This is a genomic window from Streptomyces sp. NRRL B-3229 (assembly GCF_000719505.1).
Lineage (GTDB): Bacteria > Actinomycetota > Actinomycetes > Streptomycetales > Streptomycetaceae > Streptomyces > Streptomyces griseorubiginosus.
In genome coordinates this window covers 55,898-170,536 of record NZ_JOGP01000010.1, presented here as the reverse complement: position 1 = coordinate 170,536, position 114,639 = coordinate 55,898, and the positions used below count along the sequence as shown (strand labels likewise).

Annotated in this window: 101 protein-coding genes and 1 tRNA gene (2 of these 102 only partly in view); 49 read left to right on the top strand and 53 right to left on the bottom strand. The window is 71.3% G+C overall.

The annotated features are described in order from the left end of the window. A protein-coding gene (locus IF54_RS0118510) for a hypothetical protein (RefSeq protein ID WP_030319963.1) crosses the window boundary here: on the bottom strand, positions 1–243 show its 5' portion. 117 nt of this gene lie to the left of the window's left edge; the window shows 243 of its 360 coding nt (coding positions 1–243); its start codon is at positions 241–243; its stop codon lies off the left edge, out of view. An 85-nt stretch (positions 244–328) separates the two neighbouring features. Between IF54_RS0118510 and IF54_RS0118505 the strand changes: the two genes are divergently transcribed. Genes IF54_RS0118505 through IF54_RS0118495 form a run of 3 tightly spaced genes read left to right on the top strand, consistent with a single transcriptional unit; the run spans position 329 to position 2,301 of the window. Beyond that, the gene (locus IF54_RS0118505; protein ID WP_030319961.1) at positions 329–958 is read left to right on the top strand and encodes an RNA polymerase sigma factor; all 630 of its coding nucleotides are present in this window, start codon (positions 329–331) and stop codon (positions 956–958) included. Then, on the top strand, positions 955–1,941 hold the full coding sequence (locus tag IF54_RS0118500) for a CU044_5270 family protein (RefSeq protein WP_030319959.1): 987 nt from the start codon (positions 955–957) through the stop codon (positions 1,939–1,941). Before IF54_RS0118505 ends, IF54_RS0118500 begins: the two co-directional genes overlap by 4 nt. A 36-nt stretch (positions 1,942–1,977) precedes the next feature. Further along, on the top strand, positions 1,978–2,301 hold the full coding sequence (locus tag IF54_RS0118495) for an antibiotic biosynthesis monooxygenase family protein (RefSeq protein ID WP_030319958.1): 324 nt from the start codon (positions 1,978–1,980) through the stop codon (positions 2,299–2,301). Positions 2,302–2,555: 254 nt separating this feature from the next. On the opposite strand, the gene IF54_RS0118490 is transcribed toward IF54_RS0118495, so the two are convergent. Further along, on the bottom strand, positions 2,556–3,158 hold the full coding sequence (locus tag IF54_RS0118490; protein WP_159002150.1) for a hypothetical protein: 603 nt from the start codon (positions 3,156–3,158) through the stop codon (positions 2,556–2,558). 155 nt (positions 3,159–3,313) lie between these two features. Beyond that, positions 3,314–4,885: a carbohydrate-binding protein gene (locus tag IF54_RS0118485; protein WP_030319956.1), complete on the bottom strand. Its 1,572-nt coding sequence runs from the start codon at positions 4,883–4,885 to the stop codon at positions 3,314–3,316. Between the two features lie 149 nt (positions 4,886–5,034). Here IF54_RS0118485 and IF54_RS0118480 point away from each other — a divergent pair, with 149 nt between their 5' ends. Then, on the top strand, positions 5,035–5,661 hold the full coding sequence (locus IF54_RS0118480; protein WP_030319954.1) for a phosphoribosylanthranilate isomerase: 627 nt from the start codon (positions 5,035–5,037) through the stop codon (positions 5,659–5,661). 95 nt (positions 5,662–5,756) lie between these two features. Here IF54_RS0118480 and IF54_RS0118475 read toward each other — a convergent pair whose 3' ends face one another. Together IF54_RS0118475 and IF54_RS0118470 are read right to left on the bottom strand one after the other, a co-directional pair. Continuing rightward, the gene (locus tag IF54_RS0118475) at positions 5,757–8,585 is read right to left on the bottom strand and encodes a transglycosylase SLT domain-containing protein (protein WP_037820182.1); all 2,829 of its coding nucleotides are present in this window, start codon (positions 8,583–8,585) and stop codon (positions 5,757–5,759) included. A gap of 326 nt (positions 8,586–8,911) precedes the next feature. Continuing rightward, positions 8,912–10,531, bottom strand: a complete 1,620-nt coding sequence (locus IF54_RS0118470; protein ID WP_030319949.1) for an alpha/beta hydrolase — start codon at positions 10,529–10,531, stop codon at positions 8,912–8,914. 270 nt (positions 10,532–10,801) lie between these two features. On the opposite strand from IF54_RS0118470, the gene IF54_RS0118465 reads away from it, so the two are divergent. The 4 genes from IF54_RS0118465 (at position 10,802) to IF54_RS0118450 (ending at position 15,936) form a co-directional block, all read left to right on the top strand. After that, positions 10,802–13,039, top strand: a complete 2,238-nt coding sequence (locus IF54_RS0118465; RefSeq protein WP_037820226.1) for an MMPL family transporter — start codon at positions 10,802–10,804, stop codon at positions 13,037–13,039. 90 nt (positions 13,040–13,129) lie between these two features. Next, entirely contained in the window at positions 13,130–14,359 is a 1,230-nt protein-coding gene (locus tag IF54_RS0118460) for a sensor histidine kinase (protein ID WP_030319943.1), read from the top strand. Positions 14,360–14,429: 70 nt separating this feature from the next. Further along, positions 14,430–15,245 (top strand): inositol monophosphatase family protein, encoded by an 816-nt coding sequence (locus tag IF54_RS0118455; RefSeq protein ID WP_234439007.1) that lies wholly within the window; start codon positions 14,430–14,432, stop codon positions 15,243–15,245. Positions 15,246–15,405: 160 nt separating this feature from the next. After that, positions 15,406–15,936 carry a TerD family protein gene (locus IF54_RS0118450; protein WP_030319936.1) on the top strand — a complete coding sequence of 177 codons (531 nt, stop codon included), beginning with the start codon at positions 15,406–15,408 and terminating at the stop codon, positions 15,934–15,936. Positions 15,937–15,972: 36 nt separating this feature from the next. On the opposite strand, the gene IF54_RS0118445 is transcribed toward IF54_RS0118450, so the two are convergent. The 3 genes from IF54_RS0118445 to IF54_RS0118435 all read right to left on the bottom strand — a co-directional run bounded on the left by IF54_RS0118445 (position 15,973) and on the right by IF54_RS0118435 (position 20,749). Then, positions 15,973–17,319, bottom strand: a complete 1,347-nt coding sequence (locus IF54_RS0118445) for a hypothetical protein (protein WP_030319934.1) — start codon at positions 17,317–17,319, stop codon at positions 15,973–15,975. A gap of 158 nt (positions 17,320–17,477) precedes the next feature. Then, positions 17,478–18,905, bottom strand: coding sequence for an MFS transporter (locus tag IF54_RS0118440; RefSeq protein WP_234439006.1), 1,428 nt, complete (start codon positions 18,903–18,905; stop codon positions 17,478–17,480). Next, positions 18,902–20,749 (bottom strand): glycoside hydrolase family 15 protein, encoded by a 1,848-nt coding sequence (locus IF54_RS0118435; RefSeq protein WP_030319932.1) that lies wholly within the window; start codon positions 20,747–20,749, stop codon positions 18,902–18,904. The genes IF54_RS0118440 and IF54_RS0118435 overlap by 4 nt, the downstream gene beginning before the upstream one ends. Before the next feature lie 196 nt (positions 20,750–20,945). Between IF54_RS0118435 and IF54_RS0118430 the strand changes: the two genes are divergently transcribed. Next, positions 20,946–21,818 carry a DUF2182 domain-containing protein gene (locus IF54_RS0118430; RefSeq protein ID WP_030319931.1) on the top strand — a complete coding sequence of 291 codons (873 nt, stop codon included), beginning with the start codon at positions 20,946–20,948 and terminating at the stop codon, positions 21,816–21,818. A 138-nt stretch (positions 21,819–21,956) separates the two neighbouring features. Continuing rightward, positions 21,957–22,613, top strand: a complete 657-nt coding sequence (locus IF54_RS0118425; RefSeq protein ID WP_030319929.1) for a DUF1326 domain-containing protein — start codon at positions 21,957–21,959, stop codon at positions 22,611–22,613. A 27-nt stretch (positions 22,614–22,640) separates the two neighbouring features. Here the strand turns inward: IF54_RS0118425 and IF54_RS0118420 are convergent, their stop codons facing one another. The 7 genes from IF54_RS0118420 to IF54_RS0118390 all read right to left on the bottom strand — a co-directional run bounded on the left by IF54_RS0118420 (position 22,641) and on the right by IF54_RS0118390 (position 31,567). Continuing rightward, on the bottom strand, positions 22,641–22,862 hold the full coding sequence (locus tag IF54_RS0118420) for a hypothetical protein (RefSeq protein WP_030319926.1): 222 nt from the start codon (positions 22,860–22,862) through the stop codon (positions 22,641–22,643). A gap of 48 nt (positions 22,863–22,910) precedes the next feature. Further along, positions 22,911–24,152 (bottom strand): acyltransferase family protein, encoded by a 1,242-nt coding sequence (locus IF54_RS0118415; RefSeq protein ID WP_030319924.1) that lies wholly within the window; start codon positions 24,150–24,152, stop codon positions 22,911–22,913. Positions 24,153–24,608: 456 nt separating this feature from the next. After that, the gene (locus tag IF54_RS0118410; protein ID WP_028809078.1) at positions 24,609–24,830 is read right to left on the bottom strand and encodes a hypothetical protein; all 222 of its coding nucleotides are present in this window, start codon (positions 24,828–24,830) and stop codon (positions 24,609–24,611) included. Positions 24,831–25,208: 378 nt separating this feature from the next. Then, positions 25,209–25,976: a polysaccharide deacetylase family protein gene (locus tag IF54_RS0118405; protein ID WP_030319921.1), complete on the bottom strand. Its 768-nt coding sequence runs from the start codon at positions 25,974–25,976 to the stop codon at positions 25,209–25,211. A gap of 199 nt (positions 25,977–26,175) precedes the next feature. After that, entirely contained in the window at positions 26,176–27,285 is a 1,110-nt protein-coding gene (locus IF54_RS0118400; RefSeq protein WP_037820224.1) for an ABC transporter permease, read from the bottom strand. A gap of 121 nt (positions 27,286–27,406) precedes the next feature. Beyond that, the gene (locus IF54_RS0118395; protein ID WP_030319916.1) at positions 27,407–29,866 is read right to left on the bottom strand and encodes a SpoIIE family protein phosphatase; all 2,460 of its coding nucleotides are present in this window, start codon (positions 29,864–29,866) and stop codon (positions 27,407–27,409) included. Positions 29,867–29,998: 132 nt separating this feature from the next. After that, positions 29,999–31,567: a helix-turn-helix domain-containing protein gene (locus IF54_RS0118390; protein ID WP_030319914.1), complete on the bottom strand. Its 1,569-nt coding sequence runs from the start codon at positions 31,565–31,567 to the stop codon at positions 29,999–30,001. A 204-nt stretch (positions 31,568–31,771) separates the two neighbouring features. Here IF54_RS0118390 and IF54_RS0118385 point away from each other — a divergent pair, with 204 nt between their 5' ends. From IF54_RS0118385 to IF54_RS0118375, 3 genes are read left to right on the top strand one after another with little or no spacing between them, the layout of a single operon-like run. Beyond that, a complete protein-coding gene (locus tag IF54_RS0118385; RefSeq protein ID WP_030319911.1) occupies positions 31,772–32,077 on the top strand; it encodes a hypothetical protein in 306 nt (101 codons plus the stop codon). A gap of 13 nt (positions 32,078–32,090) precedes the next feature. Further along, positions 32,091–32,273, top strand: a complete 183-nt coding sequence (locus tag IF54_RS0118380; protein WP_030319908.1) for a hypothetical protein — start codon at positions 32,091–32,093, stop codon at positions 32,271–32,273. 15 nt (positions 32,274–32,288) lie between these two features. After that, entirely contained in the window at positions 32,289–33,056 is a 768-nt protein-coding gene (locus IF54_RS0118375) for a hypothetical protein (protein WP_030319907.1), read from the top strand. 95 nt (positions 33,057–33,151) lie between these two features. Here the strand turns inward: IF54_RS0118375 and IF54_RS0118370 are convergent, their stop codons facing one another. The 5 genes from IF54_RS0118370 to IF54_RS0118350 form a co-directional block, all read right to left on the bottom strand. After that, on the bottom strand, positions 33,152–33,454 hold the full coding sequence (locus IF54_RS0118370; protein WP_030319905.1) for an SCO5918 family protein: 303 nt from the start codon (positions 33,452–33,454) through the stop codon (positions 33,152–33,154). A 90-nt stretch (positions 33,455–33,544) separates the two neighbouring features. Further along, positions 33,545–35,002, bottom strand: coding sequence for a DEAD/DEAH box helicase (locus IF54_RS0118365; protein ID WP_030319902.1), 1,458 nt, complete (start codon positions 35,000–35,002; stop codon positions 33,545–33,547). Positions 35,003–35,180: 178 nt separating this feature from the next. After that, the gene (locus IF54_RS0118360) at positions 35,181–35,384 is read right to left on the bottom strand and encodes a cold-shock protein (RefSeq protein WP_007383480.1); all 204 of its coding nucleotides are present in this window, start codon (positions 35,382–35,384) and stop codon (positions 35,181–35,183) included. 250 nt (positions 35,385–35,634) lie between these two features. Beyond that, a complete protein-coding gene (locus IF54_RS0118355) occupies positions 35,635–35,940 on the bottom strand; it encodes a MerR family transcriptional regulator (RefSeq protein WP_030319900.1) in 306 nt (101 codons plus the stop codon). Between the two features lie 234 nt (positions 35,941–36,174). Further along, positions 36,175–36,804, bottom strand: coding sequence for an NADPH-dependent FMN reductase (locus tag IF54_RS0118350; RefSeq protein ID WP_051735473.1), 630 nt, complete (start codon positions 36,802–36,804; stop codon positions 36,175–36,177). A gap of 112 nt (positions 36,805–36,916) precedes the next feature. Here IF54_RS0118350 and IF54_RS0118345 point away from each other — a divergent pair, with 112 nt between their 5' ends. After that, complete coding sequence (locus IF54_RS0118345) at positions 36,917–37,753, top strand: helix-turn-helix domain-containing protein (RefSeq protein WP_030319896.1); 837 nt, start codon at positions 36,917–36,919, stop codon at positions 37,751–37,753. A gap of 283 nt (positions 37,754–38,036) precedes the next feature. Continuing rightward, entirely contained in the window at positions 38,037–39,404 is a 1,368-nt protein-coding gene (locus tag IF54_RS0118340; protein ID WP_078852026.1) for a phosphatase PAP2 family protein, read from the top strand. A gap of 43 nt (positions 39,405–39,447) precedes the next feature. On the opposite strand, the gene IF54_RS0118335 is transcribed toward IF54_RS0118340, so the two are convergent. Continuing rightward, a complete protein-coding gene (locus IF54_RS0118335; protein ID WP_030319891.1) occupies positions 39,448–40,761 on the bottom strand; it encodes a transcriptional regulator in 1,314 nt (437 codons plus the stop codon). A gap of 188 nt (positions 40,762–40,949) precedes the next feature. On the opposite strand from IF54_RS0118335, the gene IF54_RS0118330 reads away from it, so the two are divergent. Next, on the top strand, positions 40,950–41,681 hold the full coding sequence (locus IF54_RS0118330; protein WP_030319888.1) for a DUF4232 domain-containing protein: 732 nt from the start codon (positions 40,950–40,952) through the stop codon (positions 41,679–41,681). Between the two features lie 10 nt (positions 41,682–41,691). Here the strand turns inward: IF54_RS0118330 and IF54_RS0118325 are convergent, their stop codons facing one another. Beyond that, positions 41,692–42,345, bottom strand: a complete 654-nt coding sequence (locus IF54_RS0118325; protein ID WP_030319886.1) for a TetR/AcrR family transcriptional regulator — start codon at positions 42,343–42,345, stop codon at positions 41,692–41,694. 110 nt (positions 42,346–42,455) lie between these two features. Here IF54_RS0118325 and IF54_RS0118320 point away from each other — a divergent pair, with 110 nt between their 5' ends. Genes IF54_RS0118320 through IF54_RS0118310 form a run of 3 tightly spaced genes read left to right on the top strand, consistent with a single transcriptional unit; the run spans position 42,456 to position 45,691 of the window. Continuing rightward, the gene (locus tag IF54_RS0118320; RefSeq protein WP_030319884.1) at positions 42,456–43,490 is read left to right on the top strand and encodes a medium chain dehydrogenase/reductase family protein; all 1,035 of its coding nucleotides are present in this window, start codon (positions 42,456–42,458) and stop codon (positions 43,488–43,490) included. 59 nt (positions 43,491–43,549) lie between these two features. Continuing rightward, entirely contained in the window at positions 43,550–44,611 is a 1,062-nt protein-coding gene (locus IF54_RS0118315; RefSeq protein WP_030319881.1) for a right-handed parallel beta-helix repeat-containing protein, read from the top strand. A gap of 51 nt (positions 44,612–44,662) precedes the next feature. Next, positions 44,663–45,691, top strand: a complete 1,029-nt coding sequence (locus IF54_RS0118310) for a methyltransferase (RefSeq protein ID WP_030319879.1) — start codon at positions 44,663–44,665, stop codon at positions 45,689–45,691. Between the two features lie 70 nt (positions 45,692–45,761). On the opposite strand, the gene IF54_RS0118305 is transcribed toward IF54_RS0118310, so the two are convergent. The 10 genes from IF54_RS0118305 to IF54_RS0118260 form a co-directional block, all read right to left on the bottom strand. Further along, positions 45,762–46,094: a TcmI family type II polyketide cyclase gene (locus IF54_RS0118305; protein WP_030319878.1), complete on the bottom strand. Its 333-nt coding sequence runs from the start codon at positions 46,092–46,094 to the stop codon at positions 45,762–45,764. Positions 46,095–46,113: 19 nt separating this feature from the next. Continuing rightward, positions 46,114–46,593, bottom strand: coding sequence for an SRPBCC family protein (locus tag IF54_RS0118300; protein ID WP_020134377.1), 480 nt, complete (start codon positions 46,591–46,593; stop codon positions 46,114–46,116). Position 46,594: 1 nt separating this feature from the next. Then, the gene (locus IF54_RS0118295; protein ID WP_020134378.1) at positions 46,595–46,852 is read right to left on the bottom strand and encodes an acyl carrier protein; all 258 of its coding nucleotides are present in this window, start codon (positions 46,850–46,852) and stop codon (positions 46,595–46,597) included. A 43-nt stretch (positions 46,853–46,895) separates the two neighbouring features. After that, a complete protein-coding gene (locus tag IF54_RS0118290) occupies positions 46,896–48,146 on the bottom strand; it encodes a beta-ketoacyl synthase N-terminal-like domain-containing protein (RefSeq protein ID WP_030319877.1) in 1,251 nt (416 codons plus the stop codon). Next, positions 48,143–49,411, bottom strand: a complete 1,269-nt coding sequence (locus tag IF54_RS0118285; protein ID WP_030319876.1) for a beta-ketoacyl-[acyl-carrier-protein] synthase family protein — start codon at positions 49,409–49,411, stop codon at positions 48,143–48,145. The genes IF54_RS0118290 and IF54_RS0118285 overlap by 4 nt, the downstream gene beginning before the upstream one ends. Then, a complete protein-coding gene (locus IF54_RS0118280; protein ID WP_028809083.1) occupies positions 49,408–49,863 on the bottom strand; it encodes a cupin domain-containing protein in 456 nt (151 codons plus the stop codon). Before IF54_RS0118280 ends, IF54_RS0118285 begins: the two co-directional genes overlap by 4 nt. Before the next feature lie 94 nt (positions 49,864–49,957). Further along, complete coding sequence (locus IF54_RS0118275; RefSeq protein ID WP_030319874.1) at positions 49,958–51,034, bottom strand: SchA/CurD-like domain-containing protein; 1,077 nt, start codon at positions 51,032–51,034, stop codon at positions 49,958–49,960. Positions 51,035–51,183: 149 nt separating this feature from the next. Beyond that, positions 51,184–51,801, bottom strand: a complete 618-nt coding sequence (locus tag IF54_RS0118270; RefSeq protein WP_030319872.1) for a class F sortase — start codon at positions 51,799–51,801, stop codon at positions 51,184–51,186. Positions 51,802–52,073: 272 nt separating this feature from the next. Further along, positions 52,074–52,580 carry a hypothetical protein gene (locus tag IF54_RS0118265; protein ID WP_030319870.1) on the bottom strand — a complete coding sequence of 169 codons (507 nt, stop codon included), beginning with the start codon at positions 52,578–52,580 and terminating at the stop codon, positions 52,074–52,076. A 236-nt stretch (positions 52,581–52,816) separates the two neighbouring features. After that, complete coding sequence (locus IF54_RS0118260; RefSeq protein ID WP_030319867.1) at positions 52,817–54,511, bottom strand: FAD-dependent oxidoreductase; 1,695 nt, start codon at positions 54,509–54,511, stop codon at positions 52,817–52,819. Positions 54,512–54,756: 245 nt separating this feature from the next. Here IF54_RS0118260 and IF54_RS0118255 point away from each other — a divergent pair, with 245 nt between their 5' ends. From IF54_RS0118255 to IF54_RS0118235, 5 genes are all read left to right on the top strand, one after another. Beyond that, positions 54,757–55,668: a LysR family transcriptional regulator gene (locus IF54_RS0118255; protein WP_030319864.1), complete on the top strand. Its 912-nt coding sequence runs from the start codon at positions 54,757–54,759 to the stop codon at positions 55,666–55,668. A gap of 117 nt (positions 55,669–55,785) precedes the next feature. Next, a complete protein-coding gene (locus tag IF54_RS0118250) occupies positions 55,786–56,109 on the top strand; it encodes a hypothetical protein (RefSeq protein WP_030319862.1) in 324 nt (107 codons plus the stop codon). Between the two features lie 3 nt (positions 56,110–56,112). Further along, positions 56,113–57,399 (top strand): WXG100 family type VII secretion target, encoded by a 1,287-nt coding sequence (locus tag IF54_RS0118245; protein ID WP_030319859.1) that lies wholly within the window; start codon positions 56,113–56,115, stop codon positions 57,397–57,399. Next, positions 57,396–58,091, top strand: a complete 696-nt coding sequence (locus IF54_RS0118240) for a hypothetical protein (RefSeq protein WP_030319858.1) — start codon at positions 57,396–57,398, stop codon at positions 58,089–58,091. The genes IF54_RS0118245 and IF54_RS0118240 overlap by 4 nt, the downstream gene beginning before the upstream one ends. Then, positions 58,088–58,714 (top strand): hypothetical protein, encoded by a 627-nt coding sequence (locus tag IF54_RS0118235; protein WP_030319857.1) that lies wholly within the window; start codon positions 58,088–58,090, stop codon positions 58,712–58,714. Before IF54_RS0118240 ends, IF54_RS0118235 begins: the two co-directional genes overlap by 4 nt. Positions 58,715–59,240: 526 nt before the next feature. On the opposite strand, the gene IF54_RS0118230 is transcribed toward IF54_RS0118235, so the two are convergent. Beyond that, the gene (locus tag IF54_RS0118230) at positions 59,241–59,594 is read right to left on the bottom strand and encodes a MerR family transcriptional regulator (RefSeq protein WP_030319855.1); all 354 of its coding nucleotides are present in this window, start codon (positions 59,592–59,594) and stop codon (positions 59,241–59,243) included. A 949-nt stretch (positions 59,595–60,543) separates the two neighbouring features. On the opposite strand from IF54_RS0118230, the gene IF54_RS0118225 reads away from it, so the two are divergent. Together IF54_RS0118225 and IF54_RS0118220 are read left to right on the top strand one after the other, a co-directional pair. Continuing rightward, positions 60,544–61,074 carry a SigE family RNA polymerase sigma factor gene (locus IF54_RS0118225; RefSeq protein ID WP_030319852.1) on the top strand — a complete coding sequence of 177 codons (531 nt, stop codon included), beginning with the start codon at positions 60,544–60,546 and terminating at the stop codon, positions 61,072–61,074. Continuing rightward, entirely contained in the window at positions 61,071–61,859 is a 789-nt protein-coding gene (locus IF54_RS0118220) for a hypothetical protein (RefSeq protein ID WP_030319849.1), read from the top strand. Before IF54_RS0118225 ends, IF54_RS0118220 begins: the two co-directional genes overlap by 4 nt. A gap of 103 nt (positions 61,860–61,962) precedes the next feature. Here IF54_RS0118220 and IF54_RS0118215 read toward each other — a convergent pair whose 3' ends face one another. Then, positions 61,963–63,663, bottom strand: a complete 1,701-nt coding sequence (locus IF54_RS0118215) for an RICIN domain-containing protein (RefSeq protein WP_030319847.1) — start codon at positions 63,661–63,663, stop codon at positions 61,963–61,965. Positions 63,664–64,135: 472 nt separating this feature from the next. Here IF54_RS0118215 and IF54_RS0118210 point away from each other — a divergent pair, with 472 nt between their 5' ends. Then, positions 64,136–65,464 (top strand): hypothetical protein, encoded by a 1,329-nt coding sequence (locus tag IF54_RS0118210; protein ID WP_234439004.1) that lies wholly within the window; start codon positions 64,136–64,138, stop codon positions 65,462–65,464. Positions 65,465–65,630: 166 nt separating this feature from the next. Here the strand turns inward: IF54_RS0118210 and IF54_RS0118205 are convergent, their stop codons facing one another. Then, positions 65,631–68,738: an FG-GAP-like repeat-containing protein gene (locus IF54_RS0118205; RefSeq protein ID WP_234439003.1), complete on the bottom strand. Its 3,108-nt coding sequence runs from the start codon at positions 68,736–68,738 to the stop codon at positions 65,631–65,633. Positions 68,739–69,151: 413 nt separating this feature from the next. Then, a tRNA-Gly gene (locus IF54_RS0118200) sits at positions 69,152–69,225 on the bottom strand. Between the two features lie 517 nt (positions 69,226–69,742). On the opposite strand from IF54_RS0118200, the gene dcd reads away from it, so the two are divergent. Both dcd and IF54_RS0118190 read left to right on the top strand, forming a co-directional pair. Further along, positions 69,743–70,318, top strand: coding sequence for a dCTP deaminase (gene dcd, locus IF54_RS0118195; protein WP_020134399.1), 576 nt, complete (start codon positions 69,743–69,745; stop codon positions 70,316–70,318). Then, positions 70,315–70,830: a phosphoribosyltransferase gene (locus tag IF54_RS0118190; RefSeq protein WP_030319840.1), complete on the top strand. Its 516-nt coding sequence runs from the start codon at positions 70,315–70,317 to the stop codon at positions 70,828–70,830. The genes dcd and IF54_RS0118190 overlap by 4 nt, the downstream gene beginning before the upstream one ends. A 177-nt stretch (positions 70,831–71,007) precedes the next feature. On the opposite strand, the gene IF54_RS0118185 is transcribed toward IF54_RS0118190, so the two are convergent. From IF54_RS0118185 to IF54_RS0118160, 6 genes are all read right to left on the bottom strand, one after another. Then, positions 71,008–71,787 (bottom strand): hypothetical protein, encoded by a 780-nt coding sequence (locus tag IF54_RS0118185; protein ID WP_030319837.1) that lies wholly within the window; start codon positions 71,785–71,787, stop codon positions 71,008–71,010. 220 nt (positions 71,788–72,007) lie between these two features. Further along, complete coding sequence (locus IF54_RS0118180) at positions 72,008–72,970, bottom strand: Yip1 family protein (protein WP_078852024.1); 963 nt, start codon at positions 72,968–72,970, stop codon at positions 72,008–72,010. 82 nt (positions 72,971–73,052) lie between these two features. Beyond that, entirely contained in the window at positions 73,053–74,414 is a 1,362-nt protein-coding gene (locus IF54_RS0118175; RefSeq protein ID WP_030319833.1) for an FG-GAP-like repeat-containing protein, read from the bottom strand. 3 nt (positions 74,415–74,417) lie between these two features. Beyond that, complete coding sequence (locus tag IF54_RS0118170; RefSeq protein WP_030319831.1) at positions 74,418–75,869, bottom strand: FG-GAP-like repeat-containing protein; 1,452 nt, start codon at positions 75,867–75,869, stop codon at positions 74,418–74,420. A gap of 31 nt (positions 75,870–75,900) precedes the next feature. After that, entirely contained in the window at positions 75,901–77,265 is a 1,365-nt protein-coding gene (locus IF54_RS0118165) for an FG-GAP and VCBS repeat-containing protein (protein WP_030319828.1), read from the bottom strand. A gap of 243 nt (positions 77,266–77,508) precedes the next feature. Continuing rightward, positions 77,509–79,791, bottom strand: a complete 2,283-nt coding sequence (locus tag IF54_RS0118160; protein ID WP_030319825.1) for a (Fe-S)-binding protein — start codon at positions 79,789–79,791, stop codon at positions 77,509–77,511. Positions 79,792–80,045: 254 nt separating this feature from the next. Here IF54_RS0118160 and IF54_RS0118155 point away from each other — a divergent pair, with 254 nt between their 5' ends. The 5 genes from IF54_RS0118155 to IF54_RS0118135 all read left to right on the top strand — a co-directional run bounded on the left by IF54_RS0118155 (position 80,046) and on the right by IF54_RS0118135 (position 85,358). Continuing rightward, a complete protein-coding gene (locus IF54_RS0118155) occupies positions 80,046–81,089 on the top strand; it encodes an MraY family glycosyltransferase (RefSeq protein WP_030319824.1) in 1,044 nt (347 codons plus the stop codon). A gap of 94 nt (positions 81,090–81,183) precedes the next feature. Beyond that, a complete protein-coding gene (gene dnaK, locus IF54_RS0118150) occupies positions 81,184–83,043 on the top strand; it encodes a molecular chaperone DnaK (protein ID WP_030319822.1) in 1,860 nt (619 codons plus the stop codon). After that, the gene (gene grpE / locus IF54_RS0118145) at positions 83,040–83,687 is read left to right on the top strand and encodes a nucleotide exchange factor GrpE (RefSeq protein WP_030319820.1); all 648 of its coding nucleotides are present in this window, start codon (positions 83,040–83,042) and stop codon (positions 83,685–83,687) included. The genes dnaK and grpE overlap by 4 nt, the downstream gene beginning before the upstream one ends. Before the next feature lie 36 nt (positions 83,688–83,723). After that, complete coding sequence (gene dnaJ / locus IF54_RS0118140) at positions 83,724–84,905, top strand: molecular chaperone DnaJ (RefSeq protein ID WP_030319817.1); 1,182 nt, start codon at positions 83,724–83,726, stop codon at positions 84,903–84,905. 6 nt (positions 84,906–84,911) lie between these two features. Then, a complete protein-coding gene (locus IF54_RS0118135; protein WP_020134409.1) occupies positions 84,912–85,358 on the top strand; it encodes a heat shock protein transcriptional repressor HspR in 447 nt (148 codons plus the stop codon). Between the two features lie 96 nt (positions 85,359–85,454). On the opposite strand, the gene IF54_RS0118130 is transcribed toward IF54_RS0118135, so the two are convergent. Next, positions 85,455–87,836 carry a PA14 domain-containing protein gene (locus tag IF54_RS0118130; RefSeq protein WP_030319815.1) on the bottom strand — a complete coding sequence of 794 codons (2,382 nt, stop codon included), beginning with the start codon at positions 87,834–87,836 and terminating at the stop codon, positions 85,455–85,457. 240 nt (positions 87,837–88,076) lie between these two features. Here IF54_RS0118130 and IF54_RS0118125 point away from each other — a divergent pair, with 240 nt between their 5' ends. Next, the gene (locus tag IF54_RS0118125) at positions 88,077–89,183 is read left to right on the top strand and encodes a sugar ABC transporter substrate-binding protein (RefSeq protein WP_030319812.1); all 1,107 of its coding nucleotides are present in this window, start codon (positions 88,077–88,079) and stop codon (positions 89,181–89,183) included. A 53-nt stretch (positions 89,184–89,236) separates the two neighbouring features. On the opposite strand, the gene IF54_RS0118120 is transcribed toward IF54_RS0118125, so the two are convergent. From IF54_RS0118120 to IF54_RS0118110, 3 genes are read right to left on the bottom strand one after another with little or no spacing between them, the layout of a single operon-like run. Then, positions 89,237–90,076, bottom strand: a complete 840-nt coding sequence (locus tag IF54_RS0118120) for a transglutaminase family protein (RefSeq protein WP_030319811.1) — start codon at positions 90,074–90,076, stop codon at positions 89,237–89,239. After that, positions 90,073–91,011 carry an alpha-E domain-containing protein gene (locus IF54_RS0118115; protein WP_030319810.1) on the bottom strand — a complete coding sequence of 313 codons (939 nt, stop codon included), beginning with the start codon at positions 91,009–91,011 and terminating at the stop codon, positions 90,073–90,075. The genes IF54_RS0118120 and IF54_RS0118115 overlap by 4 nt, the downstream gene beginning before the upstream one ends. After that, a complete protein-coding gene (locus IF54_RS0118110) occupies positions 91,008–92,549 on the bottom strand; it encodes a circularly permuted type 2 ATP-grasp protein (protein ID WP_030319809.1) in 1,542 nt (513 codons plus the stop codon). The genes IF54_RS0118115 and IF54_RS0118110 overlap by 4 nt, the downstream gene beginning before the upstream one ends. Positions 92,550–92,857: 308 nt before the next feature. Here IF54_RS0118110 and IF54_RS0118105 point away from each other — a divergent pair, with 308 nt between their 5' ends. Beyond that, positions 92,858–93,889 (top strand): helix-turn-helix transcriptional regulator, encoded by a 1,032-nt coding sequence (locus IF54_RS0118105; protein ID WP_030319805.1) that lies wholly within the window; start codon positions 92,858–92,860, stop codon positions 93,887–93,889. Here IF54_RS0118105 and IF54_RS0118100 read toward each other — a convergent pair. From IF54_RS0118100 to IF54_RS0118090, 3 genes are all read right to left on the bottom strand, one after another. Then, positions 93,852–94,883, bottom strand: a complete 1,032-nt coding sequence (locus IF54_RS0118100) for a response regulator transcription factor (RefSeq protein WP_030319803.1) — start codon at positions 94,881–94,883, stop codon at positions 93,852–93,854. The genes IF54_RS0118105 and IF54_RS0118100 overlap by 38 nt on opposite strands. Beyond that, positions 94,880–95,872 (bottom strand): helix-turn-helix transcriptional regulator, encoded by a 993-nt coding sequence (locus tag IF54_RS0118095; RefSeq protein WP_030319801.1) that lies wholly within the window; start codon positions 95,870–95,872, stop codon positions 94,880–94,882. Before IF54_RS0118095 ends, IF54_RS0118100 begins: the two co-directional genes overlap by 4 nt. 463 nt (positions 95,873–96,335) lie before the next feature. Beyond that, entirely contained in the window at positions 96,336–97,376 is a 1,041-nt protein-coding gene (locus IF54_RS0118090) for a helix-turn-helix transcriptional regulator (RefSeq protein ID WP_234439002.1), read from the bottom strand. A gap of 128 nt (positions 97,377–97,504) precedes the next feature. Here IF54_RS0118090 and IF54_RS43020 point away from each other — a divergent pair, with 128 nt between their 5' ends. Beyond that, positions 97,505–97,666 carry a hypothetical protein gene (locus IF54_RS43020; protein ID WP_181412588.1) on the top strand — a complete coding sequence of 54 codons (162 nt, stop codon included), beginning with the start codon at positions 97,505–97,507 and terminating at the stop codon, positions 97,664–97,666. Position 97,667: 1 nt separating this feature from the next. Continuing rightward, positions 97,668–98,003: a hypothetical protein gene (locus tag IF54_RS0118080; protein ID WP_028809089.1), complete on the top strand. Its 336-nt coding sequence runs from the start codon at positions 97,668–97,670 to the stop codon at positions 98,001–98,003. Between the two features lie 147 nt (positions 98,004–98,150). Here IF54_RS0118080 and IF54_RS0118075 read toward each other — a convergent pair whose 3' ends face one another. Continuing rightward, positions 98,151–98,564: a pyridoxamine 5'-phosphate oxidase family protein gene (locus IF54_RS0118075; protein ID WP_030319798.1), complete on the bottom strand. Its 414-nt coding sequence runs from the start codon at positions 98,562–98,564 to the stop codon at positions 98,151–98,153. A gap of 145 nt (positions 98,565–98,709) precedes the next feature. Between IF54_RS0118075 and clpB the strand changes: the two genes are divergently transcribed. Further along, the gene (clpB, locus tag IF54_RS0118070) at positions 98,710–101,307 is read left to right on the top strand and encodes an ATP-dependent chaperone ClpB (protein WP_030319796.1); all 2,598 of its coding nucleotides are present in this window, start codon (positions 98,710–98,712) and stop codon (positions 101,305–101,307) included. A gap of 46 nt (positions 101,308–101,353) precedes the next feature. Here clpB and IF54_RS0118065 read toward each other — a convergent pair whose 3' ends face one another. Continuing rightward, positions 101,354–101,842, bottom strand: coding sequence for a hypothetical protein (locus tag IF54_RS0118065; RefSeq protein ID WP_030319793.1), 489 nt, complete (start codon positions 101,840–101,842; stop codon positions 101,354–101,356). Positions 101,843–101,983: 141 nt separating this feature from the next. On the opposite strand from IF54_RS0118065, the gene IF54_RS0118060 reads away from it, so the two are divergent. Beyond that, positions 101,984–102,511, top strand: coding sequence for a YbjN domain-containing protein (locus tag IF54_RS0118060; protein ID WP_020134426.1), 528 nt, complete (start codon positions 101,984–101,986; stop codon positions 102,509–102,511). 47 nt (positions 102,512–102,558) lie between these two features. Here IF54_RS0118060 and IF54_RS0118055 read toward each other — a convergent pair whose 3' ends face one another. Continuing rightward, complete coding sequence (locus IF54_RS0118055; RefSeq protein ID WP_234439001.1) at positions 102,559–103,743, bottom strand: mannosyltransferase family protein; 1,185 nt, start codon at positions 103,741–103,743, stop codon at positions 102,559–102,561. A 522-nt stretch (positions 103,744–104,265) separates the two neighbouring features. Between IF54_RS0118055 and IF54_RS0118045 the strand changes: the two genes are divergently transcribed. Together IF54_RS0118045 and IF54_RS0118040 are read left to right on the top strand one after the other, a co-directional pair. Then, positions 104,266–104,751: a hypothetical protein gene (locus IF54_RS0118045; protein WP_030319784.1), complete on the top strand. Its 486-nt coding sequence runs from the start codon at positions 104,266–104,268 to the stop codon at positions 104,749–104,751. After that, positions 104,748–105,098 (top strand): hypothetical protein, encoded by a 351-nt coding sequence (locus IF54_RS0118040; RefSeq protein ID WP_030319782.1) that lies wholly within the window; start codon positions 104,748–104,750, stop codon positions 105,096–105,098. Before IF54_RS0118045 ends, IF54_RS0118040 begins: the two co-directional genes overlap by 4 nt. Positions 105,099–105,113: 15 nt before the next feature. Here the strand turns inward: IF54_RS0118040 and IF54_RS0118035 are convergent, their stop codons facing one another. Next, positions 105,114–106,313 carry a pyridoxal phosphate-dependent aminotransferase gene (locus tag IF54_RS0118035; RefSeq protein WP_030319779.1) on the bottom strand — a complete coding sequence of 400 codons (1,200 nt, stop codon included), beginning with the start codon at positions 106,311–106,313 and terminating at the stop codon, positions 105,114–105,116. Between the two features lie 903 nt (positions 106,314–107,216). Between IF54_RS0118035 and IF54_RS0118030 the strand changes: the two genes are divergently transcribed. The 7 genes from IF54_RS0118030 to IF54_RS0118000 form a co-directional block, all read left to right on the top strand. Beyond that, positions 107,217–107,741 carry a DUF2617 family protein gene (locus tag IF54_RS0118030; protein ID WP_030319777.1) on the top strand — a complete coding sequence of 175 codons (525 nt, stop codon included), beginning with the start codon at positions 107,217–107,219 and terminating at the stop codon, positions 107,739–107,741. 214 nt (positions 107,742–107,955) lie between these two features. Beyond that, the gene (locus IF54_RS0118025; RefSeq protein WP_030319775.1) at positions 107,956–109,593 is read left to right on the top strand and encodes a polyamine aminopropyltransferase; all 1,638 of its coding nucleotides are present in this window, start codon (positions 107,956–107,958) and stop codon (positions 109,591–109,593) included. A gap of 91 nt (positions 109,594–109,684) precedes the next feature. Continuing rightward, entirely contained in the window at positions 109,685–110,677 is a 993-nt protein-coding gene (locus IF54_RS0118020) for an SRPBCC domain-containing protein (protein WP_030319773.1), read from the top strand. 13 nt (positions 110,678–110,690) lie between these two features. Next, positions 110,691–111,482, top strand: coding sequence for an aldose epimerase (locus IF54_RS0118015; RefSeq protein WP_030319771.1), 792 nt, complete (start codon positions 110,691–110,693; stop codon positions 111,480–111,482). Between the two features lie 10 nt (positions 111,483–111,492). Beyond that, complete coding sequence (gene pyrE, locus IF54_RS0118010; protein ID WP_030319769.1) at positions 111,493–112,041, top strand: orotate phosphoribosyltransferase; 549 nt, start codon at positions 111,493–111,495, stop codon at positions 112,039–112,041. 147 nt (positions 112,042–112,188) lie between these two features. Then, positions 112,189–113,220, top strand: coding sequence for a class II fructose-bisphosphate aldolase (gene fbaA / locus IF54_RS0118005; RefSeq protein WP_030319767.1), 1,032 nt, complete (start codon positions 112,189–112,191; stop codon positions 113,218–113,220). Between the two features lie 65 nt (positions 113,221–113,285). Next, positions 113,286–114,639, top strand: the 5' portion of a protein-coding gene (locus tag IF54_RS0118000) for an MFS transporter (protein WP_030319765.1). It continues 116 nt past the right edge of the window; only the first 1,354 of its 1,470 coding nucleotides appear in the window; the start codon lies at positions 113,286–113,288; its stop codon lies off the right edge, out of view.

Here is a 114,639-nt window from a genome sequence, read left to right as displayed (position 1 = left end):
GAAGGCGAAGCAGTTGGCGATGCTCGCGATGGCGGGACCGAGCTCCTCCACGACGGCGTCCGCGGCCGCGTGACCGCTGGCGTCGGCGGGCAGGTGGATGCGGGGCAGGGTCTCCACGAGGAGCGCGGAGACCGCACCGGTCAACGAGGCCTGCCGATCCGGGTGTTCCCGCACCTGCCGGCGCATCTCCAGTGCCTCGGTGAGGATCCCGACGACGTTCTGCATGACCTCGCGCTGTTCCATGGGACCGCAGCGTATGCGCTCGACGGCACACGCCATGTGACTCAGGGCACAGGAACTCGGCACGGCGGAGCGGAGCGTTACGGGTGTGAGGGAAACAGAGACGGCGGAACCCGAGCGGGCACGGATACGGGCCGGGGACCGGGCGGCCTTCGGGGAGTTGTACGACCGCTACGCGCGGGCCGTGTACAACCACGCCCTGCGGCTGACCGGGAACTGGGCGGAGGCCGAGGAGGCGATGTCCGAGACCTTCCTGGCCGCCTGGCGGACCCGGGAGACGGTCGAGCCGGAGGGCGGCTCGCTGAAGCCCTGGCTGCTCGGGATCGCCACGCACAAGGCGTACAACGTCAACCGGGGTCTGCGGCGCAGGCTCGCCTTCCTGGCCCGCAGTCCGCAGCCGCGCCCGGTGGAGGACTTCGCCGAGGAGAGCGCCGGCCGGATCGACGACGCACGGCGGCTCGCGGCGGTGCACCGCGCCCTGGGCCGGCTCAGCCGTCAGGACCGTGAGGTGTTCGCCCTGTGCGTGTCGGCCGGCCTCGACTACCGGCAGGCCGCCGAGGCCCTGGGCGTCCCGGTCGGCACCGTGCGGTCGAGGCTGTCACGGGCCCGCGCCCGCCTCGCCCGGCTCAGCGCGGAGACGGAACCGCCCCCGGCCCACGGAGGGATGGACAGTGAGGCCGCACTCGCGGCCCTGTTCCTGAAGGAGGAGACCCGATGAACGAGGCCGAGGAACTGGCGGCCACGGCGGAGTGGGACCTCCCGCCGGAGCGTCACCGTCACTTCAAGGACGTACTGATGCAGCGCATCGACGACGACAAGCAGCGTGCCCAAAAGCCTTCCGTACGGCGCCGGTTCGCCCGGCCGGCCGTGCTGCTCCCGCTGGTCTCCGCGGCCCTGGCGGGGGCCCTGATCACCACGCTCACGACCGGCGGACACACCCCCGCCCCCGAGGCCCCCAGCGCCTCCGTCACCCTCCGCCGCATCGCGACGGCCGCCATGGCGAGCGACACGATCCGGGTGCGGGACGACCAGTTCGTGTACGTCAGGACACTGGACCGCTCGAACAAGGGGAGCTTCACCGGGCCGGTCGAGCTCGGTGCGCTGCACACGGAGGAGCACTGGACCGCCCAGGACCCCGGCCCGCTCCGGATCACCGGATGGCTCCGGGCGAGCGGAAAGGACGCGATCATGCCCGGCCAACTCATCCCGGTCGAGTCCTCCGACCCTGTCCCGGTCGGGGTCGCCCACCCCACCTACCGGTGGCTGGCCTCGCTGCCCACCGATCCCGACGCCCTGCTCGCCCGGCTGTACAAGGAGGCCAGGCCGGTCGAGGGCGAGTCGCGGGACCAGGCGGTCTTCTCCCTGATCGGCGATCTGATCGGCGGCACGGTGATGCCGCCCGCCACCATGGCCGCCTTCTACCGGGCGGCGGCCCGGCTGCCCGGCGTACGGGAGATCCCCGACGCCGTCGACGCCACCGGCCGGCACGGCATCGCGATCACCCTCGACGACACCGGCTTCGCGACCCGCTACGAGTGGATCTTCGACAAGGAGACCCTGGCCCTGCTCGGCTCCCGCTTCTACATCACCGACCCGGACCGGGGGATCACGACCGAAACCCTGGCCGGCACCAGCGCCGTCATCGAGAGGGCGGTCGTCGACAGGAAGGGCGAGGTGCCCGCCCGGACCGCCTCCCGCTGACGTCCCGCTGACGCCCCCTGGAGCACAATCACGGACATGAGCATCGTCAAGATCAACGTACTCACGGTCCCCGAGGAGCAGCGCGAGACGCTGGAGAAGCGGTTCGCCGCCCGGGCGGGCAGCGTGGAGAACTCGGACGGGTTCGAGTGGTTCGAGCTGCTGCGGCCGGTCGAGGGCACCGACACCTACCTCGTCTACACGCGCTGGAGGGACGAGGAGTCGTTCCAGAAGTGGATGTCCGGCATGGCGCAGGCCGCGCACGGGAGCGGCGGTGAGGGCGAGCGCCCCAGGCCGGCCGCGTCCGGCGCCACCCTGTGGAGCTTCGAGGTCGTCCAGCAGGCCGCGCCCAAGCTCGGCTAGACCAGCAAGCTGACGTCCCTCATGCTCCTGGCTTCGGTCAGCGGCGGTGATCCTGCACGTGGCTCGGGAGAACCGGGCGTGCTTGTCGCTCGCGGAGTGGGATCCGCGAGCGACTGGCCCGCGCCGCTGGCGGGCCGCAGGCCGGGGTGGGGAGCGCGACCGGTGCGCGCTGGACGATCCCGGGGGCGGACGCCTTGCCGCCGGTGTCGCAGCTGGCCACCCTGCCTATGCCCTCCGCAGTCCTGGCCTGAAGCTCAGGCCGGCTTGCCTTCTGTCCCATGCCACGGCCAGTAGGAGAAGCCGTTGCCGGTGTACCAGTCCAGGCGGGTCTTGCCGCATCCACCGCTGTGCACGTCCAGGAAGTCGTAGTTGACGGCCTTGATGGACCTCTTGGGGAAAGTCACGGAGATTTCCGTGGTGACAGTGCCGCGTGAGGGGATCGTGCCCACGGCCAGGGGCTGTGAGTTCCACAGGGGCAGCGAGCCGTTGGTCCTGCTGTTCCAGTGCAGCGCCATTGAGTGCCAGGAGCCCTTGCCGACGCGCCAGCGAACGTGGGGCGCGGGGCCCCGGTTCTTCATGAGGTTGCCGATGGCGAAGACGTACGAGGCCTTGGTCAGTGTTGTGTTCTCGGTGTTGTGGAGCCGGAGTTTGGCGTGGAGCGCAACGTCGGGCTTCTGTGCGGTGGGTACGACCGATCCGGCAGCGTCCGAGACCGACACAGCTCCGTACCGGCAGGTGTACCCGAGGGCGGCGTTCTTCGGCGTGGCGGCAGCCGCGGCACCTTGGGCGGCGAGCACGCCGAGGACGCCGGCTGTGGCGGCTAGAACGGCGCCCTGGCGAATAGTGGTGTTCAACATCTCCTCCTCATCGCCTTGATGGCACAACGACCTCGGCCTGCCGTCAATGATCTTTGCGGGATCATTGCGTACTGGAGAGGCACACCAACCAGGCCGCACCCACTAGGGGCGACGAAAGGGACTCCGGCCTTTGCGCCGGGGTCCCTTTCCGTGCGCTACAGCGTGACCTGCTTGCCCCCGAAGGTCACCACCAGGCTGCCGTCCGAGGCGAACGACCAGCCCAGGGCACCGGAGTACGCGGCGCAGCGGGACCCGTTCGTGCCGGACCAGAACTGGTTGGAGCTGTCGGCGTCACCGGCGTACCGGTCGTTGCCCCCGCTGGTGCACGAGGTGTTGGAGCGGAAGACCGAGGTGCCCTTCTCGAAGTTGAAGTTGCGCTCGGTGTTGGAGACGGAGACGTTGCTCGTGATCGTCATCGAGCCGGGGTTGCTGTTGTAGGTGAACCCGTGGTGGCCGTTGCCGTAGGCGAGCGAGTGCTGGACGACGTGGTTCACCGCGATGTCGTCGCCGCCGAGCTTGTACCCGTTGCGGTCGCCGTTTCCGGCCTGGGAGCCGTCGCTGAGGGTGCCGTTGCCGTAGGACAGGGAGTACTCGATGGTCACCGGGCCGATCGGGCCGGTGTCGGTCTTGGTGTAGAGGTCCCAGCCGTCGTCGATGTTGTGGTGCGAGACGGCGTACCGGAAGACGTTGCCGGTGCCCGTGGTCAGCTTCGCGGCGAAGCCGTCCGCGTCCTCGCCGTCGGAGTCGGCGTTGTCGTGCGACTCGGCGCTCAGGATCAGGTTGTTCGAGGGCCACTGGCTCGCCGGGGTGGTGGAGGCGATCCGGCCGAGCTGGAGCCCGGTGTCCCGGTTGAAGCGGGTCACGGTGCGCTCGACGACGTTGTTGCTGCCGCCGACGTAGATGCCGTTGTCCCCGGCCCGCTCGACGACCAGTCCGTAGAGCTTCCAGTAGTCGGCGTTGAGCTGGATGCCCCGGTTGGCGGGACTCTCGCTCTGCGCAGCGAAGTTGAGCACCGGCGTCTCACCCGGGTAGGCGGAGAGCGTGGTGCGGGCTGCCGCGGTGCCGTTCCTGCCGGCCGGGACGGTCACCGTCGAGGAGTAGGCGTACGTCCCTCCCCGCAGGTAGATGGTCCCGCCGGCGGAGACGCGGCTGATGGCCGAGGTGAGCGTGGTGGGCGCGGTCACGGTGCCGGCCGCGCCGTCGGTGCCGGTCGGTGACACGTACAGGGCGCTGCTCGACGGCGGGGTCGTGGTGCCGGAGGTCTCGGCGTCCAGGTGGTCGACGTTGGGCAGGCCGTTCGCGGTCGTCGGGTTGAGCCGGACCGTGTTGCCGCCCGCGGTCACCGGGACGGTGAGCGTCTTGGTGGTCCAGCCGGTCCAGGTGCCGGTGGACTGGAAGGAGGCCGAGGAGACCGTCGAGCCGTTCACGATGATGTCCGCTGTTCGGGCGGTGGTGGTGCCGTTGGCGAAGCGGACGCTCAGGGTCGCCGTGCCCGTTGCGGGTGCGGACACGGTGAACTGGGCGTAGGCGCCGATGGCGTTGGTGCCGTTGCAGAATCCGCTGCCGGAGTAGCCGGCGTACTCGGTCTCGACAGCTCCGGTGCAGATGGCGGGGGCGGATTCGGCCTCGTACCGGGTGGTGGCGGCTTGCGCGGTGGTGGTGCCGGACAGTGCGACGAGCGTGCCGGCGAGGAGGCCGACGGAGGGGATGAGGGGTCTCAGGCGCATCGTTCGTCTCCATGGTGTGTGGTGACGGGGGCACGAGTTCCGCGGACGTTCTGCGGATGTTCCTGGGACGGTAAGCGCTTGCCATGGTCGCGTCAACGGCTGTGTATGTGATCGTTGTTCACACATAGGAATTGGATACGGTGGGCGGCATGACGCTCTTCGTGAAGATCTGCGGCCTGAGCACCGAGCAGGACGTCGACACGGCCGTCGAGGCCGGCGCCGACGCCATCGGGTTCGTGTTCTCCGACAGCCCGCGCCGCATCGACCCCGCGACGGCCGCCCGGCTTTCCACCAGGGTCCCGGAGAACGTCCTGACGGTGGGAGTGTTCCGCCGTGAGCCCCTGGAGTACGTACGCTCCGTCGCCACCGAGTCCGGCATCGGGGCCGTCCAGCTGCACGGCCCCGAGGACCGTGACTACTACGCCTCCCTGGCCACCGGCGGCTGGACCCTGATCCGCGCCGCCGCCTTCGGCGACTCCGTCCCGCGCTGCGGGGAGTTCGGCGAGGACATGCTGCTCCTGGACGCCCCGGTGCCGGGCTCGGGCATCGCCTGGGACTGGTCGCGCAAGCAGATCGCGGCCGCGGGCGAGAAGTGGCTGCTGGCCGGCGGCCTGACCCCGGAGAACGTCCGCGAGGCCGTGGACGTCACCCGCCCCTGGGGCGTCGACGTCTCCAGCGGAGTGGAGGCGAGCCGGGGCGTCAAGGACCCGGCCCTGATCACGGCGTTCGTGGAGGCGGCACGCGCGGGAGCGCCCGCCGTCGGCCGGGCGGACTGACGACGGGCGCTGCAAGCGCCTTCAGGGGCGCGGGGAACTGCGCGACAAGCCACGACGGCGCTGTGGCCGGGATACAGACCTGTCGCGGCACCCCCCTACCGCTTCACCGGTACGAAAGCCAACGCATCCCAGGCGATCGACGCATCCCCCGTCCCGTCAGCCGTGGCCGAGCTCAGCGACACACTCGGCGTCCCCTTGAACTCGTACGACCCCAGCGGCACCCACGCGTTCTTCCCACCCGTGTCCTGCGAGATCGTCTTCTCGACGACCATCCCGTCCCCGAGATCGATCCGGTACGTCGCCGACGGCGTGTTCGCCTCGTGGTCCGGCAGATGCACCATGACCTCCGCCGCCCCGACCACCTTCCGGTCCGGCGTCCAGGTACCCGTGACCACCGAGTCGGTGTACGACGGCACCCGCGTGTGGGTCAGCCAGAAGTGCCCACCGAACCCGGCCCCCAGCTGATGGAAGTCGATCTTCGAGGGATGGACGGTCGCCCCGTTCTGCTGCGCCGACCCGAAGGTGAACGTCAGCGTGCCCCTGCTGGTCCAGTTCCGCTTGCCCGCACAGGGGTTGGCGGAGCCGACCCGGAACTTCACCGTGTTCGGCACGTCGTCCACGATGAGGGCGTCCGCCGGGAGCGTGGACGTGCAGGCCGCCGGGTGCGGGGCGGCGACCTTCGGCTCGGGGTCGCCCACCGCGTACTTCAGCACCTCGGTGCCGCAGGTCGCCGTGCAGTCGGTCCAGCTCACCGGCTGGTGCCACCAGCACTTGAAGTCGTCCCGCTGGCAAGGCCCTTCGGGCTGGCTGGAGCCCGCGACCTTGCGGGGCTTGGTGATGTCGCAGTCGTTGACCGTGGGCTTGCAGAACGTGTCGTGCGCGGGCTCGGCGGCCGGCGCGCCGGAGGCGGGCCAGTCGCCGACGGTGAAGGCCCTGACGGTCGCCCCGGTCGCCGGGTCCGTCTTCTGCTGGGAGTAGGCGGCCCAGCCGAGCACCCGCTCCGGGTACGTCCACAGGTTGGGGGTGCGGGCGTCGTCGTAGCCGGAGGACAGGAACATCGTGCGGTCGGCCGGGTAGAGGCCGTTGGCCGGGTTGTTGAACCAGCCGAGGCCCCACGGGGCGCTCGCGTCCGTCGAACTGGGCAGGTTGAGGCCGCTGTTGTAGGCCCACAGCGCGAGCCACCAGTTCTCCAGGTACTTCGGGTCGCCGCCGTTGACGAGCAGGCCCCTGTCGTAGAGCTGGTTCCACTTGTCCTGGAGGATCTGGAGCCCCGCGGCGATGTTGGCCGCGTAGTCCACGGTGAGCGCCTGCTGCTGCTCGGCGGTGAAGGTGGTGTCCGACTTGGCCATGCCACTGGTCACCTGGGCGATGCCGTAACCGCAGTCGGCGGCCGCCCAGTTGACGGTGTGGACGCTGCCGGCGTTGCCGTAGTAGCCGCCCTGGATGAAGTTGCTGCTCTCGCCGGCGGCCGCCCGGGAGCTCGCCTGGAGCAGGTTGGACTCCTGGGACAGCACCCCGAGCATGACCTGCGCGGGGACCCGGCCGCCGCCCTTGAGCGGGGTCGAGGGGAACAGGCCCTGCGGGGTGTACGACGGGAGCTCGCTGCCGTTCCAGCCGCTGCGCCGGCGCACGTCGAGCTTGCCCTGCACGGCGAGGTCCGTCGCCCACTCGGCCTGCGCGGTCGAGGGCTGGAGCGACTGGAGCTTCGGGTCGTTGCGGGTGACGGCGCAGGCGCGGTCGGGGTCGGTGGTGGAGGTCGCCGGGTCGGTGTCGGCGGTGCTCTTCGTGTGGACGCTGTCGGTGTGCACCCCGTCGGACAGGGCCGGGGACTGCTCCGCGCCCTGGGCCGCCGCCCTGGGCACGACCTTGAACCCGACGCTGCTGTCGCTGCCGGGCAGCACCGCGTCGATGCCGACCGGCCGCGCGACGTCCACGGCCGTCTTCCGGCCGCCCGCCGCCTCGGTGCCGTTGCCGACGGAGGTCAGCGCGAGCGAGCCGGTGGTGGAGACCTCGGCGGAGGCCGGCACGTCCAGCGTCCGCCAACTCTTCGGCAGCGCCGAGTGCTTGACGGCTTCCTCGGCGTCCCGGCCGGTCACGAAGACGCGGCCGCCGTTGCCGTGCACCGCGAGGGAGCCCAGCGCGCCGGAGCCGAGGAGCTGGTCGGAGCCCGCGGAGGTGACCCGGCGCACCTGCACCTGCTTGCCGTCGGGCACCTGGTAGGCGAGTCCGTGGTGCGCGTCCGGCACCAGCCGGAACGGCGTACCACCCGTCTTGGCGAGGGTGCTGGTGTCGCCCTTGGCGTCCACCGAGACCACGGCGTCGCCCTGGGCGGCCGCGATCTCGTTCCCGAAGGGCACGGCGGAGGTGAGCTGACCGGCGACGGTCTGCTGCCGCACCAGTTTCGCCCGGGCGGTGTCGACGGTGAGCAGCTCGGTGTCGTCGCCCTGCGGCCGGGTCAGGACGGCCTGTTCGCCGTCGCCGCAGCCGGGGTTGAAGTAGGCGAGGGAGACCAGCTCGGGCAGCTTGGTCACACGGCCGTCCGCGAGGTCGACCACGGCGGCGAACGCGCCCTGCTGGAAGCCCTGTTGGTCGTTGACGGCCTGCCGGGGCGCGTAGACCACGACGGCACGGTCCCCGGAGCCGGTCACACAGGTCTGGCCGATCCACCGGTCGGTCTCGACGCCCGGCTCGGACAGGGTGGCCGCGGTGTGCCACCGGTAGGCGTCCGCCGCGTCGGCGACCAGGACGTGCAGTCCGGTGGCGTCACCGTCGTAGGTGACGATCCGGTCGCCGGACTTCTGCCAGCCGGAGGGGAGTTGCGAGGTGTCGGTGACGCGGTCCGTCGGGGCCGGCGCCGGGTCGGAGGGGTTGGTCAGGGCCGCGGACGCGAGAGGGGCGACGAGGGCCAGTGCCGCCACGGACATACCGGAAGCCGCGAGTATTCGCCCGCGCCGGTTCTTCGGCACCCAGCGGTGCCTGCCTCCTGGATATTCACGAATGGTGCGCAAGGAATTCCGCCTGGATTCATTTGTGAAGGTCGATACCGGCCGTGCGTTCCCCCAGGCCGGTGACGCGGAAGGTACCAGTCCGGTATGGCCGCAATGGGTGGCGTGGGCGGTCTACCGGCTGGTATCCACGAAACGTCCACGGAATTCAGACAGCGATTTCCTCTTCCTTGCCGTCCCTTTGGAGACGGTCGTGACGACGTACGAGGGCCCGGGTCCCCGCCGGGACCCGGGCCCTCGTCTCGTCAGCGCAGCGAACCGATCCGGTCCACCCGCTCGTTCACTCCCTCGCGGAGTTCCTTCAGCGTCGTGCCCGGCGGGGCCACCGTGGGCTCCGAGGACGGCGGCTGGGTTTCGTCCGTGCACCTCGTGCCGCGGGACGGGACCTTCAGGTTCACGAGGTAGTCCGTGATCCGGTCCGTCGCGCAGACGCTGCGGTTGAACGCCGTGTGGCCCTCCGCCTCGAAGGTGAGGAGGCGGCCGTTGTCGAGCTCACGGGAGAGGGCCACCGCGTCCTGGTACGGGGTGTCCGGGTCACCGGTGTTGCCGATGACCAGGATCGGCGCGGAGCCCTTGGCGTGGAAGGTGCCGGCGTAGCGGCTGGTGTGCTCGCCCTTCCACTGGACGCAGGCCGTGGCGTGCTGGTGGTCGTAGGTCGGCGGGCCGTAGGCCATGGCCGGGCCCAGCAGCGGGGCCAGCCGGGCGTTGGTGGTGACCTCGCGCTTCAGCAGGGCCGGGTCGCTCGGGTACTTCTTGTCGACGCACTCGACCACGACGTTCGGGTTGAGGAAGTCGAAGCTCGCCGGGGACGGCGGCCGCAGCAGGAACGACGTGTTGTCGCGCAGCTGCGCCTTGCGCAGGGCCTCCCCGAAGGACGGCCAGATGACCTTGCCCTCGTTGATGTTGAACATCAGCCGGTAGACGAGGGTGTAGCCGTTGGCCTGGCCGCCGTTGGCGGTGGGCACCGGGTTGGCGTCCAGGTCGGCCTTCAGCTTCTCGAACGCCCCGCGCGGGTCGCCGTCACCGAAACCGCAGGTCGTCTGGTTCGCCTTGCACCAGTCCAGGAAGCGGCCCATCGCCCCGTCCAGGGCCAGGTACTGCGGACGGTCGTAGGCGTAGGGGCGGTTCGTGTAGTGCTCGGGGTCGTACGCTCCGTCGAGCGCGAGCGCCCGCACCCGCTTCGGGAACATCGCCGCGTAGACCGTACCGATGTAGGAGCCGAACGACCGGCCGTAGTACGTCAGTTGCTTCTCGCCGAGGGCCTGGCGCAGCAGGTCGATGTCCCGGGCGACGTACTGGGTGCCGACGTACGGCAGCAGGTCGCCCGCGTTGTCCTGGCAGGCCTGGTCGAAGTCGGCGGCCTGTCGCACCGCCGGTTCGTAGGCGTCGGGGCCCGGGACGCCCTTGGCGGCGGTCACGGCCCGGGTGTAGGTCGGGTCGTCCCAGCACACCACCTGGGAGCTGCGGCCCACGCCACGGACGTCGTAGCCGAAGACGTCGAAGTCCTCGCGCAGGGCGGTCGGCAGGTCGTCGTAGTTGTTGCGCACGAAGTCCACGCCGGAGTTGCCCGGGCCGCCCGGCTGGAGGAACAGCGTGCCCTTGCGCTTGGACGGGCCGGTCGCCTTCTTGCGGATCACGGCGAGGGTGAGGGTCCTGCCCTGCGGCTCCCGGTAGTCCAGGGGCACTTGGGCGTTCGCGCACTCGAACCCGCCCTGGCAGTCGGACCAGGCGAGGGTCGGCACGGTCGGTGCGGACGGGGTGGGCGGGCTGGACGGGGTGGCGAACGCCGAGGTCGCGGCCCCGGTCCAGGCCACGGCGAGCGCGCTGACCGCCGCTCCGGTGAGTCTGAGTCGTCTGAACTTCACTGTCTTTGTTCCCCCTTGGGCTGGTCAGGCCTCATTGAACCGGTGGGGACCATCGGCGGATCGGTGGCCCCACAGAGGACACACAGCAAATCCCGCCGCATGGTTCCCGGACGGTTCCCGCCGTCCGCCGGTCGTCCTGCGGGCCTACTCCGCGGCCGCCGCCTACTGCGTACCGAGTAGCAGGGATGTCGGCAGGCGCACGACGACACGGCGGGTCTCGTCCGGCGAGTCTGGACGGACTGTCCGGCATCAGATGTGGAGACCCTCGCCGTGGCTGAATTTCTTTACCGCGTGGGCCGCCTGGCCTTCCGGCGACGCTGGTACGTCGCCCTGGTCTGGGCGGCCGTCCTGGCCGCCGTCGGGCTGGGCGCCCTGAAGGCGCCGGGCGCGGCCGACGAGGGCTTCTCGATGCCGGGCATCGAGTCCCAGAAGGCGTTCGACCTCATGGAGGAGCGCTTCCCGGGCGCCACCGCGGACGGCGCGACCGCCCGGGTCGTCTTCGTCGCGCCGAAGGGCGAGAAGGTCACCGCGGCCGACCACCGGAAGGCCGTCGAGAGCGCCGTCGCCGACCTGGCCGACGGCTCGCAGGTCGCGTCCGCCGTCGACCCCTTCCAGGCGAAGGCGGTGAGCAAGGACGGCACGACGGCGTACGCCACCGTCACGTACAAGGTCGCCTCCAACGACCTCACCGACGCGAGCAAGTCCCAGCTGCTCAAGGCCCTCGACACCGCTCGGGACACCGGGCTGACCGTCGAGGCGGGCGGCACCGCCATGGGCGACGGCGCCGGCGCGGGCGGCTCGGCCGAGGTGATCGGCATCGCGATCGCCGCCGTGGTCCTGCTCGTCACCTTCGGCTCCCTCGCCGCCGCCGGTTTGCCCCTGCTGACCGCGATCGCCGGCGTCGGCGTCAGCATGGCCACGATCCTCGCCCTCTCCCACCCCCTCGGCCTGTCCACCACCACCGGCACCCTGGCGATGATGCTGGGCCTGGCCGTCGGCATCGACTACGCCCTGTTCGTCGTCTCCCGCTACCGAGAGGAACGCGCCAAGGGCAGGGAACCCGGGGAGGCGACGGCCCTCGCGGTCGGTACGGCGGGCTCCGCGGTCGTCTTCGCCGGGCTCACCGTCGTCATCGCCCTCGCCGGGCTCACCGTCGTCGGCATCCCGATGCTCACCAAGATGGGCCTGGCCGCGGCGGGCGCCGTCGTCGTGGGCGTCCTCATCGCGCTGACCCTGGTTCCGGCGTTCCTCGGCTTCTGGCCGAACGCGGTACTGCGCCGCAAGGACCGCAAGAGGGGCCGTATCGAGGAGGAGCCCAAGGACAACGGCGGCACCCGGTGGGCCAGGTTCGTGCTGCGCCGCCCGCTGCCGGTGCTGATCCTCGGCGTGGTCGGCCTCGGTGCCCTCGCCGTGCCGATGACCTCCCTCCAGCTGGGCATGCCCGGCGACGAGGCCAAGTCCACCTCCACCACCCAGCGCCGTGCCTACGACGCGCTCGCCGAGGGCTTCGGCCCCGGCTTCAACGGCCCGCTGACCGTCGTCGTGGACGCGAAGGGCGACGCCACAGCGAAGGGCGACGCCGACGCCAAGGCCGCGGTCTCGACGATCTCCCGGAAGATCGGCGCGACCGAGGGCGTCGTGTCGGTGTCCCCGGCCCGCTTCAACGAAACCGGTGACACCGCCGTCTTCTCGGTGGTGCCGTCCACCGCGCCCACCAGCGAGAGGACCAAGGACCTCGTCACCACCATCCGCGACGCGCGCCCGGCCCTGGAGTCAGGGACCGGCGCGACCTTCGAGGTCACCGGCAGCACCGCGATGAACATCGACATCGCCGACAAGGTGCAGTCCGCTCTCGTGCCGTACCTGATCGTGGTGGTGGGCCTCGCGATCGTGCTGCTGCTCGTCGTCTTCCGTTCGCTGCTGGTCCCGCTGAAGGCGGCCCTCGGCTTCCTGCTCTCCGTCCTGGCCTCCCTCGGCGCGGTCGTCGTGGTCTTCCAGGAGGGACACGGCGCCTCCTTGCTGGGCGTGGAGACCACCGGCCCGATCATGAGCCTCATGCCGATCTTCCTGGTGGGCATCGTCTTCGGCCTCGCCATGGACTACGAGGTCTTCCTCGTCTCCCGGATGCGTGAGGCGTACGTCCACGGCGAGACGCCCGCCCAGGCGGTGACCTCCGGATTCCGGCACAGCGCCCGGGTGGTCACGGCCGCCGCGCTGATCATGATCGCGGTGTTCGCCGGGTTCATGGGCGAGAGCGACTCCATGATCAAGATGATCGGGTTCGGGCTCGCCTCCGCCGTCCTGCTCGACGCGTTCGTGGTCCGGATGGCCATCGTCCCGGCCGTGCTCGCCCTGCTCGGCGACAAGGCCTGGTGGCTGCCGTCCTGGCTGGACCGGATCCTGCCCCGGTTGGACGTCGAGGGCGAGGCCCTCACCAGGGCCGCCGACACCCCCGCCCCTGCCCCCGCCGCCTCCCCCTCCGCCGACCAGGATGCGGTCCGCGTCTGACCCCACCCCCACCAGGGCCGCCCGTGTCGTACGGCACGGGCGGCCCGCTTCGCTCACCATGGGACCCGAGCCCACGCACCGGAGAACACGATGATCACGAGCATGGAGCGGCGCTACGCGGACCGCCTGGAGGGACTGTCGGACCGCCACCCCTTCCTCGTCGACCTGGCGCTCGTCCTCACGCTGCTGGGGTGCGCGACCCTCGGCGCCTCGCTGACCCTGCCCGGTGCCACCCCACCCGACGACGACGGTCTGGCCGTGGTCGTCATGGGCGTGTCCTGTCTGGCCCTGCTCAGGCACCGCACCCACCCGCGCACCGTCGTCGTCGTCAACGCCGTCTGCGCCGCGGTCGTGATCACGCAGGGGTACCTTCTGACCCCCCTGCTGCTGAGTCCCGTCATGGCGTCGCTGTACTGGCTGGCCACCCTCACCGAGGGCGCCACGGTCCGCGCCTACGGCTTCGCGACCACGGGAGTGCTCACGGTCGCCGCGGCGCTCTCCGACTCCATGGACCATGTGTCGCTGCTCCTGCGGACCATCGGCCCGGTCTTCTGGCTGATGCTGCCGCTCGCCGCCGGCACCATGACCCGGCTGCGGCGCGCCTACCTCGCGGCCACCCAGGCGCGCGCCGAGCACGCCGAGCGCACCCGGGAGGAGGAGGCGCGGCTGCGGGTCACCGAGGAACGCATGCGGATCGCCCGGGAGTTGCACGACGTGGTGGCCCACCACCTGGCCCTGGCCAACGCCCAGGCCGGCACCGCCGAGCACCTCGCGCTGGCCAACCCCCCGCAGACCAAGCGGATCCTGCACGACCTCACCGGCACGACCTCCTCCGCACTGCGCGAACTCAAGGCCACGCTGGGCCTGTTGCGGCAGAACGGCGACGACGGCTCGGCCCCGCTGGAGCCGGCCCCCGGCCTCGCCCGGCTGCCCGAACTGGTCTCCTCGTGCGCCTCCGCGGGGATCACGGTGACCGTCACCACGGAGGGGGAGCCGCAGCCGCTCTCCCCGGGCGTGGACCTGACCGCGTTCCGGATCGTGCAGGAGGCGCTCACCAACGTCACCAAGCACGCGGCGACGCAGCGCGCGCACGTCCGGTTCGCCTACGCGGGCAGCCGCCTCCTCATCACGGTCACGGACGAGGGAGCGCGCATCGCGTCCGGCCCCGAGCCCTCGAAGGGGTTCGGCGTCATCGGGATGCGCGAACGCGCCCAGTCCGTCGGGGGCGAACTGCGGGCGGGACCGCGGCCGGAGGGGGGCTTCGAGGTGAGTACGGCACTGCCGTTGCAGCCGGCGGTGCGCGGGGAGGGCGACGGGTGACGGGCAGGGGTCATCGGGGATTCACCCGGAGGTCGCCGGTCCCCCGCGCGGTGCCCGTACTGTGACCGGCATGGCTGACACTGTGGCCGGCATGGCTGACGTGGATCTCGACCGGGCACTGGAGGTCGCGACCGGGCTCGCGGCCTGGGCGTCGGAGGCGATCAGGCGGCCCCGCGACCCGGGCGCCGAGGTGCGGGAGAAGGACGGCCCCGCGGACATCGTGACCGCGACCGACGAGGCGGTGGAGACCCGGGTCCGCGAGGTGCTCGGGCGGGCCTTCCCGGATCACGGGATCGTCGGCGAGGAGTACGGCCCGAAGGAGGGCTCGGCCGGTGCTCCCCACTGGGTGGTCGACCCGGTCGACGGCACCACCAACTACGCCCACGGCCTGGGCTGGTGCTCCTTCTCGCTGGGCCTGGCCGCCGCCGACGGCAGCCCGCTGCTCGGGGTGGTCGCGGACCCCTGGCGGGGCGAGACGTTCACCGCGGTCCGGGGGCGCGGGGCGTACCTGAACGGCACCCGTACGTACGCGGCCGCCCACACCACCCTCACCGGCCACGTCTTCCTCACCGAATGGGCGGCGCACGCCCACTGGCCCGGGCTGGACACCCTCCTGACCCGACTCGCCGAACGGCACTGCACGGCACGGGTGATGGGCTCCACGGCACTCTCCCTGGCCCAGGTCGCGGCGGGCCGGGCGACGGCGGCGGCGATCGGCGCCTTCCACGCGATCGACGGCCTCCCGGCCCTGCTGGTCGCCCGCGAGGCGGGAGCGGTGGCGGTCCCCGAACTCCCCTCCCACAACCAGCCCTTGCTCCTCGTGGTCCCGGGCGCGGCCGAGGAGACGACGGAGCTGTGGCATGCGACGGGGGCGGCTGACGGATGACGGTGACCTGGTCGAGATGTCGGTGACCTGGTCAAGATGACGGTGACCTGGTCGAGATCTGACCAGGAGATGGTCGCCAGGGAGGTATCAACCGGCCGACCGGAGCACATACTTCAGCAAGCGGGAGGGTCCCGGGGGGAGTCTGACGGGGAGCGGCTTGATGCATGCCGGCGGTGCGGGTCTTGGCAGGGTCCAGGTGCGGCTCAAGTGGGATCCGAGCCCCTTCGGGGAACCGGCCCGGCACCTCGACATCGTCGCCGCGACCTACGCGGCGAGCGACCTCCATGGGCGCCCGGAGTACGTCGTGCACACGGAGAGCCGTTCGCCCGACGGCACCATCACCATGACCCGGCACAGCGAGACCGGCCTCGGCCTCGGATACGTCGAAGAGATGGAACTGGAGTTCGAGCGGTTGTCGTCCGCCTACGGGCGGGTCGTCGTCGGGGTCGCCATCCACCAGGACGGCGGCCCCCGGACCTTCGGCGACCTCACCCACTGCGGGGTGCTCGTCGTCGAGGGCTATCGCAAGCTGCTGACCGACGACTTCGCCGGCGTCGCCGACGCCACCGCCGCCACGATCGCGGAGTTCACCCGGGACGCGGCGGGCTGCTGGCACTTCGGAGAACTGATCCGGGGCTTCGACAACAACCCGACGGGATTCATGGCGGAGATGGGCAGCGTACGGCGGTGAGGGGACCGGGTCCGCTCCCTCACCGCCGTTCCGCGCTCAGGCGGACGGGTTGACGACGACCTTCGCGGAGTTGTTCCTCACCTTCGGGTCGAAGGCGAAGGCCGGACTGCCGTCGTAGGGACGGACGGTGACCCGGCCGGTCGCGTCGGGGACGACCCGGTCGACGCGCAGCCGGAACGGGAAGTCGACCTTCAGGTCGGGGCTGGTCCAGGTCGGCAGGGTGCAGACGTAGTGGGGGACCGAGGGGTCGCCGGCGGCCGGCGCGGCCGTACGGCAGGTGCGGGGCACCGAGGTCGCGGTGGTGCCCGGCGGGAGGTAGTAGTCGATCGCCGGGACCGGGTCCCCGGAGGCCACGTCCGCGACCCAGGCCGGACCGCGGTTGACGAAACGGAACCCGGCGGCGACGGTGTCCCCGGCCGCGCCGCTCACCTCGGTGCCGTGCACGGCGAAGTCCGCGGTGTTGTCGGCGGTGATGTGCCAGGAGCGGCCGTTGTCGGAGGTGTCGAGGTCGGTGACGTCCCCGGCGGGCTCGACCTCGTAGTCGAACCGCTCGTCCAGTGCGTGGCGGGTGACGGCGAGCCGCAGCGGCGCGGGCAGCCCCACGGTGGCGCCGGGCGCGACCTCGGTGTCGAAGGAGCAGGTCACGTACGTCATGGACGGGTACTGGCTGCCGGTGTCGTCGGGCTCGCTGTAGGTGCACTCGGGGTAGCGGGTGGCGACGTCGAGGCCGTACGTCGCCCACAGCTTCACGCTGAAGCCGTGGGCGGTCTCGTTGCCGGTGTTGGTGATGTCGAACGGCACGGTGAGGTCGGTGCCGGGCGCGATGCCGGAGACGTCCTGCGGGGCGCTCACGCCGAGGTCGGGACCGGAGCCGACGGTCACGAAGGTCTCCGTGGAGTACTCCGGGACGGAGAGCGTGCCGTCGGGGCCGCCGGTCGCGGTCGCCGAGTACTCGATCGCACCCTGCGCGCCCACGGCGGCACCGGGCGCGGCCCGCAGTTTCAGCTGCACCTGCGGGGTGTAGCGGACCGGCACGTCACCGGTGTCGCACACGGCGACGGTACCGGCGTCGTCCGGCACGCAGTCGGCGGGCCACTGCACCTCGGCGACCCCGGTGAGCCCGGTGACGTCGACGGTCAGGCGTCCGTCGGTCACGGTGTAGTCGGAGTTGTAGTGCTGGAGCCCGAGAGCCATGGACCGGTACGGGGCCGTTCCCCCGCCGTCGGGGGCGGCGACGACGGCCTGCTCGTAGGGCGCCTGGATCTCCAGCCCGTCGTTCGGATCCGAACCGTCGGCGAACGCGACCCCGCTCCCGAGCGCGGCGACGACCATCGCACCGACCGCTCCCGCGCACACCGCACGTCGGACGGAGACAGAACTCATGACATCCCCCAGCTGGGACAGAAGAACCCCGGCACGATGACCGACACCGGACGCCGACTGCGACCCCGCCCACCCCCGCAAGGTTGCCCCGCCCCTCCCCCTTCTTACCTATTTCTTGATCAACTCCCCCCGGCCCCCAGACCACCCACCCCGACCCCTCACCGCCGCGTACGAGTTCCCCGTGCCGCCGGCCCGGTCACCCGCCCGACCCCGCTCGGGGCGTGCGGCAGGAGGGCTGCCGCTGTGAGGCCGCCGAGGGCCAGGGCTGCCAGGGTGATCATCGCGGTGGCGTAGGCGCCCTTGGAGAGGCCGGCCACCAGGATCGTGCCCGCGATGGCCGTGCCGAAGGACGAGCCGAGGTTGGACACGCTGCGGGACAGGCCGGAGATCTCTCCCTGGCGTTCCTCGGGGAAGCTCGACTGGACGACGTTGACGGACGGGGTCAGCATCACGCCCAGACCGAGGCCGATGAGGAGGAGCCCGGGGACGAACGCCCACGCGGTGGAGAAGCTCCCGGCCAGGACGATCAGCACCACCACACCGGCGATGGAGACGACGAACCCGGACATGATGAGTGTGCGCTGGGCGTACCGGCGTGCCAGGCGTTCGGCGGACAGGGACGAGGACAGGAGGCCCAGCGTGGCCGCGGTGAACACGACTCCCGTCTGGATGGCGTCGTAGCCGCGCACCACCTGGAGGTACGCGGCGACCGTGAACGACGTGCCCATGAGCAGCAGCCACTCGATGTTCTGCGTGACGAGGCCGAGGTTGGACGTGCGGTCGCGGAACAGGCTCAGCGACAGCAGCGGCTCCCGGCCGGACGCCTCCTTGGCACGGCAGGAGCGCAGGAACCAGGCCAGGACCAGGGCGCCGAGCACCAGCAGGCCGGTCATGAGCCAGACGTTGTCGTCCGCGGCCAGGATGCCCATGACGACGAGGACCAGGCCGACGGCGGAGAGGACCGCTCCGGCGGTGTCGAAGGAACGGGTCGGGTCCGGCGGCAGCGGGTCCTCGATGCGCCGGCTGAGCAGCACGATCACCGCGATCACGAGGGCCTGGAACACGAAGGCCGCACGCCAGCTGATCCCGGTGGTGATGAGACCGCCGATCAGCGGCCCCGCCGCCGCCCCGACACCGCCCAGCGCCATGACGACCCCGAAGGCACGCGCCCGGGAGGAGACGTCGGGATACAGAAGGGTGGTCAGGATGTACACGGGCGGGATCAGCAGCGCGGTGCCGATGCCCTCCAGGATCGAGTTGCCGAGGACCAGGACGCCGAGCCCCGGCGCGGCCGCGCTCAGCAGCGCCCCCGCCGCGTAGACCACGAGCCCGGTCAGAAAGCAGCGTTTGCGGCCGAAGCGGTCGGTGAGTTTGCCGCCCGGGATCATCAGCGCGGCCATCACCAGCAGGAAGACCGTGATGACCACCTGCACGCCCTGGACCGTGGTGTCCAGATCCTCGCTGATGTCGTTGATCATCACGTTCATGTTGGAGCCGGCGAAGCTGCATATGAACTGGGCCAGGGCGAGGGCGGCCAGCACGCGTCCGGCCTGTGTCGGCTGCCTCGCCCCGGCCGTCGCGGTCACGGATGCCACCCTCCGGCCCTGTTCCGTGCCTTCTCCAGTTCCTCGTCGAGTGCCATGGCCGCCGTGACCAGGGCGAGGTGGGTGAACGCCTGCGGGAAGTTCCCCAGTTGCTCGCCCGAGGGACCGATCTCCTCGGCGAACAGGCCGACATGGTTGGCGTAGGTGAGCATCTTGTCGAAGGCGTGGTGGGCCTGGTCCAGCCGGCCGCTGCGGGCGAGAGCCTCGACGTAGAAGAAGCTGCACAGGTTGAAGGTGCCCTCGGAGCCGCGCAGCCCGTCCGGGGACGCGGTCGGGTCGTAGCGGTAGACCAGGCTGTCGCTGACGAGTTCCTCGCCCATCGCGTCGAGCGTGCTCAGCCAGTCGGGGTCACGGGGCGAGACGAAGCCCACCCGCGGCATCAGCAGCAGCGAGGCGTCCAGGACGTCGGTGTCGTAGTGCTGCACGAACGCCTGCCGCTTGTCGTGCCAGCCGCGTTCGACGATCTGGCGGAAGACGGCGTCCCGCGCCTCGGTCCAGCGGACGGTGTCGGCGGGCCGGGAGAACCTGGTGGCCGCGCGGACGCCCCGGTCGAAGGCCACCCAGGTCATCAGCCGGCTGTAGGTGAAGTCCTGACGCCCGCCCCGGGTCTCCCAGATCCCCTCGTCGGGCTGGTCCCAGTGGTCGGCCAGCCAGTCCAGCACGTCGCCCAGGGCGTGCCAGCCCCGGATCGCTCCGATGTCCCCGCCGACGATCAGCGCGTCGGACGCCTCGCCGTAGATGTCGAGCTGGAGCTGGTCGGCGGCCGCGTTGCCGGCCCGCACCGGGCGGGATCCCCGGTAGCCCTCCAGGTGGTCGAGGATCTCCTCGGTCAGGTGGGGGTCGCCGTCGATCCGGTACATGATCTGGAGGGGGTCCGCCGAGGGCGGCCGGTCCGTCTCGATGCGTTCGCGCAGCCAGCGGCGGAAGGCGTGCGCCTCCTCGTGGAAGCCCAGGTCGATCAGTGCCCGCACGGACAGCGAGGCGTCCCGGACCCAGGTGTAGCGGTAGTCCCAGTTGCGCTCCCCGCCGATCTGCTCGGGCAGGCCCATGGTGGCGGCGGCGATGGGCGCTCCGGTGGGGGCGTAGGTGAGCAGCTTGAGGGTGATCGCCGACCGGTTCACGATGTCCTGCCAGCGGCCCCGGTAGGTGCACGAGCGCAGCCACGACAGCCAGAAGGTGCGGCAGGTCTCCAGGGCGTCGGCGGCCTCCTCCAGGGTCGGGCGGGGCGGGGCCGGGTGCCCGCCGGGCGTGCTGGTGAGCACGACCGCCGCCGCCTGACCGGCGGAGAGGGTGAAGCGGGCGCTGATGTCGTTGCCGTCCTCGTGGAAGTCGACCCCGTCGGTGGACTGGAGGTGCAGGTCGGTGCCCGGGCCGCGGAAGACCGCGGAGTGCTCGTCGGGCCGCTCGAGGGTGTGCGGGGCGCGGCCGTAGTCGAAGCGCGGCTGACAGCTCAGCGCGAAGGGCAGGCTGCCGCGTACCACCCGTACGACCCGCAGCAGCTGGTGGACGCCGGTCGGGGTCGAGGAGTCGTCCGGGACCATGAAGTCGGCCACCTCGCCGACCCCGCCGGGCGCCATGAACCGGGTCACCAGGACGGCCGTGTCGGACAGGTACAGCTGCCGGACGGTCATGCCGTCGTCGTCCGGGTACTCGGCGGCCAGCCGGCAGTGGCCACCTCTCTCACCGTCCAGGAGGGAGGCGAAGACACTGGGCGAGTCGAAGCGGGGCGTGCACCACCAGTCGACGGTTCCGTCGGACGCCACGAGGGCGGCGGTCTGGAGATCGCCGACCATGCCGTGCTCCGCGATGGGCGGGTACCGGTTCACCTGGGCCCCCTGTTCGGTGCGGGAACGCCGTCACGCGACGGCGGGAACCGCCACGGACCTGTGCACGCCAAGCGTTCGGCACCCCCCGGCCGACCGCCTCACCCCCGGTGGGTGAAAGCAGCCGAGGAGCCCGCGCGGGCCGCTGCATCGGGGCGTTGTCGGGTCGTCCGGGTCGGGTCGCGTGGAGGGCGGGGAAATGTTGTCCTGGAAGGAGCCGCAGGAGAAGACGCCGATGCGTTCCAGCCGGAGTTCCGCTCCCTTCGCCGGCCGGTCGGCCGCCCCGACCGGAACGGGTGGGGGACTGCTGCCCACGCGGGAACTCGCGGCCGCGTGGTCGCTCGTGGTCCTGATCGCGGTCCCCGCCTGGGTGCTGACGATCGGTCAGGCCCGGGACATGGGGGTCGGGCCCGGCACGATGGGGATGGCCCTGCCGCTGTTCCTGCTGCTGTGGGCGACGATGATGGCGGCCATGATGCTGCCGTCCATGGCGCCGGTGGCCATCACCTGGGTCCGGGGCATCGGCCGGCAGTCCTCCGGCTGGGCCCGGACCGCCCGGACCGCCGAGTTCGCTGCCGGATACCTGCTGGTGTGGACGGCGTCAGGGCTGCTCACCTACGCGGCGCTGGCCCTCACCGACAGCCTCCTGGACGACCACCCCACGGTCGGCCGCTGGATCGGCTCGGCCGCCTTCCTGCTCGCGGGCCTGTATCAGCTGGGCCCTTTGAAGTCCGTCTGCCTGCGGCACTGCCGTGACCCCCTGGGCCATCTGGTGCACTACTCCGGCTTCCGGGGACCCGCCCGCGACCTGTGGGTGGGCCTCCATCACGGCGCCTACTGCGTCGGCTGCTGTGCCGGCCTGATGGTGGTCCTCGTGCCGCTGGGCGTGATGAACGTGGCGGCGATGGCCGGGCTGGCCGTGGTGGTCTTCCTGGAGAAGCTGTGGTCCCGGGGTCCGCTGCTCTCCCGCGCCATGGGCGTCGTGTTCCTCGTGCTGGCGGTGCTCGCGCCGTTCCAGGACTGGCTGCTGCCGGGGCTGCGGGACGCGATGCCGTCGATGGACGACATGTGATCCCGGCGCCGGGTTCCGCACCGGCGAAACGAGGTGCAAGCTGGAAGGGAGACCGTCTCCCGATCCCGGGACCGGGCTCGGCACACACGGTCTCGCCACTCCGAGTGAGCCTCCTGGGCTCGGCAGGAGGGAAGCGAGATGACAGAACAGGCCACCACCGTGACACGCTGGCATCTGACCGGCGACTGGTTCGATGTGTGCAACTGCGCCATCCCCTGTCCGTGCACGTTCGCCCAGCCCCCGACCTACGGCGAGTGCGAAGGCGTCCTGGTCTGGCACATCCGGGAAGGCGGCTACGGCGACGTGCGTCTCGACGGCCTCAACGTCCTGATGCTCGGCTCCTTCACGGGCAACGTCTGGGCGGGCGAGCACAGCGACCCCTACGCCGCCGTCTTCCTCGACGAACGCGCCGACGAACAGCAGCGCGGTGCTCTCGGGGCCGTCTTCGGCGGTGAGGCGGGCGGCTGGCCGGCGCGGTTCGGGCAGATGCTGCACCCCGAGATCCGCGGCATGGACGTCGCCCCCATCCACGTCGAGCTGGACGACGACCTCGCCACCTGGCGGGCCGAGATCCCCGGCCGTGTCACGGCGGCCGCCGAGGCGCTCACCGGCCCGACCAACGCGGACGGCGCACGCGTCCAGGTCCACAACGCCCCGGGCGCCGAAGTCGGACCGGGTCAGGTCGCCACCTGGGGCCGGGCCACCGTCGACCGCGCGGACGCGTTCGGCTTCTCCTGGGACCGCTCCGGAAAGTCGAGCAAGCACTTCCCCTTCGACTGGACCGGCCCCGACTGACCCGCCCGGCAGCCCGAGAGGGCCCGGCTACACCGGGTCCGTGGCGAACAGGTCGAGGTGTCCGCACTTGGGGCAGCGGAACGCCACGATCTGGCGACGCGGGCGGCCCATCCGCTTGGCGCCCCCGAAGATCCCCCGCTCCAACGCGCCCTCGATCCACCGCGCGTAGCCGCGGGCGTGTTCGCCGGCGTCCTCGATGAAGCCTTCCGACAGGCCGACGGTGCCGCAGTGCGTGCACTGGTCATTCATCCCGCAAGTCTAAAAGAGGGCGTCGGCGGGGCACGGGGCCTGGTGGCCCTACGTCGTCGCCGTGGCCGGCACCGGCGTCGGACGCGGTGCCTTCGTTCGGTGCGCCCTCCTCAGGAACGGCCTTTCGATGACGTAGTAGGAGAGCAGTGCCATCAGCAGCGTCAGCACGACCGTCGCCGCAAGGCGCCCTTCCTGGACGCCGAGGGAGGCGAGGAGCCGTACGACCGGGTAGTGCCAGAGATAGACGCCGTAGCTGAGGTTGCGGCCCACCCAGGCGAGCGGGGCCAGGGCCAGCAGGCGGGACAGAGCGGTCTCGGGCCGCAGTTCCAGCGCCGCGACCAGCGTGGCGGACAGGACCGCCACCACCAGGAACCCGATCGTGTAGTAGGCCGCGGTCCAGCGGCCGAGGTCCTCGGTCACCGGCACCTGCCAGGCGACGAGGGCCAGCAGTCCGAGCGCCGGCCAGGCCAGCCGTCCGGTCCAGGTGCGCAGGAGGGCCAGGCGCGGGTCGTCGGCCCGCAGCCGCGCCAGGGCCACGGCGACGAGGGCGCCGGCCAGCAGCTGGTCGGCGCGGGTGTCGGTGCCGTTGTAGATGCGGTGGGCCGCGTCGGGGTTCCACAGGACGCAGCGCCACAGCAGCGGCAGCACGCACAGGGCCGCGGTGCCCAGCAGCACGGTCCGGGCCCGGAACCTCCGCAGCAGGAAGATCAGGGCGAGCGGCCACAGGAAGTAGAACTGCTCCTCCACCCCGAGGGACCAGGTGTGGGCGAGCGGCGCGGTGAGGTCGGAGTAGGGGCCGGACTCCATGGCCCGTACGACGTTGGTGAGGAAGGTCGCGGACAGGCCCGCCGCCTCCAGCGAACCCTCGAAGCCCCAGAGTGTGGTGGTCGTGCCGAGCACCGCGCAGACCGCGCACACGGCCAGCATCGCGGGCACCAGCCGCAGCCAGCGGCGCCGGTAGAAGGACGGCAGGGAGATGCCGCCGCGGCGGACGTACTCGGCGAGCAGCAGACGGGTGATGACGAAGCCGCTGATGGTGAAGAACACGTCGACGGCGACCGCGCCGCCGGGCAGGGCCTCGGGCTCCACATGGTGGACGATCACCAGCGCGACCGCGAGGGTGCGCAGGCCGTCGAGGCCGCCCACCCGTCCGGTGCGGGAGACCGCGGACGGAAAACCCCGGCTCGCACGGGGTGCGACCGGGGCCGGGGGTCTACGGGCGTCGACCGCCGTGTCCGTTCCCTCCCGCTCCGCTTCCGCCACGTCCGTCGAGTCCGGTGCCTTCGCCATGAAAGAGATCGCTTCTCACCTGCCGGCTGATTCGAGTAATCCCGGTGCGCCTAACCGGAAATCACGCTGACATGCCTCGCTGGGCGTCAGCTGTGGCGAATCACCGCGGAGCCACAGGTCAGAAACAGGGTGGGCTCAGTCACACCCGGCACGGTGGGCCTATGCCACCGCATGCGGAATCCGCCGGGGCAGGGCAGGTGTGCCGACCGGCAGGGCGTGCGGCGAGGCAGGCGAAAGCGCACCGGCGCCGACGGGCAGCGCTGGCGTCGCGTGGAGTGAAAAGGAGGGAGCTAGGCCGCTTCCGGCCGCGGGAAGGTCTCGTCCTCGTCGTCCCCGAAGTCCGGGGCCTTGAAGGGGTCGATGGTGAGGGGCGGCAGGGCCGCGGGGGTGCGCTGGGACTGCCCTTCGGGGGCGGAGAACAGCGAGTTCAGGTCGATGGGAGGAGCTCCTTGCTGCTTACAGCTTGGTCATCTTCGAGTACGGACTCAGGATCCTCATCTGCGACGAGCCGAAATCGACGAGTACCGCGATTCCGTCCTCGACACCGAGCACCCGGCCGAGGCCGTACATGTCGTGCGTGACCTGGTCACCCACGGCGAAGTGCTTGGGCGCGGGCGCGACCGGGGCCTTGAAGGGGCTGGTGGGCAAATGACGCTTCGGTGCGGCAGGTTTAGTCATCTTCCTCAGTATGCGCCTACGACGGCCCACCCGTCGCCGCTTGTCCAGGACCGTTGCGAAGACGGGATGCAGGGCGCCAGGCCCGCCAGCACGCCGCGTCCGGGCTATGGGCCGGGAGCGCCTTCGCTCTGGCCAGGATCTTCCGGTCCAGGGGCCGTACGAGAGCGCGCAGCTCACGCGCGCTCTTTCGCGGCAGCGCGTGCAGCACGGTTTCGAGGTGGCCGCGGAAGTCGACGCCGTGGCAACCGCACAGGCGGCTACCGCCGCCGGCCGGGCGGGCGCCTACGCGGCACTGCCCCTTCGGGTGCCGGTCATGAGGGGAACGTCAGAACGGCGTGGCCGGTGACCACCGGGTTGTCACCGGCCGGGGCCCGGTTCTCAGCGCACCGGGAAGCCGAAGACGTACCCCTGGTCGCGGAGCCAGGGGAGGAGTTCGCGCAGGGCCTCCACCGTTTCGGCGCGGTCGCCGCCCGCGTCGTGGAAGAGGATCGTCGGACCGTTCGGGAGTTCGTGCTCGACCGTGGCGACGATCGCGGCCGTACCCGGGCGCTCGAAGTCCTTGGAGTCGACGTTCCAGCCCAGCGGGCGCATGCCGCGGGAGGCGGCGAGCTTGCGGCTGTACGGGGTGAAGGCGCCGCCCGGGGCCCGGTAGTACATCGGCCGCACCCCACCGGACGCCTCGGTGATCATGCGCTCGGCGTCGAGGATCTGCTGGGACTGGTAGGCCTCGGACTTCTTGTCCATGGTGGTGTCGTGGGACACGGAGTGGTCGCACAGCCGGTGTCCGGCCGCGACCACCTTCTTCACCAGGTCCGGGTGGGCCTGCGCCTGCGTGCCCACCATGCAGAACGTCGCCTTGACCCCGTACTCGCGCAGCACGTCCAGGACTTGGGGGGTCCAGGCCGGGTCGGGGCCGTCGTCGATGGTGATGTTGACGCCGTGCGCGCCCTTGTCCGAGGCGTGCACGATGCTCACGTCGACCGGCTTGACCGCACGGGCCGGCCCGGCCGACGTCGAGGTCTTCGGGGACGAGCCCACGGCACCGGCCTGCGCGGTCCACATCGAGGCACCGGCGGCGAGCAGCGTCACTCCGAGTGCCGCCCCCAGCACCTTGCCGTACCAGCCCCGCCCGCCGTGCCGTGCCATGTCCGCCCCGCTCTCCCGCAGTTGCTCACCCGTGCCGATGCACACACAACGATCGGCCGGTCGTCTTGCGACAACTGGCAGGACGAGCGGGGGCGGTCATGGGATGCGTCCGTTACGGATCAAGGACAATCCCGGGGTGGTTCCCGGACAACCGGCGACCGGGCGACTGTCCGACTGCCCACCTGTCCAAGGGTGTTCGTCAGGCGGTCGCCGCGGATCCCGCGGGCGCCGCGGTCTCCTGAGCGGCGTCGGCCGCCCGGCGCTCCCGCCACCACGAGGCCCCCCACGCGAGCGCCGCTCCCCCGACCGCGTACGCGGACAGCACCCACAGCGCCGAACCCGTCGCGTGGCCGGAGAAGTACGCCGTGTTGCGGACCAGGGTCGTGCCCGCCCCCGGCGGCAGTGCCTGGCCGATCGCGCTCCAGAAGGGCGGCAGCAGCGGCGCCGGGTACACGCCGCCCGAGCTCGGGTTGCCGAGGACCACGAACAGCAGGATGACCAGGCCCGTGCCGAGCAGCCCCAGCAGGGTCTGGAGGGCGAGCGCCGTCGCCGCCGACGCCATGACGACCAGGGCGCCGATCGCGCTCAGCGCCCAGAAGTGGCCGCTCAGCGAGTCGAAGACCGGGCCCACGATCACCGCTCCGGCCACGCCCGAGACCACCGCGTACAGGACGAGGGCCCCCAGCCGGATCAGGGTGCGCTGGCGGTTCGCCGGGCGGGAACCCGCGGCCATCCCCATGATCGTGGCGGTCAGGTAGCCGCCGATCACCCAGCCGAGGACCAGGTAGAAGGACGTCATGCCGCGGCCGTCACCGGGGTTGGGGGGCCGGATGTCCGTCACCGAGATCCGGCGCTTCTCGGACGCCTCGATCTTCTGCGCGATCTGGGTGGCCGTCTGGGAGACCGACGGCCCGCCCGCCGAGGCGACCAGGAGGGTGTCCTCGGTGCCCTGCGCGTTGAAGACGAAGGCCGCGTCCGTCCTGCGGGTCATGACCCAGTCGCGGGCTTCGGCCGTGCTCGAAGCCGTCGTGGCCTTCACGGGGTTGCCGTCCAGCGCGTTGAGCTGGGCGACGATCTTCGCGGCGGCCTGCTGGGGGGCGACCACCGCCACGGGGATGCGGTGGGGGGTGGGGGAGTGGAAGGCGCCTACGTACGAGAGCACGAACGCCAGCTGGACGAGGAGGCCGCCGAGGACCAGCCCGAAGGCCCGGAACGTCACGGCATCCTTGAACTCTTCGGCGAAACCGGGGGACTTGGGGGCCGGCTCCGTGGTGGGACTGCCGGCGGAGGGGGTGGAGGGTGCGTTCACGGGCGCATCGTCGCACAGGTGGGTGAACGTGCTGTTCCGTTTACCGCGCAGCATGAAGGGTGCAATTCAGGCACCCGTGGCCAAGTCTTGCGCTCCGTCCGGAAGGGGCTGCTCATGCAGCTCAGACTCCGTCAGGGACGGACTGCTCCGGCAGCGCCAACTCCGCCCAGATCGTCTTCCCGGTGGCCGTCTGCCGGCTCCCCCACCGCTCCGCCATCTGCGCCACCAGCAGCAGCCCCCGCCCGCCCTCGTCGAACACCCGCGCCCGCCGCAGATGCGGAGCGGTGCTGCTGCCGTCGGACACCTCGCAGATCAGCGTGTTGTCGCGGATCAGCCTGAGGACGATCGGTTCGGCGCCGTAGCGGACCGCGTTCGTGACGAGTTCGCTGACGATCAGTTCCGTCGCGAAGGACGCGTCCCCCAGGCCCCACGCGGTGACCTGCTCGCTCGCCGCCTTCCGGGCCCGGGAGACCGCCGCCGGGTCATCGGGCAGGCGCCAGGTGCGGACCTGCGCGGAGTCCAGTGCGGAGGTGCGGGCCAGCATCAGGACGATGTCGTCGGCGGGGCGGGCCGGCAGGACCGTCCGCAGGACCCGGTCGCAGGTCTCCTCCAGGGGGCCCGCGGCGTCGGCCAGCGCCACACGCAGCAGGTTCAGGCCGACCTCGATGTCACGGTCCGCCGCCTCGACCAGGCCGTCGGTGTAGAGGGCCAGCAGACTGCCCTCCTCCAGCTCCACCTCGACGGACTCGAACGGCAGGCCGCCGAGACCGAGCGGCGGCCCGGCCGGCAGGCCCAGGAAGCGGACCTCGCCGGCGGGGGTGACCAGGGCCGGCGGCGGGTGGCCGGCGCGGGCCATGGTGCAGCGGCGCGAGACCGGGTCGTAGACCGCGTAGAGGCAGGTGGCGCCCACCTCGCTCGGGGTCGGGTCCTGGGCCGCCGGGTCGTCGCGGGTCTCCGGCCCCTCCTCCCGGTCCAGTCTGACCACCAGGTCGTCGAGCTGGGTGAGGAGTTCGTCGGGGGCGAGGTCCACGTCCGCGAGGGTGCGCACGGCCGTCCGCAGCCGGCCCATGGTCGCCGAGGCGTGGATGCCGTGGCCCACCACGTCCCCGACGACCAGGGCGACCCGGGCGCCGGAGAGCGGGATGACGTCGAACCAGTCGCCGCCCACGTCCGCGCCGGAGCCGGCCGGGAGGTAGCGGTAGGCCACCTGCATCGCCGCGAGGTCCGGCGGCCGCTCGGGCAGCAGGCTGCGCTGGAGCGCGAGCGCGGTACGGCGTTCGTGGGTGTACCGGCGGGCGTTGTCCACACTCACCGCCGCCCGCGCGACGATCTCCTCCGCGAGCAGCAGATCGTCCTCGGTGAACGGCTCCGGCCTGCGGTGACGCATGAAGTGCACCAGGCCGAGGGTGACCCCGCGGGCCCGCAGCGGCACCATCATCACCGAGTGGATCAGGTATCTGGCCACGGTCTCGGCGCGGGCCGGGGACGACTCGATCCACTTCCGCATCCCCGGGTCCCCTGGCGCCGGACGGGTGCCGCGGCCGGCGATCAGGGCCCGCATCGGGGGTGTGCCGGCCGGGTAGAACGTCGTCCCGCCGGACGCCACCACCGACTCCGGGCAGCCCTCGAGGACCGAGCGCTGCGCGGTCCGCCGTACGGTGACCGGCCGGTCCGGCGGCACCGGCTCCGGTTCGTCGCCGAGGGCCACCGACTCCAGCAGGTCCACGGTGACGAAGTCCGCGAAGCCCGTCACGGCCACCTCGGCCAGCTCGTCCGCGGTCCGGACGACGTCCAGGGTGCTGCCGATGAGCAGGCTCGCCTCGTTGAGGACGGCGAGGCGGCGGCGGGCCCAGTACTGCTCGGTGGTGTCGAACACGGCCGCGGACAGGCCCCGTACCGTCCCGGCCTCGTCCTTCAGCGGCGACAGGAACATCGACCAGGCGTGGCCGCGGACCTCGCCGGGCGCCTGGCCGTAGTTCTCGTGGAAGACCGGCTCGCCGGTGCGCAGGACCTGCCGCTGGAGGCGGTCGTACTCGTCGAAGGGCTCGGTGGGCTCGATCTCCCACAGGGTCAGACCGCGCATCTCCGCCACGGTCCGGCCCATCACCCGGGTCATGATCTCGTTGGCCGTCACCAGGCGGGCCTCGGTGTCGTAGACCGCGACCGCCACGGGCAGCTGCGCGAGCGTGAGGTCCCACAGGGCCTCCGCGGTCGGCTCGGCGGGCTGGTACACGCGTTCGGGGGCGGCGGGGGTGATCAGCCACGGCCGCGCGTCGTCGCCGTCCGTGAGCGGTGTCCCCGTCAGCCGTACGACGACACGGTGGCCCTCGCGGTGCCGCAGCGCCACCTCGGTGGCCCAGCGCCGGCCCTCGCCGATGTTCCGGCGCGCGGACTCGGGCAGCTCGGCCGTGAGCAGCTCGGTCGCCGGGCGTCCCACGACCTCCGCGGCCTCGTAGCCGAGCAGCTGCCGCGCCCCGGAGCTCCACACCGTGACCGTCCCGGCGGCGTCGATCACCACCGCCAGGTCCTCGGGCACGGGCTCCTCCCCGCTGCCTCCGGAAGTACCGAACCTGCCGTCCATCCTCCCAGCCTCCCGCCACGCGGCTCCCGGCTCAAGCGTTGCAGGCGGCCAGGGCAATACCCGGGCGAGGTCCGCTCGGGAAGCAGCGGAGCCGCAGTCCCGCACGGCGTGCGGTCCCGGGTCCGGTGCACGTCACAGCAGCGCGCTCGTGCGCCGGTGTCCGGGGATGTCCAGCCACCAGGACGCGGCCGTGCGGGTGGCGGGGAGGTAGTCGGGGTTCGTGCGGATCGTGGTGAGCACGTCGTCGCGGGCGGCCATGCCGAGGGCGTAGACGAGGCTCTCCAGGGTGGCCGCGGTCACCGGGTCCCGGCCGGTCAGCCACGCGCTGTGGTGGTGGGCGAGGGCCGACCGCAGGAAGTCGCCGGTGGAACGGTCGGCGGCGACATGGCCGAGGCCGCGGACCGCGGCGTACGCGACCGTGCGCGGAATGCCGGGTGTCACCGCCAGCCACTGGAGCAGCCCCCGGTGGCGGTGGTCGCCGACGACCCGCAGCGCGTCCAGGAGCGGCACCGCGAGCTCCTCCCGCCGGGTGGCGAGCGGCCGGACGAGTTCGGCCGCCAGCGCGTCCGCCAGCACCGGGCGGTACGGGGTGGCCGCGAGCAGGAACGCGGCGTACAGCCGGACGTCGAAGAGCGGGCTGGACAGCGCCTCGGTGACCAGGGCGGTCGGCACGGCGGGGTCGCCCACCCGGCCCGGCTCCAGGGCGCCCAGGCGCGCGGTCACCCGGCGGACCGCGGCCGCGGCCGGATCGGCCGTCCGGCGCCCCGGCAGCGGGGGCGGCGGGCGGCGGCCGAGGAGCGCGCGGGCGTGCTCGGGGTGCGCCGTGGACAGATGGACGCGCAGGGGTTCGATCTGGTCGCCGAACGGGCCGTCGTCCGCGCAGTCCCGCACCGCCCGCACCAGCCGGGTCAGCTGCGCCCCGTCGAACTGCCGGTAGTCCACCTTGCGGAAGCAGGCCATGACCGCGCCCCGGTGCGCCAACGGCCCACTGGGCCGGGCGAGTTCGCGCAGCACCCGGTCGGCGGCGTCGGGGTGCGCGGAGTTGTCCAGGGCGCAGACGATCTCGGTCGCCGTCAGCCTGGCCCGCCCCGCCGCCAGCGCCCCGCACACCGCGACGACCGTACGGCCGCCCCTGCGGTGGTTGAGGAGCCGGTTGAGGGACTCGAAGCGGAGCATCCACGGCAGGTCGTCGGCGATCACCATCTCCTCGACGAGCCGCTCCGCGAGCAGGGACCAGGTGCCGGACGGCATCAGCACCACGTCGGGCCGGGCGCACAGTCCGTCGACCAGCTGGTCCCAGTGGTCGCCGGTCATCACGTCACCGGACACCGCCTGTTCCAGCAGGTCCTCCAGGTCCCTGGTGGCCGGGGCCACCGGGTCGACGTCCAGGACGGGACCGGGCGCCCAGTAGCGCCACACCGTGCGCGCGGTGGCGGTGAGTACATTGCGGGGCAGCCCGAGCAGCTCCTCGTAGCGCCGAACCGCCTGCCACGGCACGGGAGTTCGGGCGGTCTCCCAGCGCGAGACGGTGCTGACGCTGACCTCGCGGTCGTAGCTCCCGCCCCGGAAGGCCGCCGCGAAGGCGGGCAGCGATCTGAGCGGTTTCTCCTCGGCCAGCAGCCGGTTGACCCGTAACAGCCATGCGACACGGGCCCGCCGCCCCAACCCGGCCCCCGCACCGCCCGCGGCACGCGCGTTCATACGGTCAGTGTGGCAGGAGTCGGGCCATCCGGTCCCGGGCCGGGACAAATCCCTCTGACATACCCGAACTCCCCCGCCCGTGCTCCGCACCTTGCAGCGCGGGACGAGCTGTGCAACGCCCGCCGGCCCGGCCCCGCGAGAGCGGTACCAACGAGGAACCGGCCCGTACGGACGGCCGGTCGGGGTGAGGTCGGGGGAGGACCGATGGGAACGGCACTGGCACTCGGGCATGTGATCGGCGTGGCGATCGCCCTGTGGACGTTCAACGCGCGGGCGGGCGGCTCCTTCTGGCGCGGTGTCTCGCCGTGGCTGCTGCTGATCAGTCCGGAGTGGTTCCTGGTCAGCGCGGTCAAGGCGGTCGGCTGGGAGATCACGCTCGCCGTCTGGCTGGTGAGCGGGCAGCCCGCCTCGCCGTGGGGCGTACGGCCGCACAGCCGCTCGGGCCGGATCACCCGGCTGAGCCCGGCCGAACGGGCCGCCCGTGAGCGCGAGTTGCAGAGCACCAGGTGAGGGAGGGATTCGCGTGCGCTACACCGGCGACAAGGACGTCCACTGCGGTGACCGGGCCTGCCGCAAGAGGGTGCGGGCCGTCCGCTGCCCGCGCTGCCAGGGGCGGGTCGGCCCCATGACCACGTGCAGACGGTGCGGCAACACCGGCTATGTCTGCCCGAACTCGCGGGACGAGCACCACGCCAAGGTCGGCTGAGCCGAGGAGGACGGGATGGAGATCCTGCACAGACTGCTCGGGCCGCGGCGGCTGCCGGCCGGCCGACACGGCTACCAGGCGCCGCCGGACGCCCTGGCGGAGGGCTGGGAGTGCGACAACCCGGACTGCGGCGAGGGCGGGTACTTCGCGAGTCCGCGGCCCGGGATCCCGCGCCGCTGTGAGGCCTGCGGCAGCGGCACCTACCCGCGCCACGCCTGGCCCTGGCAGCACGGGGAGCGCCGGGCCGAGCTCGACGCCCTGCTGGCCGGGGCGGAGCGGGACGGCGACCGCTACCTCGCTCTGCTGGTCCGCTTCCATCTGCTGACCTGGACCTTCGAGGACCACCTGATGAACGGCCACCGGCACGACGCCCTGGCGACCCTGCGCGACACCGACGCGGGACTGCGGGCGACGATGCGCGAGGACCCCCTGTTCACGGAGGGCTCCTACCGCTACGCCCTGGTCCTGGGCGCCCTGCGCAGCGGCGACCCGGACATCGCGCTGCGGGTCCTCGAACCCTGGGTGGCACTGGCGCGGGACCGCGGGCCGGGCTACGGCACCGACCTGGCCTCGGACAACGCGAGCCGCACCGACCACCGCTGTCTCGTGAGCGCCTGCCTCGCGTGGCTGCGGGACGAACGGACACCGGCCCATCGCCGGTACGACACGGTCGTGCGCTGGGCGCTGGACACGGCCCGCGCCCCGCACGTGCGGAACTGGCTGACCGGGGACCAGGACGCGGAGCTCACCGTCCTCGACCCCTACTGGCAGTCCGGGCGCTGAGGAGGTCCGGGCCCCACTGAGCAGGGTGCGTGGCCGCGCGCCGTACGGGGGTCGGAGGCGCGGCCACGCACCCGTTGAAGTGAGGGCCGGGGAGGTCAGCCCAGCGGGGTGTCGGCCCAGGGGAGGGACGCGGACGGGTCGTTGAAGGCCTCCTGGCGCGGCGGCCGGACCTCGTGGCAGGTGAAGCCGAGGCGGGTCAGGGCCCGGCTCACCTCGTTGGCGGTGAAGTCCCGGCGGTCCTGCCGGGTGATCACCTGGCCGACCTGCTTGACCGGGTACACCTGGGCGCCCACGGTCACACACGGTCCGGTGGCGGGTTCGGGCTCGACGCCCTGCATCGACCTCTCGACCTCGCTCATGGTCAGGTCGAAGGGGAAACGGGCGATGACGATGCGCATGGCACCTCCACGGGGAGCGGTCGGACGGGGACGGTGAGAACGCCCAGGGTGCGGCCCTGTTCGTCTCCTTCTGGGAGTGGCTGGTGACGGCTAGCGGGGGGTGCGCGCGGGACGGCGGCGGCCACGCGAGGAGCGGCTGCCGCGGCCGCGTGCCGCGGCCCCGGTGCGCTGCGCGGGCTCGGCGGCGGCCGGCGCGGGGAGGGCGACGGGCACGCCGGAGGGGGTGCGGGCACCGGTGATGCGGTTCAGCTCGGCCTCGCCCGGGCGGACCCGGGTGATGCGGGCGCTGACGCCGGCGTCCGACATCAGACGGTCCACCGCGCGCCGCTGGTGCGGCAGGACCAGGGTGACGACGGTGCCGGACTCGCCGGCACGTGCCGTACGGCCGCCGCGGTGCAGGTAGTCCTTGTGGTCGGCGGGCGGGTCGAAGTTGACGACGAGGTCGACGTCGTCGACGTGGATCCCGCGGGCCGCGACATTGGTGGCCACCAGGACGCTGACCTGGCCGTCCTTGAACTGCCCGAGGGTGCGGGTGCGCTGCGGCTGGGACTTGCCGCCGTGCAGCGCCGAGGCCCGTACGCCCACCGACAGCAGGTGCTTGGCCAGCCGCTCCGCCGCGTGCTTGGTGTCCAGGAACATGATCACGCGGCCGTCGCGGGCGGCGATCTCGGTGGCGGTGGCGTGCTTGTCGTCGTCGCGGACGTGCAGCAGGTGGTGCTCCATGGTGGTGACGGCGCCCGCGGACGGGTCGACCGAGTGCACCACCGGGTCGTGCAGGTAGCGGCGGACCAGGAGGTCGATGTTGCGGTCGAGCGTGGCCGAGAACAGCAGCGTCTGACCGTCCGGGCGCACCTGGTCCAGAAGGTAGGTGACCTGCGGCATGAAGCCCATGTCGGTCATCTGGTCGGCCTCGTCGAGGACGGTCATGCGCACCTGGCCGAGCTCGCAGTCGCCGCGTTCGATGAGGTCCTTGAGCCGTCCCGGCGTCGCCACGAGGAGCTCGGCACCGGCCCGCAGGGCGGAGGCCTGGCGGCCGATCGACATGCCGCCGACCACGGTGGCCGCGCGCAGGCGCAGCGCCTTGGCGTAGGGGGTGAGGGCGTCGGTGACCTGCTGGGCCAGCTCGCGGGTCGGGACGAGGACCAGGGCGAGGGGGCGGCGGGGCTCGGCGCGCTGTCCGTCCAGGCGGGCCAGCAGGGGCAGCCCGAAGGCGAGGGTCTTGCCGGAGCCGGTGCGTCCGCGGCCCAGGACGTCCCGCCCGGCCAGGGAGTTCGGCAGGGTCGCCGCCTGGATCGGGAAGGGCTCGGTCACGCCCTCGGCGCGCAGCGCGGCCTGGAGCCGGGCGGGCAGGTCGAGGTCGGCGAATGCCTCCACCGCGGGCAGGGCCTCGGTGAGCGTGGTGGGCAGGGTGAACTCGCCGCGGGGGGCGGATGCCGTACGGGGGCGCTGGTGGCCGGTGCCACGGGAGCGGCCGCGGGACGTGTTCGTCCCGGTCTTACCTGCGTTACCTGCGCTACCGGTGTTCCCGGTGCGACGGGTGCGGTTCATGGCTGGGGAACCTTCCTCGATGCGTGCGGCACGTGTCGAGGAATTCCTCCGGGGCGCGGCGAAACCGCACGAGAATTCGCAAGAAAGAGCCGGGGAGAAAGCAATGCAAACAGTTGCGGGCAATGGGCTGGGGCCCGCACCCAAGAGTGCGGGCCCCAGCCGTAAAACTGCGTCAGCGTCAGGCGGGAACGATGTTCTCGGCCTGCGGGCCCTTCTGGCCCTGCGTGACGTCGAAGGTAACCTTCTGGCCTTCCTGAAGCTCGCGGAAGCCGGAGGTGGCGATGTTCGAGTAGTGCGCGAACACGTCGGCGCCGCCGCCGTCCTGCTCGATGAAGCCGAAGCCCTTTTCCGCGTTGAACCACTTCACGGTGCCAGATGCCATATTGAATCTCCCTAAGGGGCAGTGCCGGGATCCGCACTTTACGGATTCCGAGTCGCCGCGATGATCACCCCTCCGGTAAGACCCGGAAAGACCCGGAGAGCTTCGTGAAGAATCTCCGGAAACCAAAACTGCAACTTTTATCACGGTAACACACCGTAGATGCGCGGAGCCAAGTCGTCCGCAATTCTCGGCCGGTCCCCTCCGAAAATCTCGCCGCGCCCCGTCCGTGATTCTGCTGCGGCTGCGACAGTTATTCGTCGAGCCGGCGGCGCATCTCCTCGTTCTGGCGGAGCGCGTCGTCGAGCCGGTTCTCCAGATCGATGATGCGGCAGGCCGCCTCGATCGGGGTGCCCTGGTCGACGAGCTCGCGGGCCCTTGCGGCGATGCGGAGCTGACCGCGGGAGTACCGGCGGTGGCCGCCCTCCGAACGCAGCGGGGTGATCAGTTCCGCCTCGCCGATGGCCCGCAGGAAGGCGGGGGTGATGCCGAGGATCGCGGCGGCCCGGCCCATGGTGTAGGCCGGGTAGTCGTCGTCGTCCAGACGGTCGGCGGACATGGCACCTTCGTGTCGGGGGGCGCGGTGGGGCCCGTCGACCCGACCGTGCTCGAAAGGACCGGACACCGGCGGGTTCCGTTCCCGTCCCAGGAGTGCCCGGATGGTCACAACCCTAACGTCGCCCCGTCCGGAAATGTGACGCCGCCCCAGCAGTTTTCCACCGGCCGTGCGAAGCCACCCGGCGGGCCAGGAGGAGACGAAGACCTCACCCGACCGGAGCCCCCGAGACACCACTCAGGCCGGATAGGGCGATGCCTCGCGGGCCGTGCGCAGGGCTCCCGCCCACCAGGACAGCTGGTCCAGCAGGGTCTTGGCGTAGCCGGGGGTCTCCGGGTCCGTCGGGCGGTCGTTCTGCCAGGTGGTGAAGTAGTTGGGGAAGGCGAGACCGTCGCGGACGGTCACCGCGTGCAGTTCGGTCAGGACGTTCTCCAGATGCAGCACGGCGTGCCGGCCGCCGGCCGCGCCGCCATAGCTGACGAAGGCCACGGGCTTGGCCGTCCACTGGGTGAAGTGCCAGTCGATCGCCGCCTTCAGGGAGGCGGGGTAGCTGTGGTTGTACTCCGGCGTGACCACCACGAACGCGTCGGCGCGCTCCAGGGCGGACGTCAGCGCCGCCATTCCCGCGGGCCGCGGGTAGTCGTCGCCGGCGTACTTCGGCGACGCGGCCGGCAGCGCCAGCGGGATGTCGAAGCCGGCCAGGTCGACGACCTCCACCTCGAAACCACCGTGCACCCCCGCCTGCTCGGCGATCCACGAGGCCACCACCGGACCGAACCGGCCTTCCCGGACGCTGCCGACGAGGACCACCAGCCTGTGCCTGTCGCCCGCCACTTCTCCACCCGTCACGTGCTTGTCGTTTTCCATGCCGACCACGATCGAGCCGCCCCGCGCCCGCAGCCAGACCGGGCTCAGGCTGGCCCCCGCAGGGCCACCCTGAGGCCCTCGCGAGTGGCGCCCCGCGCCCTATGCTCAGGCCATGGGGACACCGTTGGGGGACTTCGTCCGGGCCAGGAGGGACAGCACGCAGCCGGAGGATCTGGGGCTGCCCGACCGGGGCCGCCGCCGGTCGCCGGGACTGCGGCGCTCGGACCTCGCCACGCGGGCCGGCATCAGCGTCGAGTACCTCACCCGGATCGAGCAGGGCCGGGACCGCAACCCCTCGGTCGCCGTGGTCAACGCCCTCGCCGACGCCCTCTGCCTCACCCCCGCCGAACGCGCCCACCTGCGCTACCTCACGAAGATCACCGGCGGTGAGTGCCTCGGCGCCCGGCCCGCCCCGCCGCCCCGCCAGGTCCGGCCGGCCGTCCTGCGGACGCTGGAGCTCATGGAGCCCGGCATCGTCATGGTCACCAACCGGATCGGCGACGTGCTCGCCCGCACCGGCGCGTTCGAGGCGATGACCCGCGGCACCGGACTGCTCGATTCCGACACCCCGAACCTCACCCGGTACGTCTTCACCGACCCCCGCGCCCGGTCCTTCTTCGCGGACTGGGACGACGTCGCGGACGAGCAGGCCTTCGACCTGTGGCTGGGCCCGTCGGTCGACAGCCACGAGTGGTTCACCGCGGACCTCGCCCCCGTCGCAGGGCCCGAGCTCACCCGCCGCCTGAACCGCCATGTCGTCCCGCGCCGGGGCGAACTCCGGCTCAACCACCCCTCAGGACCCGCGCTCCGGCTGCTGCGCGAGACCCTCGAACTCACCGCGGACGCCCAGCAGCTGGTCGTCTTCCTTCCCGCGGACGAGGCCACGGCCCAGGCTGTCGACTCGCTCCGCCGTCCGTCGTACGACGGACGGCTGCGGGTCATCTCGTAACGACCCGGTGTGCGCCGGGTGGACGGCGGTCGCCGGCCCGGCCGGGATCACCCTGTCCGATTGTCCCCGCCGTGTCATACGCTGCACTTTCGGCGGCTTCCACGCACCCCGTCCGGTGAGGGGACCCGCCGCCGGTCACCTTCCACCCGGTGGGCGCCGGGCGTCTCAGGGAGGGGGCAGCTCACCGTGCGCGGGTTCGTGCCGCCGGAACCGAGACCGTGATCCGTCCCTCTTCCCCTTGAGGGCGGGCGGTTGTGTACGACATCTAGCGAAGTGGCCGACAGTGAGACAGATACTCCAGCGGATCGACGCACGGACGGGCCTCTGGGCCGCGGTGGGGGCCGTGGGCCTCGGCCTCTTCGTCGCGCTGGAGTTCGCCGCGCGCGGCTACGGCCTCGAGGGGCCGCTGACCACGCTGGTGCGCGAGACGGTCCTCCCGCCGAAGTCGGGGCCGCTGCTGTACGCCGGACTGGCGCTGACGATGGTGGTGATGACCTGGCGGCAGAGGTTCATCGCGCTCGGCACCGCGATCGCCATCGACCTGGGCTTCCTCCTGGTCCGGTGGGTCCTCGGCATCGAGGTGACCCACGGCCACCCCTTCGGCAACGGGGCCCTGTGGGTGGTCCTGGGCTGCGGGGTCCTCGCTCTCACCCGCCGCACCGGCCCGGAACGCGTCCTGCTGCTGAAGGGCGTCGGCCTCGGCCTGGTGCTGGTGGCCGGCCGCAAGCTGGGCGACACCTGGCTCGTCATCACCGCGAAGAGCCGCCCGCAGGTGCTCGACCCCTATCTGGCGGCCGCCGACCACGCGCTCGGCAACCCCTCCTGGCTGATGGGCCGGCTCGTCACGGCGACCGGGGCGATCGGCTTCAACTTCCTCGACACCATCTACGGCCAGCTCGCGGTCGCCGCCGTGGTCGTGGCGCTCTACCAGCTGCGCAACGTGGCCGTCGAGCGCCGCTTCCCCCGCCACCACCTGGTGCGCACCTTCCTGCTGATCGGCCTCCTCGGCCCGGCGATCTACATGATCTTCCCGGTGGTCGGCCCGGTCTTCGCCTACGGCACCGGCACCGACCACTGGGCGTCGATCGCCCTGTGGTCCCCGCAGATACCGAGCGACGGGCACTGGGCGGTGGCGAACCTGTGGCCGGAGACCCCGCCGCCGATATCGGCCCCGCACTCCATACCCTTCGACACCGTCACCCCCCGCAACTGCATGCCCAGCCTGCACACCGCCTGGGCCACCGCGATCTTCATCCACTCCCGCAAGGGCCCGCGCCTGCTGCGCGTCGCCGGCACGTTCTGGCTGATCGCCACGCTCTGCGCCACGCTGGGATTCGGCTACCACTACGGCGTCGACCTCATCGCCGGTGTGGTGTTCACCCTCACCATCGAGACGGCCGTGCGCACCTACGACCGCGGCTGGGACCCGGCCGGGCTCCGGCTGACGGCCTACGGCACCGGGGTCTTCGCGGCGCTCCTGCTGTCGTACGCCCTGCTGCCGGTCCAGATGGGCGAGAACCCCTTGCTGGCCGGCCCGCTGCTCCTGCTGGCCATGCTCTCCGTGATCTACGGCTACGTCCGGACCGTCGCCCGCTGGGACACGGCTCCGGTGCCGGTGCGGGAGCCGCAGCCGCACCCCGAACCGGCGTGAGCCGCACTTCTGCGAACCGGCCTGATCCGCGCCCGCGCCCGGATCAGCCCCCCACCCGCTCGATCCACTCGCTGCCGCCCAGCGGATAGTCGTAGCCGGGGCGCCCCACGTCGGCGCTGGTGCGGAACGGGCGGCCCGCGTTGTCGATGCGCACGGTCCCGCTGCGGTCGCCGCTGGACCAGTCCAGGGTGAGGTCCCAGCGGACGTCGTGCGCCGTGGTGTGCGCGGTGACGTAGAAGACCTCCGGGTCGGACTCGCTGACCTTGTACGGGAAGGCGCGCTGGCCGTTCTTCACGGTGACCGTGGGGCTGCCGCTGTCGAGGGCGATGTCGAACGACTTGGTCCCGACCCCGCCTCCGCAGCCCACGCCCATCGCGTAGTCGTTCCAGGCGAGCGGCGCGTTCTTGCTGAGGACGCGGACGTGCAGCGCGTTCAGGACGACGGTCTCCGTCCCGGTGCCCTGGACGGTGAGCGCGACGCGCTGCTCCCCGGAGGAGACCGCCCCGTACGCGGCGGCCCAGCGGGGGGCGTCCTGCTCACTCGCGGGCGGCCCGACCTGGGCGGGCTCGCTGTCGACGAGGAAGTGCTGGCTGCACGGCTCCTCGTAGACGTAGGGGCGGGTGGCGACGGCGAGCGGGGCGCCGGTGGCGGACGGCCGGGCGGCGGGTTCGCCGGCGTCCCGGGAAGTCCCGGACCCGGAGCTTCCGGCAGTGGCCGTGCCGGTGGGGGAGCCGGACACCGACGGGGACGGTCCGGATCCGTCGCGGTCCGCGGACGGGGTGGGGGAGGGCTCCCGGCCGGAGTCGGCGGCCCGGGTGTCGATGATCGTCGGTGCCGTGGCGTCCCCGGCCCGGAGGCCCATGGGGCGCAGGGCGTACGCGACGCCTCCGAGCGCGGCGACCACCGCGACGGAGGCGATCAGCGCGGCACGGCGACGGTGGGGCCAGGAGAAACGGCGGGGCGGGGTGTCGTCACCCACCGGGTCGATGACGACGGGTTCACCCGTGTCGCCGTCGCCCGCGTGCGGCGTGGCATCCGCGTGCTGCGTGGCACCCGCGCTCTCGACAGAAGCCTCGCCCGCGCGTTCCGCCCTGCGGCCGCGGGCCGCGTCCGCCAGGATCCAGCGGCGGTGCAGTTCCACCAGCTCCTGCGGGGTCGCCTTGCAGACCCGGGCGAGCCGCTCCACGGGTGCGTACTCGACCGGCACGGCGGTGCCGTTGCAGTAGCGGTGCAGTGTCGACGTGCTCATGTGCAGGCGCTTGGCGAGCACGCCGTAGCTGAGTCCCGAGCGGTCCTTCAGCTCCCGCAACAGCTCCGCGAACGCCTCCGGCTCTCCGGCCCCCGTTGCCCCTGACACCTGTACCCCTCACCCCTGGCGTCCCGGGAACGCATTCCAAGGGCACCGCATTCTTGCTGGTCAAAGCCCGTTTCGGCGTTCCAGCGTCCCCAACTGCCCGCTGGGTGTGGCGGTCGGGACGGATCACCTTCCAAGCTCCGGTCATCCAATCACCACCGCCACCCGAACTCCCAAGGGGCACAGCAGACATGTCGAACCTCCGCACCTCCCGCACCCGTCTCGTCGCCGCCGCGGCCGGCACCGTCCTCGCGGCGCTCGCCCTGACCGCGTGCGGTGACGGCACGGGCACCCAGGACGAGGGCGCCGCAACCAAGAGCCCCTCCGCCTCCGCGAGCACGGACGCCGGCGCCAAGGCCCCCGAGAGCGCGTCCCTCACGGACTCCACCGCGGCGGCACCCGCCACCGCGTCCGGCGCTGAGCAGGCCGCGTCGAAGACGTCCACCGCCGCCCGCACCTCCTCGACGGGCTCCTCGACCGGTTCCTCGGCGGCGGCCCCGGGCACCTGCGAGGGGTCGAACACCAAGACGGTCGCGGCCCCGCTGACCCGTCCCGTGAACCACCTGCTGCTGACCGTGACCAACACGGGCAGCAGGACCTGCTTCCTCTACGGCTACCCGGCCGTCCGGTTCGACGGGGCCCAGTCCGTGCCGCCGGTCATCGAGGACTCCCAGCCGCAGGCGGTGGTCACGCTGGAGCCGGGCCAGTCCGGCTACGCCTCCGTGAACCTGTCCGCCACCGACGGCAGCGCCGCGCACGGCCGCACCGCGAAGTCCCTGACCGTCTACTTCCAGGGCCGCTCCCTCAGCGGCAGCGTCGGCAGGAGCGCGACCCCGGCCCTGCCGGCGAAGGGCGTCTACGTGGACGACTCGCTCAAGGTCACGTACTGGCAGCAGGACATGGACGACGCCGTCTCCTGGTGACCCGCCCCCCTCATTCGGGGGAGCCGGTCAGTTCGTGGAGCTCGGCGGTGAAGAAGCGGGCCGGGTCGAAGCCCAGGCCCGTGAAGTGGCCCGCCAGTTCCAGGGACAGCACGCCGTGCAGCCGGGTCCAGAAGGTCAGGGCCCGGTGCAGGACGGCGGCCGGGGCGGCGTGGCCCTCCGCCCAGTCCCGGTGTTCTTCGAGGTGCTCGTCGAACGGGGTCGCCGGGCGGTTCTCGGGCAGCCGGGCGCAGGCGTCCAGGAGCGGCGCCATGATCTCCCGCGCGATCGCGGTGATGTCGTCGGGAGCGTGATAGCCGGGGACAGGGGTGCCGTAGACGAGGAAGTAGCGGTGCGGGTCGTCCAGGGCCCAGGTCCGCAGGGCGTGGGCCAGCGTGGTGACGTCGGCGCCGGTCCGCACGGCGGCCGCGAAGGTGTCGGCGAGGCTGCGGTACGCGTCCCGGACCAGCTCGGTGATCAGCTCGTCCCGTCCGGCGAAGTACCGGTACAGCGCGGGGCCGCTCATGCCCATCTGCTTGGCGATCGCGTTGAGCGAGAGCGCCGACGCGCCCGCCGTGGCGATCTGCTCCCACGCGTGTTCCTTGATCTCCGTCCGCACCTGGGCGCGGTAGCGCTCGCGGGGAGTCTTCGCTTCCGAGTTCACCATAGTTAGAGGTTATCACTGAAGTTATTGACACCTCCGATTGTGCGGTTATAGCTTCTAACCAACGCGAAGACAGCTAACCGCCAAGCCTTTCGGAGGGTGTCGCCATGGCCATGAACACCGAGGAACTCGTCGAGATCGTGCTGCCGGGCAAGGTTGAGCCGGAGGGCCTCAGGGTCCGGCGCGGGGCCGTGCCCACCGCGGGTCCCGGCCAGGTCGTGATCCGCATGGAGGCGACCGGCGTCTCCTTCGCGGAGCAGCAGATGCGGCGGGGTCGCTACTACGACCAGCCGCCGTTCCCCTTCGTGCCCGGCTACGACCTCGTCGGCACCGTCCTTTCGACCGGCGAGGGCGTCGCGCCGGAGCTGGCCGGCGCCCGGGTGGCCGCGCTGGTCAAGGTCGGTGGCTGGGCCAGCCATGTCGTGGTCGAGGCGGCCGACGTGGTGCCGGTGCCCGACGGGATCGGCGCGGCCGAGGCGGAGACCCTCGTGGTCAACGGCATCACCGCCTGGCAGATGCTGCACCGCAGGACCCGGGTCCGGGCCGGGCAGACCGTCGTCGTGCACGGCGCCAACGGCGGCGTCGGCTCGGTCCTGGTCCAGCTGGCCCGGGCCGCGGGCGCCCAGGTGATCGGCACGGCCTCCGAGCGCCACCACGACGCACTGCGGGCGCGCGGAGTCGTCCCGGTCGACTACCGCACCGCCGACCTGCCGGCCCGCATCCGCGCCCTCGCCCCGCAGGGCGGTGTGCACGCTGTCTTCGACCATGTCGGCGGCCGCGGCATCGTCGACTCCTGGCGGCTGCTGGCCCCCGGCGGCACCCTCGTCGGCTACGGCAGCGCCGCCACCCGGGATGCCGGAGGCTCGAAGCAGTGGCCCGTGCTGAAGCTCCTCGGCCGGGTGTGGCTGTGGAACGCGCTGCCCAACCGCCGCCGCGCGTACTTCTACAACGTGTGGGCCGGCAAGGCCCTGGCCAGGAACCGGTTCCGCGCCCGGCTGCGCGCCGACCTCACCCAGGTCTTCGCCGCCCACCAGCGTGGCGAGATCACCGCCCAGATCGCCGCCCGACTGCCCCTCACGCAGGCCGCCGACGCCCTGCGGCTGGCCGAGTCCGGCACCGTCGTCGGCAAGGTCGTCCTCACCCCGTGACACGCCCCCAGGTGGGCTATCCGGGCCGTTCGAGAGCGTTCGCCCCATAACGTACGGATATGATGAGATTTCATATCTCCTACCTGGCCTGCGCCGCGGCGGTCATCGGGGCGGTCCTGACCGGCGCCCCGACCGCCGCCGCCCATCAGACGACGCATCTGGTCTTCCCTGGACAGTCGATCCAGCGGGCGGTGGACGCCGCCCAGCCCGGTGACACCGTCCTCGTGACCCCCGGCACCTACCGCGAGAGCGTCACGGTGAGCACCCCCGGCCTCACCCTGCGCGGCACGGGCCGCGAGACCGTCATCGAGCCCGGCACCACCAAGGTGGCCGACAGCTGTGCCGAGCACGGCAACGGCATCTGCGTGCTGGGGACCAAGGACCGCGACGTCGCGGACGTCACCGTCGCCTCCCTCACCGTGCGGAACTTCACCGGGACCGGCGTGTTCGCCATGGCGACCGACGGCCTGACCGTCCGGAACGTCACCGCGGTGAAGAACGGCGTGTGGGGGATCGCCCAGGAGCGTTCGGTGCGCGGGCTGTTCGTCAAGAACACCGCCCGGGACAACGGTGACGCCGGCCTGTTCCTCGCCAACACCATCAAGGAGGAGGCGGGCGCCGCCGACACCCAGGGGACCGTCGTCGCACACAACCGCCTGGAGGGCAACCGGATCGGCATCACCGTCCGGCGCCTGCGGAACCTCACCGTCGCCGAGAACCACCTCACCGGCAACTGCGCGGGCGTCTTCGTCGTGGGCGACGAGAACAAGCCGCGGGCCGGCGCCCTCACGGTGCGGGACAACACCGTCGCGGAGAACAACAAGTCCTGTCCGGCGACCGCACGGCTGGAGGCACTCCAGGGCTCCGGCATCGTGCTCACCGGCACCGAGGACACCCTGGTGACGGGCAATCACGTCACCGGCAACGCCGGCACCTCCTCGCTCTCGGGCGGCATCGTCCTGTTCAAGAGCTTCGTGGGCATCCCCGGCGAGCGGAACCGGATCACCGACAACACGCTGGAGGGCAACGCCCCGGCCGACCTCGTCGACACGGACACCGGACACGACAACACCTTCACCGGCAACGCCTGCACGGCGTCCCGGCCCGCCGGACTCTGCTGACCCGCCGTGACCATCCAGGAAAACGAAGAACTCGCAAAGGGAGGACGGCCCATGACGGCCGTACAGACCGCCACACCGCCGTCCATGCGGCTCCGGGAGCTCGTGTTCGGGGCGGCTTGCGCCGCCGCCCTGCGCGCGGCCGCCCGCCTGGGCGTCGCCGACGCCCTCGGCGACACCCCCCTGGCCGTCGAGGACCTCGCGGCCGAGGTGAAGACCGAACCGAAGACGCTACGACGGCTGCTGCGCGCCCTGTGCTGCTACGGCATCTTCGCCGAGCAGCCGGACGGCAGGTTCGCGCACACCGACATGTCCCGGCTGCTGCGCGAGGACGACCCGCACAGCCTGCGCGCCATCGCGCTGTGGTGCACCGAGCCGTGGACCTGGCAGGCGTGGCCGATGCTCGACGAGGCCGTGCGCTCGGGCCGCAGCGTGGTGAAGGACCTGTTCGGCAAGGAGTTCTTCACCTACCTCAACGAGGACGCCCCGGAGTCCGCCGACGTCTTCAACCGGGCCATGACCACCTCCAGCGTGCAGTCCGCGCGGGACGTGGCGCAGCTGCTCGACCTGTCGGGGAGCAGCTCGGTCGCCGACATCGGGGGCGGCCAGGGGCATGTGGTGGCGAGCCTGCTGGAGAAGCACCCCGGCCTCCACGGCACGCTGCTGGACCTGCCGCGCGTGGTGGCCAACGCCGATCCGCGGCTGCGCGACGGGGGCGCCCTCGCGGACCGGATGCGGCTGGTGCCCGGTGACTGCCGTGAGGCCGTGCCGGTCAAGGCCGACGTCTACATCATCAAGAACATCCTGGAGTGGGACGACGAGAGCACCACCCGCCTCCTGCGCAACGTCGTCGAGGCGGGCGGACCGGGAGCGCGGGTCGTGGTCATCGAGAACCTCGTCGACGACTCGCCCTCGCTGCGGTTCAGCACCGCCATGGACCTGATGCTGCTCCTCAACGTCGGCGGGGCCAAGCACACCACCGAGTCCCTTACCGGCAGGCTGACCGAGGCGGGCCTGGTCATCGACGACATCCGCCCGGTCAACCCCTATCTGCACGCCTTCGACTGCACGGTCCCGCGCTGACCCTGGGCACCGGTTCCGGAACGCCGCTCGCCGGGCACACGACAGCGTGTGCCCGGCGAGCGGCGGTGGTTCAGGAGCGGGCGTCCCGCTCCCAGGTGTAGAAGCAGCGCGCCATCGCGTCCTTCGGCGAACGCCAGGTCGCCGGGTCGTACGCGGTGACGTACGCCGACAGCCGTTCGCTGATGTCCCGGAACTCGGGGTGCCCGGCCGCCTTCGCGATGGCGGGTCCGGGGTCCTGCTCGGACTCGATGAGGTGCAGGTACACGTCGTCGAACTGGAAGAGGCTGCGCCGTGCGACCCCCACGAGGTGGGGGAGTTCTCCCCGGTCCGACTCCTCGAACACCTTGGCGATGTCGAGGGCCGACTCCGGGGCCATGCGGGCGACGATCAGGGACTGGTGCATCGTCGGGTCTCCGTCCCGGTCAGTCGGACAGCACCGAGACGGGCCGGCGCTCTCCGGCCTCCTTCTCGATGCGGTCCCGGATCAGAGCCATCTGCACCTTGGAGTTCCGGTTGATGTTGTCCGTCATCCAGTCGTCGTCCACCGGGGCGTCCGGGCGCATCGCGAAGTCCTGCGTCCAGACCATCCGGGTGCCCTCGGGCCGCTCCTCGTACTGCCACACGATGTTCATGTAGGCGAAGGGCCCGGTCTCGACCCGGCGGGCGCGCACGGTGAGCGTGTCGCGGTCCGCCTCCCGCTCCGAGACCCAGCTCCACACCTTGCCGTTGTCGTCGGGGTGCATGGTGAGCCGGAAGGTGGTCCGGTTGCCCTCCTGGGAGAGGATCTCGGCGGAGGCGTACTCGCTGAACAGGTTCGGCCAGTTCGCCACGTCGTTGGTCATGTCCCAGACCAGGTCCAGCGGGGCCCCGATGGTGACCTCGTTCTGCGTGTGTCCGGTCATGTCAGGCTCCCGCGAGAAGCGCGCTGTTGACGAGGTCGAGGAACTGCCGAGGGGTCTTGCACTTCTCGGCGTCGGGCGGCATCGGCGTGCCGTAACGGTTCTCCAGCTCGCCCACGATGCCGAGCAGGCCCAGCGAGTCGAGGCCGAAGCTGTCGAAGCCGGAGTCGCTGAGCTGCTGGAGATCCTCCGGGGCGACGGTGATCCCGGCGGCCTTCTTCATCAGCCCGGCCAGCTCTTCCACGGTGATGCGCTCACTCATACGGTTGTCTCCTTGCTCTGTGATCTGTGTTCGCGAGGCCTCGCTACGAGGCGTCGGCGGCACCGCGCCGGAGCACCAGCGCCGAGTTCGACCCCATGAGTCCCCGGCTGAGGACCAGCGCCGTGCGCGTCTCGGTGGCCCGCGCGCGGCCGGTGACGAGGTCGAGGTCGTGGCAGACGTCGAAGACGTTCGGGGTGGGAGGCAGCACGCCCTGTTCCATCGCCAGCACCGCCGCCGCGACGTCCAGCACGGCGGCCGCGGCCAGGCCCCGGCCGACACCGGTCTTCGGCGCCGTGACCGGCACCCGCTTGGCGTGGGGGCCCAGCGCGTCGGCGAGCGCCAGCACCTCGGCGCGGTCCGCCTCCGGCACCCCGAGGGCGTCCGCGAAGACCACGTCGATCTCCTCGGGCGCGCAGCCGGCGTCCTCCAGGGCGCCCCGGATCGCCTGGGCCAGCCCCTCCCGGGACTCCTCCCAGCGGGAGGCGCCGGTGAAGGTGGCCGCGTGCCCGGCCACCAGGGCCCGCACCGGAGCGCCCCGGTCGCGGGCCGACCCCTCGGCCTCCACGACGACCATCGCGCCCCCCTCGGCGGGCACGAAACCGCAGGCCGCGCTGGTGAACGGCCGGTAGGCGCGGTCCGGTTCGGCGACCGTGCTCAGCTCCTCGTACCCGAGCTGGCAGACCATGGAGTAGGGGGCCAGCGGGGCCTCGGTCGCACCGGCCACGATGACGTCGGTGCCGCGCCGCACGCCCCGCGCCGCGTGCGCCAGGGCGTCCAGTCCGCCCGCCTCGTCGGCGGCGATCACCCCGCAGGGGCCCTTGAAGCCGCCCCGGATGGAGATCTGGCCGGTGCTCGCCGCGTAGAACCAGGCGATCGACTGGTACGGCCCGACGAAACGGCTGCCCTTGCCCCACAGCTGCTGGAGCTCGCGCTGTCCGAACTCACCGCCGCCGGAACCGGCCGCCGTGACCACGCCCACCGAGAACGGCGCGGCGTCGGTGTCGGCCCGGCCGAGCCCGGCCTCCTCCAGGGCGAGGTCGGCCGCGGCCATCGCGAAGTGGGTGAACCGGTCGGTCTGGACGAGGTAGCGCTCCTCGATCGCCGACGGCGGGTCGAAGTCGCGGACCTGGCCCGCCACCCGCAGCGGCATCCCCTCGCAGCCCTCCCGGGTGATGGGGTCGATGACGCTGACGCCTTCCCTGGTGGCCTTCCAGAAGGCGTCGGTGCTGGTTCCGTTGGGCGCGACCACGCCGATTCCGGTGACGGCCGCGCGCCGGGCATGCGAGGCGCTCATAGCGTTTTCTCCCTCGGCAGGGTCATGACCACCGCGGACTGGAAGCCGCCGAACCCGCTGCCCACCGAGAGCACGTTGCGCAGCCGGCGCTCACGGGCGACACGCGGTACGTAGTCCAGGTCGCACTCGGGGTCGGGGGTCTCGTAGTTCGCGGTGGGCGGCACCACCTGGTGGGCCAGGGCCAGCGCGCAGGCGACGACCTCGATCGCCCCGATCGCGCCGAGGGAATGACCCACCATGGACTTGATGGAGCTCATGCACGTCTCGTAGGCGTGCGCGCCCAGAGCGCGTTTGACGGCGGCCGTCTCGTGCCGGTCGTTCTGGAGGGTGCCCGAGCCGTGCGCGTTGACGTAGTCGATCGCGGTGCCGTCGAGGCGGGCCTGGCCGAGGGCGTCCTCGATGGCCCGGGCCATCTCCAGGCCCTCGGCGGTCAGACCGGTCATGTGGTAGGCGTTGCCGAAGGTGGCGTAGCCGCCGATCTCGCAGTACACGTGCGCACCGCGGGCCCGCGCGTGTTCCAGTTCCTCCAGGACCAGCACCGCGCCGCCCTCGCCCATGACGAACCCGTTGCGGTCGGCGTCGAAGGGGCGCGAGGCGTGCGCGGGGTCGTCGTTGCTGGGGGAGGTCGCCTTGATGGCGTCGAAGCAGGCCATGGTGATCGGGGAGATCGGCGAGTCCGAGGCGCCGGCGATGCACACGTCGGCCCGGCCCTCCTCGATGGTGTGGAATGCGTACCCGACGGCGTCCAGACCCGAGGTGCAGCCGGTGGACACGGTCTGCACCGGCCCGCGCGCCTCGAACCGCTCCGCGACCGCGGAGGCGAGGGTGCTGGGCGCGAACGCCCGGTGCAGATGCGGACCGGCCTCCCGGTGGTCCACGTCCCAGCGCTGCCCGCCATGGCTGACCAGCACGTAGTCGTGCTCAAGGCGGGTGGTCCCGCCGACCGCGGTGCCCAGGGACACCCCGATGCGCCAGGGGTTCTCCGCGGCCAGGTCGAGACCGGAGTCGCGTATCGCCTCCTCGCCGGCGACCAGGGCGAACTGGATGTAGCGGTCGGCGCGGGCGATCTGCTCCGCGTCCAGCCCGTGGGCCGCCGGGTCGAAGTCGCACTCGGCGGCGATCTGCGAGCGCAGCCCGGAGGGATCGAAGAAGGTGATGCCACGCGTCGCCGTACGGCCGCTGGTCAGCAGGTCCCAGAACGCCGGGACCCCGATGCCGCCCGGGGCGACGATACCTATGCCGGTGACCGCCACGCGCCTGCTCATGAGCTCACCCGTGATCGCTCGGCCGTGGCGGCGACCTCGTGCGCCTCCACCGGGATCGGCACGCCGTTCGCGTCCTCGGTGTCGACGTGTCCGAGCGGCGGGCTCGGGGCCAGCGGGCCGAGGTGGAAGACCATCCGGGCCTCGACCCGGCCCACGTTGCGGAACCGGTGCCGCATGTGGGCGGGGATCAGGAGCCCCTGCTCGGGCTGGAGCGGGTGGGGCTCTCCGTCGAGGTCCACCTCCAGCTGCCCGCAGACGACGTAGATGAACTCCTCCGAGTACGGGTGGTAGTGCTCGGCGATGCGGTCCCCGGGCTGCACGATGGCCACGCCCATGAAGCCGCTGGTGGAGCCGACCGTGGTGGGGGTGAGCATGGCGCGCAGGTCGCCACCGCGGCGGGTGTTGGGCTCGACCTCGCTGAGATCCACGATTCCGGGATGACGATCGATCACGGCGTTCCTCCGAACATGTGCTGTAGCGACGTGCTGCACCTGCGTGTGCCGCACCTGCGTGTGGGCGTGGCCGGTACGGCCCCGGTGAGGGTGGTCAGGCGTCGGGCGAACGGCGGTCGGTGACGAGGTCCATCGAGGACACCGCCCCGCCGTCCAGCAGCGCGGTCAGCTCGGCGTCCTGGCCGGCGTCGGTGGCGAGCTCGCCGCGCGCGTCGACGAGGCGCACCACGATGTCGTCGCGCTGGAAGATCGTGCTGCGCAGCACGGACCCGCGCGGATCGTCCGCGGCCGCCACGTCCCGCCGGGCGAGCAGCTCGGCCAGCCGCATGCCCTGACCCTCCCGGGCCGGGTAGTACAACGCGTGCCGCACCGCGTCCGGGCTCTCCTGACCTGCCGTCACATGGTGGACGGCGGGCAGCGCGGCGCGGGTGAAGAAGACCCGGGCGGACTCGGGGTCGTCGAGGTCCCGGTCCTGCTCCAGATAGGGGTTGATGGCCTCCTCGACGGCCCGTACCGCGGGCTGCCGGGCGACGTACCGGAGCGCGGCGAGCAGGTCGCCCCGCACCTCGATGGCCCGCACGACCCGGTTGCCGTGCATGAACAGGGAGGTCCGGCACAGCCGCGTGGTGTCGTCGACACGCGGGTCGGGGGAGGCGTAGTCGGCGAGGATCTTCGCCACGGCCTCCTCGCTGCCCGGCTTGACGGTGAAGGTGAGCGCGTGCCGGATCAGCCCGTCGCCGATACGGGGGGAGGCCTGGAGCCGGCGCTCCTCGGACCCGGTGTCCGCGGCGGGGCCACCGGTCTCGCGGACGATGTGGAAGCGCAGCGACCTGGTGTCGCGGACGCAGGAGTGCAGCGGCTCCACCATGTGCACGTGCTCTTCGCTGTTCACCCAGGTCAGGAAGGGCGGGGCGCTCTCCCACTCGCTGGTGATCAGCCACTGGGAGGGGTTCTCGATGGACTGGCACAGCTGGTCGCTGACGTGTCCGGGAACCGAGGCGACCTGGTTGCACAGCTGCTCGTAGGCCTCCAGGAACTGCTGCTGGGCGCCGTCGTAGACGTCGACCAGCAGGACGACCCGGAGCCTCGAACCGTCGAAGACGGACTGGGAGACATACTGCGACGCCTGTTGTGCAAGCGGTTTCGTGACACGTTCGGACGTGGTGGTCATGCGGAGCACAACTCCTTCGTGGGGGGACGGACGGACGTCGGCCGCACGGGGGGTGACGTCGGCGTGCCTTGATCCTGTGCCTCGCCTGTGAGGTACGCGACTCGTATGCACCGAGCGGGTGACCGGCCTGGCGGCCCCCCGGAACGGGCTCAGGTCAGGTGGGCGAAGACCACCAGGTTGTCGGTGTAGTCCTTGACCGCGTGGTCGTAGTTGCCCGCGCAGGTGATGAGCCGGACCTGGGCCTGGTCGGTGTCGCCGTAGACCCGCCCGCTGGGGAAGTCGTCCTTGGCGAAGGTCTCCGCGCTGTCGACCACGAAGTTCGCCCGGCTCCCGTCGGCGCGTTCGACGTGGAAGACGTCTCCCTTGCGCAGCTCCCCGAGGTTGGCGAAGACGGCCGCCGAGGTGGCCGTGTCGACGTGACCGGCGATGATCGACGTGCCCGTCTCACCGGGGGAGGCGCCGTCGGCGTACCAGCCGACGAGGTTGGTGTCGGCGGCGGGAGGGGGCAGGAGCTGCCCGGTGGGGCCGATCACCAGCTTCGTGAAGGGCGCGTCGACCGAGATCTTCGGGATGAGCAGGCGCACGGGCTCCGAGCGCGGCAGGTGCGGACCCACCCCCGCGGTCGGCGTGGCGCCGTCCGCCGGGTTGCCCGCCACCGGGGCCGACGTGGACCGGGGGGCCGCCTGCACGGGGCCGGACGGATCTCTGTCGTTCTTGCCGCCGAACAGGCTGACGGCCATGATCAGGATCGCCACGGCGGCCAGCACCAGCCCGGAGTTGGATCCCCGCCCGTTCCGGGCCGGTTCACCGCCGCTCAGACTGTCGAGGGGGCGGCTGCCGGAGCCGTCTGCGGGGGAAGAGGAACGAACTGCCAACGGAATCAACCTCACCGGGGCGCGGCGGCCCATCGGACGGGAGAGGGAGGGGACAGGGCGGCGGATCGGACAGCGGGGGCGGGACGGGGCCCGGTGCGGGCCGGCGGGGCCGCCACGCGGCGCGCACGCGTGGCGGCCTCAGCGGCTATCGCATCCGGCATCGGTCAGGCCAGGCTTCCGGCGGTCTTCTTGCGACGCGCCGCGTACAGCCCGGCCCCGGCGACCGCGAGGACGGCCAGTCCGCCCGCCGTCATGCCCGGCGAGGCGAGCGCGCCGCCTCCGGTGTGCATGCCGCCGCTGGGCTTCTCGTGGCTGCCGCTCCAGCCGCCGTCCTCCTCCTGCTTGCCGCTCCAGCCGCCGGACTCCTTGCCGCCCTGCTGGTCCTTGTCCTTGTAGGTCTCCGGGTCGTACTTGGGGTCCTTGGCGGTGCCCCAGTCGTCGGCGTTGACCGCGGTCAGCGCACCGCCACCGGTGTGCATGCCGCCGTGCGGACGGTCGTGGTCGCTGCCCTTGCCGTGCTCCTTGCCTTGCTCCTTGTCCTGCTCCTTGCTGTAGGAGGAGGAGTCCGACTGGTCCCAGTCGCCGCCGGACGCCGCCCAGGCGCCCGGGGCACCGAGGGCGAGGACGGTGGAGGCGGCCGCGGTGGCCAGAATCATGCGAGCAGAGCGCATCTGACGTTCCTTCCGTCGGCGGCCGGGCAGCTGGTGCTTCGTCAGCTGGATTGGCCCGCCCCCGACGTGATCCACCGTCATCCAGCGACCCGCACCTCACCACTCAAGGCGGTCACACGGGTGAACCCGACCGTGCCCGCGACGGCCGACGACCTTCGCCGCTGACCTGACACAACGTCTGACGCCACGCCCGGCGCGGTGCCTGACGTGGCGTCTGATCGGGACGTGAGCGGAGGTCAGCCCAGGGACAGCAGCTCCCTGAGGACGTCCCGCAGCACGGCCTCGGCGTCCGGGACCGGCCCCGCCGCCCGCCAGGCCACGAACCCGTCGGGCCGGACGAGGACGGCGCCCCCGGACGTCGTGCCGTGCGCCTGCGCCCAGTCGGCGCCGCCCTCGGGTGTCAGCTCGGCGCCCGGCCCCTCGCCGATCCGGTACGCGTCCAGCGGGACGGGTGTGTCCGCGGCGACACGTACGGCGGCCGCGTGCCAGCCGCCCTCGTCGCCGGCGCCGCTGAGCAGCACGAACGACCGCTCGTAGAGGTCCAGCGTGGAGATCGGCTCACCACCGCGGCGTACGGCCAGGTGGGGCGCCCTGCTGCCGGGGGCGCCGGACAGGTCGAGGCGGTCCGGTACGACGGGGGTCGCGGGGTCGGTGCCGACGACCGCGCCCACGGGGTAGCGGTAGCCGAGGGCCACGTTCAGGATGCCGCGCTGCGGACCGCCGCCACCGGCGCCGGGCGGCGGGGCGTAGCCGGGGTGGCTGTGCTCGGCCGACCGGACGGCGGCGCGGGCGCTGGTCGCCTCGGCGACCGGGCGGCGCTCGGCGTCGTACGAGTCCAGCAGACCCTCACCCGCCCAGCCGCCCAGCACCGCGGCGAGCTTCCAGGCCAGGTTGTGGGCGTCCTGGATACCGGTGTTGGAGCCGAACGCCCCGGTGGGGGACATCTCGTGGGCCGAGTCCCCGGCCAGCAGGACGCGGCCCGCGCGGTAGCTGGTGGCCACCCGCTGGGCGGCGTGCCAGGGGGCCCTGCCGGTGATCTCCACGTCGAGGTCGGGGACACCGACCGCGCGGCGGATGTGGTCGATGCACCGCTCGTCGGTGAACTCCTCCAGCGTCTCGCCGCGTTCGGGGTGCCAGGGGGCGTGGAAGACCCAGTTCTCCCGGTTGTCCACGGGCAGCAGCGCGCCGTCGGCGTCCGGGTCGGTGAGGTAGCAGACGATGAAGCGCCGCTCGCCCACGACGTCGGCCAGCGCGCGGGAGCGGAAGGTGATGCTGACGTTGCTGAACAGCTCGCCGGGGCCGCTCTGGCCGATGCCGAGCTGCTCGCGGACGGGGCTGCGGGGGCCGTCGGCGGCCACGAGGTAGTCCGCGAGGAACTTGGTGTGCTCGCCGGTCTCGCGGCTCTTGACCACCGCGGTGACCCCGTCGGGGCCGCTGTCGAACGACATCAGCTCGGTGGCGTAGCGCAGGTCACCGCCGAGCCGCTTCGCGTGGTCGAGCAGTACCGGCTCCAGGTCGTTCTGGCTGCACAGGCACCAGGAGCTCGGGCTGAAGCGGGCCAGTCCGCCGCCCTCGTCGATCTGCTTGAACAGCCACTCGCCCGCGTCGCCGACGAGGGTCGGGGTCTGGAGGATCCCGTGGTTGTCGGCCAGCGTGGCGGCGGCCTGACGGATCATCGGCTCGACGCCCGCCGTGCGGAACAGCTCCATCGTGCGGACGTTGTTGCCACGGCCGCGGGGGTGGATGGAGGTGCCCCGGTGGCGCTCCACCAGGGTGTGCGGCACCCCCAGCCGGCCCAGGAACACCGAGGTCGACAGGCCGACCAGGGAACCGCCGACGATGAGGACCGGGACCCGGTGGACCGCGGGGCCGACCTGCTCCGCCCGTTCGACCTGTTCCTCGTGTTCGGCTCGTTCGGCTCTGTGGTTCATCGCTCGCCTCCAGCGCGTCGTGTGCACCGACTCGTCCGGATACGGCCGGCAGCCTCATCCATGCCCCACGTCACGGAGGCGGGCCCAAGCTTCACCCGCTTAACGCGTTCGTTTCGCCGAGTCGGCGGGCATACGGGGGTTCTGCGGTGGCTGTGGGCGGTGGCCGTGGGCGGTGCCTCCTCCCGGTGCCCGCACCCCGGGCACCCTTCGCCCGGGGCGTTCAACACGGCGGTTAGGGTGGGCCCGTGGAGCTCCTGCACCTGCGCTACTTCGTCGCCGTCGCCCAAGAACTCAACTTCTCGACCGCGGCCCGCAGACTGCACATGGCGGCCTCCCCGCTGAGCCGGCGCATCAAGGACCTGGAGCAGGAACTCGGGCACCGGCTGTTCGACCGCGACACCCACCATGTGAAGCTCACCCGGGCCGGCAGCGCGCTGCTGCCGGTCGCGCGCGGGGTCCTGGAACAGGTCGACTCCATCGGCTGGCGCCTGGACGAGGCGGTCCGCCCCCGGCGCGCCACCCTGCTGCTCGGCGTCCCCACCGGCATCCACCCGGACCTGCGGGAGCGGATGGACGCCCTGGCGGAACGGGCCGGCGACCGGTTCGAGATCAAGCGCTGGCCGGGTGGCACCGAGCGTCTGGTCGACGCGGTGTGCGACGGCAGGCTGGCGTTCACCCTGGCCCGCCTCCCGGTCGCGGGCGACCCGGCGCTGGAGCAGCTGCCGGTGATGTCGGAGCGCCTGGGCGCGGTCGTACCGGGGGACCTGTTCGCGGGCCGGGAGTCGGTCGCCCTGGCGGAACTGTCCGAACTCGCCTACGCGGGCTCCCCGTCCGCGGTGACCAACGCCTACTTCCGCGGACTCGACCGGCAGCTGCACGAACTGGGCATTCGCAAGCGCGTCGAGCTGGGCGGCGCGACCTTCGAGGGGGTCGCGGAGATAGTGGCCGGCGGGCTCGCCTTCTCCATCTCCATGCTGGACGAGAGAAGCCCCATCCGGAACCACCTCCTCGGCAATGTCACGCTCCTGCCCTTCTCCGACTTCCACCCCCGCCTGGAGACCGGCCTCCTGTGGCGCAAGGACCGGGCCCGGGGCGGCGACCTGGAGGAGGTCGTCGCCATCGCCCGCGAGGTCTTCGCGGAGCCGCTGGCGGCGTGAACGCGACCGGTGCCGTGCCCGGCGCCACGGGTTCGCTCGGTAGCGATGGCAATGCCTCTTTGCCCATCCTTTAGTCTGGGCGGGCGTTGCTCGTAGCCGAAGACAGGGGGCCGCCGCATGGCGGATGAATTCAAGGTCGATCTGAGTCAACTGGACTCGTTCGGCCGGGTGTTGAAGCAGTCCATAACGGATCTGGAGGAGGCGCGCAGCGCGCTCTCCGCGGTCGGCGCCGACCAGATCGGGACTCCGCGGCTGGACGAGGCGTGCGAGACCTTCCAGAACCGGTGGAAGTACGGGACCGGTCAGCTGAAGGACATGATCAAGGCGGTGGACGAGGGCGTGGAGAAGACCGCGCTGAGCTACCGCCGGTTCGAGGACAACCTCTCGCAGGCCCTCAAGAAGATGGAAGAGACGAACGCCGCGAACACCGGGGGCAGGTGAGCCGTGGCCGACAACCCGTACCCGAGCCTCGGCTGGAACCCGGTCCCCGGCATCCCCGAGCAGGTCACCGCGCTCCACCGCAAGGTGAAGTCCGCCGCGGACACCCTCAACAACTGCCACCGCCAGATCGAGTACCTGCTCGGCGCGAGCTCCGGCTGGCAGGGCGACGCGGCGAGTGCCTTCCGGGACACGCTGGACGGCGACCTCAAGACCGCCATGAGGAACGCCGGTCAGTCCCTCGACAAGGCGGCCGCGGCACTCAGCACCTGGCAGGGCGACCTGACCTCGCACCGCGACCTGGCCAAGAAGTACGACGACGCCGCCCGCGACAACAAGGCCGACGCCGACAAGGCGCAGACCCGCTACGACCAGGCCAAGGGCAACCCGGACCTGGGGCTCGCCGGCAAGCAGTACCCCAGCCAGGCGGAGGCCGACGCGGCGACGGCCCGCCTGCGCACCGCCGAACGCGAACTGGACGAGGCCACCACCCACCTCAACAACGCCAACGCCGCCTACAACGACGTCATCACCAAGGCGAAGGAGCTGGAGGGCACCCACACCGACGCCGCCGAGGCCGTCGCCCGCAGCCTCGACGAGGCCGACGACAAGCTGGCCCCCAAGGAACCGGGCTGGTTCGACAAGGCCCTCAGCGCCATCGGCGAGGGCCTCAAGGCGGTCGGCGAGTTCCTGGTGGAGCACGCGGGGACGATCGGGGCGATCGCGGGGCTGCTGGCGCTGCTGCCCACGCCGTTGGCGCCGGTCTTTCTCGGCATCGCGGTCGCGGCGAGCGCCGTGTCCATGGCCAAGAACCTCTCCAGTGAGGACTTCAGGGACTCGCTGATGGGCGAGTACGGCCTGAAGGAAGGCGTGTTCGCCTGGGCCTCCGTGGCGGGAGACACGCTCGGCATGGTGCCCGGCGTCGGTGCCCTCGCCAGGGCCGGCAGCGAGGCGGGCCTCGCGGTGGCGGTCGCCCGGGAGGGCGGCGAGGCCCTGTCGCTGGGCTCGCGGCTGGGCGCGTTCGGCAAGGAGATCGTGCCCGCCTTCAGCTACAAGGCTCTGGACGTGGCGACGTCACCCCAGACAGGAGCGCTCCAGTACGCCATCAACGGCGTCAATGTGGCGGCGAACATGGCGTCGTCCATGGAGAGCCTGGGTGTGTTCCCGAAGAACGGCCCCGGACACGACGCCTCCGAGTTCACGAAGGGCGCGGCCGCCTCCACCGGCCTGAAGGGCGGAACGGCCGAGCTCATCAAGGACTTCGGCGAACTGATGAGCGGGGTCCGCCTGTGAACGCGTTGCTCGACGAGAGGGAGCAGCCGAAGCCGGAATTCTGGTACGGGCTTCCCTACGGGTATGCCCAGGTGGATCTCCAGCCGTCGCCCGAGGGCATCCAGGAGGTGGCCCGGCAGCTCAGCGCACTTCCCGACGACCTGCGCGACCGGGCGGACCAGGTGTTCCGGCTGTACGCCATCGTCCTGACGATGCTGCGGAGCCAGGACGTCATGGGGTGCGCGCTCGGCATGCACCCGGACGAACAGGGCGGGGCCTCGCTGTCCGTCCTGACGGTCTCGACCGTCGCGGCCTCGGGGGCGAATCCCGCCGCCGTGCTGCTCCAGATGCTGGGCACCGGCCCGGACAACGGCATCGTGCCCGTGGAGCTGCCCACGGGCACCGGGTACCTGCTGGAGACGGAACGCACCACGCTCGCGCCGACCGCTCCTCCCGACGGTCAGGACGAGCCCGCGCAGGGAACCGTCTGGCAGGGCACGGTCGCCATCCCGGTCGCCCGGACCTCCTCGATCGTCACCGTGCAGCTGGTCACCCCGGCGGTGGAGCTGGCCGACGACTACCGCGGTGTGCTGCTCGGCGTCGCCCGTACGGTGACGTTCGAGGACCCGGCCGCGCCGGGCGAGGTGGACAACGGGTCCGGTCCGTCCTCCGACGGGGGCCCAGGGACAGTCGAAAGGAGCCCGTTCGGATGACGGTGCCAGAACGGTGGAAGGACGGTCTGGAGTCGGACACCCCGCCCGCGCCGTACGCGACGGACGGGACGGACTTCCAGGGCGCGGTGCGCTACCACTACCGCAACGCGCTGAAGAAGTTCCTCAAGTACTTCCCTGTGTTCCTGCTGCTGTGGGTCCAGATCTTCTTCACCAAGATCGGATATCTGCTTCCGGTGGCCATCGTCGGAATGCTCGGCACGGTCTTCACGCTGATCCTTCTCTACGGCCGCCTGAGTTCGATCCGCAAGTGCTCGAAGATCTTCCGGACCTACCCCCTCGAATTCCGCACCCCGGTCGAGAAGATCGGCATGGAGTCGACCCACACGCTCTACTTCCGCCTGGGAGACCAGAAGGGCACCCCCTTCACCTTGCGTGCGAAGGACGCCCTGGGCCGCGGTCGGTGGCCCGTCGGCATCGTCGACGGCGTCTGGTTCGCGGGGGACGAGCCCTTCGGCGGCGCGATGATCGTGCCGGGCGGCGGCGAACTCCTTCTGCTCCAGCCCAGGGACTGGAGGGAGCGGGAAGATGACCGCAACACCGCTGGGCCGGAGCGCATCGAGAAGGCGGGAAAGGCAGGCATCAAGCGCCCGTTCCGCCTCTGACCCACCCAGTGCCGGGCCCTTTCCGCTGAGAGGCGCAGGCGGCGACGGTGGCCCGTCGTACACCTGCCCGTGTCACCGCCCGTTCGGCTGCGGGAAAGGAAAGGGCTCGTTCGGTCCGCGCGGGTGAAGGTCGCCACGGGGTGGCAGGGGTACAAGGGCGTCTTCTGATGCCGAGGGGCGGCCCGTCCCGGAGTCGGGTTCAGCGGGCCGAGCCCGTGTTCACGGTGAGCGAAGGTCCGGAGAGGCGGCACGGTGTCGCCGCCCGAGCGTCCTGAGGACCAGCCGGATCAGGCCGAACCGCACCACCATGGGCGACGCGTGACGGGCCCGGGAAAGAGAACCGTGAACTTCGTGTCCCGTCGATCGGGTGTGATCCTCGCCGTCGCCTACCTGGCCGTGGTGTTCGGGCTCGACTATCTGAGCGTCGAACACCCGGCCCGGACACCTACGCACCGTCCGTGCAGGCGATCGCGGGCATCGTCCAGGTCGACAGGCACGCCCGGCCAGGGGCCGCGCCGCAGGGCGGTCAGCCGGAAGTGGGAAGGGAGGCGTCGGACGCGCCCTGCTCGGCCCGTCGGCGGTACTCGGCGTTGATGCGCTGAGCTTCCTCGAGCTGGTCCTCGAGGATGACGATGCGGCACGCGGCCTCGATCGGGGTGCCCCTGTCGACGAGCTCGCGGGCGCGCGCGGCGATCCGGAGCTGATAGCGGGAGTACCGGCGGTGCCCGCCCTCCGAACGGAGCGGAGTGATCAGACGAGCCTCCCCGAGCGCCCGGAGGAAGGCCGGAGTGGCGCCGAGCATCTCGGCGGCCCGGCCCATGGTGTAGGCCGGGTAGTCGTCGTCGTCCAGACGATCACTGAGGGGGTTGTCTGCTGTCATGTCACCTCGCTGTGCAACGCGTCGAGGGGCCCTGATGCCGTACGGCACCAGGGCCCCGAAGGAAATTCAACACCATCTGTCGGCTCTCGTGCTCTGCCGACCTTCTGTTTCCGCTACCAGCCCTGTCGAAGGGGGGTGCGGGGATCGCGGCTGCGTGACCGGGGACCACCTTCCAATCCGGGGTCTTGCGGTACCCGGCCGAGTGCGTCCCGGGCCGGGCGATCCTGATGGCGTCTGTGTCCTCCGTCCTTCCTCTGAACCTGAACTGATCTGCTCTGCGGACCTTCTTGTACCGCTACCCGCCAGTTCGTGTCTGCCGGGTCTCTCTCGACTCTGTAGACAAGAAGAAGGCTAACTCTGGAAGAGCCCAATGTCTACTCTGGCAAAGATAGATTTCACCCACTCGTGGGAACAGACACCTGTGACCTGCAACGGTTGGTCCGGGTGCACCGCGCAGGGCTCTCCCCTCGATCGGGTCCGTCGAGAAAACAGCGTCAGGGCGGCAACCTTCTCGTCCTCTGCGGCAACTGAAAGCCGGAAGGCTGGATCGAACTACCGGGACGGGCATGAGGGCAACGAAGCACGCCGCGCCGCAACCGTGGCGCAGGCGCGGACTGGGCACGGGCATTCCCCTGGCGCCGCTGGTCGTCGGTGCGCCGACGGGCCGTCCCCCCGGGAGCGGAAGCGGCGCAACGGCTACCGGCATCCACGGTGAGCGGCCGACCGTCGACGGCACGGCCGTGCCGTCGGACGCCGTGAAGCCGGAGCAGCCGACCCGCGACCGGTGCGCCCGGCGTTGACCAGCCCGCCGGCCGGCCTTCACCGCCACCACACACCCATGCACGACCGCCGTTCGCATTCCGGTCCGGGCGCTGTCAGGCTGCGCCCGCCGTCGTCGTCGAACGCGCGACCACCTCGCACGTCATGGCAAGGAGAGGGCGACCGGGGGATGCTCCTCGATGACGCGTCCGTGGAGTTCCACGAATTCTTCGAACGCCACTATGCCGAGCTCGCCCGTCTGGCACACCTCCTGACCGGCGAGACCGACGCGGCGGACGACCTCGCGGCGGATGCCCTGGTCGCTCTGTGGCAGCACTGGGACCGGTTGCGGCAGGCCGACCACCCGCTCGCCTACGCCCGCGGTGTGGTGGCCAACCTGGCACGGGGACGGATCCGCAGCGCGGTCCGTGAGCGACGCCGGCTCACGCTGTTCTGGTCCCGCAGCCCCGAGAAGGTGGAGGGGCCGGACACGGCGGCCGTGCTGGACGTCCGCGCGGCGCTCGCCCGGCTGCCGTACCGCAAGCGCGCCTGCGTGGTGCTGCGACACGCCCTCGACCTGTCCGAGAAGGACACGGCGGCAGCGCTGGGCATATCGGTCGGAACGGTGAAGAGCCAGACCTCCAAGGGAATGGCGGAGCTGGAAAAGCTCCTGGGCGCACGCGCGGCCGGGAACCTGGTGCCAGGGAGGAGGAACCGGTGAACGAGGACATCGACCGTCGGCTGCGCGAGGCCGCCGAGGCCCACCGGCCCGACCGCGCACGGATGCTGGCCCGGGTGGAACGCGGTATGGCCGGCCCCGCCGTCCGGCACCGCGCGCGACCGTTCGCGAGGTCCGGGACGAGGATCGCCCTGGCCGGGCTCGCCGCCGGAGGCATCCTGACGACCGGCGGCCTCGCCGTCGCCGCCATTGTCGCGACCCCGTCGCCGTCGCCCACCGTGACCACGCCTGCCGCCACCCCGTCTCCGACGGTCAGCTCCCCGCACCCGGATTCGGCCCGCCCCACCCCTGTCGCGCCACCCCCGGCCACCACCCCGGGCAGCTCGCACCCGAGCCCGTCGGCCACCAGCCCCTCGCCGACCGCTGACGGGAGCCGGAACGGACCACTGCAATCGGCCGGCTCGCTGGACCCGCGGAGCAACACCTACTGGACGCAGAGCGACCTCGCCCTCAGGACGACGCAGCCGCTCACCTCGCTCACGGTCGAGATCCGGATCGTGCAGACCGGCGGGACGCAGAGCACCGGCACCTGGCAGACCCTGCCGGGTGATGACTTCACCGTCACCGTCCAGGAGGCGGGTGGCGCGCTGGTCTACCGCTGGGTCCTCAAGCCGGGCCTGACCGTGCCGGCCGGGAGCCACGAGTTCGCCGCGCAGTTCAACAACGGCACCGGCGTGCGCACGGCCGCGGGCGACGGCTACCGCGTCGACGCACAGGGTCCGGGCGGCTCCGCGTCGGTCCGGGGAGGGTTCGTTCCGGCCCGGTGAACGGGGATTTCGTCCCGGCCCGATGACCGCGGACTTCGTCCCGACCCGGTGAACGCCGAATGCGCCCCCGTCTCTTCGACGGGGGCGCATTCGTCAGCTGTGCCTACTTGAGCTTTGTGCCGCCCGAGTTGTGATAGGCGATCGTCTTCTTGATCAGGTTTCCGCCGTCGGTCTCGACCGAGGTCTGTTCCTGCTGCCCCGGCCCGAAGAACAGGCCGGCGATGTGGGCGTCCGCCACCTGGTCCATGTGGCTGAAGAACCAGTCCACCTTGTCGTCCTTGTAGTGGTTGAGCGTGTTGTTCTGCGCCATGTTGCCCACGGGGATCTGCCACAGGACCACCGGCTTGCCCACGGACTCGGCCATCGTCTTGTAGAACTTCAGCGCGGCGGCGGCCTTCTGGTCGTTCCAGAAGTGGTCACTGCCACCGTGGGCCGGCTGCGCGTACCAGCCCGCGTCGCGGTCCGAGACGTCGGAGGCCAGGAAGTCGGCGTTCTTCGCGCCGAAGCTCTCGTAGGACTTGACGCAAGCCTGCATGTTGGTCTCCCAGTCGAAGCAGGAGAGGTGCATCCCCGCCTCGGCGTTCGGCGCGTACTTGTGCGCCATCGAGATCAGGCACTGAACGAGACCGGTGGCGCTGTTCTCCTGCGATCCGCAGTCCGTCGGATTCGCGCTCTTCACCTGTGCGGGAACCTGGTGCGGATCGCCGAGCGAGCGGACGTAGCCCCAGAAGTCGGGCTCGAGGTCGATCGCGGCCTGCGTCTTGCCGATCTTCTGGAGGAAGAAGCGGTAGTCGTTCAGGTAGCGGGTGAGCAGGTCGGTCCGGTTGATGGCCTTGACCTCACCCGGACCGTCGCCCTCGCCCGCCGCGTCGCCGAGGTCGCGCAACGAGTACCAGGTCCACAGCATCTTCTGCGGACGTGAGCTGCCCTTGTACGTCGCCTGGGACACCACCTCGTCCCGCCAGGTCACGTACGTGCCGGGTGCCGTGGTGGGTCCGTTCCAGCAGCCCCACCAGCCCGACCACCCGGCCTGGCATTTCGCTGCCGTGTAGTAGTCCGACGAGGGCGCGGGCTGGCTGTGCACGTAGGCGTAGCGCCCGTCGAACGGCGCGGCGTCCGCCGAGTCGTCGGACATCGAGGCGCCGATGAGCACGGTGTCACTGCCCAGGAACCGCTTGGCCGAGCCGCCCGCACCGGTCGCGGGCGACGAAGAAGAGGGCGAAGCCGCAGCCGCCGGTCGCGTGCCGCTCGGAGTCGGGCTGGCGGGAGCGCCGCTGGTGGGCGCGGTGGGCGTACCGCCGCCGCTGACGTTCCCGACCTCGACGAGCTTCCACTGCTGATCGGCGCCGCTGCGGTCGCGGTTCTGTACGACATTGCCCCCGTTGGCCTTGGCGGCGTTGCGGACACCGACGGCCATGCCGCTGAAGCGATTGACCAACCGCACATAGCCGTTCGGCGACTTGGACAGCTTGAACTGCTGGTTGCTGCCGTTCTGGTCCTTCCACTGCACGAGGGCGGAGCCGGCGGTCTTCGACCAGCCGAGGTCGTCCAGCACCTTGCCGGAGGTCCGGTTCTTCAGCCGGTAGTAACCGTCACCCGAGTCGATGAACCGCCACTGCTGGTTGGCCCCGCCGTGCCGCGCCCACTGCACCACCGCCGCGCCGTCGTTCCTGGCGGAGCCGCGGTCGTCCAGCACCTTGCCGCTGTTGCGGTTGACCAGCACGTACCACTTCTTCATATCCAGGGTCTTCTGGTCCGCCGAGGCCTGGCTGACCACGACGGCCGAGCCGGCCACGACCACCATGGTGAGACCCGCCCACAGACCCCGACGCGCGAGCAACCGGCGCCCACGGTGCTTCGGGCGCCCACCGCTCGCGCTGTCGTCGGCACGGTGTCCGCCACCGCGGGACGCCCCCGGTGACGCGGGCGAACCGGGGACATGTCTGTGCTCTCGTTCCAGGGACATGCCTGTGCTCTCTTTCAGCTGGTGCATCTGACCGGACCGCATGACCGGACAGCACTGAGTGGTCCGAGAGCCGGAAAAGGTTGCCGAGAAGATCCACAGATTTTTTTCGCCCGCCCCGGCGGTGATGCGCGACCGCACAACAAGAGTGGCGCCAAGTCCACGCTGCCCAGGTGCACTTCGCCACGTCGACGTTCTGCGTCCGCTCTCAATTGCCGTGCGTCGAGTGCTGAGCGGTGGATATAAAGACGGACGGCCGGGCGGGGGTTCCGAAGAGGGTCCCGTCGTCGAACGCGTCAGAGGTGGGATCGCAATGGTGTTGTGGAGGATACGCAGATGGCTCACGGTGGCCGCCGCGGCCGCCGCGCTCGGCATGGGAGGTGTGACAGCCGCGCACGCCGCGGATCAGCCGGAGGTCACCTATGCGGGGAGCGTGTCGGGCGATCTCGGGATCCTACAGATCAATGCCCGGTCCGGGGCCGACATCACGGGCATCACGGCGCACCTGGTCTCGTACGCCTCGCAGACCGAAGTCGCCGAGATCGGGACCAAGGACTTCCGGCTCTTCTCCGGCACCCGTCAGGACGGCAACTGGCGTACCAAGAAGCCTTTGAAGCTCCCGGAGTTCGGCTCCTACCGCATCGACGTGGAGGTGACGGACGCCGAGGGCGGCCATGTGCTGAGCCGGTCCGCGGGGGACTTCGCCTACTTCGTCGTGGCGCAGTTCGGCGCGCTCACCGTCGACCGTACCGCCATCGACCGGGAACACCGTGACGTGCAGGTGGAGGGGACGCTGTACGGGCGGTGGCCGACCCGTCAGGTGAAGCCTCTCGGGGCACGTCAGGTCGAGGTCGATGTCGACTACTGGACGCAGGCCACTGTGACCACCGACGCCCAGGGTCACTTCACCGCCTCGGTGCGGCTCGACGCGGCCGCGCCCGTCCAGGCCGTGTTCCGCATGGACGGTGGCACGCCGGCGGTGCTGTACGGGGAGTCGGAGCCGGTTCAGATCGGTGTCGACCAGATCCCCACCCGTTTCACGTCCACGGTCAGTTCGGCCGACATCGACTTCGGTCAGCCGGTCACGCTGAGCGTCAAGGTCGAACAGCAGACCGCGGACGGCTGGGTGCCGCTGGCCGGGCAATCCGGGGGCGTCCTGTTCGGCCCCGACGACGCGCAGACCGACCTCGTGGGCCGTTTCACCACCGCTGACGACGGCACCTTCACTATGGACTACACGCCCTGGCAGGGCGGCTACTTCCAGCTCGCCCTGGACACCTCGGACGACCCGTTCCTCCAGGCGGGCACCGGCACGAGCGACGTCGTCCACGTGCACCGGGCGTCGGAGTTCACCGCCTTCACGGCCGCCCGCTCCGACACGGGACAGGTCCACACCGAGGGGCTCATCGACTTCCCCGACGGGTGGACGCCCGCCTCGATCAACGTCCACGTCCAGTACTCGCCCGACGGCGTGAACTGGACGACGCTCACCACGGTCGAGGCTTCCTGGGGCGGCAACGGCAACGATTTCGCCGCGGACCTCGACCACAGTGGCGCCGGCTACTACCGGGCCGTCTTCGACGCGGACGACAACTTCCGGTCGGCCACCTCGCAGACGGTCTTCGTGCCGGCGTCCGCCTAGCGCCGATGCCCCCGCACGCAGGGCGCTTCAGCCCGGCCGAGGCCGCCTGGAGCGACGCCGGGGAACCTGCCCCGCGGGCGGGGACCCGGCGGTCCGCAGAGCGGGCGAGCGCCGGGCCCGGGCCCAGAGACCTGGGCCCGGCTGCGGGCGAGCCACGCCGCTGTCCTCATAGGACGGCCTTGTACCCCTGCCAGCCCGTCGCGATCTTCGTACGGCCGCCGAACGACCCCTTGCCGTCACCACTGTTGCGGTACAGGTTGCCGCTGGTGTCGCGCGAGACGAGGTCCGTCCTGCCGTCGCCGGTGATGTCGCCGACGCCGACGACCGTGTTGTACGAGCCGCCCCAGTTGCCGAACACCTTCACGCGGGCCTTGAAAGTGCCGCTGCCGGTGCCGTCGTACCGGTACAGGTTGTTCGACGTGTCCTGGGCGAGGAGGTCGCCGATGCCGTCGCCGTTCAGGTCACCGGCCCCGACGACCTTCTTGTACGTCTTCCAGTTGTCGTACAGCTTCACGCGCGCCGACAACTTGCCCGTACTGGTGCCCTTGTACAGGTAGACCGTGCCGGTCGAGGCGTTACGGGCGATCAGGTCCGGGCGGCCGTCCTTGTTCACGTCACCGGGCGCGGTCAGCACGTCGTACTGGTTCCAGCCAGAGGTGCCGAGTGTGGTGTACGGCGTCGAGGGCGTCGCCGCCTTGCCGCACGAGGGGCGGTAGGCGCGGAGAGCGCCGCTGCTCAGGCGGACCAGGACGTCGTTGCACCGGTCGCCGCTGAGGTCGCCGAACGGCACGAACTTCGCGGTGGTCGGCCAGCCGGTGCCGGAGACCTGGCTGCCCAGCGTGCCGGTGCCGGTGCCGCGCCGGACGGTGAGGGCGCCGGAGGAGCTGAGGGTGAGGACGTCACCGACGCCGTCGTTGCCCGCGTAGTCGCGCGGTGCCGCCGCTCCGGCCGTCACCGCGAGGTTGCCGGAGAGGCTGAGGGCGGCGCCCTGGCCGTCGGCGGGCTGGGCGGTGAGCGTCCAGGTGTAGGTGCCGTTGGGGACGAGTCGGCCCGCGGAGTCCTTGCCGTCCCAGGCGGCCGTCAGCAGACCACGGGCGGCGGAGCCGGACACAGTGCGCACGGTGGCGCCGGACGCCTTGTGGCGGACGGTCACCTTCCAGGAGGCGGCGGGCTTCGACAGCCACCAGGTGCCGGACCAGCTCGCGGCCCCGGGGGTGACCGCGGAGTCGATGGCCGACAGCGCGGACGCCGGAACGCCGGTCTTCACGAGGTGGACGCGCTGCTCGTCGTCGGCGTAGGCGACACCGCCGCCGAAGCGGTCCACGGTCCAGGTCGTGCCCACCCCGTTGTTGTCCTTGCCGAGGTCGGTCCAGTCGGCGAGCTTGCGGCTCGCCAGATCCGTGTAACTGCCGCTGGCCGGAAGCCCGTTGTGCAGATCGAAGAGCTTCAGCCCGCTGTCCGACTGGATGCCGCCGACGCGCTCGACGAGATAGCCGTCACCGAGGAGGACCCTGCCGGCCGGGGCGGTGACGGTGAGCTTGGTCGTCCGGTCGTAGACACCTGAGCCCTGGTCGTCGCCCCAGGCGTCCTCGCAGGTCCAGTACACCCAGCGGCCCACGGCCTGGAGGTCCGACGGGGTGCAGCCGTTGCGGGTGGTGAAGGACTCCACGGCGGTGCCGGACGGGAGCCGGGTGGCCGTGACCGTGCCTCCCGTGGCCGCGCCGCTCCACAGGGTGTTGCCCCACACGGCCGCGGCGACCCGGTCGCGCTTCTGTACGACCTTGCCCGCCGAGGCGTCGGGGAACTCGCCGATGTACTGGGTGCCGGAGGAGGCGCCGTCGACAACCGCGTACCGTCCGGAGAGGTCCTTGAGCCGGGGGCTGGAGTCCCCCGTGTCGAGGGTGGGGCCCCAGGTGGTGGCACCGTTGGTGCGCAGCATGGTCAGGCCGGACTCGGTGGCGTCGCGACGGCCGTGGTGGCCGGTCCCGTCGGCGAACATGGGGATGCAGCGGGTGGCGCCGCCGGAGCAGTCGCCGTCCCACCCGCTGACCAGCCCGTCCACGGTGGTTCTGACGACGCCCGGGGTGCCGCTCGTGGTCAGCCAGGTGCTGCGATAGGCGCCGAGAATCGTGTTGGGTTCGTACAGCGTGCTGTTGTCGGCCGTGGTGAGGATGGAGCTGCCGAGCGAGAGGCCGTTGATCTGCGCGGGCATCGGCTGCACGGCGGTCAGGCGGCTGCGGGTGACCGAGCCGTCGGCGGCGGGGGCGATGCGGTACACGCCCCAGTCGAGGTCGCCCTGCTCGACGTACTGCGCGGCGCCCGCCACGAGGACGGAGCCGTCGGGCGCCTGGACGATCTGATGGGCGGCCGGGTCCATGACCTTGGTCAGGTCGGTGTCCGTGCCGTCTGAGGTGAGGGCCCACAGCGGCTGGCCCCGGTACTTGTTGTCGCCGGGCGACACCGGTTCGACACCGAGCAGCTTGTCGCCGACGATCCCGTAGGCGGCTTGGTAGGTCAGGGCGCCTGTGTCGAAGGTACGGGGCGCGGCGGACAGTTCGTCGCGGTCGTACACGTCCGCCTTGCCGCGCCCACTGCGCAGCCGCACCACCGAGTCGGTACCCAGCCGGAAGCCGGTCACCTCCCAGCCGTCCTCCGGGTTGGCCGGGCCGGGCAGCGCGCTGAGCGCGCCGGTGGCGAGGTCGACGATGCCCCAGTGCCCCCAGCTCTGCTCGCTGTCGCCGGTGTTGTAGCGGAGGATGACGGACCGGGCGTCGCCGTCCTCGACCACCATGTCGTACGCGCCCTCCGGCAGCCCGGTCACGGGCGTCTCAGCGACCCCGCCCCCGTCCTGGACGCGCCACAGCTGGTAGGCGTTCGGGTTTCCGTTGAAGCCGCTGGTGCTGGTGAGGACGGTGCTGCCGAAGGTGCCCCGGTAGGTGTGGGACTCGGGCACGGGTACCACGACGGTGCTGCCCGAGGTGCCCGCGCCCTGGAGGAGGGTGACGTGGGAGTCCTCCTCCGAGTACAGGGCGACGGTGTCGGACCCGTCCCCGTAGTAGCCGGGCTGGAAGGACGCGGCCTCACGGAAGTAGCCGCTGTCGATGTCGTACCGCACCGGAACGTCCAGCCGCTTCTCCAGTGCGGTTGTGGTGCCGGTGGCGTAGTCCGTCCACAGGAACCGGTCGTCGCCCTCCTGGGTCCAAAGGAATCCGCTGGTCCCCGCGTTGAGAATCTGCGTGGCCCTGGGGACGGCGCGCGGGGCGGCAGGCAGCACGACCTCGTCGGCCGTGGCTGCCGACAGCGGAGCGGCTGCCGCCGAGGACGGTACAGCGGCGAGCGGAAGGCCGAGGCTCAGCGCCGTCGCCAGGACGGCGGCGGTACGTGTCGCCGATGGGCCGAGGCGTGCTGAGCGTGAACCATGAGCCGGTCTGTGTCGGCGTCGGCCGAGTCGAGCCACCGTTCCCCCTGAAAGGCAAGAAGAAAGCATGGCGGGACGTACGGCAACGCCTTGGCACTTCCCCCGGCTCCCCGGCCGCTCCCCCACGCGCGTGCCGGGAGCCTAACAGCATGTCCATGACCGGCCGTCTGCGGGAACGCCGCTCCGGACGTCGGTCGCTCTGCGTGCCGGAAAACGCGACAGAGACCTCTGACATGCAAAAGCCCCAGGCCGCTGACCTGGGGCTTCATTGGAGCGGGTGACGAGAATCGAACTCGCACTCTCAGCTTGGGAAGCTGATGTTCTACCACTAAACTACACCCGCGCGAGACGCCGGACGGGCCGGTGTCGAGACGCACTGTCACCTTACCTCATGCCAGGCCCCCGGCGCTGAAGCCGTGGGGCCTGAGTGCGTCTCAGGGGTGGGACGGGGCTGCGGGGGAAGGGAGTTGGGGCGTACGGTGGAGGCGTGGAAGAGGGTCCGGGCGGGACCGGAGTGCCGCCTGGAGGGCCGTCCCGTCCATCCCGTAATGTGGCATTTGTCGTCAGGTGAGCAGTAGCCCGACGCGGCTCTTGGGGAAGGGACTCTAGGACTTGATGGAGCGCACCGTCGTCCGTTGTGCCGATGGGCACGTGTTCAGTACCGCTTCGTTCCCGATGCAGCAGGCCGAGCGCCTCGGCCCCGGACGGCTCGTGCGCTGTCCGCGCTGTGCCCGGCTCAGAAGCGTCGTTCCGGTGGCCTTGGAGAAGCACTAGAAGTACAGGGAAGCGCTGTAGGCAGGTACCAGGCGCGCGGACCGTCCGATTGTGGTCGGTCCGCGCGCCTTGCGTATCCTCGGCACGTGCTTCTCTCAGACAAGGACATCCGGACCGAGATCGACGCCGGGCGCGTGCGGATCGATCCCTACGACGAATCCATGGTGCAGCCGTCCAGCATCGACGTACGGCTGGACCGGTACTTCCGGGTGTTCGAGAACCACCGGTACCCCCACATCGACCCCGCCGTCGAGCAGTCCGACCTGACGCGGCTGGTGGAGCCGGAGGGCGACGAGCCGTTCATCCTGCACCCGGGCGAGTTCGTCCTCGCCTCCACCTACGAGGTCATCACGCTGCCCGACGACCTCGCCTCCCGCCTGGAGGGCAAGTCCTCCCTCGGGCGGCTCGGGCTCGTCACCCACTCGACGGCCGGTTTCATCGACCCCGGCTTCTCCGGGCACGTGACCCTCGAGCTGTCCAACCTGGCCACGCTCCCCATCAAGCTGTGGCCCGGGATGAAGATCGGCCAGCTGTGCATGTTCCGGCTCTCCTCGCCGGCCGACTTCCCCTACGGCAGCGAGCGCTACGGCTCCCGCTACCAGGGCCAGCGCGGTCCGACCGCCTCCCGCTCCTTCCTCAACTTCCACCGGACCCAGGTATGAGCGCCTCCGCCGCCCGCGAGAACCTCACCTACGAGGCGTTCGGCACCGCTGTCCGCGAGCTCGCCCAGACCATCGCCGACGACGGTTACGAGCCCGACATCGTGCTCTCCATCGCCCGCGGCGGAGTCTTCGTCGCCGGCGGTCTCGCCTACGCGCTGGACTGCAAGAACATTCACCTGGTGAACGTCGAGTTCTACACCGGCGTGGGCACCACCCTCGACATGCCCGTCATGCTCGCGCCGGTGCCCAACGCGATCGACTTCTCCTCCAAGAAGGTCCTGATCACCGACGACGTCGCCGACACCGGCAAGACGCTCAAGCTGGTCCGCGACTTCTGCCTCCACACGGTCGCCGAGGTCCGCTCCGCGGTCATCTACGAGAAGACCCAGTCCCTGGTGAAGTGCGAGTACGTCTGGAAGCGCACGGACGACTGGATCAACTTTCCGTGGAGCGTTCTGCCGCCTGTGCACAAGGCGGGCGAGACGCCCAGGGAGAACAGGGAAGCACTCTGATCTGCGCTGCATGACCCGGGGGTTTGATCGGTTCGGCTGAGGCGGCGGGGGAACGGCTCGAACTGCTGACCAGCCGGCCGCTGCGCCGGCCAGTGGCTCCAGAACCCGGGTTCGTCAGGGCGAGGAAGGCGGCAGCTCCGACAGCGAGTGATCGGTGACGACCCCCTCGCACAGCCCCTATTGGCTTCGCCCCGTCGGAACAGCCGGCACCCCCGCCGCCCCGGTGATGGAGAGCGGGGTGATGAGGCCCGCCACCACGGCCTGGACGATGACGTCGTTGGCTGCCTGCTCGCTGCCCACGCCGGCCGCGTAGAGCCGACCGGAGACGAGCAGGAGGAGCGCCCACCACGGCGACTGGAGCCAGCTGAGCGTGGCCGTCAGACCGACGAGCGCGTAGGAGACGTTCTTGCGGAACTCCGCCTCACCCACGGCTCGGTCGTACTCGTTGAACAGGTCGTAGCTGGCGATCAGCAGCTTCGTGCGCAGCTGACGTGTCTCACCGAGGATGTCCCGTACCGCCAGCCCGACCACGAGGCGTTCGCCGCGGTCGCGCTCCGGGTCCACGGCCGCGGTGCCCTCAGAGGCCGAGCGGGGCAATCGCCCCTGGTCCCGGAGGAAGCTGACGAGGTCGTCGTACGCGAGGCGGGAGACGCGGGGTGTCAGGGCTGTTCCGCCGTTCCGCAAGCGCGCCGCCTTCGGGGCTTCCCGCGCGTTCACGGTGACGACTCGGACGGTGAGCATGGCGCCGATGAGGTAGGCGAGGAAGGAACCGGCCGCCAGTACTCCGGCAGGGCCCACCAGGTCCCCGAGCCGGTACAGGGAAGCCCAGACGCCATGGGCCTGTTGAGGTGTCGGAACGCGGTCCTCCAGGATCAGCCAGAGCGCCAGGAGCCAGATACACCCCGTGGAGAGCGGGGCCCGGACATCACGCAGGCCCGGCAGCAGATTCGCCAGCAAGTCATCCCCCTGTTCCGGGTGCCGTCCTGAGCGACGGCACGCCTGTCCAGGGTCTCCCGTTTCCTGTCCTGCGGTTCGGGATCCGGCAAGGTCGCGGCGGAGTGCCGGTGGCCAAGTGGACCGGGGTGCGCCCGCCGTCGCGGTCGGCGGTGACATGACGAGGGGGCTCCCGGTCGGAACCGGAAGCCCCCTCGTCGTACGTCCCGAAAGGGCCCCGTCGCTAGAACGTGCCCAGCTTCACGATCGACAGCAGGGCGATCAGTTGGATCGCCGAGGCGCCCAGGGCCTTCGGCCAGGGGAGGTCGTGGGACTTGGAGACCATCAGGGTGAGGAGCACGCCGGCCGCCACCCAGGTGGCCCAGCCGAGCAGCTGGACGAAGCCCGCGTCGCCGCCGAAGAACATGGCCACGATCAGGCGGGGCGCGTCCGTGAGGGACATGATCAGCATGGAGAGGCCGACCGTCGGCTGCCAGGCGCCGTCGCCGCCGAGCTGGCGGGCCAGGGCGTGGGTGACGACGCCCAGGACGAAGGCGGACAGGGCCATGGCGACGGCGGTCGTGAGGACGATCGGGATCGCGTTCGACAGGGTCGCGTTGATCGCGTCCTTGCGCGCGTCCTCGAAGCCGAAGACCGCGAGCAGGCCGTAGAGGAACGTCACGACGAGGGCGGGGCCCCACATCGAGTAGTCCCGCATCTGGAGGAAGGTCTGCTGGGGCGAGAGCACGATGCCCTTCAGCAGTTCCTTCCAGTGCAGACGGGGGCCGACGGGGCCCGCAGGGGCCGAGCCGGCACGGTAGGTGCCGCCCTGGTTGTAGGGGTCCTCGCCGACCGAGAACGCCTGGGTGTGGCCCGGGTTGTTCGCCGCGTACGGGTCATGGCCGCCCTGCGGGTGCGGGGCGCCGCCGCCGTCGCCGAAGTACTCCGGCTCGTCGTAGCCCCGGCCGCCGCCCTGGGTCCACTGCCCCGGGTGGGGCTGCGGCGCGGGGGGATAGCCGTACGACGGCTGTCCCTGGGGCGCCTGCTGCTGCCCGTAGGGAGGTTGTTGCGGTCGCGCGTGAGGAGCGCCGTTGTCCCGGCCGCGTCCGATCCTGAATCCAGCCACGCCTTCGAACGTACCTGGTCCCGGAGAGCCGCGTGCCCGGCCCGGCGTCCCGGGGACGGCTTTGCTGCCGAGCTGTGACATCCCTTACGGGGAATCCCTGAAGGCCTTGCGGGAAATCCCTCAAGGTCACGGGGATTCCCCGGGTTGGGCGGCCACGGCGCGGCTATTGCAGCATTCCGCTGATCACGCCGTCCGCGGGGGCCGAGGTCACGCCCGTCGTCGTCACGCCCGACGCGGTGCCCGGCAGCCGCAGCGAGCCCGTCTGGCCCGTCACGAACAGGTCCGCGTGACCGTCGCGGTCGGTGTCGCGCAGGCGGACCGTGGCGCCGAAGAAGTCGTCCGGCTCCAACGCGCCCGGAATTCCTGCCGAGTTGCGGGCGAACGCCTGGGAGCCCGTGCCGCTCAGTCCGGACGGGCGGCCGTACAGGACGTGGACCATGCCCGCGTACTCGTTGCCGCCGAGCGCCTCGCCGTACGCGCCGACCGCGAGGTCCTGGTAGCCGTCGCCGTTCACGTCACCGGCCGAGACGCTGTCGCCGAAGTGGTCGTACGCCTCTGCCGTGCCCGCCACTCCGCTGGTGTTCTGGGTGATACGGGCGGAGGTGCCCGGACCGGACGAGGAGCCGTACCAGACGGACACCCGGCCCTTGTAGCCGCCGTACAGGGACGTGCCGATGGCGATGTCGCCGTAGCCGTCGTGGTTGAAGTCGGCGATGACGCCGTCGCCGCCGCGGTCCGCGCTGCCCCCGCCGCCCGACTGGGACTCCAGGCGCAGGGTCCTGCCGGAGGAGAGGGTGGTGCCGCCCTTGACGAACCAGGCCTCCGACCAGATCTCCGCGCTGTTGACGCCGTCGCCGATCACGACGAGGTCGGTCTTGCCGTCGCCGTTCACCTTGCCCGCGATCACGGCCGTGGCCGAGAAGGGGGACGCGGACTTGTCGAGGGCGGAGACCGTGCCGTGCACGCCCGTGCGGTTGATCGCGCCGCGGTAGACGTACGCCTTGCCGCCCGCGACGACCGCCAGGTCCTTCCTGCCGTCGCCGTTGAAGTCGCCGACGGCCAGGTCGCGGCCCATGGAGGCGTACGACGTCCTCGCCTTGGCCGGGATCGCCGTACCGCCCGACAGGCCGCTCCTGCTGCCCCACAGGATGGTGACCGCGCCCTGGTCGGCGCGGCCGTCGACGTTCTCGCCGGGGGCGCCGACCGCGAGGTCGCCGTAGCCGTCGGCGTTGAAGTCGGCGGCGGCACGGAACGCGCCGAACATGTCGTCCGTCTCGTCGCCGCCGGGGACACCGGAGCTGGACTGGCTGACGAACTGGGTCTTCGTGCCCGGGCCGCTCGCCGTGCCGAAGGTGATCAGGACGCCGCTGCCCTTGGTGTTCCCGTCCCATTTCGCCGCGTAGTCGCGGTACCCGTCCCCGTTGAAGTCGTCCCCGTACTTCGCGGAAGCCGCCGAGGCGGGGGAGCTCAGGGACAGGCCCGCTGTCAGGAGGGCGGCGATCGTCGTCGCTGTGCGGATGCGCATGGGTCAGCCTTCCAGTACGTCGCCGAAGTAGGCGGTGCCCGCCGGGCCGCCCAGCGTGGTGCCCGTGAAGGACTTCGAGCCCGTGGCCGTGATGCCGGACGTCGTGGACTTCAGGAACCAGACCGCGCCGGCGCCGCTGTTCTCGGCGGACGCGGAGGCGACCAGTTCGGTGCGGCCGTTGTTGTCGACGTCCGTGAGCTGGACCGCGTACCCGAACTGGTCGTCCGACTCGGCCGCGCCGGGGACGTTCGTGCTGTTCTGGGACCAGGACTTCGCACCCGTGCCGGTCAGGCCCGTGGCCGAGCCGCGCAGGATCGTGACCGTGCCCGCGTGCCTCGCCGAGCCGATGGTCTCCTGAGGGGCGCCGACCGCGATGTCCGGGAACCCGTCGCCGTTGACGTCGCCGGCCGACAGGCTCCAGCCGAAGCGGTCGTTCTTCTCGGCCGTGTCCGGGACGCCCGCCGAGTCCTGGGTGAACTTCACCGGGGTGCGGGTGGACAGGCCGGTGGCCGCGCCGTACGTCACCGTCACCGCGCCGCCCGGGCCGCCGTTCGGCTCGGTCGCCGACTTCTCCATGAAGTTGCCGGTGACGATGTCGCCGTAGCCGTCCTTGTTCACGTCTGCGATGACACCCGCGTAGCCGCCCGCGAGCTTCTTGCCGGCCTTGACGGTGGTGGTGGCGTTGCCGGTGTAGAGGACGCTGCGGGTGCGGTAGTCGCCGGTGCTGGTCTCCTCCTGGCCCATGACCAGCAGGTCCGTCTTCCCGTCGCCGTTGACCTCGCCCGCGATCAGGCCGTCGGGGTAGATCGTGGTCTGGCCGACGGTGTCGACGCCGACCAGCGAACTCGCCTTGCCCGCGCGCGAGATGGGGCCCTTGAAGATGTTCAGGGCCGGCGTGGAGTTGTTGCCGGCCGCGAGGTCGGTGTGGCCGTCGCCGTCGAAGTCGCCGGCCGCGAGGACCCAGCCCAGCTCGTTGCGGTACCGCGGCAGCGGGGAGGAGATGTCGGTGCCGGACTTGATGCCGGTCGCGCCGCCCCACAGCACGGTCAGCGCGCCGAAGGATTCGGTGGTGCCGATCCGCTCGCTGTGCACGCCGACGACGAGGTCGGTGCAGCCGTCCCCGTCGAAGTCCCCCGAGGTGAGGCGGTCGCCGAAGTAGTCGCCCGTCTCCGGGGTGCCCGGGATGCCGGACGTGGCCTGGCTGATGATCTGGCGCTTGCTGGTGTCGAGGCCGCTCTTGGTGCCGTAGACGACGGCGACGTAGCCCGCGCCGGTCTTGCCGCTCACCTTGGCGAGGGGGGCGGCGATGGCCACGTCCCGGTAGCCGTCGCCGTTGAAGTCACCGGCGAGGCGGGAGGGTGCCGCGGCCGCGGTCGTGGCGGACGCGAGGGTGAGCAGACCGCCGGTCAGGGCGGCGGCGGTGGCGGCCGCGAGGGCGGTTCTCAGGGGGCGCATGGAGGTGCTCCAGTAAGGGGGAGGAAAGGGGTCAGTCGAGGAAGCCGCCGCCGTACTGCGGCAGGTGGACGGAGCCCGTCGTGGTCGGGGTGGTGCCGGTGCCGCGCATCAGCAGGCCGTCGCCGTTCGCGCCCACCGTCAGGTCCGCCTTGCCGTCGCGGTCGAGGTCGCGCAGGCGGACCGCGGAGCCGAAGGAGACGTAGGAGTCGGCCGGGCCGAGGACCGACTGCGGGATCCAGGTGGAGCGGGTGCCGGTCAGGCCGCCGGAACCGCCGCGGAGGACGGTGACGCCGCCCTGGTCCTCCTTGCCGTCGACGTCCTCCTGCGGGACGCCGACCGCGAGGTCCGCGTAACCGTCGCCGTTGGTGTCGCCGGCCGAGACGGAGTAGCCGAAGTTGTCGCCCGCCTCGGGGCTGCCCGAGACGCCGGAGGAGGCCTGGCTGTACGTCGTCGAACCGCTCGGCCCCGACGACGTGCCGCGCCAGACGCCGACGATTCCCTTGCCGTCGTTGTTGTCGGGCAGGCCGACCGCGATGTCGCCGTAGCCGTTCTTGTCGAAGTCGCCGATCGTGGCGCCCCACGGCCGGCTCGCGTACGTCTTCGAGGCGCCCGAAGTCAGGCCGGACGAGGCGCCTTTGAGGTACCAGACGCGGTTGGCCTCGGTCTGGCCGGTGAACTGGGTGCCGAGGATCACCAGGTCCGTCTTGCCGTCGCGGTTGACCTTGCCGGCGGCGAGGCCGTACGAGTACCAGCCCGCGCCCTCCTTGTCGATCTTGGTGACGCTGCCCGTCCTGCCGGACTTGGTGAACGGGCCCCGGTACAGCCACGCCTCGCCGCCGCCGATCACCGTGAGGTCGGGCGAGCCGTCGCCGTTGAAGTCGCCGGTGGCGAGTTCGCTGCCGAAGTGGGACTGGGAGCCGCTCGCGCCGGACCTAGGGGCGAGGGTGGTGCCGCCGGACAGGCCGCTGCGGGAGCCCCAGACGATGGTCACCGTGCCGCGGTACTTCGTGCTGCCCACGTGCTCGGTGCCGTTGCCGACGATCAGGTCCGCGTAGCCGTCCTTGTTGAGGTCGGCGCTGCTGAGCGACTCGCCGAAGTAGTCGTCCTCCTCGCCGGCGCCGGGGATGCCGGGGCTGTCCTGGTGGACGACCTTGGGGTGCGCGGTGTCGAGGCCGCCCGCCTTGCCGTAGACGACGGTGACGGCACCGCCCAGCCAGCCGCCGGGGCCGGATATCCCGCTGGAGTAGTTGCTGTACGCCACGTCGCGGTAGCCGTCGCCGTTGAAGTCGTCGTAGTGCCTGGCGATGGCGGCGGAGGCCGGGGCGGCGAGGAACAGCGGGGTGAGGCCGGTCGCCAGGAGGGTGGCGGTGAGGGCGGCGGCGGTGTTTCTGCGCATGGACGGGTCCTCCCGTGGCTGGGGTGGGGGGACCGCACGCGTTCTCCGGGGAGCGGTTCGTGGCTCACCTCGGGCCCACAGCGCGGTCGGCGATCATGAGACCGCTGCCGTGAGGCAAGGGTTGTACGTGAGTTCGGTTAATTTTTGTGCGAGCTGAGGCGCGTGGGGCATGCCGGCACACGGCGACGCCCCCCGCCGATTCCTCGGACAGGGGGCGTCGTACGGCCGTGTCGGCCGTGTTCGCTACTTGACCGGCTCGGGCTCCGGCTCGCTCTCGGTCTCCGCGGCGTCCTCGGGGTCCACCGGGGTCTTGACCGAGTCCAGCAGCAGCTGGGCGACGTCGACGACCTGGATGGACTCCTTGGCCTTGCCGTCGTTCTTCTTGCCGTTCACGGAGTCCGTGAGCATGACCAGGCAGAACGGGCAGGCCGTGGAGACGATGTCCGGGTTCAGCGACAGAGCCTCGTCGACGCGCTCGTTGTTGATGCGCTTGCCGATCCGCTCCTCCATCCACATCCGCGCACCACCGGCGCCGCAGCAGAAGCCGCGCTCCTTGTGACGGTGCATCTCCTCGTTGCGGAGACCGGGCACGTTCGCGATGATCTCGCGCGGCGGCGTGTAGATCTTGTTGTGGCGGCCCAGGTAGCACGGGTCGTGGTAGGTGATGATGCCCTCGACCGGCGTCACCGGGACCAGCTTGCCCTCGTCGACGAGGTGCTGGAGCAGCTGGGTGTGGTGGATGACCTCGTAGTCGCCGCCGAGCTGCGGGTACTCGTTGCCGATGGTGTTGAGGCAGTGCGGGCAGGTCGCGACGATCTTCTTCGCGGACTTCGGCTTGGCGGACTCGGCGACGACCTTGCCGTCGTCGTCGAGCTCCTCGCCGAACGCCATGTTCAGTGCCATGACGTTCTCCATGCCGAGCTCCTGGAACAGGGGCTCGTTGCCGAGACGGCGGGCGGAGTCACCGGTGCACTTCTCGTCGCCGCCCATGATCGCGAACTTGACGCCCGCGATGTGGAGCAGCTCGGCGAAGGCCTTCGTCGTCTTCTTCGCGCGGTCCTCGAGGGCGCCCGCGCAGCCCACCCAGTACAGGTACTCGACCTCGGTGAGGTCCTCGATGTCCTGGCCGACGACCGGGACCTCGAACTCGACCTCCTTGAGCCACTCCAGGCGCTGCTTCTTCGCCAGGCCCCAGGGGTTGCCCTTCTTCTCCAGGTTCTTGAGCATCGTGCCCGCCTCGGACGGGAACGCGCTCTCGATCATCACCTGGTAGCGGCGCATGTCGACGATGTGGTCGACGTGCTCGATGTCCACCGGGCACTGCTCGACACAGGCGCCGCAGGTGGTGCAGGACCACAGGACGTCCGGGTCGATGACGCCGTTCTCCTCGACCGTCCCGATCAGCGGGCGCTCGGCCTCCGCCAGGGCCGCCGCCGGCACACCGGCCAGCTGCTCCTCGGACGCCTTCTCCTCGCCCTCCATGGTCTTGCCGCCACCCGCGAGCAGGTACGGCGCCTTGGCGTGCGCGTGGTCGCGCAGGGACATGATCAGGAGCTTGGGGGAGAGCGGCTTGCCGGTGTTCCACGCGGGGCACTGCGACTGGCAGCGGCCGCACTCGGTGCAGGTGGAGAAGTCGAGCAGGCCCTTCCAGGAGAACTGCTCGACCTGGGAGACGCCGAAGACGTCGTCGTCACCGGGGTCGGTGAAGTCGATCGGCTTGCCGCCGGAGGTCATCGGCTGGAGGCCGCCGAGGGCGGTCCCGCCGGTCGCCTCGCGCTTGAACCAGATGTTCGGGAAGGCCAGGAAGCGGTGCCAGGCCACACCCATGTTGGTGTTCAGCGACACGACGATCATCCACACGAAGGACGTGCCGATCTTGATCGTCGCGACGAGGTAGACGAGGTTCTGGAGCGTGCTCACGCCCAGGCCCTTGAAGGCCAGGACCAGCGGGTACGAGGCGAAGTACGAGGCCTCGTAGTGGTCCACGTGGTGCAGCCCGCCCTCCAGGCCCCGCAGCACGTAGATGGCCAGGCCGATGGTGAGGATGACGTACTCGACGAAGTACGCCTGGCCCGCCTTGGAGCCCGCGAAGCGGGACTTGCGGCCGGGGCGGGACGGCAGGCTCAGCAGCCGGATGACGATCAGGGCGATGATGCCGAGCGTCGTCATCACACCGATGAACTCGATGTACAGCTCGAACGGCAGGAAGTCGCCGATGACCGGCAGCACCCAGTCGGCCTGGAAGAGCTGACCGAAGGCCTGGGCGAGGGTCGGCGGCAGCGTCAGGAAGCCGACGGCCACGAACCAGTGGGCGAAGCCGACGATGCCCCAGCGGTTCATCCGGGTGTGGCCGAGGAACTCCTTCACCAGCGTCACACTGCGGGCGTAGGGGTTGTCGGTCCTGCTCCCGGCGGGCACGGGCTGGCCCAGCTTGAAGTACCGGACGAACTGGCCGATGGCGCGTGCGAGCAGCGCCACGCCGACCACGGTCAGTACCAGCGACACGATGATCGCGGCGAGTTGCATTTCGGGGCTCCTCGGGCCTGCGAGGGGTCTACGAGAGTTCCGTGAAGAGCGTGCTCGTCATCGTGAAGAGCATGCGCGTCCGCACTGTCACTCTCGTCATTACTAAGCGGTAACTTATGCAGTCCGTCTGAGACTACCCCCATCCTGCGCCGCACTGTAGCCGGGGGCCGGGTGATCTGAATCGCTGAGGGTTACCTTAAAACCCGATCGTGTTATTCGTGCTGAATTGGTGCATACGGCGCTAATTTGGGCTCGTGCTCTATGGGATCCTCGCCGCCTCGTCCGCCCTGCTCCTCGCCGCCGTGCTCACCGGCCTGCTGCGGATGCCCGCCCTGCGCCTCGGGATCGTCGACCGGCGGTGGCGGCGCCCCATGCCGCTGTCCGGCGGGGCGGCGGTGGTGGCGGCCACTTGTGTGGTCGCGGCCGTGGGCGACCGGCAGGGGGTCACCCCGCTCGGCCCCGAGGCCGGGCGCCTCCTCGTCGCCGGGGCCGGTGTCGCCCTTCTCGGCCTCGTCGCCGACGTGCTGCGTGTCAAGGCGCGGTTCCTCGTCGGCGGTACGGCCGTGGCGGCGGCCTGTGTGGTGCCGTACGAGGAGACGGGGGTGCTCGCCGGGATCCTCGCCGTCGGCTGGATCGTGTTCGTCGCTCTCGGGTTCAAGGCGCTCGACCACGCCGACGGACTCGCCGGGACGGTCGGCGTGGTCACCGCCTTCGGTGCGGCGGCCTGCGCGGCGGCCGAGGTGATGGACGGGCTCGCCGTGCTGCTGAGCGTGCTGGCCGCCGCGCTGACCGGGTTCCTGATGCACAACTGGCATCCCGCGCGCGCGGGACTGGGCGCCTGCGGGTCGCTGTTCACGGGGTTCGTGCTGGCCTCGGCGGCCGTGACGACCCGCGCGGGACAGGACCTGGGATCCAGTGCCGCGGTGCTGTTCGCGCTGAGCGCCCTGGTGGCCGCCGACATCGCCCTCGTCGTCCTCGCCCGGCGGCTGTCCGGACGTTCGCTGCTGCGTCCCGGACCCGACCATCTCGCCCACCGGCTGCGCAGGCTGGGGCTCACCCCGCAGGGCGCGTCCGTCCTCCTGGGTGTCACGGCCTTCGGCGGGGTACTCGTCGCGGTCCTCGTGCACCTCGGGTGGATCGCCGCGAGCGGGGTGCTGTGGGTGGCCGGCGGGGCGCTGGTCCTCGTGGTCGGACTGCTGTTGGTGAGGCCGAGAGTGAAGCCCGCCGCACGGTCCGGTGTGGTCCCGCGTCCCGCATCTCCGCAGGTCACGACCCAGTTGCGTGTAAGGAACGGATAAGAGTTGAGCCCCTGTGACTCAGGTCTGTTGACCGAGCCGCCAACGTCATGCACACTTGAGTCCGTTCCACTCAAGTCAGCTGGAGGAAATCACCATGGCACGTGCGGTCGGCATCGACCTGGGCACGACTAACTCCGTCGTCAGCGTTCTTGAAGGCGGCGAGCCCACCGTCATCACCAACGCCGAGGGTGCCCGGACCACGCCGTCCGTCGTCGCCTTCGCGAAGAACGGCGAAGTGCTCGTCGGCGAGGTGGCCAAGCGCCAGGCGGTCACCAACGTGGACCGGACCATCCGGTCCGTGAAGCGCCACATGGGCACCGACTGGAAGATGGAGCTGGACGGGAAGCCCTTCAACCCGCAGCAGATCTCCGCGTTCATCCTCCAGAAGCTCAAGCGGGACGCCGAGTCCTACCTGGGCGAGAAGGTGACCGACGCGGTCATCACCGTCCCGGCGTACTTCAACGACTCCGAGCGCCAGGCGACCAAGGAGGCCGGCGAGATCGCGGGCCTGAACGTCCTGCGCATCGTCAACGAGCCCACCGCGGCCGCGCTCGCCTACGGCCTCGACAAGGACGACCAGACGATCCTCGTCTTCGACCTCGGTGGCGGCACCTTCGACGTGTCCCTCCTGGAGATCGGCGACGGCGTCGTCGAGGTGAAGGCCACCAACGGCGACAACCACCTCGGTGGTGACGACTGGGACCAGCGTGTCGTCGACTACCTGGTGCAGCAGTTCAAGTCCGGCCACGGCGTGGACCTCGCCAAGGACAAGATGGCCCTCCAGCGCCTCCGCGAGGCCGCCGAGAAGGCCAAGATCGAGCTGTCCTCCTCCACCGAGACCTCGATCAACCTGCCCTACATCACGGCCTCCGCCGAGGGCCCGCTGCACCTGGACGAGAAGCTCACCCGCGCCCAGTTCCAGCAGCTGACCGCGGACCTCCTGGAGCGCTGCAAGACCCCGTTCTTCAACGTCATGAAGGACGCCGGCGTCTCCATCAACGAGATCGACCACGTCGTCCTCGTCGGTGGCTCCACCCGTATGCCCGCCGTCGCCGAGCTCGTCAAGGAGCTGACCGGCGGCAAGGACGCCAACAAGGGCGTCAACCCGGACGAGGTCGTCGCCATCGGCGCGTCCCTCCAGGCCGGTGTCCTCAAGGGTGAGGTCAAGGACGTCCTGCTCCTCGACGTGACCCCGCTGTCCCTCGGCATCGAGACCAAGGGCGGCATCATGACCAAGCTCATCGAGCGCAACACCACGATCCCGACCAAGCGGTCCGAGATCTTCACCACGGCCGAGGACAACCAGCCCTCCGTGCAGATCCAGGTCTACCAGGGTGAGCGCGAGATCGCGGCGTACAACAAGAAGCTCGGGATGTTCGAGCTGACCGGTCTGCCGCCGGCCCCCCGTGGCGTGCCGCAGATCGAGGTGTCCTTCGACATCGACGCCAACGGCATCATGCACGTGACCGCCAAGGACCTGGGCACGGGCAAGGAGCAGAAGATGACCGTCACCGGCGGCTCCTCGCTGCCGAAGGACGAGGTCGACCGGATGCGCCAGGAGGCCGAGCAGTACGCGGACGAGGACCACCGCCGCCGCGAGGCCGCCGAGACCCGCAACCAGGGCGAGCAGCTCGTCTACCAGACGGAGAAGTTCCTCAAGGACAACGAGGACAAGGTTCCCGGCGAGGTCAAGACCGAGGTCGAGGCCGCCGTCGAGGAGCTGAAGGCCGCGCTCAAGGGCGAGTCCGCCGAGGGCGACAACACAGCCGAGATCCGCACCGCGACCGAGAAGGTCGCCGCGGTCTCCCAGAAGGTCGGCCAGGCCATGTACGCCGACGCCCAGGCCGCGCAGGCCGCCGGCGGCGAGGACGCCGGTGCCTCCCAGGCCAAGGCGGACGACGACGTCGTGGACGCCGAGATCGTGGACGACGAGCGCAAGGACGGTGCCGCGTGACGGAGGAGACCCCGGGCTTCGACGAGAAGCCCGACGTCCCCTCCGGCGCCACCGACGACGCCGAGCCGCAGGCCGCCGCCTCCTCCTCGGAGGCGGGGGCGGCCCCGGCCGGGGACGCAAGTGCCCAGATCGCAGGCCTGACGGCCCAGCTGGACCAGTCGCGCAAGGCGCTCGACGAGCGCACCGCCGACCTCCAGCGGCTCCAGGCCGAGTTCCAGAACTACCGACGCCGCGTGGAGCGGGACCGGATCACGGTCAAGGAGATCGCCGTCGCGAACCTCCTGACCGAACTCCTGCCCACCCTCGACGACATCGGCCGCGCCCGGGAACACGGTGAGCTGCTCGGCGGGTTCAAGTCCGTCGCGGAGTCGCTGGAGACCGTCGCGGCGAAGATGGGTCTTCAGCAGTTCGGCAAGGAGGGCGAGCCCTTCGACCCGACGATCCACGAGGCCCTGATGCACAGTTACGCGCCCGACGTCACCGAGACGACGTGCGTGGCGATTCTCCAGCCGGGGTATCGCATCGGCGAGCGCACCATCCGCCCCGCGCGGGTGGCGGTCGCCGAACCGCAGCCGGGCGCGCAGGCGGCCAAGGACGAGTCCGAGGCCGGCGAGGAGAAGGACAACAGCTCTGAAGAGGGCTGAAGCCGTGGCCGGTGACCGAAAGGAGGGGCGTCGGGGATGAGCACCAAGGACTTCATCGAGAAGGACTACTACAAGGTCCTCGGCGTCCCCAAGGACGCCACCGAGGCCGAGATCAAGAAGGCGTACCGCAAGCTCGCACGCGAGTTCCACCCGGACGCCAACAAGGGCAACGCCAAGGCCGAGGAGCGCTTCAAGGAGATCTCCGAGGCCAACGACATCCTCGGCGACCCCAAGAAGCGCAAGGAGTACGACGAGGCCCGCACCCTGTTCGGCAACGGCGGCTTCCGCCCGGGGCCGGGCGGTGCGGGCGGCTCCTTCAACTTCGACCTGGGCGACCTCTTCGGAGGCGGCGCCCAGGGCGGGGGCCAGGCAGCCGGCGGCTTCGGCGGCGGACTCGGAGACGTCTTCGGCGGCCTGTTCAACCGGGGCAGCTCCGGGACTACGCGCGTCCAGCCGCGGCGCGGGCAGGACATCGACACCGAGGTCACCCTCAGCTTCACCGAGGCGATCGAAGGGGCGACCGTCCCGCTCAGGATGTCCTCGCAGGCCCCCTGCAAGGCCTGTTCGGGCACCGGCGACGCCAACGGCAACCCGCGCGTGTGCCCGACCTGCGTCGGCACCGGCCAGGTGGCCCGGGGCTCCGGCGGCGGCTTCTCGCTGACGGACCCCTGCCCGGACTGCAAGGGCCGGGGCCTGATGGCGGAGAACCCCTGCGAGGTCTGCAAGGGCTCCGGGCGGGCCAAGTCCTCCCGGACCATGCAGGTCCGCATTCCGGCCGGGGTGTCGGACAGCCAGCGGATCCGGCTGCGCGGCAAGGGCGCGCCCGGTGAGCGCGGCGGCCCGGCGGGCGACCTGTACGTCACCGTGCACGTCGCCGCGCACCCCGTCTTCGGCCGCAAGGGCGACAACCTCACGGTGACGGTTCCGGTGACCTTCACGGAGGCGGCGCTCGGCGGCGAGGTGCGGGTGCCGACGCTGGGCGGTCCTTCGGTGACCCTGAAGCTGCCGCCGGGCACCCCCAACGGCCGCACCATGCGGGCGCGGGGCAAGGGCGCGGTCCGCAAGGACGGCACCCGGGGCGATCTGCTGGTCACCGTCGAGGTGAGTGTCCCGACCGAGCTGTCGGGGAAGGCTCGTGACGCGCTGGAGGCGTATCGCGAGGCGACCGTGGGGGAGGACCCACGGGCGGAGCTGTTCCAGGCCGCGAAGGGAGCATGATTCGAGATGGACGGTCGTCGACGCAATCCGTATGAACTGACCGAGGAAACCCCGGTCTACGTCATCTCGGTGGCGGCCCAGCTCTCCGGCCTGCACCCGCAGACCCTCCGTCAGTACGACCGCCTCGGCCTGGTCTCCCCGGACCGCACGGCCGGGCGGGGCCGCCGCTACTCGGCCCGCGACATCGAACTGCTCCGCCAGGTACAGGCGCTGTCGCAGGACGAGGGCATCAACCTCGCCGGCATCAAGCGCATCATCGAGCTGGAGAACCAGGTCGTGGCGCTCCAGCAGCGGGTGGCCGAACTCCAGGCCGCCGTCGAGGGCGCCGCCGCGGCGATGCAGCAGCGGGAGGCCGCGGTGCACGCGTCGTACCGCCGCGACCTGGTGCCGTATCAGGAGGTCCAGCAGACCAGCGCGCTGGTGGTGTGGCGGCCGAAGAAGGCCAGGGACTAGGTCTTCATGCAGAACCAGACGGACTGATGCGAGAAGGGGCCCGGAGATCTCTCCGGGCCCCTTCTCGTCGTCGGGGGTCACCCCGTCGGCTCGCGGTCAGTACTCCCAGATGCCGTACGCCGCCGACCTGGCCACCGTCTCGGTGCCCGCGGAGTCCAGGAGGACCACGCGGTAGTAGTACAGGCCCAGCAGGTCGTCGTGGACCGTGGTGTCCATGTACGACGTGGGACCGCCGGTGGCTCCCTCGGTCAGGGTGGCGTAGGCGTTGGCCGCCGGGTCCCAGCGCTCGACGCGGTAGTGCGTGAACCGGGAGCAGTCGCCGAGGCCGGAGCTCTCGGAGCAGCCGACGTACAGCTCGGGGTAGTTGTCCTCACGGACCTCCGTGCCCGTCCAGCCCGGCGGCCGGGTGTCGGGCAGGGTGACCGTGATGTCGGCGGTGTGCCAGAAGTCCGGCCCCTCGTCCCAGAGGACGTCCACGGCGGCGACCCGGTAGACGTGGGCCGCGCCGTCCGGCACGGTCGGGCAGAGGATCTCGGTCTCGGCGAGCGCCTGCCCCTTCCAGCAGTTCCGCTTCCAGACGGTCTCGCCGGTCTCCGGGTCGGTGGTGCCCTGCCACACGTAGTACATGAACACGTCGTCGTCGGCGGGCGGGGTCCAGGACAGCCGTACGCCGAGCGGGACCTGTTCGGCGGTCAGGTCCCGGACCGGGTCCGGGCGCTTGGTGTCCGGGGTGGTCGCGGTGGCCGCCGGCCCGGGCTGCGAGGCGTGGCCGTGAGGGTCGACGGTCACGACCCGGTACTCGTACGTCGTCTCGGAGGCGCCGGAGACGTCCTCGCAGCTGCCGTGCAGCACCTGGCGCCCCGCGTAGGACGGGGCGTCCTCGCCCGCCCACCACCAGCTCACCGACGGGTCCGTGCCGTCGGTCCCGCATGTGGTCACGACGGCCGTCTCGCCGGTCACCGGGTCGGTCCGTTCGATTCGGTAGGTGAGCAGCGGGGCGCTGTCATGGGTCCACGGGTCGGCGCTCGCCCAGGAGACGTGCACGCCCTTGGCGGAGCGGGTCGCGGTGGTCTCGTACGGGGCGATCGCCTCCGGCCGGTCCGCCATGCGCAGGGCGATTTCCACCGGCGCGGAGGCGTTGCCCTTGGTGTCCTGGGTGCGGACCGCGTACCGGTAGGAGTCGGCGGCGGCGAGGAGCTGGCGCGGCACGACGTCGGTCTGCGTGGTGGTGCCGGCCGTACCGGGCAGCGCGTCGCGCCAGCCACCCGTCGCCGGGTCGTACTGGAGGAGTTCGTACCGCGCGGCCCCCTCGACGGCGGACCACACCAGGTGCGGGACGCCGGCGCGGTACTCGACCCGGGCGTCGGCGGCGGTCGCCGGCGGGGTCATGTCGAACGTGGTGAAGGTGGTGGCCGCCGAGTACGCGGACCAGTTCCCGACGGCGTCCCGGGCACGGCCCCGGTAGGTGACCTTGCTGCCGTCGGCGGGCTGCCCCGTGTCGCAGGTCGCGCCCTTGGTGCCGGTGTAGACGGTCACCCAGGAGTTGGTGGCCTGGTTGAGCCGCTGGAGTTCGTACATGGCGATGTCGGCCGCGTTCTCCGCGGTGGTGACGAGCTCCGGGCCCGCGAACGGCTGGTCGTCCGGGCACGCGTCCATCTCGAGGAAGGGCGCCGCGGGCGGAGTCGTGTCCACGGTGGTGACGGGCTGGTCGGCGGTCCCGCCCGAGGTGTTGCCGGCCTTGTCGTGGGCGCGGACCTCGAAGTAGTAGGTGGCGCCGGTGGGCGGCGTGCTGTCGGTGTACGAGGTGCCGGTGGTCGTGGCGAGCGGCGCGGCCGGGAACGAGGCCCCCTTCAGCCGTCGGTAGACCTTGTACCCGGCGAGGTCCATCTCCTTGTTCCTCGCCCAGGTGACCTTGGTCTTGCGGGTGGCCTTGTCGTACGTCACCGAAGTGCCGGTCGGTGTGAGGGGTTTGACCTTGTCGACGTCGGCGGTGGTGCGGGGGGTGTAGGTGACTTTGACCTTGGCGGTGCCGGTCCAGTTCGCGTAGTCGACGCGCAGGGTGTGCTTGCCGGCGGGGATGGTGACGTTGGCGGTCTTCTTGACCGTCGTCGAGACGTTCTTCCAGAGGTCGATCTTCCGGACCCCGTCGACGTACACCCGCATTCCGTCGAGACCGGCGGCGTTGAGGGTGAACGGCCCGCCGGAGCCGAAGTCGCGGGTCACACTCCAGCGAACGCCGAAATTGTCCTTCGGCAGCCCGGAGACCGGGGCACCGCTCCAGGACTGGTCGATCGCGTCGTCGCAGTCCGTTTTCTTCGGGGTGCCGGAGAAGGACGTGTTCGCGTAGAACTGGCGCTGGAACACCGGGGAGGTGCACGACACGGCTGCCGAGGCGGGGGCCGCCGCTGCCAGGGTGGTGAGGGTGCCGGCGGCGGCTAGGACGAGCGCCGTGGCGGTCGTACGGCTGGCTGACTTCATTCGATCCTCTGGTCGGACGTGGAACAGCAGTTGTGGGGCTGCTGTGATCACGACACCTGAGGTGTGAAGTTGGTTGTACTAGTGTTCGCGCCAAGTCTTCACACCGTCGGCGGAGAGTGGCGTTGCGCACTCGTTAAGTGATTCCGCTTGACGCCGGTGGTCGGCCCCGCGTTGGCTTTTCAGACACATGGGCCGCAATGCCGCGCCCGCGTCCGGAGAGCATCAGAAGTGAGCAGCCCCATGCGTCGTCGTATCGCCATAGCCGTGGCAGCGTCCACGATGTCCTTCTCGCTGGCCGCCTGCGGGGCGCTCGGCGCCGCGAGCGGGAGCGAGGCGAGCCCCACCAAGGGCGACGACGTCACCGTCGGTGTGCTGATGCCGGAGAAGACGAACACCCGTTACGAGGAGTTCGACTACCCGATCATCAAGAAGAAGGTCGCGGAGCTCACGGACAAGAAGGGCAAGACGGTCTACGCCAACGGCGAGGCCAACGCCAAGAAGCAGGCCTCGCAGATGCAGGAGATGATCGACGAGAAGGTCGACGTCATCCTGCTGGACGCGGTCGACTCGCACGCCATCGCGGGCATGGTGCAGAAGGCCAAGGACGCGGGCATCCCGGTCATCGCCTACGACCGGCTCGCCGAGGGCCCGATCGACGGGTACGTCTCCTTCGACAACGAACTCGTCGGCGAGGTGCAGGGCCGCTCCCTCATCGAGGCGCTCGGTTCCGGTATCGACAGCTCCGACAAGATCGTCATGATCAACGGCTCGCCCTCCGACCCGAACGCCGGGCAGTTCAAGGCGGGGGCGATGTCCGAGCTCAACGGCAAGGTGACGATCGCCGAGACGTACGACGTCGACGGCTGGAAGCCGGAGATCGCGCAGAAGAACATGGCCGAGGCGATCAACGCGATCGGCAAGGGCAACATCAAGGCCGTGTACTCCGCCAACGACGCCATGGCCGGCGCCGCCATCCAGGCGATGGAGAGCGCGGGCATGACGAAGCTCCCGCCGATCACCGGCCAGGACGCGGAGCTGTCCGCGGTGCAGCGGATCGTCTCCGGCGAGCAGTACATGAGCGTCTACAAGCCGTACCCGGACGAGGCCGAGGCCGCCGCCGAGATGGCCGTGACCAAGATCCAGGGCAAGGACATCCAGTTCGACGCCCTCGCCACGGACAGCGTCGACAGCCCGACCAACAAGGACATTCCGGCCCAGCTCGTCCAGGTCGTCGCGCTGACGAAGGACAACATCAAGAGCACGGTCGTCAAGGACGGCATCTACTCCGTCAAGGACATCTGCACCTCGGAGTACAAGAGCGCCTGCGCGGCGGCGGGTCTGTCGTAACCGAAGCGCGGACAGGGGCCGGAGGATCTCCCCTCCGGCCCCTGTCACCTTTTTCAGGCCACCCTCGTGAACTCCACCGTCACCTCCGGCGGCCCGCCCGGCACCCCGCGGTAGATCCCCTTGTGCGGGGTCACGTCGTCGTAGTCGCGACCCCTGGCCACCACCACGTGGGACTCGTCGGCGCGCACCCCGTTGGTGGGGTCGTAGCCGCACCACTCGCCCGCCCAGTACTCGATCCAGGCGTGGCTCTGCCCCGCGACGGGCCGGTGCAGTTCGGCCTCGCGCTCCGGGTGGAGGTAGCCGGAGACGTAGCGGGCCGGCAGGCCGACGGCCCGCAGCAGGGCGATGGTCAGGTGGGTGATGTCCTGGCAGACGCCCGCGCCCTGCTCCCAGGCCTCCACGGGGGAGGTGTTCACGCTGGTCGCGCCGGGCAGGTACGACACCCGGTCGGCGACCAGCGTCGACACCGCGAGGGCCGTTTCGTGCGGGTCCAGGCCCGTCGCGGCCTTGCGGGCCTTCTTGGCCAGCTTCGCCGGGATCGTCGTACGCCCCGTCGGGCCGGCGAACTCCAACAGGCGGGAGGCCGCGACGCGTTCGGCCACCTCGGCCCAGGTGGGCGCGGTCGGCAGCGGTCCTGGCGGGATCGTCTCGACGAGGCTGGTGGCCGTGATGGTGAGCCGGCCGTGCGGGTCCATCAGGTCGAAGCCGGTGACCTGGGTGCCCCAGTAGTCCCAGTACGACCAGGTCGGCGTGGTCGGGCTGACCGTGACCCGGGCGTCCAGGGTGGTCTGGGCGGGCAGGGTCAGCGGGGTCATGCGGACCTCGTTGTGGGAGGAGGAGGCGGGCTGGGCGTACGCCACCTCGGTGGTGTGCTTGATCCGGAGGCGGGTCATCGTCCGGCTCCTTCCTGGGCCCACTCGACGGGCCCCTGGTACGGGAAGAACCGCTCCGCCACCGCCTCCGCGGAGGCCATGCACGCGGTCTGCAAGTCCCTGAGCAGCGAGGGGAGTTGCTCCTCCAGCGCGTGCAGGTCGAGATATTCGAGCCGGGTGCGCATCCCGCCGATCGGGCGGCGCGCGGGGTCCTGACGGGGGCGGCCGAGCGCGGTCAGGCACTCCTCCGCCGTCGTCAGAGCGTGCAGCGCGGAGCGCGGGAAGTCCCGGTCCAGGAGCAGGAATTCGGCCACCCGCGGGGTGTCGCCGAAGCCGCCGTACACGCGCGCGTACGCCTCGTCGGCGCCCGAAGCGCTCAGCAGGGTCGGCCAGTCGGGCGCGTGGGCCGCGTCGAGCACGCGGACCGACAGCAGGCGTACGGTCATGTCCACCCGCTCCAGGCTCCGGCCGAGCACCACGAAACGCCAGCTGTCGTCACGGCTCATGGTGGAGTCGGCGAGCCCGAAGAAGAGGGCCGCGCGCCGCCGTACGAGTTCCAGATAGCCGTAGGGGCCGGTACGGCGGGCCGCGAGCCGCTGGTCGGCGAGCGCGTGCCAGGTCGAGTTGAGGCACTCCCACATCTCGGAGGAGACGGCCTCACGGGCGCTGCGGGCGTTCAGTCGGGCGGCACCGAGCGCGCCCTCGATGGACGCCGTCGAGCGGGCGTCGAAGGCCAGCTGGTCCAGCACCCGCTGCATGTCGCAGGGCTGGCCGCCGGCGTCCATGCCGAGGATCGCGTACAGCGACCGGCAGGCCGCGTCCTCGTCGCGCCAGGGGTCCTCCAGCATCCGGTGGAGGTAGGCGTCGAGGATCCGCCCGGTGGCGTCCGCCCGCTCGACGTAGCGGCCGGTCCAGATGAGGGCCTCGGCTATCCGGGAGAGGATCACGTCGTTCACTGCTGTGCCCCTTCCTGTACGACGGTGGGGGAGCCGTCGGGACCGTGCTGGCGCGGCGCGATGTCGAGGGGGGCGGTGCCGGGCGCGGGCGGCGGCGGCTCTGCGGGGCCCTCGGCGAGCACCCAGGTGTCCTTGGAGCCGCCGCCCTGGCTGGAGTTGACGATCAGGTTGCCCTCCTGGAGGGCGACCCGGGTCAGGCCGCCGGGCAGGACCCAGATGTCGTTGCCGTCGTTGACGGCGAAGGGGCGCAGGTCGATGTGGCGGGGCGCCATGCGTTCACCCGCGAGGGTGGGGGAGGTGGACAGGGCGACCGGGCGCTGGGCGATGAAGCCGCGGGGGTCCTGCCGGACCGCCTCCCGGGTTCTCTCCAGGGTCTCGCGGTCCGCCTTGGGACCGATCACGATGCCCTGCCCGCCGGCCCCGTCGACCGGCTTCACCACCAGCTGGTCGATCTGGTCGAGGACGGCCTCCAACTGCCCGGGCTCGTCCGGGCGGAACGACTCCACGTTGGGCAGAATCGGTTCCTCGGAGAGGTAGTAGCGGATCAGGTCCGGGACGTACGTGTAGAGCAGCTTGTCGTCCGCGATGCCGTTGCCGACCGCGTTGGCGAGGGTGACATGGCCCGCCATGGCCGCGCCGAGGATGCCCGGGCAGCCGATCACCGAGTCCGGGCGGAAGTGCAGCGGGTCGAGGAAGTCGTCGTCCAGGCGCCGGTATACGACGTGCACCGGCACCTCGCCGCGGGTCGTGCGCATCCACACCCGGTTGCCCCGGCACACCAGGTCGTGGCCCTCGACCAGCTGCACGCCCATCAGCCGTGCGAGCAGCGCGTGTTCGAAGTAGGCGGCGTTGTTGGGCCCCGGGGTCAGGACCACCACCCGGGGGTCCTGGACCCCGTCGGGAGCGGCCGCGCGCAGGGCGGCGAGCAGCTTCTGCGCGTAACCGTCGACGGGCAGCACGTGCTGCTCGGCGAACAGGGACGGGAAGACCCGGGTCATCGCCCGCCGGTTCTCGATGACGTACGAGACCCCGCTGGGCACCCGGACGTTGTCCTCCAGGACCCGGAAGTCGCCCTGCTCGTCCCGGACCAGGTCGATGCCGGCGACATGGATGCGCACCTGGTTGACCGGTTCGATCCCGTGGGCGGCGCGGTGGAAGTGCGGGGAGCTCAGCAGCAGCCGCCAGGGCACGACCCCGTCCTCGAAGGCGCGGGCGTGCCCGTAGGCGTCGGCGAGGTAGGCCTCCAGGGCTCTGACCCGTTGGCTCACCCCGCGTTGTATGAGATCCCATTCCAGGGCGTCGAGGATCCTGGGCACGAGGTCCAGCGGCCAGGGCCGCTCCTCGCCCGCGAAGGCGTAGGTCACGCCCCTGTCGGTGAACGCCCGGGCCATCTGGTCGGCCCGGAACCTGAGTTCACTCGGTTCGATCGGCTGAAGCGCCGCCAGTACCGGCTCGTAGGCGGTCCTGACCTCACCCGGCCGCTCGAACATCTCGTCCCACGCGTCGGCCAACGCGTACGCGTCAAATATGTCCGCCATGACCTGACGTTAAGTGCGGCTCGTAACGAACTGATCACCGTGCGATTTCCGCACGTTGACGCACGGAGGGAGTTGTTCCGCGCGGGGTGGGGGCCGACGCGGCGAGGGAGCAGCTTCCTGCAACCGGGTCGGCGGAGCCCTGGAAGTAGCGGGGCATACCAGCCCTTTTCCCCGCCTGTGGCGCTCGGAGCCGTGTTGCGGAGCGGGTCCGGGCCGCGCATAGTTGCGGAGCCGAGGGGGCTTCGAGGCCCCGATGGGGAAAAAGGACAAGAGGGCGGTAGACGCTGGAACCGGGGGTGGGATGGGCAATGACCGGCTACGGGGCGGACGACCATCCACACGGCGCTGACCGGCTGTGCGAGGCCGCGGACCGGGTGTACTCCCGTGCCGTACGACGCGGCCGGGTACCCCGCGCCGACGCCGAACCGGTGCCCTGTCTGCTGGAACTGGCCCTGCTGCACCCGGACCCCGACGACATGGACTGGCTGGTGCCGACCGCCCCGCAGGAGGTCATGACCCGGCTGCTGCGCGAGGTCCACGACGAGGTCAGCGCGAGCCAGCGACGGGTCGGCGCCGCGGTCGCCGCCGTCGAGCGGTACGCGGGCCTGGCGCCCAGCGTCGTCGCGGGCGCCGCGGGGGAGGGGACCGCGATCCGCGTCCTCGACGGGCTCTCCCGCATCCAGGCCGCGATGGACGAGGCGACCGAGGCCTGCACGAAGGAGGTCCTCACCGTCCAGCCCGGCGGCATCCGCCCCGAGCACGAGCTCACCGAGGGCCTGCACCGGGCGCTGGCGCTGCGCGGCCGGGGCGTACGGATGCGCGACCTGTACACGCACGTCGCCCGGCACGGCCAGGGCCTGCTGAACTACCTGGAGCTGATGGGCGGTTCGGTCCAGGCCCGCACCCTCGACGAGGTCATCGACCGGCTGATCCTCTTCGACCGCACGGTCGCCTTCATCCCCGCCAACGCCGACCGCACCCTCGCCCTGGAGCTACGGCACCCCGCGCTGGTCGAGTACCTGGTGACCGTCTTCGAGCGGCTGTGGCGCCTCGCGATCCCGCTGACCGCCCCGCTCCCGGACACCGGCATCGAGGGCATCTCCCACCGCGAGCAGTCCATCGCGGCGCTGCTCGCGGAGGGCCACCAGGACGCGGTGATCGCGGAACGGCTCGGCATAAGCGTGCGCACCTGCCGGGCCCACATCGCGCGCCTGTCGGAGACGCTGGGGGCGGCCAGCCGTACGCAGCTGGGGGTGCGGATAGCGCAGGTGGGCCTGGACGGCCCGGCCTCCGTCGCCCCGCTCACGCTTCCCGATCAAGGATCCCGGACCGTCCGATGAGGTAGCCGAGCTGGGCCCGGCTCCCGCTGCCCAGGGTCGCCGCGAGCTTGGCGATGTGGACGCGTGCGGTACGGATGTTCATGCCGAGCCGGTCCGCGATGACGGCGTCGGTGTGCCCCTCCACCAGCAGCCCGGCGATGGTGCGCTGACGGGGCGTGACACCGTTCAGGCTGGGCCGGTGCACGGCCTGCGGGTACAGGGGCGTGGCCTGCCACCACAGCCGGTCGAACGTGGCGGCCAGGAACTCCACCAGCGCCGGATGCCGGATCTCCAGCGCCACCGCGCCGTCCGCACCGGCGGGGACGAACGCCACGTCCCGGTCGACGACGATGAGCCGGTCGGTGACCTCGTCCAGGGAGCGCGCCTCGGCGTCACCGCGCAGCCGCTCGTAGCGGGCGAGGACGAGCGGCATCTGCCGCTGGGTGTGCTGGTAGAGGGTGCGGATCCGGCCACCCCGGTCCAGCAGGGCCTGGTCGCGGTCCATCGCCACGGCCTGGGCGGCGGCGCCCCGGCTGTCGCTGTAGTGCAGATTGGGCTGCACGCACAGGAGTTCGCTCACGGCGCCGGCCATCGCCCCGGTGATGGCCTCGTTGATCCGTCCGGTCCCGCTGACGACCCTGATCGCCGGGCTCCGGCCGGCCTCCGCCACGCTCCGTCCGCCGATCCGCGTCAACGGGGCGAAGGCCTCGGCCAGGCGGGCGCTGTGCTGTCGCTGCTCGAGCACACGCTCGCCGGCGGCGCGGAGGAGGCGGTGGAGGGCGAGGGCGGGGGGTACGGGGGCCAGGCGGGCGGGGTCCTGCCGCGCGGGCTCGAGCAAGCCGCTCTCGATGAGGCACGGGAGGGAGGAGACCTCCCGCCTGCCGATCCCGCCCTCGCGCAGGGCGCGTTCGTAGAGCTCGATGGCTCGCGGGCACGGGTCCTGGGGGTCGTGCGGGTGGTGAGGGTTGTGAGGGTCGTACGGGTCGTTTGCCGGATGAGCGGCCGCAGCGGTCACTCGCCCGTCTCCTCCTGTCCGAGGATCCCGGACTGCCCGATGAGGTAGCCGAGTTGGGCGCGGCTCTCGCTGCCCAGGGTCGTCGCGAGCTTGGCAATGTGGACGCGTGCGGTGCGGATGTTCATGCCGAGCCGGTCGGCGATGACGGCGTCTGTGTGGCCCTCGACGAGGAGGGCGGCGATGGCGCGCTGGCGGGGCGTGACGCCGTTCAGGGTGGGCTGCTGCACGGCCTGCGGATGCATGGGCGTGGCGAGGCGCCACAGCCGGTCGAAGGCGGTGACGAAGAAGGACACCAGCGCGGGGTGCCGGACCTCCAGGGCCAGCGTGCGGTCCTTGTTGGCCGGGACGAAGGCCACGGTCCGGTCCACGATGATCAGACGCTCCGTCACCTCGTCCAGGGTGCGGGCCTCGACGTCGCCGCGCAGGCGCTCGTAGCGGGCCTGGATGCTGGGGGCGTGGCGCAGGGTGTGCTGGTAGAGAGTGCGGATCCGGCCACCCCGGTCCAGCAGGGCCTGGTCGCGGTCGAGGGCCTCGACATGCAACGGCGGCGGCTGGGTGTGTCTGTCGCTGGTGTTGGGCTGGATCGACAGCAGTTCGGAGCTGTCGCTCATGGCCTGTCCGATGACCCGGCTGATGAGGTCGGTCCCGCTGAGCACGTCGATCATCGAGGGGTCGGCGGCGCCCGTGCCACCGCTTTCGATCCGCATCAGCGGCTCGAAGGTCTCGGCCAGCCGGGCCTCACGCCGCCGTTCGTCCGCGACGCGCTGCTCCGCGATCCGCAGCAGGCGGTGCAGGGCGACGGCCGGGGCGACCGGCTCCAGCCGGCCCGGGTCCGTGACGGCGGGGTGCAGCAGCCCGAAGTCGAGGAGACAGGGCGCGTCCTGGGCGTCGTCCCCGAGGACGTACCCCTCGCGCAGGGCACGCGTGTACAGCTCCGTCCCCACCGCGCACAGGTCCTCCACGCCGTGCTCGGGGTGCGGCGGGCTCATCGTGCGGTTCCTTCCTGTTCGGGGACGCGGGACGGTCCGTTGGGGTGACCGAGGCGGACGCGGCTCTCGCGGAGGCGTGGGTGACGGGCGAGGCTGCGGGGCGCGTGGCACCGGGTGCTCGCCATCTCTCCTGAGGCGTGCGGAGCGGTCGGGGTGGCCGGGGTGTTCGGAGCGGGCGTGGCGTTCGGGGTGCTCCAAGCGGTCGTGGCGCCGGCTGGGGTGCTCGACGCGGCCGTAGCGCCAGGGATGCTGGGAGCGGCCGTGGCGAACGGGGCGTTCCGAGCGGCCGTGGCCGTGGCTGCGGTGCTCGGAGCGGTCGTAGCGTCCGGGGGGTCGGAAGCTGCTGTCAGGGGCCGGTCCGCCGCCTCGCCGGCGTGCGAGGCGGACGCCTTCGGTGGCCGCTCCTCACGGCGTCTCGGGTGCCGCGGGTCGCCGAGGCGTGGGCCGTGCGGGTGGGCCGCGGTCACGGACGGCCGTCCCCCTGCGCCGCCGTGTGGCCCTGGTCGAGGATGCCCGACTGGGCGATGAGGAAGCCGAGCTGGGCGCGGCTGCCGCTGCCGAGGGCGGTCGCGAGCTTGGCGATGTGGGCCCGGCAGGTGCGCACGTTCATGCCCAGGCGCCGTGCGATCGCCTCGTCCACATGTCCCTCGACGAGAAGCTTGGCGATGGAGTGCTGGATGTCCGTGATGCCGTCCGGCGCGGTCTCGTAGGGGGCGCCGGCGCTCAGCGGGACCGCCCGGCTCCACATGAACTCGAAGACCTTGACCAGGTAGCCGACCAGGCCCGGGTGCCGCAGTTCCAGGGCCACCTGCCGGTCGTCCCGGACCGGGATGAAGGCCACGGTCTCGTCGCAGATGATGAGCCGCTCCACCAGCTCGTCGATGGTGCGGTACTCCACCTTGCCGTCGGCGAACTGCTCCATGTAGGCCAGCCGCTCGGGGCTGTACCGGGCGACGTGCTGGTAGAGGGTCCGGATCCGGACGCCCCGTTCGATGAGGGTCCGGTCCCGCTCCAGCCCCTCGATCAGCCGGTTCTCGGGACGCTGGCCCCGGCTCGGCTGGACGGTGAGCACCTCCGACTGGCACTGGGAGGTCGCGAGGTCGAGCGCCGTGTTGATCCGGTCGAGCCCCTCCAGGACCGTGATGGAGTGCGCCGGTGCCACCTGCTGGGCGCTCAGTGTCATGAACGGCTCGAAGGCGTCGGCCAGCTCGATCGACATCCGTCTGCGCTCGGTGATCTCGTGCTCCAGCGGGTTGAGCCGCTGGGCGAGCGCGACCGACGGGGGAACCGGAAGCATCCAGTTCGCGTCGTCCGGGTCGGGGTGCAGAAGAGCGAACTCCAGCAGACAGGGCACCGACTCCACGTCCGCCCGCGAGACGCGGCCTGTCCGCAGAGCGTTGGCGTAAAGACGGCTTCCGTCCTCACACAACTCGGTCACCGCATGGGGATGTGTCGCCTTAGTCCCATTCGATACCAAATTTCCACCCCCCAGGGTCCTGAACATGCAGGAACATGATGCACCGTTCGTGTGGCCATGACGTGCCCGAATGAGCCATCGTCTTACTCGACGGGGGAAAAGGGGACCTTCAAGTGAGGACGAAGCCGACTATGCGTAACAGAATGCTTCGCTCGGTGCTTGTCGCCGCCTTCTCCGCCGTTGTGGCTCTCGGCGCCGTCGCCGGCCTTTCCGGCGCGAAGAGCGACGTTCATGGAGTGGGTGGCACCAAGACCGCGCAAACCGTGGTCGCCGGTGACGAGACGCAGGCATTCCCGGCGGACACGGTCTGGGACTGACATGACTACTCCACCCGACGACCGCTCCTTCCGCAGGGAGATGGCCACCGCCTACCGCTCCGGCTGGCACTTCATCGACCTCGTCACCGCGATCCCCCACCCCGGTGACTCGTTGATGGTGACCGTCTTCGGCGAACCGGTGGTCGTCACCCGCGACGAGGACGAGGACGTGCGGGCGTACCGGTGTCTGCGGCGGCCTCGGGGGGCGCCGCAGCCCGTTCGGTGTGCCATTCGGTACGGAATGATCTTTGTGAACCTGGACCAACGAGACCATCGGCTGGTGGAACCGGAAACCCCCACCCCGCGGACCATCTCAGCCACCCCCCGCAGTGCCTGACGCGATTCCCCCGTCGTAACAGATCGCTCAGGTGCTTCCCCCCGCAGCGGCGTCACCGTGACCTGAACACGGTGACGCCGCTGTGTTGTGGGCGACATTTCCGGGTATCGGACGATCGGTCCGTGGCTCGAAGGACCGGCCTGTGGCTCAAAAACGGCCCATCGCGCCCGTCAGTGAGATCTCGACGACCACCCGCAGCGGGTTCGGTGCCGGGGTCCGCTCATAGCGCTCGGCGTAGCGCCGCACCGCCTCCGCGATCCGCTCCGGGTCGGTGCTGACCCGCGCCCTTCCCTCCAGCGTCGCCCACCGGGGCCCCGCCACCTGGCACACCGCCACCGCCGCCCCCTCCTCGCCGGCCGCCAGCACATGCCGCACCTTCGCGCTGGTCCGGCTCGCGATGACCCGAGCGAGCCGGGCCTCCGGGTCGTATGTCACCCCGACGGGGACCACGTGCGGGGTCCCGTCCGGGCGTGGGGTGGTCAGCGTGCACAGATGCCGTTCCCGCCAGAAGCTGAGGTACGACGGGTCCGGGGCACCCGGATCCTGGGCGTAGGAGGTCATGCCGGGACGTTAGCCCCCCGAGTCCCCGCAAGTCCTCCCGAGTCCTCCCGAGAACTGCCTTGAGTGGAATAGACTCAACTTTATGTACGCTGACTGAGTCAGTGCAGGAGTCGCAGGAGCTGACACCGAGGAGGAGTACGGACACGTGGATGCCGAGCTGACCAACCGGAGCCGGGACGCGATCAACGCGGCCAGCAACCGGGCCGTGACCGAGGGGCACCCGGACCTCACCCCCGCCCACCTGCTCCTCGCTCTGCTCCAGGGGCAGGACAACGAGAACATCACCGACCTGCTGGCCGCCGTCGACGCCGACCAGGCCGCTGTGCGGGCGGGCGCCGAGAAGGCCCTGGCCGCGCTGCCCAGCGTGACCGGGTCCACCGTCGCGCCCCCGCAGCCCAACCGCGACCTGCTCTCCGTCATCGCCGACGCGCAGGCCCGTGCCAAGGACCTCGGAGACGAGTTCCTGTCCACCGAGCACCTGCTCATCGGTATCGCCGCCAAGGGCGGACCGGCCGCGGAGGTGCTGACCCAGCAGGGCGCCACCCCGCAGAAGCTGGTCGACGCCTTCCAGAAAGCCCGGGGAGGGCGCCGCGTGACCACCGCCGATCCCGAGGGCCAGTACAAGGCCCTGGAGAAGTTCGGAACCGACTTCACCGCTGCCGCCCGGGACGGCAAGCTCGACCCCGTCATCGGACGTGACCAGGAGATCCGCCGGGTCGTCCAGGTGCTGTCCCGCCGTACCAAGAACAACCCCGTCCTCATCGGTGAACCGGGCGTCGGCAAGACCGCCGTCGTCGAGGGGCTCGCCCAGCGGATCGTCAAGGGGGACGTGCCCGAGTCGCTCAAGGACAAGCGGCTCGTCGCCCTCGACCTCGGGGCCATGGTCGCCGGTGCCAAGTACCGGGGCGAGTTCGAGGAGCGGCTGAAGACCGTGCTCGCGGAGATCAAGGACTCCGACGGGCAGATCATCACCTTCATCGACGAGCTGCACACCGTCGTGGGCGCGGGCGCCGGCGGCGACTCCTCGATGGACGCCGGCAACATGCTCAAGCCGATGCTCGCCCGCGGTGAGCTGCGTATGGTCGGCGCCACCACGCTCGACGAGTACCGGGAGCGGATCGAGAAGGACCCCGCCCTGGAGCGGCGCTTCCAGCAGGTGCTGGTCGCCGAGCCGACCGTCGAGGACACCATCGCCATCCTGCGCGGGCTCAAGGGCCGCTACGAGGCCCACCACAAGGTCCAGATCGCCGACAGCGCGCTGGTCGCCGCCGCCACCCTCTCCGACCGGTACATCACCTCCCGGTTCCTGCCCGACAAGGCCATCGACCTCGTCGACGAGGCCGCCTCCCGGCTGCGGATGGAGATCGACTCCTCGCCCGTGGAGATCGACGAACTCCAGCGCGGGGTCGACCGGTTGAAGATGGAGGAGCTGGCGCTCGAGAAGGAGACCGACCCGGCCTCCCGGGAGCGCCTGGAACGGCTGCGCCGCGACCTCGCCGACAAGGAGGAGGAGCTGCGGGGCCTGACCGCCCGCTGGGAGAAGGAGAAGCAGTCCCTCAACCGGGTCGGTGAACTCAAGGAGAAGCTGGACGAGTTGCGCGGTCAGGCCGAACGCGCCCAGCGCGACGGCGACTTCGACACCGCCAGCAAGCTGCTCTACGGCGAGATCCCCACCCTGGAGCGGGACTTGGAGGCCGCCTCGGAGGCCGAGGAGGAGGCTGCCAAGGACACCATGGTCAAGGAGGAGGTCGGCTCCGACGACATCGCCGACACGGTCGCCGCGTGGACCGGCATCCCGGCGGGCCGTCTCCTGGAGGGCGAGACCCAGAAACTCCTGCGCATGGAGGAGGAGTTGGGCAAGCGGCTCATCGGCCAGACCGAGGCCGTGCAGGCCGTCGCGGACGCCGTACGGCGCACCCGGGCCGGGATCGCCGACCCGGACCGTCCCACCGGCTCCTTTCTCTTCCTCGGCCCGACGGGCGTCGGCAAGACCGAACTCGCCAAGGCCCTCGCCGACTTCCTCTTCGACGACGAGCGGGCGATGGTCCGCATCGACATGTCGGAGTACGGCGAGAAGCACAGCGTGGCCCGGCTGGTCGGCGCGCCTCCCGGCTACGTCGGCTACGAGGAGGGCGGTCAGCTCACCGAAGCGGTGCGCAGGCGGCCGTACAGCGTCGTGCTCCTCGACGAGGTGGAGAAGGCGCACCCCGAGGTCTTCGACGTGCTCCTCCAGGTGCTGGACGACGGGCGGCTGACGGACGGACAGGGCCGTACGGTCGACTTCCGCAACGCGATCCTGGTGCTGACGTCCAACCTGGGCAGCCAGTTCCTCGTCGACCCGATCACCAGCGAGGAGGAGAAGAAGGAGCAGGTCCTGGAGGTCGTACGGGCCTCCTTCAAGCCGGAGTTCCTCAACCGGCTGGACGACCTGGTCGTCTTCTCGGCCCTCAGCAAGGACGAGCTCGGCCGGATCGCCCGCCTCCAGATCGACCGGCTCGCCAAGCGCCTTGCCGAGCGCCGGCTCACGCTGGAGGTCACCGACGCGGCCCTGGACTGGCTCGCCGTCGAGGGCATGGACCCGGCCTACGGCGCCCGGCCGCTGCGCCGGCTCGTCCAGACGGCGATCGGCGACCGCCTCGCGAAGGAGATCCTCTCCGGCGAGGTCAAGGACGGCGACACGGTCCGCGTGGACGCGTTCGGGGACGGTCTGATCGTGGGGCCGGCGACGGGCAAGACGCTCTGATCCGACAGATGCGGCGGGGGCTTCCCTGCGGGGCCCCCGCCGCATCTCACGAGGTGAACGCCTTGTACCGCACCTCGGACCACTTGTCGCTGTCGTGGGCGATCTCCATCTGCACGGAGCCGCTCTGCCCCGCGGCCGGGCCCCGGCTCATGCACGCGTAGACGTCGGTGCCCCCGCACTGAACATTGCGCAGTGCGGGTCCGTCCGGGTAGTTCGCCGCCACCCAGGCGCTCACCTCGGCGTTCCGCATCAGGAAGCGGGCCTCGTACCGGGAGCCCTGCCCGGCCTCCAACGAGCACGTGAGGTCGCGCACCCCGGTCGGGGGCTTCGCCCCGCCGTAGGCGAACGCCTCGGCGCACGAGACCTTCCGGACGCCCGTGTCGACCGAGTCGTCCGTGAAGAGCCAGGCGATCAGCAGCGCGAGCAGGGCCGCCACCACCAGCGTCGGCACGGCCAGAATCGCCAGGAAGACCCCCCATCTGGTCCTGCCCGGTACGTCCTGTTCCAGGATGGTTTCGGTCTCTGTCCGTGTCATGCGTTCCCCCAATGGTCGGACCCCGTTCTACCGGAGCTGTCCGGATCATGTCAGCCCTGGGAGGACAGGGCCCGTCTGGGCTTGCCACCCCCCTCCCCGGATGGGGGAGGATGGCGGAATCCGTACGAAGGGAAATTCACGGTGACCATCGACCCGTCCTCGATTCCGAACTTCGGGGGCCAGCCCGAGCCGCAGCCCCAAGGACCGGCGGGCCCCGTCGTCCCGGATCAGGATCTCGTGAAGCAGCTCCTCGACCAGATGGAGCTGAAGTATGTCGTCGACGACGAGGGTGACCTCGCGGCGCCGTGGGAGCAGTTCCGTACGTATTTCATGTTCCGCGGCGAGGCCGACCAGCAGGTCTTCTCGGTGCGGACGTTCTACGACCGGCCCCACCAGATCGACGAGAAGCCGCAGCTGCTGGAGTCGATCGACGACTGGAACCGCCGCACCCTGTGGCCCAAGGTCTACAGCCACACCCACGACGACGGCACCGTCCGCCTGATCGGTGAGGCGCAGATGCTGATCGGCACCGGCGTCGCCCTGGAGCACTTCGTGTCCTCCACGGTCAGCTGGGTGCGCGCCGCCATCGAGTTCGACAAGTGGCTCGTCGAGCAGCTCGGCCTCGAGGAGGAGGTCAACGACGCGGAGAAGCCCGAGGACGACGAGTAGTCGTTCCCCGGGACGTTCCGGGTTTTCCGGACGTTCCCGATGTTTCGCTACAGGGGCGTACCGGCGAGCACGACCAGGTACGCGCCGTAGCCGAACGAGAGCCCGGCCAGGGCAGCGGTCACCACGGCCGCGTGCCAGGGCCGGGCTCTCGCCGTCCGCACCAGCGCCCGCGCGAGCGGCAGCAGCAGCGGGAACGCGGGCAGCAGGAACCGCGGCTTGGACGCGAAGAACCCCGACCCGCCGAGCGCGACCAGCAGCAGGACCCCGCTGTAGACCAGCAGCGGCAGCGGGGCGCGGTCGGCCAGCAGCAGGGCGAACAGGAGTACGGCGGCGGCGACCAGCAGCAGAGCCACCGGGAAGACCATCCGGTCGCTGTCCAGCGCCAGGTGCCGTACGAAACGCAGGGACCCGGCGCCCAGGTCGAAACGGGAGCCCCAGCGGCGCTGCACCGCGAAGTAGCCGCCGAGCAGATCGCCCTCGCGGTGACCGACCCACAGCACGTACCCGAGCCAGCCCAGCGGGGCGAGCGCGGCACCCGTCCACAGCCTGTGGGTAACTTTTCGCCGCGCTCGAACACACCGCACGATCTCGTACGACGCCGTCGCGAGGACCGCCGCGGCGGCCGCGACCCCGTTGGGCCGGGCCAGCCCGGCGAGCGCGGCCAGTGCGCCCGCCCACACCCAGCGCCCGGTCAGCACGGCGTACAGCGACCAGGCGGCGAAGGCCGTCAGGACCGGTTCGGTGTACGCCAGGGACAGCACGACCGAGTGCGGCAGCAGGCCCCACAGCAGCACCAGGGCGGTGGCCACGGCCCGTCCGTGCAGGCGCAGGGCGAGAGCGTGGATGCCGGCGGCGGCCACCGCGGCGGCGGCCCACGACACCACGAGGCCCGCCGCGCCCCCGCTGAGCGGGGTCAGCGCGGTCACCGTCCGGACCAGGGCCGGGTAGAGCGGGAAGAACGCCAGGTCGCTGAAGACGGTGCCGGGCCGGATGTGCAGGGTGCGGACGTAGCCGTGCGCGGCGATCCCCAGGTACCACCGGGAGTCCCAGGACCGCCCGAGCAGCGTGAGCGGCCCGTGACCGGCAGCCCAGGCGGTCGCGGCGAGCACGGCGAGCCCGGCGATCCGCGCGACGGCGAACAGCCCGAGCGCCGCCACCAGCGGATGCGTGACGCGGCCGCGGATGCCGGGTCGGGTGACACTGGACGGTGCGAGCGTGCTGGCATGGGTCACATCAGCACATTGCAGAAGAAGTCGGTCATAAGCGAGCATCGCGGGCGCGGTGTCTGCCTGGTCGGGGCTCCTTCCCGCCCGGATCGCCGACCACCTCACCACCGGACTCCCGGACCGGTCTCCTGACCCGCCCGATCGGCATCCTCAGCCACCGGCTCGAAGACTCCGCTGATCACACCGGCGATCGAGCTCACCGCATCCCCAGCACATTCGGCGACCCTGGCCATGCGGAACGGTGACGGCTGCGATCGAGGGTTCCGCTCCGACGGGGCACCCACTGCCGCGACTGCCGTGCTGCTGACGCCCGCGGAGACCGCCTCCTGCCTGGAGATCCCTCAGTCGACCCTCACCTGGTGGCTGGCCGAGGAGACGTACGTCAGGAACTGCTTCGCCGAACGGACCGCCGAGACCAGGCCGGGCGCCGCCGTGATCCATGCCACTCCGCTTTCGCCTACCCGTTTCTTCCCGGCCGGTTGCCGGCCCGCCATGGAAATCAGAACGTAGTCGGAGTACAGTCTGAGTATGAGCATCGTGCACCCGGTAGCCGAATCGGAGTCCGTCTCGTTCACCGATCTGTCCCGGAACCCGAAGGCGGTCGCCGCGAGGGCCGCCGCTCTCGGGTGCCTGCGTGTCACGCACCGAGACGCGCCGGACATGGTGTTGACCACGGCCATATACGCGGAGCGCGCCGAGGAGAACCTGACCACGGCATCGCGGCTCTTCCTTGCGCTGTTGAAGCAGGACGACGGCGCCAAGTCGCTTCTGCTCGCGCTGCCCGAGGTGTTCCCGTGGGTTCGCCACCTGGACGCTGAGGAAGTGCGGGAATTCACTGTCGAGCTTCTGGAAGCGCTGTCCGACGCCGCTGAACTGGGCGCCAGGGAGGCTGTGCACCGGGCGATCATCTCGTGGCGGGCCACCGCCCGCATCAACGCTGACCCTGACCAGCTCAGGGAAGCGCTTCGCCCGCTGGGTGACGTCGACCTCGGCCCGGTCGAGGTGCACGGGTGAGCCCGAAGAAAGGCGATCGTGTCAGTGTCCCGCCGCTGAGTGGTTGGAACGTCATCTACGGGACGACGGAGGCCGCGACCGGTTGGGAGGAGCTGTGCCGGGTGGCGTTGCCGAACGCGCATCGCTGCCTGGAAGCTCTTCGCACAGACCCGCTGTCGCGCGCCCACTGGAACCGTCAGCACCAGCTCCGCGGCAGGCACGCCACCAGGGAGTGGAAGGGCTCTGAGCTGGAGCAGTGGGAGTACGAGATCACCAGTGGCGGCCGGGTCCGCTGCCTGGTCAGCCCGGACACCTCGACTGTGATCCTGGTGTACGCCTCCCCGCGACACCCGAAGGACACTGAATAACCCGACGCCCAGGCCCTATGAGCCCAGTGTCTTGAGGCGGCGTGCGGCCTCCTCCAGTACGCCTGCCTGCTTGCAGAACGCGAACCGTACGAAGGGCGCCCCCGCCTCCCGGTGGTCGTAGAAGACGGCGTTCGGGATGGCGACGACGCCCGCGCGTTCGGGCAGGGCGCGGCAGAAGGTGAAGCCGTCGGTCTCGCCCAGGGGGCGGATGTCGGTGGTGATGAAGTAGGTGCCCGCCGTGCGGAAGACCTCGAAGCCGGCGTCCTTCAGGCCCGTGGCCAGCAGGTCGCGCTTGGCCCGCATGTCCTCGCGGAAGGCGGTGAAGTAGCTCTCCGGCAGGGCCAGGGCCTCGGCGACCGCGTACTGGAACGGGCCCGAGGAGACGTACGTCAGGAACTGCTTCGCCGAACGGACCGCCGAGACCAGGCCGGGCGCCGCCGTGATCCAGCCGACCTTCCAGCCGGTGAAGGAGAAGGTCTTGCCGGCCGAGCCGATCGTCACCGTGCGCTCCCGCATCCCCGGGAAGGTCGCGAGGGGCAGGTGTTCGGCCTCGTCGAAGACCAGGTGCTCGTAGACCTCGTCCGTGACGACCAGCAGATCCCGCTCCACGGCCAGCTCGGCGACAGCCGTCAGCTCCTCACGGGTGAGGACCGTGCCGGTGGGGTTGTGCGGGGTGTTGATCAGCAGCAGGCGGGTCCTGTCGGTGACGGCGGCGCGCAGCTCGTCGAGGTCGAGGCGGAAGCGGGCACCCCCCTCGAAGTCCGGCCGCAGGGTGACCGGGACCCGGGTGCCGCCCGCCATCGCGATGCAGGCCGCGTACGAGTCGTAATACGGCTCCAGGGCGACGACCTCGTCGCCGGGCTCGACCAGGGCGAGCAGGGCGGCCGCGATGGCCTCCGTGGCGCCGGCGGTGACCAGGACCTCGGTGTCGGGGTCCCAGGACAGGCCGTAACGGCGCTCCTGGTGCGCGGCGACCGCCGTGCGCAGCTCCGGGACGCCGGGACCCGGCGGGTACTGGTTGCCGCGTCCGTCGCGCAGCGCCCGCACGGCGGCCTCCCGGACCTCCTCGGGGCCGTCCGTGTCGGGGAATCCCTGGCCCAGGTTGATCGACCCGGTGCTGAGCGCCAGGGCGGACATCTCGGCGAAGATCGTCGTCCCGAACTCGGCGAGACGGCGGTTGAGCAGGGGGCGCGCGCTGGAGGTCATGCCGGTCATCCTGCGCCCAAGCTCTGGAGTTCCTCAACTCTGCTTTGGTCCGTGAGACGGAGGGGCATCTCCAGCTCACGCAACCGGCGAGGCGCCCACGGGGGGTCGCTTCGGGGGGTATCGGAAGGAGGGTGAGCCATGGTCATCGGCATCATCCTGTTGGTCTTCGTGGTCGTGTTCCTTGTGGGTGTCGCGGCCGTCGTGTTCAGGAACGGCTCGACGCGGCGGCGGGTCCGAGCCGCCGGTGGCGGCGGCGCCGCGGGCAGCCAGAGCTGGTGGGTCGGCGGCGGAGGCGGGTCGGACTCCGGGAGCTCCGGTGGCGACTCCGGGGGCGGCAGCCACCACGGCGGACACCACGGGGGCGGGAGCCACCACGGCGGACATGACGGGGGTGGCGGCCACCACGGTGGGCACTCCTGTGGTGGTGGGCACTCCTGCGGCGGTGGGTCGTCCTGTGGTGGCGGGTCGTCCTGCGGCGGCGGGGGCGGATGCGGGGGAGGCAGCTGACACGGGGCAGCTGAGCTCCGTCAGGGGGAACCGCATCCGTGGACGGGGGGGAGCGCGGGGGGCGTGGGTCCGGACCTGGGTCGGGACCCACGCCCCCCGCTTGTCGCACTTTCACTCCGGCGCGGCGGTGCTCCGGCGCACGCTCCGGCCGCCGCGGTGTGCGCCGCGGTTGAACAGTTGAGCTGTGGAGCCCACGGAGGGATGGAAACCCCACGAAGTTGGGTAAAAACGCTGTGTCGGCGCCACTGTTCATGATTCCCTCTCAATCACCAACACAGCCCCTCGGACGTCCTGCGGACACGTCCTGACCTGCCGACTGGGCTGACCGGGTCGATCCCCCCACAGTCGCCCGGGTGTGCCGGAACCCCACACCACCCTTTCTTTGCGTGCTAGCGGAGCCGATCCATGCTCACGACCCTGAACACCTCGTACACCGACACGCGCGCGGCCGACCTCGCCTGGGCCCTGGGGCGTGAGCCGCTGCCCGCCCTCGCCACGCTCGACCTCGAACTTGCCGGGGCGAAGCTTCAGTTGAGACTCCTCGGTGCCTCCCACCAAGTGCTCCTCGAGGAGGCGCGGGGCACCTGTTCGGAGACCGTGGCCTGCATCGCCGGCAGCAGCACACCGCTGCCGCTGGGCGTGGCCAAGCGGGTGGGCGACTGGGAGTACGAGTTCGCGGCCCGCGTCGAGCGGTTGTCGCCCGGTCAGTTCGCCGGCCGCGCACAGGAGTTGCTGGCGCTGGTGTCCGACCATCCGAACGGACTTGCCGGTGTCTTTCCGGGCAGCCCGCACGCGTTCACGGCGATGCTGGCCCAGCGTCACGAGGGCCAGGTGCACTGGCGGACCTGGCACGCGTACCCGCAGGACGGGCAGTTGGTGGCCACCAGGACCCGGGTGGGGGCGCGGGTTCCGGTCACGGCGTCGGGGTGAGCCTGTCCCGGCCTCGGGGTGAGCGGTCCCTGCGTCGGGGAGAGCCTGTCCCAGCCTCGGAGTGGACCGGTCGCGACCTCGCGGTGAGCCGGTCGGGGAGTCCCGGCGCGGCGGTGTGACGCGGCGGGGTGGCAAACACCTGTTTCCCGATTGACTCCTGTTTCCACACGTGTGGGTGACGAAGCGTGCCCGAGCCGTAACGTAACGTCGCACCGTGATCGAGCCGCACGCCCCCGCCCCGCCCGGCGCTCCGCCGCCCTGGGCCGGGCCCGCGCGGCTGCCGGTCCGGCAGGGGACCGGGCGGTTCCTCGTCCTCGCGTGCGTCTTCGTCTGCGCGGCCTGCGGACTGGTGTACGAGCTCGAACTGGTCGCCCTGGCCTCGTACTTGATCGGCGACTCCGTCACCCAGGCGTCCGTGGTGCTCTCCGTCATGGTCTTCGCGATGGGCATCGGCTCACTCGCCGCCAAGCGGCTGCGCGGGCTCGCGGCGGCCGCCTTCGGTGCCCTGGAGGCACTCCTCGCCCTGGTCGGCGGGTGCAGCGCGATGGCCCTGTACGCCGTCTTCGCCTGGACCGGCGACTGGGGCGGGCCCTGGGCGAGCGGGCCGCGCTGGCTCCTGGTCGCCTTCTCGCTCGCCATCGGCCTGCTCATCGGCGCCGAAGTCCCCCTGCTGATGGAGCTCATCCAGCGCATTCGCCGCCAGGACGCGGGCGGCGCCGTCGCCGACCTGTTCGCGGCGGACTACGTCGGCGCCCTGGTCGGAGGCCTCGCCTTCCCCTTCCTCCTGCTGCCCCAGCTGGGCCAGTTGACCGGCGCCCTGCTCACTGGCGCGGTCAACGCGGTCGCGGGCGGCACCCTGGTCCTCGGCCTGTTCCGGCGCGATCTGACCCGCAGGGCCCGCTGGCTGCTGCTGGGCGCCAACCTCGCCGTGCTCGGCGTCCTCGCCACCGCCGCCGTCCTCGTCGACGACTTCGAACGGGCCGCGCGGGAGGCGGTCTACGGCAAGGACGTCCGGGTCGCCGTCCAGAGCGGCGTCCAGGAGGTCGTCCTCACCGGCGGCACCGGCGGCCGCCCCCTCGACCTCTTCCTCGACGGCCGGCTCAGGGTCAGCGGCCGTGACGAGGACCGCTACCACGAGGCCCTGGTCCACCCCGCGATGAAGGGCCCCCACGCGCGCGTGCTCGTCCTCGGCGGCGGCGACGGCCTCGCCGCCCGCGAGGTGCTCCGCTACCCCGGCGTCCAACGCGTCGACATCGTCGAACTCGACCCCACCGTGGTGGACCTGGCCCGCAACGACCCGGCGCTCTCCCGCCTCAACGGCCATGTGTACGGCGACGCGCGCGTGCACGTGATCGTCGCGGACGCCTTCCGCCGGCTGCGCACCGGGCTCCCGGCGCCGTCGTACGACGTGGTCGTCGCCGATCTGCCCGATCCCGGCATCACCGCGAGCACCAAGCTGTACTCCCAGGAGTTCTACGGCCTGGTCCGCCGTGTCCTCGCCCCCGACGGCCGTCTCGTCGTGCACGCCGGGCCGCTCGCCGCCCGCCCCCGGGTCTTCTGGACCGTGGAGGCCACGATGCGCGCGGCCGGCCTGCACACCACGCCCTACCGCCTCGCCGGCCGCGCCTCGGACGTCCCGTCGGGCCCCGACCGCACGGCCCGCGCGTCGAGGAGCCCGGACGACTGGGGCTTCGTGCTGGCGTCCCCGCACATCCGCCCCCCGCTGGCCCTGGGCCCCGGGGCGCGGGGTGCGCGCCTGACGCCGGGGGCCCTGCGGGAGGCCGGGAGGGCGGCGGCCGCGACGAGGATCGGTGGGCTGCCCGCTTCCACGTTGGTGCATCCGCGGTACTGAGCGGACGGTCCCCCGGCGTTCCGGCCCGACCCGCGGTCGCTTTCGACCAACGGGAGTGCCGCGGGGGTCCCCCGTAGGTAGGCTCGCGAGCATGGAGCATGAGGTGTTCGTTCCGGTTCCGGCCGAGCGGCTGAGGGAGGCCCTCGGGGACCCCGCCACGGTGGCCCGGGCGGTTCCCGGGCTTCAGCAGGACGCCGGCGCGGAGCCCGTCGCCGGGCGCCTGAAGGTGCGAGTCGGCAGCCACTCCGTCACCTACCGCGGAGCGGTCCGCCTCGTCCGCCGCGACGACGGTTCCTACACCGCCGAGGGCGAGGCCACCGAGGCCCGCGGCACCGGCTCGGTCCACCTCTCCCTCACCCTGCGCCTGCGTGACACCGACGACGGCACGACCCTGGCCTTCGAGGCGACGGCCACGGCGGACGGCCGCATCACGGAACTCCCGCAGGACGCGGTGGGCTCCGCTGTCGTACGCCTGCTGAACCGTTTCGCGGAGGGGTTGGGCGAGGCGGAGAAGGGCACGCGTGAGCCGGCCGAGCCGAGGCGCGCGGAGCACGGGGACGAGCAGGAGCGCGTGGAGCCCACGGGCGAGCGGGGGCGCGCGGAGCACGGGGAAGAGGAGCACGCAGAGCACGCTGAAGAGCAGGAGCGGACGGAGGAGCCGGAGCAGCGGAAGCGGGCGGAGGAGCGGGGAGGGCCTGACAGGGCGGAGGAGCCGGAAGGCTCGGAGCAGTCGGAGGCCGCGGCCTCCCAGGACCCGCCGACGCCCGACCCGGAAGCCCCGGAGCCGCTCGACGAAGCCTCGGAGCCGCTCGAAGAGCCCCCGACCCCGACCCCTGCCCCGACCCCCGTCGAGGACTTCACCGAACCCCTCAACCCCCCGGCCGAGGCCGCCCACGCCCGCCGTACGATGATCGGCCGCAGCGCGGAGGAGGTCGACCACGCGCCCCCGCGCGGCCGTTACGCCCCCGTCCCGGTGCCCCAGACCGTCGCCGCCGGTGCGACCCTGCGCTGGGCGGCCCCCGCCGCGGCCGCGGTGCTCGCGTCGGCGATCGTGGTCACCCGCGTGCTGAGGAAACGGCGTTGAGTACTGTCGTCCCGTGAGCCATGAAGAGATCACGCTGACCGCGGGCGATGCGGAAGTGACCTTGCAGCCGTCGAACGGCGGACGCGTCGGGGGACTTCGGGTCGGAGGCGTCGAACTGCTCCGGCAGGGCGAGCGTTTCGGCTGCTTCCCGATGGTCCCCTGGTGCGGCCGCATCCGGGACGGCCGCTTCCGCGACGGCGCCACCACCCACCAGATGCCGCTCAACTCCCCACCGCACGCCATCCACGGCACCGCCCGCGACGGCGCCTGGACCGTCGCCCGCAGCGGCACCGACGAGGCGGTGATGACGTACGACCTCGTCGAGCCCTGGCCGTGGCCCGGCCGTGTCACCCAGATCGCGGCGCTCACCCCGGACGCCCTCACGCTCACGATCTCCGTCGAGACGTACGACTCCTCCTTCCCGGCCCAGATCGGCTGGCACCCCTGGTTCAACCGCACCCTCGACGGCGGCGAGCCCGCCCGGCTCGACTTCACCGCCGCCTGGCAGGAGGAGCGCGGCGACGACCACCTGCCCACCGGCAACCGCGTCGACCCGAAGCCCGGCCCCTGGGACGACTGCTTCGGCATGCCCGAGGGCGTGGACGTCACCCTCACCTGGCCCGGACAGCTGGAGCTGAAGGTCGCCAGCCGCGAGGAATGGGTCGTGGTCTACGACGAGCAGGAGGCCGCCGTCTGCGTGGAGCCGCAGACCGGGCCGCCCAACGGCCTGAACACCCTGCCGCGCCTGGTCACGCCCCTGGAGCCGCTGGAGGCCTCCACGACCTGGACCTGGCGGCGCCTCTAAGCTGGCAGGCATGACTGACGCGCGTGCCGCCCTGAAGCAGCAGATTCTCGACAAGGCCGTGGTGCACGGCAAGGTGACCCTGTCGTCCGGCCTGGAGGCCGACTACTACGTCGACCTGCGCCGCATCACCCTGGACGGCGAGGCGGCCCCGCTGGTCGGACAGGTGCTCCTGGACCTGACCGCGGAACTGGAGTTCGACGCGGTCGGCGGCCTGACCATGGGCGCCGACCCGGTCGCCGGCGCCATGCTGCACGCGGCCGCCGCGCGCGGGCGGCGCCTGGACGCCTTCGTCGTGCGCAAGGCGGCGAAGGCGCACGGCATGCAGCGCCGGGTGGAGGGCCCCGACATCGCGGGCCGCCGGGTCGTGGTCGTCGAGGACACCTCCACCACCGGCGGCTCCCCGCTCGAGGCGGTCGCGGCGGTGCGCGAGGCGGGCGCGGAGGTGGTTGCGGTCGCGACGATCGTGGACCGCGCTACCGGCGCCGCCGAGAAGATCGAACAGGGCGCGGGCGTCCCGTACCTGTTCGCGTTCGGCAAGGACGAGCTGGGTCTCGCCTGAGTTATCCACAGGCTGAGACGGCTCGGGCGAAGCATCCGGGCGAGTCTGGAAAGATGGGGCCGACGATGACGTCGAACCCCCACACAAGGTCTAGGTCAGGGCCGTAAGTACGCCGTACGCCAACCCGCAGATACAAGGAGCGGACACATGCCGATCGCAACCCCCGAGGTCTACAACGAGATGCTCGACCGGGCGAAGGCAGGCAAGTTCGCCTACCCGGCCATCAACGTGACCTCGACCCAGACCCTGCACGCTGCGCTGCGCGGCTTCGCGGAGGCCGAGAGCGACGGCATCATCCAGATCTCGACCGGTGGTGCCGAGTTCCTGGGCGGCCAGTACAGCAAGGAGATGGTCACGGGTTCCGTGGCCCTCGCCGAGTTCGCGCACATCGTCGCCGAGAAGTACCCGGTCACCGTCGCGCTGCACACCGACCACTGCCCCAAGGACAAGCTCGACGGGTACGTACGCCCGCTGCTGGCCGTGTCCGAGGAGCGGGTCAAGGCCGGCGGCAACCCGCTGTTCCAGTCCCACATGTGGGACGGCTCGGCGGAGACCCTCGCCGACAACCTCTCCATCGCCCAGGAGCTCCTGGAGCGCGCCCGCGCCGCCAAGATCATCCTCGAGGTCGAGATCACCCCCACCGGTGGCGAGGAGGACGGCGTCTCGCACGAGATCAACGACTCCCTCTACACCACGGTCGACGACGCCATCCGGACCGCCGAGGCGCTCGGGCTCGGGGAGAAGGGCCGCTACCTGCTGGCCGCCTCCTTCGGCAACGTCCACGGCGTGTACAAGCCGGGCAACGTCGTCCTGCGCCCCGACCTGCTGAAGGAGCTGAACGACGGCGTGGCCGCCAAGTTCGGCAAGCCGGCCGGCGCCCAGCCCTTCGACTTCGTCTTCCACGGCGGCTCCGGCTCCACGGAGGAGGAGATCCGCACCGCGCTGGAGAACGGCGTGGTCAAGATGAACATCGACACCGACACGCAGTACGCCTTCACGCGTCCGGTCGCCGACCACATGTTCCGCAACTACGACGGCGTCCTGAAGGTCGACGGCGAGGTCGGCTCCAAGAAGACCTACGACCCGCGCACCTGGGGCAAGCTCGCGGAGGCCTCCATGGCCGCCCGCGTCGTCGAGGCCACGCAGAACCTGCGCTCGGCGGGCACGAAGATCAAGTAAGGCCCTGCACGACTGATCGCGGTGAGCCCGGTGCTGCGGCACCGGGCTCGCTGTATACCTGGGGCATGTCCGATGTCCGGCTGGCCTCGCCGCAAGGCAAGTGGATCCTGCTCACCACCGTCCTCGGCTCCAGCATGGCGATGCTGGACTCGACCGTCGTCAACGTCGCCCTGCCGCGCATCGGCCGCGACCTGGACACCGACCTCGCCGCGCTCCAGTGGACGGTCAACGCGTACATGCTTACGCTGGCCGGGCTGATCCTGCTCGGCGGCTCCCTCGGCGACCGGTACGGCCGCCGCAAGGTCTTCGTCATCGGCGTCGTCTGGTTCGCGGCGGCCTCGCTGCTGTGCGGGCTCGCGCCGAACGCCGGTGTCCTCGTCGCCGCCCGGGCCCTCCAGGGCGTCGGCGGCGCGCTGCTCACGCCGGGGTCCCTGGCCCTGATCCAGGCCTCCTTCCACCCCGACGACCGGGGCCGGGCCGTCGGCCTGTGGTCCGGGTTCGGCGGCATCGGCGCGGCCGTGGGACCGTTCGTGGGCGGCTGGCTGGTGGACGGCCCGGGCTGGCGCTGGGTGTTCCTGCTCAACGTCCCGCTGGCCCTGGTGTGCGCGCCGATCGCGGTACGGCACGTCCCGGAGTCCGCGGACGGACGTACCGACCACGGGCGCTTCGACGTGCTCGGCGCGGTCCTGGGCGCGCTGGCGCTCGCGCTGGTGACGTACGCGCTCATCGAGGCCCGTTCCGGCTCCCTGGTGGTCGTCGTCACGGCGGTTGCCGGGCTGGCCGCAGGGGTGGCCTTCGTGTCCGTCGAGAAGCGGCGGCCCGATCCGATGATGCCGCTCGGGATCTTCGCGTCCCGGCAGTTCACGGCGGTGAACCTGGTGACGCTGTGCGTGTACGCGGCCTTCGGCGGGTTCTTCTTTTTGGCCGCCCTCCAGCTCCAGGTGGTGGTCGGCTGGTCGGCCCTCGCAGCCGGTACGGCCCTGCTGCCGACGACCGCGCTGATGCTGCTGTTCTCGGCGCGCTCGGGTGCCCTCGCCGACCGCATCGGGCCGCGCATCCCGCTCACCGTCGGCCCGCTGCTGTGTGCGGCGGGGATGCTGCTGATGCTGCGGGTCGGCCCCGGCGCGTCGTACCTCGCCGACGTCCTGCCCGCGCTGCTCGTCCTCGGGACCGGCATGGTCACCCTGGTCGCGCCGCTGACGGCGACCGTGCTGGGGTCGGTGGACACCTCGCGGGCGGGCCTGGCGAGCGGGATCAACAACGCGGCGGCCCGGGCGGCGGGGTTGATCGCGGTGGCGGCGTTGCCGCTGGTCGCGGGGATGGGGGAGGAGGCCTACCGGTCGGCTTCGGCGTTCGACGACGCCTTCGGGCGGGCGATGGTGGTGTGTGCGGGGGTGTTGGTGGTGGGGTCCGTGGTGG

Coding starts and splice junctions, on each gene's coding strand:
- IF54_RS0118445 (WP_030319934.1), bottom strand. CDS start 17,319: ATGAGTTCTGTCTCCGTCCGACGTGCGGTGTGCGCGGGAGCGGTCGGT.
- IF54_RS0118425 (WP_030319929.1), top strand. CDS start 21,957: ATGACAGAACAGGCCACCACCGTGACACGCTGGCATCTGACCGGCGAC.
- IF54_RS0118265 (WP_030319870.1), bottom strand. CDS start 52,580: ATGCGCTCTGCTCGCATGATTCTGGCCACCGCGGCCGCCTCCACCGTC.
- IF54_RS0118360 (WP_007383480.1), bottom strand. CDS start 35,384: ATGGCATCTGGCACCGTGAAGTGGTTCAACGCGGAAAAGGGCTTCGGC.
- IF54_RS0118230 (WP_030319855.1), bottom strand. CDS start 59,594: ATGACAGCAGACAACCCCCTCAGTGATCGTCTGGACGACGACGACTAC.
- IF54_RS0118355 (WP_030319900.1), bottom strand. CDS start 35,940: ATGTCCGCCGACCGTCTGGACGACGACGACTACCCGGCCTACACCATG.
- IF54_RS0118320 (WP_030319884.1), top strand. CDS start 42,456: ATGAACACCGAGGAACTCGTCGAGATCGTGCTGCCGGGCAAGGTTGAG.
- IF54_RS0118260 (WP_030319867.1), bottom strand. CDS start 54,511: ATGAACCACAGAGCCGAACGAGCCGAACACGAGGAACAGGTCGAACGG.
- IF54_RS0118310 (WP_030319879.1), top strand. CDS start 44,663: ATGACGGCCGTACAGACCGCCACACCGCCGTCCATGCGGCTCCGGGAG.
- IF54_RS0118290 (WP_030319877.1), bottom strand. CDS start 48,146: ATGAGCGCCTCGCATGCCCGGCGCGCGGCCGTCACCGGAATCGGCGTG.
- IF54_RS0118235 (WP_030319857.1), top strand. CDS start 58,088: ATGACGGTGCCAGAACGGTGGAAGGACGGTCTGGAGTCGGACACCCCG.
- IF54_RS0118365 (WP_030319902.1), bottom strand. CDS start 35,002: ATGAACCGCACCCGTCGCACCGGGAACACCGGTAGCGCAGGTAACGCA.
- IF54_RS0118375 (WP_030319907.1), top strand. CDS start 32,289: ATGGAGATCCTGCACAGACTGCTCGGGCCGCGGCGGCTGCCGGCCGGC.
- IF54_RS0118105 (WP_030319805.1), top strand. CDS start 92,858: ATGACCGGCTACGGGGCGGACGACCATCCACACGGCGCTGACCGGCTG.
- IF54_RS0118370 (WP_030319905.1), bottom strand. CDS start 33,454: ATGCGCATCGTCATCGCCCGTTTCCCCTTCGACCTGACCATGAGCGAG.
- IF54_RS0118175 (WP_030319833.1), bottom strand. CDS start 74,414: ATGCGCATCCGCACAGCGACGACGATCGCCGCCCTCCTGACAGCGGGC.
- IF54_RS0118490 (WP_159002150.1), bottom strand. CDS start 3,158: ATGTTGAACACCACTATTCGCCAGGGCGCCGTTCTAGCCGCCACAGCC.
- IF54_RS0118065 (WP_030319793.1), bottom strand. CDS start 101,842: ATGACACGGACAGAGACCGAAACCATCCTGGAACAGGACGTACCGGGC.
- IF54_RS0118095 (WP_030319801.1), bottom strand. CDS start 95,872: ATGAGCCCGCCGCACCCCGAGCACGGCGTGGAGGACCTGTGCGCGGTG.
- IF54_RS0118390 (WP_030319914.1), bottom strand. CDS start 31,567: ATGAACGCGCGTGCCGCGGGCGGTGCGGGGGCCGGGTTGGGGCGGCGG.
- IF54_RS0118460 (WP_030319943.1), top strand. CDS start 13,130: ATGATCACGAGCATGGAGCGGCGCTACGCGGACCGCCTGGAGGGACTG.
- IF54_RS0118110 (WP_030319809.1), bottom strand. CDS start 92,549: ATGGCGGACATATTTGACGCGTACGCGTTGGCCGACGCGTGGGACGAG.
- IF54_RS0118170 (WP_030319831.1), bottom strand. CDS start 75,869: ATGCGCCCCCTGAGAACCGCCCTCGCGGCCGCCACCGCCGCCGCCCTG.
- IF54_RS0118485 (WP_030319956.1), bottom strand. CDS start 4,885: ATGCGCCTGAGACCCCTCATCCCCTCCGTCGGCCTCCTCGCCGGCACG.
- IF54_RS0118455 (WP_234439007.1), top strand. CDS start 14,430: ATGGCTGACACTGTGGCCGGCATGGCTGACGTGGATCTCGACCGGGCA.
- IF54_RS0118190 (WP_030319840.1), top strand. CDS start 70,315: ATGAGCGCCTCCGCCGCCCGCGAGAACCTCACCTACGAGGCGTTCGGC.
- IF54_RS0118160 (WP_030319825.1), bottom strand. CDS start 79,791: ATGCAACTCGCCGCGATCATCGTGTCGCTGGTACTGACCGTGGTCGGC.
- IF54_RS0118020 (WP_030319773.1), top strand. CDS start 109,685: ATGGAGCATGAGGTGTTCGTTCCGGTTCCGGCCGAGCGGCTGAGGGAG.
- IF54_RS0118215 (WP_030319847.1), bottom strand. CDS start 63,663: ATGGTGGTCGTGGCCGGCTCGGCCGTCGTGGTCAGCCAGGCCTCGGCG.
- IF54_RS0118430 (WP_030319931.1), top strand. CDS start 20,946: ATGTTGTCCTGGAAGGAGCCGCAGGAGAAGACGCCGATGCGTTCCAGC.
- IF54_RS0118480 (WP_030319954.1), top strand. CDS start 5,035: ATGACGCTCTTCGTGAAGATCTGCGGCCTGAGCACCGAGCAGGACGTC.
- IF54_RS0118300 (WP_020134377.1), bottom strand. CDS start 46,593: ATGACCGGACACACGCAGAACGAGGTCACCATCGGGGCCCCGCTGGAC.
- IF54_RS0118045 (WP_030319784.1), top strand. CDS start 104,266: ATGAGCATCGTGCACCCGGTAGCCGAATCGGAGTCCGTCTCGTTCACC.
- IF54_RS0118225 (WP_030319852.1), top strand. CDS start 60,544: ATGCTCCTCGATGACGCGTCCGTGGAGTTCCACGAATTCTTCGAACGC.
- IF54_RS0118420 (WP_030319926.1), bottom strand. CDS start 22,862: ATGAATGACCAGTGCACGCACTGCGGCACCGTCGGCCTGTCGGAAGGC.
- IF54_RS0118415 (WP_030319924.1), bottom strand. CDS start 24,152: ATGGCGAAGGCACCGGACTCGACGGACGTGGCGGAAGCGGAGCGGGAG.
- IF54_RS0118135 (WP_020134409.1), top strand. CDS start 84,912: ATGGACGGTCGTCGACGCAATCCGTATGAACTGACCGAGGAAACCCCG.
- dnaJ (WP_030319817.1), top strand. CDS start 83,724: ATGAGCACCAAGGACTTCATCGAGAAGGACTACTACAAGGTCCTCGGC.
- IF54_RS0118250 (WP_030319862.1), top strand. CDS start 55,786: ATGGCGGATGAATTCAAGGTCGATCTGAGTCAACTGGACTCGTTCGGC.
- IF54_RS0118120 (WP_030319811.1), bottom strand. CDS start 90,076: ATGACCCGCCTCCGGATCAAGCACACCACCGAGGTGGCGTACGCCCAG.
- IF54_RS0118405 (WP_030319921.1), bottom strand. CDS start 25,976: ATGGCACGGCACGGCGGGCGGGGCTGGTACGGCAAGGTGCTGGGGGCG.
- IF54_RS0118315 (WP_030319881.1), top strand. CDS start 43,550: ATGATGAGATTTCATATCTCCTACCTGGCCTGCGCCGCGGCGGTCATC.
- IF54_RS0118130 (WP_030319815.1), bottom strand. CDS start 87,836: ATGAAGTCAGCCAGCCGTACGACCGCCACGGCGCTCGTCCTAGCCGCC.
- IF54_RS0118035 (WP_030319779.1), bottom strand. CDS start 106,313: ATGACCGGCATGACCTCCAGCGCGCGCCCCCTGCTCAACCGCCGTCTC.
- IF54_RS0118285 (WP_030319876.1), bottom strand. CDS start 49,411: ATGAGCAGGCGCGTGGCGGTCACCGGCATAGGTATCGTCGCCCCGGGC.
- IF54_RS0118330 (WP_030319888.1), top strand. CDS start 40,950: ATGTCGAACCTCCGCACCTCCCGCACCCGTCTCGTCGCCGCCGCGGCC.
- IF54_RS0118345 (WP_030319896.1), top strand. CDS start 36,917: ATGGGGACACCGTTGGGGGACTTCGTCCGGGCCAGGAGGGACAGCACG.
- IF54_RS0118385 (WP_030319911.1), top strand. CDS start 31,772: ATGGGAACGGCACTGGCACTCGGGCATGTGATCGGCGTGGCGATCGCC.
- IF54_RS0118275 (WP_030319874.1), bottom strand. CDS start 51,034: ATGACCACCACGTCCGAACGTGTCACGAAACCGCTTGCACAACAGGCG.
- IF54_RS0118410 (WP_028809078.1), bottom strand. CDS start 24,830: ATGACTAAACCTGCCGCACCGAAGCGTCATTTGCCCACCAGCCCCTTC.
- IF54_RS0118075 (WP_030319798.1), bottom strand. CDS start 98,564: ATGACCTCCTACGCCCAGGATCCGGGTGCCCCGGACCCGTCGTACCTC.
- IF54_RS0118165 (WP_030319828.1), bottom strand. CDS start 77,265: ATGCGCAGAAACACCGCCGCCGCCCTCACCGCCACCCTCCTGGCGACC.
- pyrE (WP_030319769.1), top strand. CDS start 111,493: ATGACTGACGCGCGTGCCGCCCTGAAGCAGCAGATTCTCGACAAGGCC.
- IF54_RS0118500 (WP_030319959.1), top strand. CDS start 955: ATGAACGAGGCCGAGGAACTGGCGGCCACGGCGGAGTGGGACCTCCCG.
- IF54_RS0118125 (WP_030319812.1), top strand. CDS start 88,077: ATGCGTCGTCGTATCGCCATAGCCGTGGCAGCGTCCACGATGTCCTTC.
- IF54_RS0118305 (WP_030319878.1), bottom strand. CDS start 46,094: ATGCACCAGTCCCTGATCGTCGCCCGCATGGCCCCGGAGTCGGCCCTC.
- dnaK (WP_030319822.1), top strand. CDS start 81,184: ATGGCACGTGCGGTCGGCATCGACCTGGGCACGACTAACTCCGTCGTC.
- IF54_RS0118395 (WP_030319916.1), bottom strand. CDS start 29,866: ATGGACGGCAGGTTCGGTACTTCCGGAGGCAGCGGGGAGGAGCCCGTG.
- IF54_RS0118090 (WP_234439002.1), bottom strand. CDS start 97,376: ATGTTCAGGACCCTGGGGGGTGGAAATTTGGTATCGAATGGGACTAAG.
- IF54_RS0118080 (WP_028809089.1), top strand. CDS start 97,668: ATGACTACTCCACCCGACGACCGCTCCTTCCGCAGGGAGATGGCCACC.
- IF54_RS0118495 (WP_030319958.1), top strand. CDS start 1,978: ATGAGCATCGTCAAGATCAACGTACTCACGGTCCCCGAGGAGCAGCGC.
- IF54_RS0118475 (WP_037820182.1), bottom strand. CDS start 8,585: ATGTCCGTGGCGGCACTGGCCCTCGTCGCCCCTCTCGCGTCCGCGGCC.
- fbaA (WP_030319767.1), top strand. CDS start 112,189: ATGCCGATCGCAACCCCCGAGGTCTACAACGAGATGCTCGACCGGGCG.
- IF54_RS0118210 (WP_234439004.1), top strand. CDS start 64,136: ATGGTGTTGTGGAGGATACGCAGATGGCTCACGGTGGCCGCCGCGGCC.
- IF54_RS0118325 (WP_030319886.1), bottom strand. CDS start 42,345: ATGGTGAACTCGGAAGCGAAGACTCCCCGCGAGCGCTACCGCGCCCAG.
- IF54_RS0118350 (WP_051735473.1), bottom strand. CDS start 36,804: ATGGAAAACGACAAGCACGTGACGGGTGGAGAAGTGGCGGGCGACAGG.
- IF54_RS0118180 (WP_078852024.1), bottom strand. CDS start 72,970: ATGTCACAGCTCGGCAGCAAAGCCGTCCCCGGGACGCCGGGCCGGGCA.
- IF54_RS0118295 (WP_020134378.1), bottom strand. CDS start 46,852: ATGAGTGAGCGCATCACCGTGGAAGAGCTGGCCGGGCTGATGAAGAAG.
- IF54_RS0118030 (WP_030319777.1), top strand. CDS start 107,217: ATGCTCACGACCCTGAACACCTCGTACACCGACACGCGCGCGGCCGAC.
- IF54_RS0118450 (WP_030319936.1), top strand. CDS start 15,406: ATGCATGCCGGCGGTGCGGGTCTTGGCAGGGTCCAGGTGCGGCTCAAG.